Origin of the sequence: Deinococcus aquiradiocola (genome assembly GCF_014646915.1) — a bacterium.
Lineage (GTDB): Bacteria > Deinococcota > Deinococci > Deinococcales > Deinococcaceae > Deinococcus > Deinococcus aquiradiocola.
On the sequence record NZ_BMOE01000014.1, the window covers coordinates 1 to 90,977 of the forward strand.

The following is a 90,977-nucleotide window of genomic DNA, read 5'->3' on the forward strand; positions in this document are numbered from 1 at the left end:
AGGATCGCGCCGTCCATCTGCGCGGCGCCGGTGATCATGTTCTTGACGTAGTCGGCGTGGCCGGGGCAGTCCACGTGGCTGTAGTGGCGGGATTCGGTGTTGTATTCGACGTGCGCGGTGTTGATGGTGATGCCGCGGGCCTTCTCTTCCGGCGCCTTGTCGATCTGGTCGTAGCGCTGCGTTTCGATGCTCGGGTCGGCCGAGGCCGCCGTGAAGGTGATCGCCGCCGTCAGCGTGGTCTTGCCGTGGTCGACGTGCCCGATCGTCCCCACGTTCACGTGGGGCTTGGTGCGTTCAAACGTTCCTTTCGCCATGATTCCCTCTCTCCAAGTGGTCTTGCGGGCGCATGCAGAGGTCCCCCTTTGATCGGGTTTCCGTTGCAGCAGTTTCCCGCCGACATTGGGTTTCTTCTCGCCTGGGCCGTGTCCGTCCTCGAGGCAACAATGCACTGTTCTCTCAGCTTGGCATGCAAAAGCCACGCCTTTGCTCAGCGCACCGAGGGTACATATTAGCCGAAAACGCCTCCCAGCGCAAGGCCCGGCCGCGCCGTGCCGGACAGCCCGGCCCCCGCTGGGCGCGGGCGGGCGTGAACCGGGCGGTCCTGTCCCCCACGAGGGAACAGGACCGCCCGGGAGCGGACCGGTCGAAGGGTCAGGAAGGCAGGTCGCCGGGTTTACCGAGGTTGACCGGGGCGGCCACGGTATGCCGCGTGTCCTGCAGGGCGACCTGGGTGGTGACCTGGGGCGGCGTGAGGTCCGGGGTGGGCACGCCACTCGCAGCGACGGGAGCAGGCGCCGTGCCCAGCCTGGACTGCACGCTGCGCTTGATGCGAGACAGCAGGGCCAGGCCCGCCAGGATGAGGATCCAGCCCTTTTTGAGCAGGAACGGCAGCAGGGCCAGCAGCCCGAGTTTCTTGGCGGCCACGCCGCCCGCCACCAGACCCGCGATCCCGTCTACCCTCGCTGTAGTCCTCGTAGCGGTGACCGGCCGTGAACGTCACGTTCGGCAGCACCGACTGCATGACCTGCCGGATCTGCACGAGCTGCGAGGCCGCGCCGACCGCGTTCAGTTCGAGCACGTCGTCGCGGCTCAGCACGCGCACCGCGTAATTCAGGGTATGGTCGCCCCTGCCCGCCGTACCGAAGGCGAGTTCCTTGGCCCAGATCATCTTGTGCTGCGCGGCGTCGTAGCTGGGCGGTTCGGCCCAGCCGACCAGCGTGATCGGCTCGTCCCCGGCCTTGACGCGCTCGGCGTTGCCTTCCTGCACGCGGTCCTGCATGCCGCGCAGCAGGTCGGCGTAGTCGGTGCGGGCGGCGTCGGCGTCGCTGACGTGCCCGTCGCGGTTCTCGGTCATGACGATCGCCCAGCTGTCCTGCGCGCCTGGGGTGGTCCCGCCCGGCACGAGCAGGCCCAGCACGTCGTCGGCCGCCTCGGGCGGGTTCCCCCACTCGTCCACGATGACGGTGCGGGCGTCCGCAGCGTTCAGGTGGCGCAGGGTGGGCGTCGCCTGCACGGTCACCTTGCCGCCCAGCACGGGAATCGTGCCGGTCTGGCCGTGCAGGGTGGGTGTGGCGGCGAGCGCGGAGCCGGTCAGGAAGGCGCAGAGCAGCAGAACCTTTTTCATGAGATCTTCACCATATCCTGGGAATTCTCATGGTGGGGCCACACCTGTCGTCCGTCCGGACATCGCGCCTCCTGCCGAAGACTGGCGCAATGAACAGGAATCGGGCCAGCCTCCCGCGCGGGAGGCTGGCCCGGAACCTGGAGGGGCGGGTTACTTCTTGGGTTCGTCGGCAACCGCGCCGACCACGCCGGGCGCGATCCAGCCCATGCTGTTCAGTTCGGCCACGCTGGCGACCTTCCCGGCAGGGACGCGCACGATGCCGTTGCGGTCCTTGATGGGGCCCATGAAGGGATCGAAGGTGGGCTTGGGGCTCTTCATGTCGGCGGTGAGGGCCATCAGGCGGTCGTACACGCTGACCGTCTTGCCCGCGACCGTCATCTTGGCGGCCTTGAGCTGCGGCACCCACTTGGGGTTCACGGCGACGCCCGCGTCCGCGCCGGACTCGACGGCGCCGGTGTTCATGAGGGACCAGTAGTCGACGTTCGCGAGGTTCTTGGCGGTGTACGTGCCGCTGTGGACCTTGGTGAGGAAGTCGATGTAGATCTTGTCCCAGTGCGCGATGTGGCCCGCCACGACGTAGTCGGGGCTGAACTTGTACATGCTGTTGTAGTGGCTGAAGGTGGGAACCTTCCTGGCGGCGGCGGTCTGCACGCCGGTGGCGCTGTCCTCGGCGCTGCTGAGCACGTCGTCACCCTGCGAGAGGAGCGCTTCGCTGGCCTCGCGGGTCTTGGCGGGGTCGAACCAGCTGTTGAGCCACTTGACGTCCACGACGGCCTTGGGGTTGGCGGCCTTGACGCCGAGCGCGAAGGCGCTCAGGTGGCGTTTCAGTTCGGGGATGGGGAAGGTGCCGACGAAGCCGACCTTGCCGCTCTTGGTGAGGGCGCCCGCCACGAGGCCGTTGAGGTAGTAGATCTGGTAGAAGTCGGCCATGTACGTGGCCATGTTGGGGGCGCGCTTGTATCCGGCGGCGTGCGCGAAGATCACGTTCGGGTACTTCTTGGCGGCGGCGAGCGTGTCGTCCATGTAGCCGAAGGAGGTGGTGAAGATCACCTGGCACTTGTCGGCGACGAGGCGGTCGATGGCGGGAAGCGCCTGGCCTTCCTGGACGCTCTCGACGTACTTGGTTTCCAGCCAGGGGAGGGCCTTCTCGGCGGCCTGGCGGGCCTGGTCGTGCGCGTAGGTCCAGCCGATGTCGCCGCGCGGGCCGACGTACACGAAGCAGGCCTTGAGTTTGGCGCTGCCCGTCTGGGCCTGGGCGGGGTTGAGGGTGCTGGCGACGGCGGCGACGCCCGCCCCGAGGGCCAGGGCGAGGGTCAGGGACTTCTTGCTGGGGGTGCTTGCCTTCATGGGGGCCTCCTGGGCGCGGGATGGGCGGAGTGTGAGTGTGTGCTTCACGCCGGGTGAAGCGGTGTGCAGATTGTAGAGTATTTAGACGACGAAATGTTTAAAAATTTGTCCCGACCTGCACAAGACCCCCCGAAAACGTGCTCAGCGTTCGCCGCGCGTGTACGGCTGGCCCAGCGCCTCCGGGGCCGCCCCCTGCTGCCCGCGCAGGCCCGCGATGCCCAGCACCACGATCACCAGCACGTACGGCATCGCCGAGAACACCTCGGTCGGCACCGGACTCTGCCCCTGCAGCCGGAACTGCAGGTAGTACAGCAGCCCGAAGAACACCGACCCGAACACCGCCCGCAGCGGACTCCAGCCCACGAAGATGACGAGCGCCACCGCGATCCACCCCAGGCCCGCCGTCATGCCGTCCGTCCACGAGGGCCGGTACACCAGCGACAGGTACGCGCCCGCCAGTCCCGCCAGCGCGCCGCCCACCGCGACCGCCGCGTAGCGGACCAGACCCACGTTCAGGCCCAGCACGTCCGCTGCCGCCGGGTTCTCCCCCACCGACCGCAGGGTCAGGCCCACGCGCGTGAACTGCAGCACGCCGCCCAGCACGACCGCCAGCACGATCGCCCCCACCGTGAACGGCCACTGCGGCGGCTGGTTGAAGAGCGGAAAGCCCTCGAACTTCTTGCCGAGCAGCCCCGACAGCCCCAGGCCCAGCAGCGTCAGGCTCAGGCCCGACACGAACTGGTTGGCGCGCAACGTGATCGTCACGAAGGCGTGCAGCAGCGCCGCCACGGCCCCCACCAGCATCGCGGCCAGCACCGCCAGCCACAGGTTCCCGCCCATCCCGCCGCCGTACGCGACCGCGAATCCCGCCAGCGCCCCGAGCGCCATCATGCCCTCCACGCCCAGGTTCACCACGCCCGCCCGCTCGTTCACGATGGCGCCCAGGCTGGCGAGCAGCAGCGGCGTCCCGAACGCCAGCGCGCGCAGCAGCGCGTCCAGAATGTCGTTCATACCTTCTCCTCCAGGGTTCGCAACCGCATCAGCGGCCCACCTTCAGGCGGTACCGGACGAACACTTCCGACGCGATCAGCGTGAACAGGATGATGCCCGAGAACACGTCCGTGATGCGGTACGGCATGTTCAGATCGATCTTCAGCACGTCGCCGCCCGCCAGGATCACGCCCATCAGCAGCGCCGTCACGATGCACAGCAGCGGGTTGCCGCGCGCGAGCCACGCCACGATGATCGCCGTGAACCCGTACCCGAGGCTGATCTGCGACGGTTCCAGCAGCTTGTGCTGAATGCCCGCCACCTCCCCCACCCCGGCGAGGCCCGCCATGCCGCCCGTCAGGAGCGCCACCAGCAGCGTCACGCGCCACGCACTGATGCCCGCGTACCGTGCCGCACCGGGATTCTCGCCCACCACGCGCAGCTCGAAGCCGCGCGTGCTGCGCGACAGCAGCAGCTGCAGGCCCGCCGCGAGCAGCACGCCCAGCACCAGCGTCGCGATGCCGACCTGCGTGCCGGGCAGCGTCGCGAGCTGCGCGGACGCCGGGAAGTCGTCGGTGTAGATGAAGCCCCGCACGTTCTGCCCCTTCCACGGCCCGGAGATCAGGTACACGACCAGTGACGTCGCCACGTAGTTCAGCATCAGGGTGGACAGGATCTCGTTCACGCGCAGGCGCGAACGCAGCCACGCCGCGAGCAGCGCCCACAACGCCCCGCCCACGAAACCCGCCACGAAGATCGCCGGGACCATCAGCGGAGCGGGCACCGGCACGAACAGCGCCACGCCGCCCGCGAACACCGCGCCGAGCAGGATCTGCCCCTCCGCGCCGATGTTGAAGAACTGCGCGCGGAACGCCAGCGTCAACCCCGCGCCCGTCAGCAGCAGCGGCGCGGCGCGGCGCAGCACCTCCGCGCGGCCCTGCGCGGACAGCAGCGTCCCGCTGAACATCGACCCGTACGCCTCCAGCGGCGACACGCCGTACAGCGCGAACACCGCGCCCGCGATCACGAGCGCCACCACCAGCGCCGACAGCGACACCCACAGCGGCCGCCAGCGGCCCGGACTGGACAGCTGCACGAACCGCATCACAGCGCCACCCCGGACCCGGACGCGAGCCCGCCGCCCGCTCCGTGCGCCTCACCCGTCCCGCCGGTCATCAGCAGGCCCAGGCGTTCACGCGTGACGCTGCCCACCGGGAACGGCCCGAGCAGCTGCCCGTGGTACAGCACCGCGATCCGGTCCGACAGGCCCATCAGTTCCTCCAGGTCCTCCGACACGATCAGCACGCCCGCCCCCTCGTCCTGCGTCTTGGAGAGCAGCACCGTGTGCACCTGATCCGTCGCGCCGATGTCGAGCCCGTACGTGGGATGCACCGCCAGGATCAGCTTCGGACTGCCCGCCAGCTCGCGCGCCAGGATCACCTTCTGGATGTTCCCGCCCGACAGCAGCCGCGTGGCCGTGTGAATGCCCGGCGTGCTGATCGCGTACGCCTGCACCTCCCGCTGCGCCCAGCCGTCCAGCGCCTTCAGGTCACGCAGGCCCGCGCGGCTCAGTGGCGCCTGACCGTACTGCCGCAGGCTGAGGTTCTCCGCGACCGTCATGCTCGGCACCGTCCCCATGTGGATGCGGTCCTCGGGAATGTGCGCCACGCCCCGCGCGAACAGTTCGGCGGGCGTGCCGGTCAGGGCCTGCCCGTCCAGCTCCACGCGGCCCGCGTCGGGCATCAGCAGGCCCGACAGCACCTCCACCAGTTCCGTCTGCCCGTTCCCGGCGACGCCTGCCACGCCGATCACCTCGCCACGGTGCAGCGTGAACGTCACGTCGTCCAGCGCCTTCAGGCCCCGGCTGCCGCGCGCCGACAGGCCGCTCACCTGCAGCAGCGGCCCGCCGGGACGCACGTCGCCGCGCTTGCGTTTGAACACCACGCTCTTGCCGACCATCATCTCCGCGAGCCCCTCACGGGTCGCGCCGACCGTGGACGCCTCGCCCACCACCCGGCCGCGCCGCAGCACCGTCACGCGGTCACACACGGCCAGCACCTCCTCCAGCTTGTGCGAGATGAAGATCAGGGACTTCCCGTCCGCGCGCAGTTCCCGCATCACGCGGAACAGCCCCTCGGCCTCCTGCGGCGTCAGCACGCTCGTCGGCTCGTCCAGGATCAGCACCTGCACGCCGCGCAGCAGGGAACGCAGGATCTCCACGCGCTGCTTCTCGCCGGGCGACAGGTCACGCACGCGCGCGTCCGGGTTCACCTGCAGCCCGTACCGGCCGCTCAGCTCCTGAATGCGCGCACGGATGCCGCGCGCCGGGAACAGCGCCGAGCCCGCCCCCAGCGCGAGGTTCTCCGCGACGGTGTGCCGCGACACCAGCATCGGGTGCTGCGGCACCAGCCCGATCCCCAGCCTCAGGGCGTGCGCGGGCGACGCGATCTGCACCGGACGGCCCGACAGCAGCAGCTGCCCCTCGTCCGGACGGTACAGGCCGTACATGATGGAAATCAGGGTGGACTTGCCCGCGCCGTTCTCGCCGAGCAGCGCCAGCACCTCCCCGGAACGCAGGCTGAGCGACACGTCGTCGTTCGCGGTCACGCCGGGGAAGCGTTTCGTGACGCCACGCAACTCCAGAACAGGGGGGCCAGAAGAATCAGTCATGCGCCTCCAGAAGCAAAAAAGAAATCAAGCGCCGGCCCGGAGGTACGGGAACAGCCGCTTGCTGAGGAAATGATGACACATCGCGCCGCACGGCGTCAGCGGCGCCCGCACGCCGACGCCCGCCGGTCTGGACAGGTTCTGCCCGCCCCGGCAACGGCACACAGAAGAAGGCGGGCGACCCCCCGTGAGGGGAGCCGCCCGCCGACCCGGAACGGGTCTTACTTCTTCATCAGCGCTTGCGCGATGTTGTTGGGGACCTGGGTGTAGTGGTCGAAGAACATGCTGTAGCTGGCGCGGCCCTGCGTCATGCTGCGCATGTCGGTCGCGTAGCCGAACATCTCGCTGAGCGGCACGAAGGCCTTCACGATCTGCGCGTTGCCGCGGGCTTCCATGCCCTGAATCTGGCCACGGCGGCTGTTCAGGTCGCCGATGATGTCGCCCATGAAGTCGTCAGGCACGGTCACTTCGACGCGCATGACGGGCTCCAGCAGGGTGGGGCCACCCTTCTGGACGGCTTCCTTGAGCGCCATGCTGCCGGCGATCTTGAAGGCCATTTCGGAGGAGTCGACTTCGTGGTACGAGCCGTCGTACAGGCTGACCTTCATGTCCACGACCGGGAAGCCGAGCATGGGGCCGCTCTGCATGGCTTCCTCGATGCCGTTCTGGGCGGGCTTGATGAACTCGCGGGGCACGGTGCCGCCCACGACGACGTTCTCGAACACGAAGCCACTACCCGGGGGAAGAGGTTCGGCCTTGATCTTGACGTGGCCGAACTGACCGCGACCGCCGGACTGACGCACGAACTTCCCTTCGACGTCCACGGCCTTGGTGATGGTCTCGCGGTACGCGACCTGGGGCGCGCCGACGTTCGCGTCGACCTTGTACTCGCGCTTCAGGCGGTCCACGAGGATCTCGAGGTGAAGCTCACCCATGCCGGCGATGGTGGTCTGACCGCTTTCGGGGTCGGACTCCACGCGGAAGGTGGGGTCTTCTTCCGCGAGGCGCTGCAGGCCGATGCCCATCTTGTCCTGGTCGGCCTTGGTCTTGGGCTCGATGGCGAGCTTGATGACGGGCTCGGGAACATCGATGCTCTCGAGGAGGACCTTCTCGTCACCGTCACCGATGAGGGTGTTGCCGGTGCCGGCGTCCTTGAGGCCGATGACCGCGCCGAGCTCGCCGGCCTTGAGTTCGGTGACGTCCTCGCGGCTGTTGGCGTGCATGCGGAGCAGGCGGCCGACGCGTTCGCGCTTGCCCTTGCTGGCGTTGAAGACGTACGAGCCGCTGCTCAGGGTGCCCGAGTAGATGCGGACGAAGGTCAGGCGGCCCACGTAGGGGTCGGCCATGATCTTGAAGGCGAGCGCGGCGAGCTTGCCGTCGGGGTCGGCGGGGAAGTCGCGGGTCTCTTCGCTGTCCTCGATGTGGCCGCGGATGGCGGGCACTTCGAGGGGGCTGGGCAGGTAGTCCACGACGGCGTCGAGGAGCAGCTGCACGCCCTTGTTCTTGAGGGCCGAGCCGCAGAGGACGGGGAAGATCTTCTTCTCGACGGTGCCTTTACGGAGCGCGGAGACGAGTTCCTCGACGGTGGGCTCTTCGCCTTCGAGGTACTTGTCCATCACAGCTTCGTCGACTTCGGCGGCCGCTTCGATGAGCTGGGCGCGCATCTCGCGGACCTTGTCCATGTACTGCTCGGGGATGTCGGTCTCTTCGATGTCGGTGCCGAGGTCGTTGGTGTAGGTGTGGGCACGCTGACGGACGAGGTCGATGATGCCCTTGAAGTCGCTCTCCTGACCCATGGGGTACTGGATGGGCGCGGGGATCGCGCCGAGACGTTCACGGATGTCGCTCAGCACGAGTTCGAAGGACGCGCCGGTCTTGTCCATCTTGTTGCTGAAGGCGATGCGGGGCACGCCGTAACGGTCGGCCTGACGCCACACGGTCTCGCTCTGCGGCTCGACGCCCTGGGAGCTGTCGAACACGGCGACGGCGCCGTCGAGGACGCGCATGCTGCGTTCCACTTCGATGGTGAAGTCCACGTGGCCGGGCGTGTCGATGATGTTGACGGTGTACTCTTCACCGGTCGCGCTGTGCTTCCACTTGGCGGTGGTGGCGGCGGCGGTGATGGTGATGCCGCGCTCGCGCTCCTGCTCCATCCAGTCCATGGTGGCGGCGCCGTCGTGCACTTCGCCGATGTTGTGGGTGCGGCCGGTGTAGTACAGGATGCGCTCGGTGGTGGTGGTCTTGCCGGCGTCGATGTGCGCGGCAATCCCGATGTTGCGGAAGTGGGTCAGGTAACTCGTAGCCTTGGTGGTCATGTCGTCTCCTTGGACGTTGGGGTCGCGCGCACGCTCCCGGACAGAAAACAGGACAGCGGCGCAACGACCCCTGTCCGTGTCGCCCTTCAGGTTCGCGGGGAACCTTCAGGGCTGTGTCAGAAGTCTTACCAGCGGTAGTGCGCGTAGGCGCGGTTGGCTTCCGCCATGCGCTCCACGTCGTCTTTCTTCTTGATGGCGCCACCGCGGCCCTGCGCGGCGTCCATGATCTCACCGGCGATGCGCTCCATGGCGGTGCGCTCGGGGCGGCTGTCGGCGGCGGCGGTCAGCCAGCGCAGGGTGAGGCTCTGCACGCGGCGGGGGCTCACTTCGACGGGCACCTGGTAGGTGCTGCCGCCGACGCGGCGGCTGCGGACTTCGACGCGGGGCTTGATGTTGTCGAAGGCCTGCTTGAAGACCTTCAGCGGCTCCTGGCCGGTGCGCTCCTGCACCAGGCGGCAGGCGCCGTAGAAGATACGGCTGGCGATGTTCTTCTTGCCGTCTTCCATGATGCGGTTGATCATGGCGCTCACCAGCACGTCCTGGTAGACCAGGTCGGGGATGATGGGACGGACTTCTGCTCTGCGGCGTCTTGCCATGTGTGCCTCTCGATCTCGCCCACCATGAATACCCAGGGCGAGAGAATCTTCTCGGGCGGCCCAGAGTGGGGTGCGCCCAATACTGCATCGGGTGAATGCTGCGTTGCTTGGAAGGGTGAATCAGTACATCGGCCTCACCTCCGGGGGGTTGCCCCCGGACGGTTCGGGGGAGTTACTTCTTCTTGCCGGCGGCGGCGGGTGCGGCGCCAGCCTTGGGCTTCTTGGTGCCGTACTTGGAGCGGCTCTTGTTGCGGTTCTTGACGCCCTGGGTGTCGAGGGAACCACGGACGATGTGGTAGCGCACACCGGGAAGGTCCTTCACACGTCCGCCGCGGATCAGCACGACGCTGTGCTCCTGGAGGTTGTGCCCCTCGCCGGGGATGTAGGCCGTCACTTCGAAGCCGCTGGTGAGACGCACGCGGGCAATCTTACGGAGCGCCGAGTTGGGCTTCTTGGGGGTGGTGGTCTTGACCACGGTGCAGACGCCACGGCGGAAGGGGCTACCCTTCAGCGCAGGAACCTTGCTCTTCTTCTGAAGCGTGGTGCGCCCCTTGCGGAGCAGTTGTTGGGTGGTGGGCAGTGCGATCACTCCTTTGGTGCTGATAAATCACTGATGGATTGCCTCTGAGCGCGTGTGCAGCATGTCCACGCTGCCCCGAGGCGGAGCGAGAAACTGAGCGGCTGCAACCTTGCCGGGCAGTTTCCAACCCTGGCATATTACCCGTTCGTGGGGGGCGGCGCAAGGAGCGCAGGGCACACTCGGGCCTGTCTCCACAGTTGCCCTGCGCGGCCCGGCGGCAGCTGCCATCATGCAGGGGATGCGGCACGACCCGGCGACCCCGCTGCACGCCCTGCTGGTGGGCGCGGCCCTGCTGTGCGGCGGCTGGGCGCTGTGGCCCGCGCTGTTCCCTGCCGCGCGTGCGCCCACCGTGACGCACGAGCGGCGGGCCGCGCCGGGTCCGGCCGCCGCACGGGAGTACCCGGCGACGGCCAGCATCACGCCGCTGGTGTCGGGGCGGCTGAACCTGAACACCGCGACGCGCGAGCAGCTGGAGAGCCTCCCGAAGGTCGGTCCGGCGCTGGCAGAGCGCATCGTGGCGGGTCGGCCGTACCGGAGCCTCACGGACCTCGATGCCGTGAAGGGCGTCGGCGCGGCCCTGATGAAGACCCTCACGCCGCTCGTGACGTTCTGATGGGCGAACACTCCGACCGGACCACCGTGACCGGCCGCCATTCCCCCTCCCCTGCCCCGGCGGGCACGGCCGCGCCTGTCACGCGCGCCGGGTGGCGGGACCGCATGCCCGCACCGCTCCCTCCGCTGCTCGGCCTGATGGCCGGCATCCTGCTGGCATCCGGGTCCGGGTGGGGCTGGCCGCTCGGCGCGCTCGGCCTGCTGCTCGGCGCGTCCCGCAGCGCGTGGCTGCTGCCGCTCGTGCTGCTGGCGGGCACGGTCGGCTTCGTGCGGGAGCAGGCGTGGGCGCGGCAGCCGGACCCGCTCGCCCCGTACGTGGGCGGCACGCTGACCGTGCGGGGCCACTGGGACGGTCAGTTCCTGAGCCTGCGCGAACCGCCCGCCCGGATCGCCCTCTCCCCGAAACCGCACGCGCCGCCCGGCGAACTCACGGTGCGCGGTACCCTCACCCGCCCGCCCGCGCGGCGCATCCCGGGCGGCTTCGATTACGCGTTCTGGCTGCGCTCGCAGGGCGTGCAGGCCCTCCTGGCAGGCACGGCCGTGCAGAACAGCACAAAGGAACCCGGCTTCCGCTCGTGGTTCCGGCGGGGGCTGGCGTCCGGCCTGCCCCCACAGGAGGCGGCCCTGCTGACCGCCGTGGAACTCGGGGACCGCGGCGCCCTGGGCGACCCGGCCGTGAACGCGTCCGGGGACGTGCAGGACGCCTTCACGCGCGCCGGGCTGGCGCACCTGATGGCGCTCAGCGGTCAGAACGTCGCGGTGCTCGTCGGGCTGCTCGGGCTGATCTTCGCGCGGACGCCGCTCGGCCAGGTCGGGAACGCCCGCTTCCCCGTCATGATGCTGCTCCTGCTGGGGTTCCTGTGGCTGGTCGGGCCGTCCCCCAGCATCGTGCGGGCCGTCAGCATGGGCGAACTGGCCCTGCTGGGCCTGTGGCTGGGACGCGGGCGGCTTGACGTGTACGGCGTGCTGACCCTCACGGCGCTGGGTGGCCTGATTGCCCAGCCCGCGTGGCTGTTCGACGTGGGCTTCCAGCTCAGTTACCTCGCGGTGCTGGGCCTGACGCTCTCCGGCCGGGCCGCGGCGCGCCTCCCGGAACGCTGGCCGCAGTGGCTGCGCCTCGCCGTGGTCGCCACGCTGCTCGCGGAGACCTTCACGCTGCCGGTCGTGGCCGGGAACTTTCATCAGGTGCCGCTGGTGGGCCTGCCCGCCAACCTGCTCGCCGAGGCCGTCATGACGCCGCTCGTGCCGCTGGGCCTGCTGGCCGGGCTGCTCGGCCCGCTCGGCTGGCTCGTCAACAGCGTGAACGGCCTGCTGCTGGACGCGCTGCTGTGGACCGCCCGGACCTTCGGCGCGGCGCCCACCGTGGCGTGGGGCAGCGTCAGTCCCGCCGGGTACGCCGCGTACGCGGTGTTCGCCGTGACGCTCGCGGCGTGGCTCACCGGCCGCGCGCGGGCGTGGGTGCTCGCGGCCGTGACGCTGCTGGGCGTGCTCTGCACCGCGCTGCCCGCCCGGCTCGTCCCGGCGCGCGAGGTGGTGTTCCTGGACGTCGGGCAGGGGGACAGCACCCTGATCCGCGCGAACGGTCTGAACGTCCTCGTGGACGGCGGCGGCACACCCAGAGGCGACTACGACGTGGGGGCGGGAACGGTCGTGCCTGCCCTGCACGCGCTGGGCGTGCGCGCCCTGGACGTGGTGGTCGCCACGCACGCCGACGCCGATCACATCGAGGGTCTCGTCAGCGTGCTGGGCCTCGTGCCGGTGGGTGAACTGTGGATCGGGCAGCGCAGGACGGACGATCCGCTGCTGGCCGCCCTGCTGGACGCGGCGGCCGCGCGGCACGTGCCGGTGCGCGAGGTGCGGCGCGGCGACCGGGTGCAGTCCGGGGACATCCGGCTGGACGTGCTGTGGCCGGTCGGTCCCCCGTGGAGCACCGCCGACAACGACAACAGCGTGGTGCTGGAACTCGTCAGCCCGCACTTCCGGACGGCCGTGCTGGGCGACCTGCCGGACCCGGCCGAGACGCTGCTGGGCGTGGGCCCGCTCGACCTGCTGAAGGTCGCGCACCATGGGAGCCGCTTCTCCAGTGGCGAGGCGTTCCTGCAGGAGACGCGGCCCGTGGACGCCGTGATCAGCGTGGGCCGCAACACGTACGGTCATCCGAACGCGGACCTGCTCGCGCGGCTGCAGGCGCGCGGCGTGCACGTGTGGCGCACCGACGAGGTCGGCACGGTCCGCTGGCCCATCCCCTGACGCGCCTTCCGGAGCGAGCGGGGACGCCCCCGCTCCCTGAAAGGTGGCAGCGGTCAGGCTGGAACCAACCCTCATGCAGTCCCGGATACTGGGAATCATGAGCACCCTCGACGGACGTATCGGCGGCATCCGGGTCGGGTACGACCTGCACGCGAACTGGGACGGCAAGCAGCTGCAGGGCCGCATCGGCGGGCACCTGAACGGCCGCGACATTCACCTCACGCTGGACGGCGAGCGGGTAGAGGGCCGCGTCGGCGGGCACCTGAAGGGCTTCGACGCGGACGGGCACCTGAGCGACACCAGCCTCAAGGCGCGCCTGGGCGGCCTGATCGAGGGGGACGACGTGCGCGCGACCCTCACGCCCACCGGAGCGGACGGGCGCTTCAGCGGACGCATCGACGGCAAGGACGTGCACCTCGACCTGCGGGGCGAACGCCTGCAGGGCCGCATCGGTGGGACCGTGAACGGCAAGGACGTGGACCTGCGCGTGCAGGGCGTGCCGCTGGGCTTGGCGGTGCTGGCGGCCGTGTGCGCGTACAAGGCGCTCGAAGACCACGAGAACGCCGAACGGGAAGAGGAAGAGCGCGGCGAGTGACACGGTGTTGATCCGATTCCAGGGATGCCGGGAGCAGCGCCGACATCCCTTCCACCTCCTCAAAACCCTGCTTGTTGGCGCCCTTATCGCTCGACTGAACTCCAGAAGTTCAGCTCAACACCGTATGACGTGCCGTCCGGGGGAACTGCCTCGCGTGCCTGCCGATCGGTGAAGTCCGGTCAGGTGTCGTCCTGCTCCTTGAGGCCCTGGATTTCCTCGATGAAGCGCTCCAGGCTGTCGAAGTCGCGGTACACGCTCGCGAAGCGGATGTAGGCCACGTCGTCCAGGGGGCGCAGAAAGGTCATGGCGCGCTTGCCGATCTCGCGCGCGTCGATCTCGGGGGCCTGCACCTCGTCCTCGAAGCCGTACGCGAAGGCGCGGAGCGTCTCGGCGGACACGGGGCGTTTCTCGGTGGCGAGCGTCAGGCCGCGCAGGAGTTTGTCGGGGTTGAAGGCCTGCCGGACGCCGCCGCGCTTGACGACCATCAGCGGTTCGAGCTGCGCGCGCTCGTAGGTGGTGAAGCGCCGCGCGCAGCTGAGGCACTCGCGTCTGCGGCGGATGGCGCTGCCGTCGTCGCCGGGGCGGGAGTTGACGACCTTGCTGTCGGGCGCGGAGCAGTACGGGCAGCGCACGGTCAGGGGCGGCGCACGTCGTGCAGGACGTTCACGTCGCTGCCGCGCGCGGGGACTTGAGGCATGGGCACGCGGACGATGTTGCCCTGCAGGTGCTGCAGTTCCGGCAGGGCGAGCGCGAGGACGGCGTCCGCGAGGGGCTTGTCGAGCGTCTCGTCGCCGCTGGGCGCGCGGCCGGGCAGCACGAGGTTCACGCGCAGGTCCTCGACGTGCGCGTGTTCCACGAGGCCGCGCAGCGCGCCGCGTTGCGGGGAGACGTGCAGGCCCTTCTCGTCCAGGTGCGGGCCGATGATGGTGAGCCACGTGCTCTGCAGGTAGCGGCGCGTGAGCTGCGTGATGGCGACGGCGGACTTCACGTTGCAGTTGAAGAGGTCCATCCATTCGCCCTCGCTGAGCAGCGTGAAGCTGCTGTGCGCGCGCTTGTCGGCGAGGTGGACGACGCCGTGCAGCGCGCCGAAGATCTCGAGGATGCGGTTCTGTGCGCTGCGCCAGTCGAGGGGGACGCCCACGTCGGCCTTGATGGGGATGGCGGTGCCGCCCATCAGGGCCTCGCCGTAGCCGTGGCGGGCGGTGCTGGCCTCGATGATGCTGGCGTGCGCGGCGAGACTCTCGGGGTTCACGCCGATCAACACCACGTCGGCCCCGGCGTGCGCGAGGGCGCTGCTGATGACGCGGCCGTAGCCCTGGTCGGCGCCGGTGACGGCGATCACCTGGCCCTGGAGGCGCGTGTCGGGGTGGGCGGTGGCCATAGGACCGTCAGTATACCGCTGCGGGAAGGGCGGCCCTGCCGGACGAACCGCCCCTCATGTTCAGCTGACAATCTGTCCTATATACTCCATTTCTGTTGTCTAGTTCTGAGGACGGAGCATGACGACCCTTCATCTGCCGGAAGGCCCCGCCGGGGCATCGGAACGACCGCAGCACGTCACATCAATCCCAAGACTCGCGAGGATCACCATGAAGAAGAGCCTGCTTGCCCTGACCGCCCTTGCCGCCATCAGCACCGCCAGCGCCGCCGAGAACTGCCGCGTGGTCAACATGGGCTTCAACCCCGCCCAGGACAGTGCCGCCGTGCTGACGAACGGCAACGCCATCGCCAAATACCTCGAAACGAAGATTCGCGGCGTCCAGATCAAGACGACGGTCGCGCAGGACTACCAGGCGCTCGTCGAGGCGACCCGCAGCGGCAAGCTCGACTTCGCGTGGCTGTCGCCCGTCAGCTACGTGCAGGCGCACGATCAGGCGAAGGCCGTGGTGCTCCTCAAGAGCGTCCGCAACGGCGGCCCGTACTACTGGAGCGCCTTCGTGGTCCGCAAGGACAGCGGCATCAAGACGCTGAACGACCTGCGCGGCAAGACCATCGCGTGGATCGACCCCAACAGCGCCGCCGGGTACACCTTCCCCCGCGCGACGCTCGTCGCCAAGGGCATCAACCCCGACACGTTCTTCAGCAAGCAGACCTTCGCCGGGAAGCACGACGCGGCCGTGCTGTCCCTCGCGAACGGCAGCGTCGACGTGATCGCGACGTTCAGCAACAACACCCAGGGCACCAGCGGCAGCTGGACGCAGTACCTGCCCGCCGACAAGGCCGCGCAGCTCGTGCCGGTCGTGTACAGCAAGCCCATCCCCGGCGACACCCTCAGCGTGCGCGCCGACTACCAGAGCGGCTGCGCCGACGTCACGGCCCGCATCCGCAGCGCCATCGTCGGCATGAAGAGCGACCCGGCCGCCACTGGCCTGCTCAAGAAGCTGTACACCATCGACGCGATGATCCCCGCGCAGGACAGCGACTACAACGTCGTCCGTCAGGCCATCGCCGCCAGCGCCAAGAAGTAAGCCCCGTCCCGCCGCTGTCGGCTGCCGCTGAAAAGCGCGTGGCCGACAGCGTTTTCCGTACCACCCCGGAGTTTCAGTGATCGAAGTCAAGAACCTCACCAAGATCTACCCCAACGGCACACGCGGCCTGGACGACGTGAACGTCGACATCCAGAACGGCGAGTTCGTGTGCGTGATCGGCCTGTCCGGCGCGGGCAAGAGCACCTTCCTGCGCTGCCTGAACCGCCTGAACACCGCCACGTCCGGCCAGATCCTGATCGACGGCGAGGACATCGCCTTCGCGGAAGGCGCGAAGCTGCGCAGCATCCGTCGCCGCATCGGGTTCGTGTTCCAGCAGTTCAACCTCTCGACCCGCCTGACCGCGCTGGAGAACGTGCTCGCGGGCCGCCTCGGGTACCACAACCGCTTCGTGGGCGCGCTCGGCCTGTACCCGCAGGCGGACATCGAACTCGCGCAGAACGCGCTGGACCGCGTGGGCCTGGGCGACAAGAAGGGCGTGCGCGTCGACGAGCTGTCCGGCGGGCAGCAGCAGCGCGTCGCGATCGCGCGCGCCGTCGCGCAGCAGCCGACCCTGATTCTGGCGGACGAGCCGATGGCGAGTCTGGACCCCAAACTCAGCAACGTGATCATGGGTCTGCTCAAGGGCTTCAACAAGGACGGCATCAGCGTCGTCGTGAACATTCACGTGCTGGAACTCGCGACCGCGTACGCGGACCGCATCCTGGGCTTCAACAAGGGCCGACTCGTCTTCGACGGGCCGCCCTCCGCCCTGACGGAGAGCGAGATCGAGCGCATCTACTCGGGGAGCGTGGCGGACCTGTGAGCACGGCACTTCTGACGGCCCTGGTGATCGTGGGCTTCGTGTGGCTGTCGCGCGGCTCGGGCCGCCGCCTCGGCCTGATCGGAACGGTCGGCATGCTGCTGACCTTCGTGGCGCTGCCGTTCGTGGACGTGATCGGTGCACGCACCGACCAGAACATCGCGCCGACCGCGCTGGCCCTCTCGGCCCTGTACCCGGCGCTGTGGCTCGCGCCGCTCCTGGCGCTCGTGACCTTCGTGGCGAGCTTCCACGTGCCGGAACGCGTATCGGCCGCGCTCCTCACCCTGACGGGCGTGGCGGCCGTCGTGACGGCCCTCGCCTTCCAGCAGGGCCCGGACCGCTTCCTGACGCTGCACGCCGTGCCGGGCGTGCTGGAGATCGCGTTCCCGCTCGGCCTGGCCGCCGCGCTGTACCTGCTGCTGCTCAGCACGCACCCCACCGGCCGCGCCCGCACCACCGGCATCGCCGTGACGGTCGGCGTGCCCGTGCTGCTCGCCGCGCTGCTCTTCTCGGGCAGCGGCAAGACGCTCTTCCCGCAGCTGCGCGGCTACTACCAGACGGGCGGCGACGTGAACGCCGCGCAGTCGCAGCTGATCGTGAAGGACTGGGCGCTCGACATTCAGGACTACCTGCAGGCCGACGTCGCCAAACGCGCGCAGGACTGGAAGGACACCAATGCCAAACTCGCCGCTCCGGCCGCCGGGACGGACCGCGCCAAGCAGCGCAAGGACCACTACGACCTGCTCGACGAGTTCCAGCTGCAGCGGCGCACGCCCGGCGACGTGACGCCCCTCCCCGCCACCCTGCAGTCGCCCGCCGACATGCCGTACGGTTTCGCGCCCGGCCCGGCCGCCAGTGACGCGGGCGTGCGCCGCGTGATCGCGCGCGCGCAGGAGTACGGCTTCCAGACGTGGATGCTGTTCGGCGTGCTGGCCCTCGGGGGCGGCGTGATCGCCCTGACGCGCCGCCGCCTGCTCGCCCCGCCCGAAGCGGGCAGCGTTGCCGCCACGCAGGAACGCCGCGCGGAACTGAGCAGCAGCGTCACGCTGGCCCTGATCGTCGTCGCGGTCGCGGCGGGCTTCCACAGCACCGGCTTCAACTTCCGGGACCTGTGGGTGAACTGGCCGTGGATCACGGACTTCCTCGACCGGGCCACGCCGCCCGACGCGGCCTTCCTGTCGGACGTGATGCGCGAGATGCTCATCACCATCAACATCGCCCTGATCGGCACGGTCGTCGCGGCCGTCTTCGCGCTGCCGCTCAGCCTGCTCGCCGCCCGCAACCTCACGCAGAACAGTCTGCTGACGCGCAGCTTCTACTTCGTCACGCGCACCTTCTTCAACGTGGACCGCGGCGTGGACACCCTGATCCTCGCGCTGATCCTCGTGGCCGCCGTGGGTCTCGGACCGTTCGCGGGCGCGCTCGCGATGGCCGTCCACAGCGTCGCCGACCTCGGCAAGCTGTACTCCGAAGCGATCGAGAACGCCGACCAGGGCCCCATCGAGGCGCTGGAGTCGGCGGGCGCGCCCGGCACGAGCGTCGTCCGCTGGGGTCTGCTGCCGCAGGTGCTGCCGCTCTTCCTGAGCTACACCCTGTACCGTTTCGAGATCAACTTCCGCGTCAGCATCGTGCTGGGCTTCGTGGGCGCGGGCGGCATCGGCTTCCTCGTCAACGAGACCATGCGCGGCGGCGGGTACCCGAAAGCCATGACGGCCATCATCGTGATCGTGCTGGTGGTCAACATCCTCGACTTCATCAGCGCCGCCATCCGCAGACGCCTGGTGTGACCCAGGAGGCATGAAGGCAGCGCCCCCGATCCTTCCGGTCGGGGGCGCTGCTCTTGCTGATCTGCGGTATGCACGCAGGGGCACGGAGTCCGTCGCATACGGTGTTGATGCTCGCTCCGCTCGGCTGAACTCCAGGAATTCAGCTCAGAACCGTATCAGTCGCTGGCGAGGGCCGGCTGGTGCTGGGCGCGCGCGCGGCCCGCTTCGCGGAAGGCATTCCAGCGGGTGAGGTCCATGACGCCCTGCGCGATGATCGTCTCGGCCTGCGGGATGAGTTCCGTGCGGGACGCGAGGTTGCGCTGCACGATGCCTTCGAGGTCGTCGAGGTTGTAGAGGTGCGCGCCGGACACGCCCGCGATGGCGGGGTCCAGGATGCGCGGCACGGAGATGTCGATCAGGAACATGGGGCTCACGCGGCCCTGCATGGCGTCCTGCACGCCTTCCGGACGCAGGACGTAGTGCGGGGCGCCGCTGGACGCGATGACCACGTCCGCTTCGGGCAGCAGGGTGTGCAGCATCTCGGACGCGCAGGCGCGACCGCCGACCTTGTCGGCGAGCTGGCGGGCGCGTTCCTCGGTGCGGTTGACGACGATCACGTCGCGGACGCCAGCGGCGCGCAGGTGCGTGAGGGTCAGTTCGGCCGTCTCGCCTGCCCCGACGATCAGAGCGGTGCGGCCTTCGAGGTTCCCGAAGATGCTGGTGGCGAGCTGCACGGCGGCGCTGGAGACGCTGACGACATTGTCGTTGAGGCCCGTCTCGTGCCGGACCTTCTTGCCGGACGCGAGGGCGCCCTGCGCGGCCTTGTTGAGGAGGGCGGCGGTGTCGCCGCGCGCGGAGGCGTCCTGCCACGCGCGTTTCACCTGGCCCTGGATCTGCGTCTCGCCGATCACGAGGCTGTCGAGGCCCGCCGCGACGCGGTAGAGGTGGTCGGCGGCGCGCACGCCCTGGTACACGTACAGGTGCGAGCGGAGCGCGTGTCCCCAGGCACCCTCGAAGGCGCTGATGGGGTCGCCCTGCACGCCTGCCATGTACACCTCGGTGCGGTTGCAGGTGGAGAGCAGCATGACTTCGCGGGCGTGCTGGCGCAGGTGGTGCAGCAGGGCTTCCTGTTCGCCGTCGCGGACGGTGGCGCGTTCGCGGACCGCGACGGGCGCGGTCTTGTGGTTGAGGCCCACCACGGACAGGTTCAGGTCGGGCGTGCCGTGTTCCTGGAAACGGAGCACGGTCGGGCAGCGCGTGAGGGGTGTCAGGTGGGGCGCGGCGGTCATGCGGTCACTCCGACGGTGCGGCGGATGTCGCGGCGCAGCGTGCCGAGGGCTTCGTCGCGGGCGGGGCCGGTCAGGGTGACGGCCTGCTCGCGGCGTTCGGCCCATTCGTCGAGGGGGAGCGTGCCGGGCAGCGCGTCCGCGATGCGTTCGCGGAGCGCCTGCGCCAGCATGGGGAGTTCGCGGCCGGTGCTGAGGGCGACCTGCACGCCGCCGCGTTCGAGCGTGGCGGGGAAGCGCAGGTTGCCGCGTTCGGCGTGCCCGGCGTGCCCGACGAGCAGGCCGAGGGCGCGGGCGTCCGTGGTGACGCGGTCGTTGACGGCCGTATCGTCGGTGCAGGCGAGGACGAGGCGCGCGCCGAGCAGGTCTCCGGGGTGGTAGGGGCGCTCCATGCAGGTGACATCCTGCGCCCGCACGTCCGGGGAGATGGTGGGCGCGATGACGCTGACGCGCAGGCCCGCCGCGAGCAGGGTGGGGACGCGGCGGGACGCGACGGCGCCGCCTCCCACGACCACGGCGGTTTCACCGTGCAGGTCGAGGAAGGCGGCGAGCAACATGCACCGAGTATACCGGGCGGGTCCGGGGCTGGCAGGGGCCGGAAGTCCCCCGGCGCGTGCGGGGCTGTTACCGGGCGGGTGAACGCACGCGGCCCGCAGGTCGGTGGTCCGGCGTACGTGTGGCCCCTGCGGGGCGGGTCAGGGGGCGGTGTGCTGCACGGCCTGCGCGGCGGCGTCCACGAGTGCGTCGAGGCTGGGCGTTTCGGCCATCACGATGCGCCTGAAGCCCAGGGCGCGGGAGGCGTCGGTCGTCTGGGGACCCATGGTGGCGACCGTGAAGTCCGTCCCGGCGAGCGCCGCGAGGTGCCGTGCGGCACTGCCGGACGCGAGCGTCACGACGTCCGACCCGCGCAGCCGTTCCAGCTCGTTCAGTTCCGGTTCGGCCGCCTCGGTGCGGTACGCCTCGGTGCGCGCGTACAGGATCCCGCGCGCTTCGAGCGCGTCCTGCAGTTCCGCCTCCGCGAGCTGCGACGTGAGGTGCAGCACGCGCGCGCCCGGCCCGGCGGGCAGTTCGGCCCCCAGGTGACGCGCGCCGGGCGTGCCGGGCACGAAGTCGGCGCGCAGGCCACGCTCCTGCAGGCTGCGCGCCGTGGACGGCCCGACCGCCGCGATCCGCAGCCCGCCGAGGGCACGCACGTCCAGTCCCGCCGCGTCCAGCGCCGCGAACAGCGACGTGACCGCCTGGTTGCTGGTGAGCAGCAGCCATTCCGGGCGCGGCTCGGCCTGCAGGGCACGGACGACCGCGTCAGGGTCGGACGGCGCGGCGAAGCGGATGAGCGGCACCTCCAGCACGTTCGCGCCGCGTGCGCGCAGCAGGTCCACCAGACCGCTGCCGCCGTCGCGGGTGCGGGTGACGGCCACGTGCCGTCCGGAGAGCGGCCCGCCGTGCTGCAGGTCGAACCACCTCAGCTGGTCGCGCAGGCGCACGACCTCGCCCACCACCGTCACGGCGGGCGCTTCGAGGCCCGCGCGTTCCACTTCGCCCGCGATGGTGGCGAGCGTGCCCGTCACGGTCCGCTGCTGCGGCGTGGTGCCCCACTGGATGGTCGCGGCGGGCGTCCCTGGCGGGCGTCCCGCCTGCATCAGTTCGCGCGCGATCACGTCGAGGTTCCGGACGCCCATCAGCAGGACCAGGGTGTCCACGCCGCTCAGGCGCTCGTAGTGCGCGTCGCCTTCCTTGACGTTGCCGGTCAGGACCGCGAAGGACCGCGCGACGCTGCGGTGCGTGACAGGAATGCCCGCGTACGCGGCCGCCGCGATGGAACTGCTGATGCCGGGCACCACCTCGAAGGGAATGCCGGCCTCGGCGCACGCTTCGGCTTCCTCGCCGCCCCGCCCGAACACGTACACGTCGCCGCCCTTGAGTCGCGCGACGCGCTGCCCGCCCTCCGCCTGCGCGGTCTGGACGAGCAGCGCGTTGATCTGCTCCTGCGAGATGTACTCCGAGAAGCCCTTCTTGCCGACGTACACGGTCCGGGCCTGCGGGCAGTGGCGCAGCAGGTCGGGGTTGGCGAGGTAGTCGAACAGGACCACGTCGGCCTGCGCGAGCGCCTCCTTGCCCTTGAGGGTCAGCAGGCCGGGGTCGCCCGGACCGGCACCGATCAGCGAGACAAAAGCACGGGAAGTCATGCGTACAGGCTAATGCGGGCACACGGGATTTTGGGGAACTGCAGCCACGTCCGGGGGACGCCTCAGTGGTTCATGTCCATGCCGCCCGTTCCGGCCACGTCGGCGCGCACCACCCACGACAGTTTGAACTTGCCGAACGTGGCGCCCGCACGGGGCGTGCCGTTCAGGACGAGGGTGTACGCGCCCGGCGTGGGGAAGTTCAGCACGCCTTTCAGTTCACCTTTCGCCTGCGTGAGCCTGGGGCGGCTGAGGGGGGTGGCGCCCGCGCGCACGCCGCCCGCGTACACGCTGAGGGTGCAGGCGCACTGGGTCAGCAGGACGGGCGTGCCGCCCTTCTGGTTCACCTCGAAGTAGAAGGCGTTGGCCCGGCCGACCACGGGCGCGTCGTCGGGCTCGATGTGCAGCAGGCCGCCGACGTTGCCGTCGCGGGCGATCTCGTGCGCGGACGCGCCCGGCATGGCGAGCGTCAGGGCGGCGAGGCCCACGGCGAGCGCGGCCGTGCGGCGGGCCCAGGGTGTGCTGGGGGTGCGGAGTTCGTGGGTCATGAGGGGATCCTCCGTTGAGGGGTGCGGGGGCGGATGAGGAACAGGGCGACGCTCAGCGCGAGCAGCAGGACGGCCGTCCAGCGCAGCGGCGCGAGCCCGAAGTGCACGCCGGCCCACGCGGTGTGCAGGGCGCTGAGCAGCGTGAGCCACGGTCCGGCGCGGTGCAGGGTCTTCCAGCGGCGGCCCAGGCGGCGCTGCGCGGCCGGGAAGGACGTGAGGGCCAGCGGGAGGAGGCCCGCGAGCGCCACCGTGCCTGCCCAGATGCTCGCCTGCGTGTCCCGGTTCAGGAACAGCAGGTTGCTGGGGTCGCCCTGCAGGACGTGCTGCACGGCCAGCAGCGCGTGGTATGCGCCGTACGCGAAGGCGGCGAGGCCCAGCGCGCGCCGTTGCGGGCGCAGGGGAGGCACGGTGCGGGTGAGCAGCACGAGCAGCAGGGCGGCGAGCGACAGGAAGCCGTACAGTTCCTCGCGCCGTTCGGGCAGCGCGCCGACCGGTGCCACGATCCGCAGCAGCAGTTCGAGGTTCAGGGGCAGCAGCAGGGCCACGGCGAGCGCGAGGGGTGCGCCCGCGCGGGATGAGCGCGCGGTCACGGGCTTACTTCAGGCTGAGCTTGCTGGCGGGCGTGGCGGGGTCGCTGTCGTCCCACGCGACAGTGCTGCCGTCCGCGTACGTCTGGTAGACCTTCCAGACGAGCGTGCCGGTGTCGGCGGGGTTGGTGGCGCTGAACAGGAAGCGCTGGAATTCCATGGGCTGGATGCGGCCGCGCCACGTCACTTCGGTGACGGTGCCGTTCGCGTCGCGGGTGAGGGTGCGGACGAAGCCGGGCACCGGCAGGAAGCGCGTGACCTTCACGCCGGCCGGGACGATCATGCGGACGGTGGTGGTGGCGACGTCCTTCTCGACGGGGACCTGCAGGCGGTACGTTTCGCTCGCTCCGGCCTTGCTCTCGGCGAGGCCCGTCTCGGTCTTGACGGTGGCGTGCGCGGCGGCGAGCGAGAGGAGGGCGGCGGCGGTCAGGGCGAGCAGGTTCTTGAGGATGGTCATGGGGTCCCCCTGGACGGCCCTACGGTGGGGCGGTCCGGTGCGTGGTGGCGGAGGCGGGTCGCTGCGCCGCGTCCGCGTCCGGAAGGGGACGGGACGGCGTCCGTGCACGGGCGGCACTGGTGGCCGCGCGGGGCGTGGACGGATTCAGGCGGCAGCGGGGGCGGCTGTCCGGGGGGTGGGTGGGCCGCGGGCCGTGGCGCGCAGGACGCGCAGCGCCTCGGCGACGGCCCGGGCGAGCGGCACGGCGCGGCGCCCGAGCGGCAGGGGCGGCGGCGTCCAGAAGCGCGGGACGAGCGCCATGGGCGGCATGCAGCACAGGCCCTCCATGTGTCCGGCGTGCCCGTCCGGGCAGGGGACGGCTGGGTTTGCGCGGTCAGCGGCGCGGGTGATGTTCCGGTGCGGGGCAGGATGCGGGGCGGTCGTGTCTGTGCCGTCCATCCCCGTGCCGTTCATGTCCATGCCGGACATCGCCTGCGCGGGCGGCTCCTGAACCGCCGGGCGGAGGGCGGCGGCGAGCACGGCGGCCATGGTCTGCCCGGCGGGCGTCGCGGCGTGCAGCGCCACCTGACCCACGAACAGCAGTGTGGCCAGCCACAGCCACGCCAGCGCCGCCCAGGGTCGGGCGGGCAGGCGGTGGGGGCGGTGGGCGGGCATCGGTGCTCCCATCATGGCACCGGAAGGCGGGACATGTGTGCCGCCGCCCTCCCCCACCCGGGCCGGGGGTCACGGTGCGGCAGCCGAGCACAGCAAAGAACACCGCCAGCCCGGAGGCTGGCGGTGTCTGGGAAGCCTGGAAGGCCGGTTAGCGCAGGACGCGCAGGGCCTTGAGGATGGCGATCAGGATGACTGAGCCGATGACGCCCCAGACGATGCTCCAGAAGCTGAAGCCGTTCCCGGCGACGCTGCCGCCCACGCCGAGCAGGCTGCCGAAGATCCACTGCGCGAGGAGGCTGCCGACGATACCGATGAGGATGTTGGCGATGGCGCCCTGCTGACCGTCGGTCTTCATGATGATGCTGGCGAGCCAACCGCAGAGTGCACCGACGAGAATCGTGATAATCCAACCCATGTTCCTTCCTCCTGTCCTCTTGCGGTTCGGCGGCGTTGGCCTGCGTTCCCGGTGAGTCTGGCCTGGAGCGATCTGCTCCTTCCGGCCCGTCCTTCTGAGGGCATGATGTGACCACCGACCCCCCCGGAAAGCGATTTGGCCTACTGTTTGAAGGGGGGGTCAAGGGCGCGTAAGGCTCCCGCAAATTTGGGGTAAATTTCTCGTCAGACAGGGCAGAAAACGCGTGTGTTCACCCCAGGTTCCTGACCTGACTCTGACCCGGTGACGCCCGGAGGACATCCGTCCCGCCCTCATGCGGGTTCTCATGCTGGGCTGGCCTTGTCTCGACGCCTCCTTGAGCGTGTCACGGCCCGCCTGTAGCATGGCTCGAACTGCTGCGGGACCGGCAGGTGCGCCTCCGGGCGGCCGCCACCGCACCCTGGAGGAACAGATCATGGCCGGAACCACCGAAGGCGTCCCCACCCCCGTCACCCGTCACCGTGCGGCAGGCTGCCGTGACGGCCGGGTGCCGTGCGCCCGCCGCCGGTCCCGGAGCACTCAGGTACGTGCCGTGCAGGCGCGGGGGACGCGGTGACCTTCACGGTGCGTGCGCCCGCGTCGAGTGCGAACCTCGGGCCGGGCTTCGACAGCCTGGGCCTGAGCCTGTCGCTGTTCACGACGCTGCGCGTGACGCGGCAGGCCCGCACGGAGATCGTGCCGCTCGGCACGGACCTCGCGGGCACGCCCGCCGACGAGAGCAACTACATCTACCGCGCCATGCAGATCACGGCGCGCCGGGTGGGCCGCGAACTGCCGCCCGTCCGGGTGGAGATCGAGACGGACATCCCGCTCGCGCGCGGCCTGGGGTCCAGTGCCGCCGCGCTGGTGGCCGGGCTGGTGGCGGCCAACGTGCTGCTCGGCGAGCCGCTCGGCGCGGACGAACTGCTCGACATGGCGGCCCGCGAGGAAGGCCACGCCGACAACGTCGCCCCGGCCCTGATGGGCGGCATCGCGGTCGCGACACTCGACAAGGTCGGCACGCACTTCGTGCGCCTCGCGCCGCCCGAGCACCTGGGCGTCACGGTGCTCATCCCGGACTTCGAACTGTCGACCAGCAAGGCGCGGGCCGTCCTGCCGACCGAGTACTCGCGGGCAGACACGGTGCACGCCCTGTCGCACGCGGCGCTGCTCGCGGCGGCCCTCGCCACGGGACGCCTCGACCTGCTGCGGCACGCGATGCAGGACTACGTGCATCAGATCTGGCGCGCGCCGCTCGTGCCGGGCCTGACGGACGTGCTGGAGGGCGCGACGGCGCACGGCGCGCTGGGCGCCGCGCTCAGCGGGGCCGGTCCCACCGTGCTGTGCTTTCACGACACGCGAGAGGACACCGGGGACCTGCACGACTTCCTGAGCGGCGTGATGCGCCGCAACGGCCTGGACGGGCGGGTCCTGAACCTGCCCATCGACCTGCAGGGCGTGCAGGTCAGCGGGTCCTGACGCGCACCGGCACGGGCTGCAGGGTGGCCGCTGCACGGGCGGGGGTTAGACAGCCGTGAAGCGGCTCACTTGTGCTGCGGCCCCGCTTCTGCATAATGTTGGCACTATGCCTCACGTCATTGTCAGCCCTTGCATCGGAACCAAAGACCAGGCCTGCACCGAAGTGTGCCCGGTGGAGTGCATCTACGACGGCGGTGAGATGTTCCTCATCCACCCTGACGAGTGCATCGACTGCGGCGCGTGCGTGCCTGCCTGCCCCGTGAGCGCCATCTACCCGGAAGAGGACGTTCCGGCCGGTGAGACGGAATACATCCAGAAGAACCGCGCCTTCTTCGGCCTCTGATTTCAGCGAGTCGCGCCGCCGCCCCGAAGTTCGGAGCGGCGGCGCGGTTCGTCTGGGGGCGGTCAGCGTTCTTCGAGGGCGAGTTCCACGAGGCGCGTGACGAGGTCGGCGTAACTCCAGCCGGCCGCTTCCCACAGCTTGGGGTACATGCTGGTGGTGGTGAAGCCGGGCATGGTGTTGACCTCGTTGAGGTACAGCTGGCCGGGCGCGTCGCCCCTGCCGTTCACGTAGAAGAAGTCGATGCGGGCGAGTCCGGCGCAGTCCAGGGCCAGGAAGGCGCGCAGGGCGAGGCTGCGGACCTGTTCGGCGAGGTCGGCGGGCACGTCGGCGGGGATGCACATCTCGGCGTGCCCTTCGGTGTACTTGGTCTGGTAGTCGTAGAAGTCGGCGCTGAAGCGCAGTTCGCCGACCGGGGACGCGATGGGGGCGTCGTTGCCGAGGATGCCGACCTCCAGTTCGCGGGGTTTGCCGGGCGTCATGGCTTCCAGGATCACGCGGCGGTCCATGCTGAAGGCGAGGTCGAGGGCGGCGTCGAGTTCCATCTCGCTGCGGACCTTGCTGATGCCGACGCTGGAGCCCATGTTGGCGGGCTTCACGAAGAGCGGCAGGCCGAGTTCGGCGGCGAGGTCGCGGACGCTGTCGGGATGCTCGCGCCACTGACGGCGCGTGGCGAGGCGGTAGTCGACCTGTGGGATGCCCGCGCTGGCGAGCACCTGCTTGGTCATGACCTTGTCCATGCTGGCGGCGCTGCCGAGCACGCCGGAGCCGACGTAGGGGATGCCCGCGAGCGTGAGGAGGCCCTGCACGGTGCCGTCTTCGCCGTTGGGGCCGTGCAGGAGCGGGAACACGAGGTCGTAGCCCTGGACGTGCGCGGCCTGTTTGAGGAGGTTCTCGCCGCCGTGGTCGGCGCGGCCGAGTTCGAGGGCGCGGCCGGTGTCGGAGGGGGGAAGCCAGCGGCCCTGGCGGCTCACGACGAGGGGGGTGACGTCGAACTTGTCGGCGGGCAGGGCCGACAGGACGCTTCTGGCGCTCATCAGGCTGACTTCGTGTTCTCCGGACTGCCCTCCGGCGAGCAGCAGAATGCGTTTCTTCACGTCCGGCAGTATAGAGGCCCGGCGGGCGGCGGCCTGACTGTGGGGGGCGGTTTGGGGCGCGTAAAGGCTGGCATGCGGCTGACGGTGGGTGTGTATAGTGTGTGGGCAGCTTCCACAACCTGACAGGATTTATACACATATTTTCTCACATATGCAAAGTGAGGAGGGGTTCCCGCAAGTCAAATGACAGGTGCTGGACGCTGTTTCGGTGCATAAGCCCACACTATGTAGGCCAAGTCACCGTGCATACAAATGCACACTGCATACTTCCCACGGTGCCCCTATGCGGTCATCATGTACGCCCGAAAGTCTTGAGCTATCATTTGCCATCCGAACACCTAGACAGCTCCCCGACCGGCCAGCGGCAAGCGGGGAGAGGCGTGAGGGCAACAGAGTAGAACCTCGCAGGACCGGGCACACGACGGACACGGGGACATGCGCGGGAATACCAGGAGGAACGTCATGAAGAAACTCGGATTCATCACCACTCTGCTGTTGATCGGAGGCGTCGCCAGCGCCGCCACCCCCAAGGACACCCTGGTCATCCAGGAGTCGGCCGACATCCCCACCCTCGACCCCGGCGTCACCTACGACACCGCGTCGGGCCAGTTCACCGAGAACATCTACGAGACCCTCTGGACCTACAAGGGCTCCAGCCTCCGTGCCTTCGACCCCCTGCTCGCCAGCGCCATCCCCACCTACACCAACAGCGGCAAGACCCTGGTCGTCAGCCTCCGCAAGGGCGTCAAGTTCCACAGCGGCAACGCCTTCACCTGCGCCGACGCCGAGTACAGCTTCCGCCGCAACCTCGTGACCAACAGCGCCGAGTCCGGCAACTGGTTCCTCTCCGAGTCGCTCCTCGGCACGAGCAGCAACGCCAAGGACGACCCCAGCGTCACCTTCGCCAAGATCACGGCGGCCGTGAAGTGCAACGCCCAGGGCCAGCTCGTCTTCACGCTCCCCCAGGCCGACCCCGCCTTCCTCGCCAAGCTCGCCTTCACCGGCCAGAGCATCGTGGACATGAAGTGGGCCGTGCAGCAGGGCGAGTGGAACGGCACCGAAGCCACCTGGAAGGACTGGGTCGGCAAGGACCTGACCGGCGGCGCCCTCGACAAGAAGCCCAGCGGCACCGGCGCGTACCAGCTCGTGAACCGCGACGCCAACAGCATCCTGCTGAAGGCCTTCCCCAGCTACTGGGGCGCCAAGCCCAGCATCAAGAACATCATCTGGCAGAAGGTGCCCGAGCAGGCCACCCGCTACCAGGCCTTCCTGCGCGGCGACGCCGACCTGATCGAGACGGGCGCGCGCGCCAACGTCCAGGAGCAGCTCGTCGGCAAGCCCGGCGTGGCCTTCATCGACAACCTCCCCAACACCGTCGCCACCGCGTTCTTCATGAACGAGAACATCAAGGACTCCGCCCTGCTCGGCAGCGGCAAGCTGGACGGCAAGGGCGTCCCCGCCAACTTCTTCAGTGACGTGAACGTCCGCCGCGCCTTCAGCTACTCCTTCGACTACGCCGGCTACATCAAGGACGTGCAGCAGGGCAAGGGCAAGCAGCGCACCATGCTCCTCCCCGACACCTTCCCCGGCTACGTCAAGAGCGTCAAGACGTACAGCTACAACCCCGCCCAGGCCACCGCGTACTTCAAGCGCGCCTTCGGCGGCAACGTCTGGAAGAACGGCTTCAGCCTGAACGTCAACTACCGCGCGGGCGCCGTCGCTGCCCAGACCGCGATGGAGATCCTCAAGAAGAACGTCGAGGCGCTGAACCCCAAGTTCAAGATCAACATCAACGCCAAGCAGTGGTCGCAGATGCTCACCGACTCCAAGAACGGCAAGGAAGCCATGGTGATCCTCGGCTGGGCGCCCGACTACGCCGACCCGGACAACTTCATGTACACCTTCTACAGCAGCAACGGGTACTACTACCCCCGCAGCAACTGGAAGGACGCCAGCGTCGACAAGTGGCTCGACCAGGCCCGCACGACGGTCGATCCGATCGCCCGCACCAAGCTGTACGCCCAGGTCGCGCAGCGCGCCTACGACCAGGCGCCCTACATGCTCGTTCCCGCCGGCATCGCCTTCACGATCCTGCGTGACAACATCAAGGGCGTCAGCGCCGCCACCTACAACCCCATGCGTTCCGACGCCACCACCGGCGTGCTCTGGAAGACGCTCAGCAAGAACTGATCCTCACGGTCCCCGGCCGGACGCCCACGCGGGCGCACGCCGGGACCAGGCAGGACCACAGCAAACCGGGCGGGATGAGGCTGCACAGGCCTCACCCGCCCGCCTGACGTGACCGGACTGGCGTGACCGGACAGGGCCGCGCGGGGGGCAGGCCGGGACGCAAATCCCGCACCTTCTCATCTACACTGTTCACCTGACCTTTAGTGTGTCTGGATGCCGCCGGTGCAGGACGCTCCTCCCGGAACCGTCACCCTGGGCACGTCCCGCCTGCCCCACACGCCTGCACGCCCCACCGGCGTCACGGCCGGTGCAGGTGTCCCCGTCCGGTCACGGCGGGCCGCGGTCCACGCACCGTACCCCGCTGTCTAGTCCAGCCGCCCGTTTTGCCGTACCTTTGGAGAAGCATGTTGACCTTTATCCTTCGTCGTCTGATTCAGATCCCGGTCGTCATGGTGGTGCTGTCCATCATGATCGTCGGACTGACGCAGCTGCTCAGCCCCGAGCAGCGCGCTTCAGGCTATATCCGCAGCGAACAGCAGGCCGCACAGATCGACAAGATCATCCGTGACCACGGCTTCGACCAACCCTTCCCGGTGCAGTACGGCCGCTGGGTGAGCAGCGTCGCGCAGGGCGACCTGGGCTTCTCCAAGACCAGCAGCAAACCGGTGCTGGAAACCATCGGGGAACGCCTGCCCGCCACGCTTGAACTCGCGATCCTGGCCGCCATCCCGATCATCCTGATCGGCGTGTGGCTCGGCACGCTCTCGGCGCTGCACAAGGACCGCCTGCTGGACCAGATCATGCGGGTGTTCACGGTGCTGGGCTACAGCCTGCCCACCTTCGTGCTCGGCATCCTGATGCTGAAGTTCTTCTACGGCACGCTCGGCTGGGCGCCCGGGCCGGGGCAGCTCGACACCATCAACCAGTTCACGGTGCTCGACCCGGACTTCAAGCGTTACACCGGCATGCTCAGCGTGGACGGCCTGCTGAACGGCAAGCCCGCCATCACGATCGACGTGCTGCGCCACCTCGCGCTGCCCGTCGCGACCCTCACCATCGTGTCGAGCGCCAGCATCATCAAGATCATGCGCGCCCAGATGCTCGAAGCGCTCAGCAGCGACTACGTCCGTACCGCGCGCAGCAAGGGCCTCCCCGAGGGCCGCGTGACCGGCAAGCACGCGCGCCGCAACGCGCTGCTGCCCGTGGTGACGCTCGCGGGCTTCACGATCATCGGCCTGCTCGGCGGCAGCATCATCACCGAGACCATCTTCGCGTACCCCGGGATCGGCCAGTGGGCCGGTTCAGCCGCCGGGAACTTCGACGTGCCCGCCGTGCTGGGCTTCAGCCTGGTCACCGCCATGATCGTGGTGCTCGTCAGCACCCTGACGGACGTACTGTACGGTGTGGTGGACCCCCGCGTGAGGTTCGACTGATATGACCGCCATCCCCACCCCCACCCCCGCCCGCCGCAGCCGCTTCCAGGAATTCTGGGTGTCCCGCCCGGTCGTCAAGCTCAAGCGCAACAAGCTCGCCGTGGCGGGCCTGATCATCACGCTGCTGTTCCTGCTGACGGCCGTGTTCGCGCCGCTCATCGCCAAGCCGGGCGGCAACTGCCTGCGCGACCTGAACATGACGAGCCCCAACCAGATCTACAACCCGCTGGGCAGCGCCTTCTGGAAGGGCATCTTCGTGCCCCCGCAGAGCTGCTACCAGACGCAGCGCGACAGCTTCTCGCCCGTGCCCGTCGCGCCCAGCAAGGACGCGTACTTCGGGACCAGCAACGGCTACGACATCTTCTACGGCCTGGTCATCGTGGGCATCACGGTGCTGGTCGGCATCGTGGTCGGCGCGGTCAGCGGCTACTACGGCGGCTGGATCGACAACCTCATCCAGCGGTTCATCGACATCATCTTCTCGTTCCCCGGCCTGATCCTGTCGGTCGTGCTCATCACGATCCTGGGCCGCAACATCGGCACCATCATCCTGTCGTTCTGCGTGACCGGCTGGGCCGGTTACGCCCGCCTCATCCGCGGCGAGGTGCTGCGCACCCGCAAGCTGGAGTACGTGGACGGCGCGCGCAGCCTCGGCGCGAACGACTGGCGCATGATCAGCAAGCACGTCATCCCCAACAGCATCACGCCGCTCCTCACGAGCGCCATCCTCGACCTGGGCACCATTCCGCTCAGCATCGCCGCGCTGTCGTTCCTGGGGATCGGCCTGCCGGACGGCTACACCGACTGGGGCCAGATCATGAACTACGCCCGCAACTGGCTGGACGGGCCGTACTGGTACGTCACGGTGTTCCCGGCGGTGTTCATCATCCTGTTCTCGCTCGGCTGGAACCTGTTCGGCGACGCGGTCCGCGACGCCTTCGACCCGCGCACCCGCTGACGCTTCCCTGCAGCACCGCACCCGCTGAACGCTTCCCTGCAGCACCGCACCCGCTGAACGCTTCTCTGCTGCGTCGCACCCGCTGAACGCTCGCCGGTCGAAGCACGCCCACCTTCCCCCGCAGTGCGCCCTCCCATCCGGGACGGGCGCGCTTCTTTTCCTGGCCGGGTCCAGACCTATTCTGGCGTCCTCACGGCAGCCTGCGACACATCCGCTCCCCATCCGGCGGGCGCACACTGAGGGGACAATGACGCGTCCCCACAAGAAGCTGGTTGCGCTGGCGGCCATGTCGGCCCTGACCCTTTCGGCCACCTCCTGCACGCTGGCCGCGGGCAGCATTCAGACGCGCGGGGGCGTGTCCGGCACCACCGCCCCCTCCGGACGCTCGCCCGCCCAGCGGCTCTTCAATCAGGTGAATGCCCTTTTGAGCAGCCAGTACGGCGGGCTGAGCACCGTGGACCGCGTCAAGCTCGCCCGCGATTACCAGTTGAAGCTCGACGCGGCCTGCCAGAAGGACGGCGCGGACTGCGCGCGTGACGCTGCGTACCCGGTCCTGGAGGCCGAGATCGACGCGCTCGGCGACGAGCACAGCTTCTTCGAGCGGCCCGACGAGTACCAGAGCTTCGTGGCCGAAGCGACCGGCGGCACCCGCCTGCAGTTCGGGGTGCGGCTCGCGAAACTCGACGGCGAGTCGCGCGTCGTCACGTCCGTCATTCCCGGCAGTGCAGCGGCCGACGCGGACCTGCGGCGCGGCGACGTGCTCCGCACCCTGGGCAGTCAGCCGTACACCTACGACGCCCTCAAGAAGGCCAAGGAGGCGGGCACGCCCACCGTGCTCGGCGTGCAGCGCGGCCAGGCGCAGATCAGCGTGACGCTCACCTCGCGCGAGAGCACCACGCGCGACCTGCCCCGCATGACGCGCGTGGGCACGGTGGACGTGATCGCCATCCCGACCTTCCTGGCGGGCGGCGGCGTCGCGGACCGCGTACACGAACTCGTGGCGCAGGCGAACCGGGATCAGGCGACCGGTATCGTGGTGGACCTGCGCGGCAACACGGGCGGCAACCTCTTCGAGTGTGACGAGGCCGCCAGTGCCTTCGTCCCGAACTTCTCGCGGCTCAGCCGCAGCGAGAGCGGCGACACGCGCACCGTGGTCAGCATGGGCACGCGCCTGGAGGACGGGCAGCGGCGCGACGCCGTGCAGATGCCCGCCTTCTGGACGGGTCCGCTGGCGGTGGTGGTGGATCAGGCGAGCGCGTCGTGCAGCGAGTTCTTCGCCTTCGAGGTGCAGTACGCGCGGCGCGGCCCGATCGTGGGCGAGGCGACGGCCGGGGTCGGCAACACCGCCACGCAGGTCTTTCCGCTCGGGGACGCGGCGCTGCAGCTCACGGTCATCAACTACGTGAAGCCGGACGGTACGCCCTACCCGACGCAGGTGAAGCCGGACGTGCCCGGCAAGGACGACATCTCCAGGCTCGCGCAGGGCGAGGACGTCCTGCTGAACGCGGCCCTCACGGCCCTGCGGGACGCGCCTCAGGCCGCGAGTCCCGGCGCGCTGCAGCCGCTCGCGCCTGACAGTACCCGCAACAAGTAACGGCAGGACCCTCCCCTCTCCTGTCCTAACGGTCGTCCCTGGAGCGGCGCGGACGGGGACGCTACACTGCTGCGGTGATCGTGACCATTGACGGCGTGGCGGCCAGCGGAAAATCCAGTGTGGCGTCCGGCGTGGCCCGCGCCCTGCACGTCCCCTACCTCAGCAGCGGCCTGCTGTACCGCGCGGCCACCTGGGCGGCCCTGCAGCACGGCCTGCCGCTGGACACCCCGGAGGCCGAGGGGCCACTGCTGGACCTGCTGCACGCACAGACCCAGGCTGGGACGCCGCTGGACCTGCGCCCCCTCCCGGAAGGCAATCAGGTATGGCAGGCCGGACGGGACATCAGCGAGGCGCTGCACACGGCGGAAGTGGACGCGCACGTGAGCGCGGCGGCCGTCCTACCGGGCCTGCGCGAGTGGGTGAACGCGCAGTTGCGCGCCCTGACGCCGCCCTTCCTGGCGGAGGGGCGCGACATGGGCAGCACCGTCTTCCCGCACGCGGACCACAAGTTCTACCTGCACGCGAGTGCCCGCGTGCGAGCGGAACGGCGCGTGAAGGAACGCGCGCAGGACGTGGACAGCGTGGAGGCGGCCCTGAAACTGCGGGACGAGCGGGACGTGCGGCAGTCCGCGCCTGCCCCGGACGCCATTCACATCGACACGGGGAGCGGGACGCTGCCGGAAATCATCGCGCAGGTCCTCGCCCACCTGCCCGCACCGTCCGCCACCTGAACCGCGCCCCACGGCAGCGAGGGCCAGCCCGATCATGGCTGGCCCTCGCTGCTGTCCGGGCGCGTCAGCCGATGGTGGCGCGGAAGCAGACGGTGAAGGTCTGCCCGGGCGTCAGGACCAGGGTGGGCAGGTTCACGGCGATGGCGCCGCCGCCCAGCTGTCCGGCGTCCGTGTCGGCCGCGAAGGTCGCGTACGTCGTGCCGGACGGCAGGATCAGCTTGATGTCCTGGTTGGTGCCGTACGCGGCACTCCTGGCGCTGGTGTTGCCGGGCACGGTGTCGCTGAAGGCGAGCTTGGTGGTGTTGAGGGTGCCGGTGTTGGTGGTCACGATGCAGTATTCGAGGATCTCGCCGGGTTTGCCGCTGCTGTTGCTGCCGACCGCGCCGCCGGTGGAGATGTTCTGCACGGTCTTGACGGCGCTGACCTGCGCGACGGGCTTCACGCAGGCGTTGATGGCGCGCACGTTGAAGCCGATGTCGTCGGAGGTGCCGCTCGTGCCGCCCGTGAAGCGCAGTTCGGCGCTGCTCACCCCGGCGACGCTGGTGGGCAGCGTCACGTAGCTCTCGACCTTGGGGTACACGCCCTGGTAGTAGCCGCGGTTCACCCAGGTGGCCGAGACGGCCGCGCCGTTCAGGGCGGTGATCTGCGCGGCGCCGCCCAGCCCGGCGTTGCCGGTGAGGCGGGCGTACTCGGTGCCGTTCACGTACAGGGACAGGGTGGAGGCGTTGGAGGGGTTGGGGGTGCCGTTGTTGAACCACCAGTCCATGTCCACGATGTACGCGCTGGCTGTCCCGACGCCCTGCCGGTACGCGGCGGCGTTGGTGACGAGCGGGACGGGGGTGGAGACCGTGCCGGTGTCCTGGTTGTAGAAGGCGGTGGTGTTGGGCGTGGAGAGCAGATTGGTGGTGGTGCCGGTGCTGCAGGTGGTGGGCGGGGTGGGGAGGGCCGTGACGGGGGCGGTGTCGGTGCTGCAGTGGGTGGCGTCGCAGGTGGCGCTGGTGGGGACGGCGCCGCCGTTGTAGGGGTCGCCGCCGCCGCTGACGGACGCGGTGTTGCTGATGGTGCCGGTCGCGTCGGGCAGGACCGTCACGGCGAAGCTGATGGCGGTGCTGACGCTCGGGGCGATGGCGCCGGTGGTGGTGCAGGTGACGGTCTGCCCGCTCGTCTTGTAGGTGCTGGTGAGTTCGTCGACGTAGCTGCAGGTCCATGTGACGCCATTCGACACGACCTGGAAGCCGGAGACGGGCGCGATGCCGAGCGTGGCGGGCAGCGTGTCGGTGACGGTGACGGTGCCGCTGGTGCTGAGTCGGGTGGTGCCGCTCGCGGCGGCGGCGTTCGTGACGGTCAGGGTGTACGTGCCCTGCCCGGCGGCGGCGAGGGTGGCGGGCGCGTGGGTCTTGACGATGCTGAGGGCCGGGGTGGCCTGCACCGTCAGGACGGCGTTCGCGGCGACCAGGGTGTTCCCGGCGGTGGTCTGCACGGCACCCGAGGCGATGGTGTTGGTGTACGCGCCGAGCGCGGGGGCCGTGACGGCCACCGTGACGGTGCAGCCGCCCACCGGGATCACGAGGCCCGCCTTGACGGTGAGCTGCTTGTCGGCCGCGGCGGTCGTGACGAGCGCGGCGTTGCCCTGGGTGCTGCCGCTCGCTGCGAGGCAGGTGCCGGCAAGGGCGGGCGTGGACGCGACGACCATCTGGCCGGGCGTGGCGGGGAAGGTGTCCGTCAGGTCCTTGGTCAGGTAGTACGGCGCGGTGTTGGTGTTCCCGAACGTGAGGGTGAGGGTGGTGTTGGCGGGCGCGGAGGTGACGGTGGCGGGCGTGAAGCTCTTGGCGAGCGTGGGCACGTCCGGCACGACGCCGCAGCTCGCGAGGTCGGTGATGCCGCTGAAGGTCGCGCCGCTGTTCGGGTCGGTGAGGGTGCCGGTGCCGATGTCCAGCAGGAACAGGCCGTTGTTGGCGGTGATGGTGCTGCTGCTCAGGTTCACGTAGTACTGCCGCGTGACGGGGTTGTAGGCGAGGCCGTTGACGGTGGTGGTGGTGTTGGTGAGGGTCGCGCCGCCGAGCTTCAGCTGCACGGGGCTGCTGAGTACGCCCGTCCCGAGGTTCACGGCGTAGATGGTGGGGATGGCGTTCGGTTCCACCACGGCGTAGTCGGTGGTGCCGTTGGTGGCGATGTCGCCGTTGGTGGTGGGGGACACGACGGCGTTGCCGTTGGACTTCAGTTCGTTGTACGTGCCGATGAGCGCGCCGCTGGCGGCATTGATCTGACCGACGTAGGTGCGACCAGCGTTCAGGGAGCTGTACAGCACGTACAGATTGCCGTTCGCGGCGAAGGTCGCGCCGATGATGCGCGGCGAGGTGTTGGTGCCCACCAGGGCCGGAGCGGTGTTGCCGGGCGCGGGGGCGGGCACGGTGCCGAGGCTGGCACTGAAGGCCTTGGTGGCGGGGTCGTAGTAGTACAGAGCGTTGCTGGTCTGGTCCACGTAGTACATGCGTCCCGTGGCCGGGTCGAGCGCGGCCGCGTTGGGGGCGGTGGTGGGCGTGTTCCCGAGGGTGTTGTAGGTGTTCGCGTACGGGTCGTAGTACACGGAGGTGTACGTGCCGCCGGAGACACGCGTGCCGTACACGGTGGTGCAGGCGCTGCCCGCCTGGGCGGTGCCGAGTGTGGCGGCGCCCAGCGTGGTCAGCAGGACCCCGAGCGTGGTGACGGTGCGTTGCCAACGCCTCAGCCAGGAGTGGCCGGGCCTGTCGTTGTGTTCTCTCACTTCTGCTCCCCCTCGTCCAGCATCAGGTCCAGGCGCAGGTACAGGCCCTTGCGGGTGCTGATGTTGCCGCTGATGCCGTCGAAGCCGATGGCGTTGTAGCCGAGCGTGACCCAGGTGCCGGGCAGGGCGCGCAGGCTGCCTTCCAGCCCGAAGCTGTACGCGCTGTAGTTGCTGGACGGCTGGTAGATGGCACGTCCGGCGACGCCGACCCCGATGAAGTCGTTCAGGTAGTATGTGCCGCTCACGGACGGCTGCACGGTTAGGCTGCCGGGGTCGCTGACGAGCATGCGTCCGGCGACGCCCGCACGCACGCTCAGGTGGTCGAGGTGGTACTCGGCGTTCGCCTCGCCGATCACCTGTGGCTGGCTGCCGCCGAGCGAGCCGTCCTGGTAGCGGAGGTACGCGAGGCCCTGCAGGGGTCCGTTGCGCAGGGCGGTGGACGCGGCGACGCTCGTGCCGACCTGGTCGGCGGAGCCGAGCACGCGGGTGGCGTCCAGCGTGACGCTCCACTGGTCGTTCAGGGAGTAGCTGAGGCCGGTCTTGAGGACGGTGCGGAACACGCCGGACGTGGTGGACGCGTCCGCTCCGGCGCTCGCGACGAGCTTCTCGGCGGCGTAGCGGACGCTCGCCCCGGCGTTCCAGTCGCCGGCCCTGGTGCTGAGGTTGTAGAGGTACCCGCCACTCAGGTTGACGCTGAACTTGTCGCTGAGCGGGAGGGTGGTGTCCACGCCGAAGCGGGCGCGGTTGCCGCTGCCGCTGGCGTTGGGGAGGTCGTAACCGACCGAGAGGTTCGTGCCGCCCAGGCGCGTCTGCAGGCCCAGGCTGGCCTGCTGGCTGATGGGGTCGCTGCTGCCGTCCGCGTTCTGGCCACCCCAGTCGATCACGTCACGGGCGACGAGGGTGACGTTCTCGGCGACCTGCACCTTGGCGGCGGCGGTCGTGACGGGGTCCTGCGTGCCGCTCCCGATGGGCTGGGCGTGGTCGACGCTCAGGTCGAGCGGCCCGGCAGTGTACCCGGCGCTCACGAGGGCCGAGATGCCCTGCTGCGCGCCGAAGCCCGCCTGGACGCCCGCCCCGAGGCGCAGCACGCCGTTCTGGTAGCGGCCCTGCAGGCTCACGAGGCCGCCCTGGTTGCCGCTGCCGGTGGTGTCGCTGCCCGTCACGGCCTGGTTGGTGGTGCGGCCGAGTTCGTAGCTGCCGTCCGCGTACTGCGCGGCGAGGCGCACGCCGAAGTGCTCGCTGAGGCGCGCGTCGACGCTGGCGGTGGCGGCCACGCCCTTGTCGACGGGGTTCAGTCCGGCGTAGTTCTGGTCCTGGTAGCGCAGGCTGGCGCTGTAGTCGAGGTGCTCGGTCCGGCCGTTGAGGCTGCCGTTGACCATCAGGCCGCCCGCGTACGCGGCGAGCAGGTCGCCGACGACGGTCCCGGCGGACGCCTGGGTGGAGGCCCCGGCGGTGCTGTCGTAGCGGGCGCGCACGCCGACGGTGGTGACGTCGTCCATGTGGACGGCGGCCGCGCCGAGCGTCAGGCTGTCCCCGACGTGCGTGCTGATCTGCGCGCCGTACGCGAGGGTGCGGTTGCCGTCGGTGGCGGTCACGCGGTACACGACGCGCAGCGACTGGGCGTTCCCGGCCTCGTCGAGCAGGCCGATGGCGCGGCTGAAGTACAGCACGCCCGCGACGGGGTCGAGGGTGTAGTCGGTGTACGCGGTCAGGCGGCGCAGCGTCTGCGCGCCCGTCAGGCGGTCCGTGACCACGAGGTCCACCGTTTCGCTGTCGGGCGACACGTCGGTCTTGCTGAGGCGCACGACGCGCGTGCCGTTGGAGGGCAGCGTGTCGGTGACGAGGCTGCCGGGCAGGGCGGCCACGAAGCCCGCGACCTGTGGCGTGCCGTGCGTGTACGCGGAGAGCGCCGTGATGTTCCCGCCGATGCTGAACACGTCGATGGGCAGTGCGGACTGGCGGTAGGACGCGCTGAAGTCCGGGTGCTCGTAGCGGAACGCGACCGGGTCGATGCCCTGCAGCGGGATCTGCTCGGTGGAGCTGTCGCCGTAGCCGGGGTAGCGCTGCAGGGGGTTGCTGGTGCTGGGCAGGCCCTGTGACCGGTCGAAGGTGACGCCGGGGCCGGTGGTGACGGTCGGGTCGCTGACGTTGGTGCCGTCGGAGCGGGTGGTTTCGGTGACCTGTCCGGCCCCGCCGCGCAGGGCGCCCGCGCCCGCCACGTACAGTTTGCCCGCGCCGAGCGGCGTCTCGAAGTACCCCTGGCTGCGCGCCTCGTAGGCCGTGCCGCTGCCGCCGCTGCCGAGGCTGCCGGTGAGGCTGACGAAGCCCACCCCGACGCGGGTCCTGCTGGGTGTCGCCTCGAAGGTGCGGGTGATGACGCCGCTGCCCACGAGGACGCGGACGGTGAAGCGGGTGGGGGCGCTGATCGCGGGGAGTTCCAGGCTGCCCTCGCCGTTCCTGAGGACCACCTGCTGGCTCGCGACGGTGGGTCTGGCGTCCGGGGTGAGCGGGTCGAGGCTGGATTCGACGGTGACGCTGGGCGTGCCGGGCGTCAGGCCGTTGATGTCGAGCAGCTTCAGCTTCAGCTTGATGGGCTGCACGCCGTCCGCGACGAGCTGCACGGGCGTGATCTGCGCGGTGACGGGCGCGCTCGCGAGGTACACCTTGACGCTCTGCCCGCCGTAGCTGATGACGTTCTCGCCGGGGCGCAGCTGCACGCCGTAGAACTCGCGGCGCGCGGTGTCCGCCTCGGTGTCGAGGGTGGTCTGCCCGAGCGCGCTGGCGTCCACGGCGTGCCCGTTGACGGTGGGAAGGGTGGGGTCGGCGTCGGGCGTGGCGCCCTGGCTGACCACGGCGACCGTGACGCGGTCGCGGTCGCGGTACACGGTGCCCGCGACGGGCAGGCGGATGCTGCCGTCGTTCTCGCTGGCCTGTGCCTGTCCGGCGGCGACGGCGGCCTTCAGGTCGTCGGGGTCGACGTGACCGGCGAGGACTTCCTGGCGGCCCAGCGCGTAACGGCCGAGCAGGGAGGGCGTCTCCAGGTCCGGCAGGGCCTCCTGGTGCCGGAGGGTGTACGTGAGCACCCCGCGCGGCGCGCCGGGCGTCGTCCAGTACAGGCGGCCGCTCGGTCCGACGAGCGGGTCGGCGGTGGGTTTGCCGTTCAGCAGGCTGCTGCCGGGCACGTAACTGGCGCCCTGCGGCGGCGTGTGGGCCACCACGAGCTGCGTGGCGGCGCGCGGCGCGTCGAAGGGAATACGGACAGTGGAGTTGCGCGCCACCACGATGACGGGCGCGGGCGCTTCCGGCGCGGCCTGCGGGGCGGGATCGGCGGCGGCGGGGGTCGCCGCTTCGGGGGTGGGCGTTTCCGGGGCGGGTGCGGGCGTGGCGGCAACGAACTGACCCTTCACGCTCTGGCGGCTCTCGCAGTTGCTGCTGAGCGTGGCGTTCAGTTCGCTGCTGCCGCCCGCCTCGGCGCTCACGCGGGCGCGGTAGCTGAGGGTGCGGGACTCGCCGGGCTTCAGCTCGCCGCTGAAGATGACCGGGTCGAGCGCCGTGAGGCCCGCGCCGGGCGCGTCCACGAGGCGGTAGGGGGCGTCCGCGCCGGAGGTGTTCGTGACACTCAGGCTGACGGTGACCACATCGCCCGGCAGGGCCGCCGGGACGTCCGCGCGGCGCAGTTCGATCTGCGTGGCGGTGGGCAGCACCTGCACCGGCAGCGTCTGGCTGCGGCCCCAGGGTTGCAGTCCGGCGCTCGCTTCCAGCGTGCCGGCACGCGTGGCTCTGGCCTCGAAGCGCAGCTGCGCGGGGTGCGCGGCGTCCACGCGGGCGGTGGTGGCGGTGTCGCCGTCTGTGCTCAGGCCGTCCGGGAGCGTGACGTGCAGGCTGGCGGGCAGCGCCTGCCGGTCGAAGGCGGTGCTGGCCTGCGCGGTGAAGGTCACCACGTCGCCCACGCACACCTGCGTCTTGTCGGCCGTGAACTTCAGGTCCACGCTCGGCCTGATCTGCACCCTGACCTGCGCGGTCCCGCCCTTGACGACGGTCGCCTGGGCGGTGCTGACGGTGGTCTCAGCGCCCGCGACGGGCTGCACGGCGACCGGGTACGCGCCTGCCGGGAGGTTGAGGGTGGTGTCGTGCTTCAGTGCGATCTGGCGGTCACCGACCGTCACGTCGGCGCCGGTCGCCTCGTTGCCGTCCGGGAGGACCAGTTCGGCGCTGACGTCCAGGCGTCCGGTGCTGTCGGCCCGCACGACGGTGAGGGGGGTGTCCTGGCCGTCCTTCTGCAGCGAGAAGCCGACGGTGTTGCTGTACTGTTTCGCGGCGTCCGGCTGGCGCAGGTACAGGGTGTAGTTGCCGGGCACGTCCGGCAGCGGCAGGGTGTCCCAGCCGAGGTCGCCGGACACCTTGAGCGGGTACACGCGGCCCTGCGCGTCGCGCAGTTCGGCTTCCATCTCGCTGGGGCCGTCCCCGTCGTACATGTGCAGTTCGAGGTTCCCGCCGCCGCTGGCGACGTTCAGGGCCGGGATCCAGTCCTTGGCGTGTACGTTGACGTTCAGGCGGTCCGCTTCGACGGCGGCACTGATGGTGTTCAGGCGGATCGCGAAGGTGTTCTTGCCTTTGCCCTGCGTCTGCACGCGCAGCGTGTACGTCCCTGCCGCGAGGTCGTCGTTCAGGAAGGTCTGCCAGTCGGGCTTCCCGACCCCGAAGTTGCGGGTGCGGACGACCTGCCCGCGCGCGTCGATGAGCATGAAGGTGCTGCTGACCGTGCCGCCGTACCCTTCGTCCCCGTACTCGCTGCTGCTGCGGTAGTCCTTGGGGTCGAACTGGGCGCTGTACACGTCGAGCTGCACGCGGCCCGCCATGCCGACCACGAGGCGCAGGTCCTGGTCGCCGACCGTCCACATGAGCTTGTCGCCGACGCTGGTGAGCGGCAGGGAGGTGCTGACTTCCTGCGCGGCAGCCCCGCTGATCAGGGCGGCCGTGATGGTGCTGAGGGCGCGGGTGGTGACGAGGGCGCGGCGGGACCCGTTGCTGCCGGAGGACGTGTCGGGGTTCATCAGTACCTCCATCCGGCCACGGGATCCGTGACGGCGGACCCGGGCGCGCCCGTGAAGCGGAAGCGGTACGTGAACGTGCGTTCAGCGGCGGGCAGGGGGTCGAGGGTGAGGGTGTTGCTGCCGTCCAGCAGCGTCGCGCCCTGTGGGAGCGGGTCCTGCAGGGTGAAGCCCGCGAGGGCCTGCGCGGCGGTGACGGTGACCTGCACTCGGTACACGTTGTCCTCGGCGGTCGTGAAGACCTGCTTGCGGACCTGCAGCACGCCGGGGGCCTGGGCAGTGCCCATGCTGAGGGTGGTGTCGCGGATCACGTCGACGTTCCCGGCGTTCGGTTGCAGCGCGAAGTCCACGCTGGTGAGGTTGCGGACGTACACGCCGCGGCTGCCGGGGCGACCGCCGTCCTGCGGGACGGTGAGCGGCTGCTGCGCGACGCTGGACGGGTCGAGCCGCAGTGCCGCGAAGCCCTCGCGGACGCTCCCGAAGTGGTAGCGGCCGGTGGCGTCCGTCAGGGCGATGCGGCCGTTCGCGAGGATCACGCGGGCGTTCTGGACGGGCACGTCCACGCCCTGGTCGTAGCGGCCGTTGCGCTGCACGTCCTGGAACACGTACCCGACGATGTCCCCGACCGGCGCGAACAGCAGCGGCGTGATGCGGTTGGTGGCGCTGGCGGACTGCTCGGGAATCTCGGAGCCGTTCGCGGAGATGGCGCGGGCGATGGCGGTGTTCTGGATGCGGTCGCCGGTCGCGCTCGGCAGGACGCGCGCCTCGAAGATCACCTCGTGCTGCGCGCCGGGCCCGAGTTCCGGCAGCACCCAGACGTGGTCCGTGCCGGTGATGGTGGGGTCGTTGATGGGCGCGCCGTTGAAGCGGCTGCTGCCGGGAATGTATTCCAGGCCGACCGGCATGCTGTCCGTGATCTCGACCCTGCGCATGGTGGCGACGGTGGAGGGGTTCCGGACGAGGAAGGTGTACGTGACGATGTCCCCGATGCTGACCTCGGCGGGCGTGCTGGTCTTGCTGAACACCAGGCTGCCGGAGAAGACGGGCGTGGTGACGGGCGCCGACGGGACCGGCTGCACGAACTCGGTGCTGGTGAGCGTGAAGGCGTTGCTGATGACCGTGTCGTCCGGCGTGCCGGTCGCGACGCGGGCCGTGACGGTGCGCGTGACGGTCTGCCCGGCGGGGATGGTGCCGATGGTCCACGTGACGGTGCCGCCCGCGTAGGTGCCGTTGTCGGACGACAGGTATTCCAGGTGGCTGTCGAGCGGGTCGCTGAGCACGACATTGTGGATGTCGACGGGCAGGGGGTTCAGGACGGTCAGGGTGTACGTGAGGGTCTCGCCCTGCTTGACGGTGCCGGTGGGGCTGACGGTCTTGGTGAGGCCCGGCTGGCCGATCACGATGTCGCCCACGCGGTCGAGGGTGGCGTTCTCGGGTGCGCCGCGCGTGCCGCTGACCGTGAGGCGCAGTTCCTCCCAGGGGGTGCCGTTCACGTCCTGCGCGCGGATGCTCTGAATGCCGCCCACCTGCGGGGTGAGGCACACCTGGAAGTCGTGCGTGGCGCCGGGCGCGAGCGTGAGGTTCTGACGCATGGGGCTGCCGTCGAGTTCGAGGAGCTGGGGTTCGGCGGTGCCGGTCGTGACTTCGGCGCGCACGCTGAGGGTGTCGTCGCGGTCCCCGAGGTTCTGCTCGGTGTGCCTGAAGCAGGTCGTCTGGTTCGCGAAGATCATGTCCTTGGTCTGCAGGTCGTCGCTGCTGAGTTCACCGCCGGGCAGGGCCTGCGCGTTCCCGATCGGGCCGACCGCGATGAGGGGCGCGTAGCGCACGTCGACGGTCGCGCCGGTCTGCGTGTCGGGCGTGCCGGGGCTGCTGAGCTGCGCGACGTTGCGGCGCGTGCCGACCTCGGTGGGGGGCGCGGTGAGGCGGAAGGTCAGGCTGCCGCTCGCGCCGCTGGCGAGACTGTCGAGCCGCCAGCGCAGGCCGATCACGCTGTTCGGTTCGCCGCTCATCCAGGTGCTGCCGTCGGACGTGAACTCCACACGGCCCGTGGCGGTGCTGGCGCTGCCGGGCACGTACGTGAAGCCCTGCATGTCGGGGGTGTTCAGGAGGTCCGTGACGATCACTTCGCGGGAGGTGCCGCTGCCGGTGTTGCTCAGGCCGAGGGTCACGCCGACCACGCCGCCCGGCATGACGCGCGCCGCGTCGAAGCTCTTGCTGAGCGCCAGGGCGGGCGGGTCGGCCACGTCGAGGCGGGCGACGTTGTCGCTGTCGGTCGCGCCGCCCAGGGCCGCCGCGCAGACCGCCGCGAGGTTCAGGAAGGCCTGACCGCGGCTGCCGTTCTGGGTGCTGGCCCGCACGAGGAGCGCGGCGCTGCCGTCGGCGGGCAGGTCGATGGACGTGACGGCGGGCTCGTCCGTGTCGATCAGGCCGTTGCCGTTCGCGTCGAGGTGCACGCTCAGGTCGCCGGGCGTGAAGGCGGAACTGCGGTCGGTGGTGGTGCTGAGCGTGAAGGTGTTGACGGCGTTGCCGGTGTTGCTGAGCGTGTAGTGCAGCGTGGCCGTCTCGGCGGGCAGCAGGTTGACGCTCTGGCCGGGGGCGCTCAGGGTACCGTTCGGCAGGACGCTCAGCGAGCAGACCTGCGAGACGACCGTCTGCACGGTGGCGGAGCGGGCGGTGAAGGGAGCGCCGCTGCCGTCGTCACTGACGCCCTGGAAGGTCGCCTGGTTCTCGATCACGGTGCCGGCCGGAGTTCCGGCAGCGCCTGCCAGACCCAGCAGGGTCACGATCAGGGCCAGCAGGTGGGTTAGGGGATGGTGACGCATGAAGCCTCCGGGCGGGGGGACGGGGTAGATGTTGACGGAGTGCGTCTGCCCAACATGGTCCGGATGGAGTTCATCATGCCACTGCGGCGACGCGGTTGGAGCTGTACATGAAAGGAGTTTCTGGATTTGGGCGGCGCGTGAAGCAAAACGGGAACTGCGAAAGGGGTGGTGCGGGAAAAAGGGTCGTGCCGAACAGGTGAGGGACTGGTGTGGGGAAAACGGGTGTGCCCCAGGAGGCGGGGCACACCCGGCGGGGATCAGTTGATCTTGACCTTGAAGGTCACGACGAAGCTCTGACCGGGCTTCAGGATGTCGTTGTTGTCGATGGTGTTGTCGTTGTTGCTGTCCACGGCCACTTCGACCTTGGTGGCCGCCGCGAGCGCGGTGGGCGCGGTGGCGGACCAGGCGCCGGTCCCGCCGACGCGGTAGAGGATCTTGGCGGGCGCCGCGATGGCGGTGGTCGCGCTGATGCTCACGAAGCTGGTGTTGGTGGGGAGCGTGTCGGACACGATGGCAGCCTTGATGTTGGCGTTGCCGGTGTCCTGGCCGGTGATGCTGTACGTGACGGTGTCACCGGGCTTGGCGCTCGCGAGGTCCACGGCCTTCACGACGTAGTTGGTGGGCGTGCCGACCTTGGGGATGGTGATGGTGTCGTTGGTGTCGTTCGCCGTGACGCCGGTGGTGTTGCCGGTGACGCTCTGCGTGACCGGGTACGCGCCGGGGTAGGCGTTGTTGGGGATGCTCACGACGGGGATCAGGCAGTACGTCGCGCCGGGGGCCACGCTGGGCGTGGCGGTGATGGCGGTGGTGCTGTCGGCCGTGCCGTCGCAGTTCGCGTCGGGGAGGTACGTGACGGGCACCGTGACGCTGCCGGTGGGGGTGCTGAAGGTGACGGTGCCGGCGGGCGTGAACGCCTCGGGGGCGCCGCCGGTGTTCTTGATCTGCATCGGCACGCTCGTCAGGGTGACGGAGGTGCTGCCGCCGGGGTTGTTGCCGGCCGGGGTGGGCGCGGTCTGGGTGGGGGTCTGGGTGGCGTCGGGGCCGGTGGCGGTCTTGTCACCGTAGGCGACGCCGGGCAGCAGGACCGTGTCGGTGGTGGTGTCGGTCTTGGTGGCGTCGTTGCTGCTCTTGGCCGTGACGGTCACGGTGGGCTGCTTGGTGTTGTCGGTGGTGGTGCTGCCCGCCGGGAAGGTCACCTCGATGCGGATGTCCTTGCTGGCGCCCGCGGCAATGGTGCCGGTGTCGACGGTGCCGTCGCTGTCGGTGTCGGTCAGGACCGCGCCGCTCGCGTCGAGGATGCGGACGGTCGCGCCGGCCGGCAGGTTGAGGCTCGCGGCGGTGATGTCGAAGGTGTCGGTGCGGTTACCGGTGTTGGTGATCGTGTTGGTGAAGGTGACCTTGGTGGTGGTGCTGGTCGCCGGGGCGGTCGAGGTGTCGTTCAGCTCGGCGATGGTGATGCCGGTGGTGGTGGTGGTGTCGGTCGTACCGGCGGGCGCGTTGCCGGCCGCGTAGCCTTTCGGGCCGATGACGCCGGCGTCCGTGCGGCTGATGGTCACGAGGTTGGCGTTGTTGCTGTCGGTCGGCTGCGTGAAGGGCGCGGCGGGCTCGTTGGTGGTGCCGGCCGTGCCGTTCGCCTGGCGCGTGCCGGTGGGGCTGCTGCCGTAGGTCTGGCCGTTGGTGGCGGTCGTGGGGACGACGTACACCTGGTAGAACTTGACGGACGTGTCCTGGGCGACGCCGCTGATGGTGGTGATGGGGGTGGAGGCCGCGACTTCGGCGGCGCTCAGCACGCCGTCGCCGCTGGTGTCGGCGCTGGCGGGGTAGTACTTCACGTTCGCGGTGGTGAGTCCCGTTCCGGTACCGCCGACGCTGGGGGTGGTCAGGGCGTAGCTCTCGCCGTTGACGTTGCCGGTGTTGGTCAGGGTGTACTGGAAGGAGACGGTGTCGCCGGGCTTGATGCTGGTGAGGCTCTGGCCGGGGTTGGCGTAGTCGGCCGCCTGGGTGGGCGTGGTGCCGGCCGTGGTCTGGTTGGGGGTGATGGTGAAGCTGGGGTTGGGCAGCACGGTCGTGGTGACCGTGTTGGAGTTGACGGTCGGCTGGGCCACGCCGGCGTCGTCAGCGAAGCTGATCTGGGCGGTGTTGGAGATCGTGGTGCCGGCGGTGGTGCCGGTGGCGCCAGCGGCACCGGCGGCCAGGGCGACCATCAGCGAGAGCAGACTCAGGGACTTCTTCATGCATTCCTCCTCAGGAATCGGGGTTCAGGTGAACGCGGGGGCAACGGGACGAGAGACGACGCAGGGGATGACGGACGCAGCACGCGCGGTGATGCGGGAAGAAAGGAGGATCAGTTGACGCGCACCCGGAAGCTGAGCTTCAGGGACTCGTCGGCCGCGAGCTGGGCGATGACCCAGCGGACGTTGGTGTACTCGTTGGCGGGCGCAGCGACCTGTTTGGTGACGCTCTTGCCGTTCTCGGTCACGGTGACGGTCTTCATGGGCGTCGCGGTGAAGGTCTTGCCGCCGTCGATGCTGTACACCGTGTTCCAGCGGTCGCCGGTGGGGGTGGCGTTTCCGGCGTACACGGTGCCTTTGGGAACCGGGACGCTGATCACCGAGTTGCGGACGACTTTGGTGGAGACGTTGGTCACGGTGACCTCTTCTCGCAGCACGTCGCCCGGCAGGACCGTCTTGGGGGAGGGGACCACGGTCTCGACGGCCTTGCCGTTGACGGTGGCGGTCTTGATCCCGTCCTGTGCCAGCGACACCTTGACGGGCGGGGTCGCGGGTGTGGTCTTGGCGGGCGTCGCCGTCTGTGCGGACGCCGATCCGAGCAGGACCACGATTGTCATGAGCTTCTTCATGTAACTCTCCTCACGTGCTGGTGCCTCACCAACACAAAGCCGACAGACGCTGGTTGCTGCCAACTTCTGCCGGTCGCGCCACTGGCTCTGCATCCGGCTAGGCGCCCGATTGCGCCGAATGCTTCATCACCTCAGATTGTCTGGAGCCTTGTGAACCAGTCCTGCGGGTTCGGGCCGTGTTCCCACGCCAGCGCGTGGTGACCACAGTCTGCTGAGACGGGTATCACAACAGACTTACAGCCGCAGGACAGGATAGGACAGGTGGGTGAGCCACGGTCACGGGGCGACCCGCATCCACACCCTCTCGGGCGAATGCTCACACATTCTAGTGAGTGAGTGTTTTTTCACATCTCCCCGCTGGGGTAAGCCATCTGGCTTAGTGCAGAGATCACACTCCTGTGCCACGGTCCTCTGACGTGCCCCCCCGCACGATCCGCTATGCTGCTCCCGAAATGGAACGTACCTTTGCCATGATCAAACCCGACGGCGTCAAGCGTGGCCTGACTGCCGAAATCCTCGCCCGCATCCAGCGGAAGGGCTACCGCGTGGTGGGCCTCAAGCAGTTCGTGATCTCCCGCGAACTCGCCGAGAACCACTACGGCGAGCACAAGGAACGCCCCTTCTTCGGTGAGCTGGTCGACTTCATCACGTCCGGCCCGGTCGTCGCGATCGCGCTGGAAGGCGAGAACGCCATCCTCGGCTGGCGCGGCATGATGGGCGCCACCAACCCCGCCAACGCCGCCCCCGGCAGCATCCGCGCCGACTACGCCACCACCACCGGCGAGAACGTCACGCACGGCTCCGACAGCCCCGAGAGTGCCGAGCGCGAACTGGGCCTGTTCTTCAAGCCCGAAGAACTGCTCTAAGCGCCGCCCGAAGCGCCCCGCCCGGCCCCGTGCCCGGCGGGGCGCTTCACGTGGGCCTCTCCTCTCCCCTGCTACACTCCGCGTATGGCCCGTTCCGCATCCAGGTCCCCTGCCCGCCCGGTCAGCTACCGTGACGCCTACGCCGCCCTCACGCGGATCGCGACCGAGCTGGAACACAGCGAGCCGGACCTGGACCGCGTCCTGCCGCTCATCGAGGAGGCGCAGGCCGCCTACGCGGTGTGCCGGGGGCGCATCGAGGCGCTGCAGGCGGCGCTGGGCGAAGAAGCCCTCGCCCCGCAGGACGACCCGGACGAAGATACGGACGAGCAGGACTGAACTGCACCCGGTGGCTTCGGGCGCACGGCCGCAACAGTCCACCATATATATAGTCCGGCGCGAAGATGAATTCGTGGCCGCCCCCCGGCCCCTGCACGGAAGCCTTCCGCATCCCCGGACCCGCGGGGCATATCTGTGCTACACTCGTCTACTGAAACCCGCTTCGGCGGGTATGTTCCCGCGTCCGCTGAAGCGCGCTGGGTGACCCGAGGGGAACCCGTGTCTTCAAAAGTGGGCCGGTGTACGGGAGGAATACGATGTTCGCAGTTATTACGAGCGGTGGCAAGCAGTACCGCGTTTCCGAGGGCGACGTGCTCAAAGTCGAGAAGCTGAAGGGCGAGGCCGGCGACAAGATCGACCTGACCCCCCTGTTCGTTTCCGGCGACAAGGTCCTGACCGGCAGCGAGGCCGCCAAGTTCGTCGTGAGCGCCGAAGTGGTCGACCACGGCAAGCACAAGAAGATCTACATCCGCAAGTACAAGAGCGGCATCCAGTACCGCAAGCGGACCGGTCACCGCCAGCAGTTCACGGCGATCAAGATCGTCGGCATCAAGGGCTGAACCGCCCGGTTCAAGGGACGCCAGGGCACGCCCGGTCGCTCCTGCGAACATCGGTGAAGTGAGGGTCTTCCTCACCCCTGAACAAGAACCCCCGAACCCCCCAATCCTGCAGGTCCCGGCACGACGCGGCCGGACCGCACCGAGGTAGACCAACATGGCACACAAGAAAGGCGTAGGTTCGTCCAAGAACGGACGTGACAGCAACCCCAAGTACCTGGGCGTGAAGAAGTTCGGCGGCGAGAAGGTCCTGGCCGGCAACATCCTCGTCCGTCAGCGCGGCACGAAGTTCCAGGCGGGCGCGGGCGTCGGCATGGGCCGCGACCACACCCTGTTCGCCCTCGTCGAGGGTCAGGTCGTGTTCGCCAACAAGGGCAACAAGGGCCGCTTCATCAGCGTCCAGGCGCCCGTCGCCGCTGCCGCTGACTGAGTTCAGCGCAGCCTGAGAGTCACAGAGGCCGGGCCTGCGGGCTTCGGCCTCTGTGTTGTACAGGGGCGGCACGCGGGACGGAGCGCGGCACCACACACGGCGTCCGTTTCACGATACGGGCGCGCGGGGAGACGCCGGATGCACCTTCATCCCGCGCACCCCGGATCAATCGGCAGCACCCACAGCAGGCAGGAGAGTCATGGCGTTCAGAGATGTGCTGGAAATCGAGGTACAGGCGGGACACGGCGGCGACGGAAGCATGAGCTTCCACCGCGCCAAGTACACGCCCAAGGGCGGCCCGGACGGCGGGCACGGCGGCAAGGGCGGCAGCATCATGCTGCGCGCCGTGGAGGGCGTGGACAGCCTGGAGCGGCTGCTCGGACGCCGGAAGTTCAAGGCCGAGAACGGCGCGTACGGCGAGGGCCGCCTGCGCCAGGGCAGTGACGGCACCGACACCGTCATCGACGTGCCGGTCGGCACGACGGCCTTCGACCTCGAGACGGGCCGGGTCGTGGCGGACCTCATCACGGCCGGGCAGGTCAAGGTCATCGCGCGCGGCGGCTTCGGCGGGCGCGGCAACAGCACCTTCGCGAGCAGCACGCGTCAGGCCCCGCGCTTCGCGGAGCTCGGCACGCGCGGCCAGTACCGCCGCATCCGGCTGGAGTTGCGCCTGATCGCGGACGTCGGCCTGGTCGGGTACCCGAACGCGGGCAAGTCCAGCCTGCTGAAGGCGCTCTCGAACGCGAACCCTGCCATCGCCGCGTACCCGTTCACGACCCTCTCGCCCATCCTGGGCGTGGTGGACGACCTGGACCGCGACCGCCGCTTCACGCTGGCGGACATTCCCGGCATCATCGAGGGCGCCAGCGAAGGCAAGGGCCTGGGCCTGGAGTTCCTGCGGCACATCTCGCGCACGCGCCTGCTGGTGTACGTGCTGGACGTCACGCAGAACCCCGTGCAGGAACTCGGCGCCCTGCAGGCCGAACTGCGCGCCTACGACCCCACCCTGCTGGACGGGGTGTCGCTCGTGGCGCTCAACAAGATCGATCTCGTGGACGCCGACCTCGCGCAGCTCGCCGAGGACGAACTGAGCAGCATGGGTCTGCCGGTCATGCAGGTCAGCGCGGGCGAGCACCTGAACCTCGACGCGCTCAAGCAGGCGATCTTCGAACTGCTGCCCCCGTACGAACTGTGGGCGCAGACGCACGCGCTGGAAGAAGAGTCCGACGTGCTGCGCGAAGCTCCCCTCACCATCGACACCCGGATGGACCCGCCCGACAAGAATCGTGGCGTGGAGGAAGGCGGCCCGGTCCGCGTGTGGATCGTGCAGGGCGGCGGCTTCGAGGACCGCCTGCAGCGCTTCTCGCGTCACCTCGAGGAAGCGTCCGAGTACCTGGGCGGTGTCTTCAAGCGCCAGGGGCTGTACAAGGCCCTGAAGCAGGTCGGCGCGCAGGAAGGCGACACCATCGAGATCGGACCGCACCGCTTCGAGTACTTCGACGACGAGGACCACGGCTGACCTCCGCAGGGCCGGGCACCGTGAATGAACGAATTCCACGGTTTCCGCCGCCCCGCGAGGCGTATACTCGGGGCTATGGCGCGGCAGATTTCGGAGCAGATGTTGCGACGGACCCGCAGGTCCCACGCATGATGCAGACGCTGCCCAGGCTCGGCCCGGCAGCGCCGGTCCCCCCGGCACGGCAGACCCTCCAGACGCCACCGGAGGTGATGCAGGGCTGGCTGAGCCGCGTGCAGCTGATGGTCAAACCCCGCCGGTTCGAACACGTGATGCGGGTCGCGCACCTCGCGCGCGACATCGCGCTCGCGAACGGCATCGACCCGCAGCTCGCGTACTGGTCGGGCGTGCTGCACGACGTGGCACGCGACCTGCCGGACAGCGAACTGCTGCGGCTCGCGCCGCCCGAGTGCGACATCGACGCCGCCCACCCGCTCGCCCTGCACGGCCGGGCCGGACGCACCCTGCTGGAACACTGGGGCCTGCAGGGACGCACGGAACGCGAACGCACCGTGCTGGAAGCCGTCGAGGACCACACGACCGGGCCGCGCAGCGGGAACCCCGTGTCGGCGTGCGTGTACATCGCGGACGTGTCGGAACCCGGGCGCGGCGTGAACGCCGACATCCGTGAACTGGCGCTGCACGACCTGCCCGCCGCGCTGCGGCAGGCGATCGTCTCCAAGGTGACGTACCTGCAGGGACGCGGCATCGAGGTGCACCCCCGCACCCTGCGTACCTTCCACGACCTGCGCTGACCGGCGCTCCACCCTCGTCCGTTCGCCGCGCGGTCCGGCGACCGAGTCTCTCAGCGGGCCACCCCCACCATGAAACGACATGTCTGACCCTCAACCCCCACAGGCGCCCGAGCCGGGCCGCAGGAACTGGAGTGCCCGCCGGCAGGTGGGCCGCGTTCGCAGCGGCCAGGTGTACTACGACCACGCCGAACCGGCCGGGGCTGCCCCGGCCACACCCGTCCGGGAGCGCACGTCGCCCGCGTGGCGCGCGTGGCAGCTGTCCGCGCTGACGCTGTCGGCCCTGTCGCTCGGCGGGTACGCGGTGCTGAACGCGTCGGGCGGCGAGGCGCGGCGCGTGATGGCGGCCGTGCCGGGCGAAGCGCCGCACCTGACGCTGCTCGTGGCCGGGCGAGACATCGTGTACTGCGCGCCGTACACGCCCTGCAAGGATCAGGACACCCGCAAGGTGTGGCAGCCGCCCAACACCGACTCGATCATGCTGATCAAGGTGGACGGCAGCAAGATCAACGTCCTGTCCATCCCGCGCGACACCAACGTCGGCCCCTACGACCCGAACCGTGGCCCGGCGTCGCAGAAGGTCAACAGTCAGTACTGGTCCAGCGGCCTGCAGGGCCTGAGCAGCGCCGTGGAGGAAATCACGGGCGAACGCGTGGACTACACGGCCGTCGTCCGGACCGACTACGTGGAGCGCGTGATCGGCGCGCTCGGCGGGCTGGACGTGACGGTGCCCGACATCGCCGCGTACGGTCACCCGGACCAGCGCGGCATCCAGTTCGACGACAACGCCGCGAACCTGCACGTGCACCTTCAGCCCGGCCCGCACCACCTCGACGGCAAGCAGGCCGTCGCGTACCTGCGGATGCGCAAGGGCGTCGGGGACGACTACGGGCGCATGGACCACCAGAAGCAGGCGCTCAGCCAGCTGGTCGGGAAGCTGAAGTCGCCCGGCCGTCTCGCGGCGGCCCTGCCCGTGATCGTGGGCGGCCTGTCGAACGGGGTGGACACCAACGCCGACGCGGGCCTCGTGCAGAGCCTCACCCCGGCCCTGTCGCAGGTGCGCCTGAACTTCGCGACGCTGCCCACCAACGAGATTCCCGGCAGTTACAACCTCGCGGCGGACCGGGAAGCGCTCGCCAGACTGTGGAACGACGACGCCGCGCAGGGCACGGCCGGCGCGAAGGCCGCCTCGGTGGTCGTCGAGGACGCCAGCGGGCACGGCCTCGGGCCGCGCTTCGTGAAGGCGCTGCGTCAGGCGGGGTACAGTACCGTGAAGCTCCAGACGGTGCCCGCCAGTCCGGAACACACGCAGGTCTTCACGCAGACCGAGCCGCGCGCCGCCGAGAACCTCGCCGACCTGCTGAACGTCTCGCGCCTGCAGGGCCGCCGCTTCCCGGTCGGGGACGGCGAGATCGGCGTACTGCTCGGCGAGGACGCCAACACCCTCTACGCCGCGCTGCCCCACTAGCCCACCCTGACGGCACGCCCGCACGGCCAGCGACCCACGCCGCCCCCCGGGCCCGCCCGACCCCGAACCTGCCCACCTTCCCCCGCCCCTCCCGGCCGCGCCCCGCGCCGCCCTGAACCCCCCCGGAGCACCCATGACCCAGACGCACACCATCGACGCCACCACCCACAGCCAGCTGAAAGCCATCGTGGACGCCGCCCTGGAGCGCCGCGCCGACGACGTGAAGGTTCTCGACCTGAGCGGCGTGTCCAGCACCCTCGACTTCTTCGTGATCGCCACCGCCACCGCCGGACTGCAGCTGAACGCCGTGCAGGAAAACGTGAAGCAGAAGGCCATGGAGGCCGGACTGCCGCGCCCCACCGTGGAAGGCCCCAGCGAACGCTGGCTGCTGATGGCCTTCGGCGCGAGCATCGTCGTGCACCTCATGACCCGCGAGGCCCGCGAGTACTACGACCTCGAAGGCCTGTGGTCCGACGCGCGCGAAGTCAGCTTCGCGGAGTAATCCCGCTCCGCCACCCTCGGCCCGGACGTTTGAAGTCCGGGCCGTTGTGCTGCCAGTCCGTGCGGGTGGTCCGCACCGGAACGGTCCGCCGCGCCGGGCCGTGTCCTGTAGATTGAACGGATGGACGCGCAGACCCCCACCGACCAGACCTCCGCCAGCCAGCACGGCCTGACCTTCGAACAGAAGCTCGCCAACTACGCCGACCTGCTCGTCCGGGTCGGCGTGAACCTGCAGCCCGGCGGGAAACTGCAGTTGAACGCCCCCATCGAGGCGGCTCCCCTGGTGCGCCTCATCGCGCAGAAGGCCTGGGAGGCGGGGGCCGTCGACGTGCACGTCGCGTACCAGGATCAGGTGCTGGGCCGCGTGATGTTCGATCACGCGCCGGACGCCGCGATGGAGTACGCGCCCGCCTGGAGTGCAGAAGAGGCCGCGCACCGCGTGGACGACGGGTACGCGTTCCTGAGCGTGGCGGGCAGCGACCCGGACCTGCTGGCGGGCGCCGACCAGGGCCGCATCGCCCGGCGCAGCAAGACGAGCGCCCTCCTCAGCAAGCCCGTGTCGGAACGCATGATGGCCTTCGAGGTGAACTGGAGCATCGGCGCGATGCCCGTCCCCAGCTGGGCGCGCAAGGTCTTCCCGACCCTGACGCAGGACGAGGCCGTCGCGCGCCTGTGGGACGCGATCTTCCAGGTGAGCCGCGCGGACACGCCCGACCCGGTCGGCGCGTGGCGCGCGCACGTGGACCGGCTCGCCAGCGTCCGCACGCACCTGAACGGGCGCCGCTACCACGCCGTGCACATCCGCAACGCGCACACGGACCTGACGGTCGGCCTGGCGGACGGGCACCTGTGGGCGGGCGGCGCGTGGCCCGCCCAGAACGGCGTGGCAGGCGTCCCGAACCTCCCGACCGACGAGGTGTTCACCATGCCGCACCGCGCGCGGGTGGACGGGTACGTGCAGGCCAGCAAGCCGCTGAGCGTGCGCGGCACCCTCATCGAGGACATCCGCATGCGCTTCGAGGGCGGACGGGCCGTCGAGGCGACCGCCAGCCGCGGGCAGGACGTGCTGCTGGCACTGCTGGACACCGACGAGGGCGCCCGGCACCTGGGCGAGATCGCGCTGGTGGAGTACGACTCGCCCGTCGCGAGCACCGGCCTGCTGTTCTACAACACCCTCTTCGACGAGAACGCCGCGAGTCACATCGCGATGGGGCAGGCGTACGCCTTCAACGTCGAGAACGGCACGGCCGAAGGCGCGCTGGCCGCGGCGGGCGGCAACACCTCCCTGATCCACGTGGACTGGATGATCGGAACGCCCGACACGGACGTGGACGGCGTGTACGAGGACGGACGCCGCGAGAGCGTCATGCGGGCCGGCAAGTGGAGCTACGACACGCAGGACTGACCTGTACCCTCCACCCGGCACGGCAGGCGCACCTGGAGCCGTCCGGCTTGTCCGCACGGCCGGACAGCTTGCTGTACCGCTCGGCACACCGGGGTGTAAGAGATTTGAGAGAAGGCTGAAACTCCTGTATATTCTCGCTCAATCCACACAGCGCCGGCGCGTACCGGCACGCTCCGCAGGGCGTGCTGTGCCGTGCGTTTCTGGAGTGTATTCGGCCCTGCTGTCCACGCTCATCAACGGTCAAGGAGAGAACGTGTCCATCCGCTCATCAAGAGTCCTGCTCCTCGCGCTCAGCGCCTCGCTCCTGGCGGCCTGCAACTCCGGCACCAGTGCACCCGAAGTGACGCTCAGCGGCGTCCTCAGCCTGTCCCGCGCCGGTGAAGCCGTCGCCGGGGCGACCGTCAAGGTGGGCGACACCGGCCCGCAGACCACCACCGACGCCAGCGGTCACTACACGCTGAACATCCCCGCCAACAGTGGCGCCGTGGCCCTGACCTTCACCAAGGCCGGGTACGCGTCCACCCGCGTCGAGAACGTCGATCCGGCCAGCATGCCGGTCGTGGACGAGATCCTGCAGGCCTCGCTGAACCCCGACCTGCCGAGCACGCCGCCCACCGTCACGCTGGACCTCGCAGACGGCGCGACCGTCGGCGCGGACGACCTGAAGATCCAGGTCAAGACCACCACCGCCTCCCCCGACCTGAACGGCCCCACCAGCGGCATCGCGTCGCTCGGGGTGGACGCGGGCAGTTCCGGGTACCTGAACGCAGGGCGCGCCCGGGCCTTCGTCGCGTCGCTGAAGGGAGACGACACCTTCACGCTCAAGGCGAGCGACATCGCCGCGTACAGCGGGAACCTCGACGTGCACGTCGCCGTGTACGACTTCAACGGCAACCGCACGCACGTCATCCGGCACGTGAAGGTCGCCGCGACCAGCGTCGCGAAGGCCGTCGTGGCGCCCACCGACCTGAGCCCCACTGCCATCACCTTCGCGGACACCGCCACGTACGGCGCGCTCGGCACGTCCCCGCTGGCCTCCAGTGCCCTGAAGAACTTCGTCAAGGGCGACGCGGCGACCCTCAAGGGCCTCGCCGTGCAGCGCAGCGGCACCCTCACCCCGCAGGCGGCCGACAGCGGCACCGTGATGTGGGTGGACGTGGCCTTCAAGTACGACCCGGCCGCGCCGCTGCCACGCAGCTTCGAGCTGTACCGCTCCAGCGACGCGCAGAACTACACGCGCGTCCTGACCGCCACGCCCGCCAAGGTCGCGCAGGACGACAAGGGCAACTACCTGATCCGTGACAACTCCGCGCAGCTCACGCCCGGCACCAGGTACACGTACCGGGTGCGCGCCGTGAGCGACACGGCCACCCAGGACTCCGCCGTGACGACCGTCACCCCGCTCGGCCGCTACACCATCACGCTCGGCGCGCCCGCACAGGGCAGCACCGGCGTGGAGACGGCCCCGATCTTCCGCTGGAAGACCGGCGGCGCGAGCGACAAGGAAGCGCTGCTGCTGCTGGTGCTCGACCGCACGCAGGCCGAAGGCAAGAGCTTCCAGTGGCAGAGCGACGTGAGCGGCAAGACGTCCGCCGTGTACGACAACGACGGCCGCGCTCTCACGCCCTACCTGCAGCCGTTCCACGCCTACGACTGGCAGATGGCAGGCATGACGTACAACACCGACCAGACCGCCTTCTCCATCGGTGCCGACTTCTTCAACGCGCTCGGCATCGTCAGCAACCCCGTGAAGGGCGGTCCCGTCAACGAGTTCGTGACCGGAGGATACTGATGCAGCCCAAGAATCTCGCCAGCCTCGCCCTGGCCGTCACGCTGGCCCTCGCCTCCTGCTCTCAGGGGACCCTGACCGCCTCCACCCCCGTCGCCCCCGCGCCCGGAGCGTTCGTGGTGGACCCCACGCACAGCTACGTGGCCGGGCAACTCGTGATCGGCCTGCAGGACGGCCGCGGCGCCCGCGACGTGGCCGAAACGATCGGCGCGCAGGTCCTGGCCGAACTGCCTGAACTGCAGGCGGCCGTGCTGAGCCTGCCGGCAGGCCTGAGCGTCCAGAAGGCCGTGCGTGCCCTGGCAGGCAGCGGCGCCCTGCGGTACGCCGAACCGAACTACCTGATGACCACCCCCGAACGTTCCGGCAACACGCCCCAGGGCGGCCTGGACGCCAGCGCCAGCGTGACCGCGCAGGCCACCGGGGCCCTCAACGACCCGCAGCTCGGCAAGCAGTGGTTCCTGAACAACATGAACGCCCCGAAAGCCTGGGCGACCGCGACCGGGAAAGGCATCCGGATCGGCGTGGCGGACGAGGACATCGACCGCAACCACCCGGACCTCAAGGCGAACATGGCGTTCCCCGGCTTCGACAGCCCCAACCAGACCCTCATCACGGCTGCCACCCCCTACGACGGCAGCGGACACCACGGCACCTGGGTGAGCGGCACGGCCGCCGCCGTCGGCAACAACGGCATCGGCGGCGCGGGCGTCGCGTACGAGGCGAGCATCGTACCGCTCACCATCACGCACGACCCTACAGGCGCGTCGAACGTCGATTCTGCCCGTGCTTTCGTGTGGGCCGTGAACGGCCCGGACGGCATCGCGCCCGGCGCGGCCGGCGACACCGACACGCCCGCCGGACACCGGGGCTTCGTGGACATCCTGAACTACTCCTTCGGCGGGACGGCGTACTCGCAGCTCAGCAAGGAAGCCATCGACTACGTGCTCAGCAAGGGCGTGGTGTTCGTCACCTCGGCCGGGAACACGCCCACCACCGGCCCCGCCAGTCCCGCGTGGACACCCGGCGCGATCAGCGTGGCCGCCACCACCCCCCGCAACACCCGCACGGACTTCTCGAACAAGGGCGCGCACCTGAGCGTCGCCGCGCCCGGCAAGCAGGTGTGGGTGACGGCCGTCAGGACCGACACCAGCAATGCCAGCGAGTCGAACTACGAGTACGTGGACGGCACGTCGTTCTCCAGCCCCGCCACGGCCGGCGCAGCCGCGCTGGTGCTGCAGGCCTCCGCCACCAAGAACGCCGACGGGAGTGTCAAGCAGATCACGCTGACGCCCGCCCAGGTGCGCCACATCCTGGAAGACACGGCGCTGAAACCCACCGGGGCGTACAGTATCGAGACCGGCAACGGCATCGTGCAGGCCGACAAGGCCGTGCTGCGCGCCACGCAGGACGCCGCGAACACCGTCGAGAAGGGCGTGAACGTGGCCCTGCAGTTCGTGGCACGGAGCGACAGCAAACTCGGCATTCCGCTGGTGGGCGTCACCCTGAGCGGCGGGAAGCGACCGGATCAGCTCCTGTACGCGCAGTCGGCCGCCGGGGACGCCATCTACCCGGCGGGCCGCGTGAACTTCCGCGAGATCGACGCGGGCGACTACCAGCTGTACGCGTCCGGGCCGCGCACCGTCGTGGCAGGCGGCACGCCCGGCATCCTCAGCTCGCCGCTGAGCCTCGCGCCCGGCGCCGCGAAGGGATACACCCTGCCGCTGGACGTCACCTTCCCCACCGACAGCAACGAACCGAACGACACGACCGCCACAGCCACCCCCATCGCGTACGGCGTCGCGAAGGACGGCGTGCTGAAGAACGGCGACCAGGACGTATTCGCATTCACCGCCACGGCGGGCGACGTGGCCTTCCTGAACACGCAGACGGTCACGGGCTCGCCCGACATCGGGCTGCAGGTGCTCGACGCGACCGGCAAGGTGCTCGCCAGCAACAGCGCCCAGCGCAAGAACGTCACGGACGCCGCCCTGGACTTCAAGGCGCCCGCCACCGGCACCTACTACGTGGTCGTGAAGGACGAGATGGGCGGCAACCCCTTCAACGCGTACTGGCTGGCCCTGACGCGCCTGACCGGCAGCGAGAGCGAACCGAACGGCAGCGGCAAGATCAACGGTGAGAAGTTCAGTGACCTGGACTTCACGGGCGCGAACGCCCTGAACATCGGCGAGGCGAAAGACGCCGCCATCAGCCCGACCGGTGACGTGGACGTGTACACCTTCACCGGCAAGGCCGGGCAGAACATCCTGGCAGACATCAACGCCGCCGAGAGCGGCAAGCCGGACGGCGTGATGTCGCTGTACCAGGCGGGCAACCCGGTCGCCCTCTCGGCGGTCGACGACACGAACACGCAGGATCCCACCGTGGAGTACGTGCTGCCCGCCGACGGCGTGTACTACCTGACGGTCGGCGCGTACACCAGCAGCACGCAGTCCAGTGCCGGCTCGTACCGCGTGAGTCTCGCCGCCCGCTGAGCACACCCCACCTGTTCCCGCGCCCCCCGGCCCCCCCGCCGGGGGGCGCTGCTGTCTCCCAGGGCGTCGTCCCGCGCCAGGGCGGCCGGGTCCAGGGGCGGCCGTGCACGGCGAGGGAACCTCTTCCCGGTCGGAACGGGAGGCCGCGACGCCGGATCACGTGACCGGCCGGATGGTGTTGTGCCTTTCAGGACGTTTTGCTGCGCGTGCAGGTGTTAGCCTGTCGTCATGACCACCAGCCCGGCCTCCCAGGAGCCAGTCTCGCCCCGCGACCTGCTGCTCAACCGCATCCAGAAAGACATCCCCATCGTGGAGCGCCCGTACCGGGTGCTGGGCGACGAGGTCGGCCTGAGTGAGGACGAGGTGCTGAGCATCCTGAGCAGCGTGAAGGCGGAAGGCGTGCTGCGGCAGGTGAGTGCCATCTTCGACACGCGCACCCTGGGGTACAAGAGCAGCCTGGTGGCCGCCGTGTACGACGAGGATCAGCTGGATGCGGGCGCCGAGACCGTGAACCTGCACCCGGGCGTGAGCCACAACTACCGGCGCAACCACAGTTTCAACCTGTGGTACACCATCGCCGTGCCGCCCGAGAGTGACCTGGAGGCGCACGTGCAGCGCCTGCACGACCTGAGCGGCGCGCGGCTCACGCGCCTGATGCCGACCCTGCACCTCTTCAAGATCGGGGTGGAGTTCGACATGACCGGCACCGAAGCCTGGAACGCGAAGTCCCGACCGCAGTACACCAGTGAACAGCGGAACATCGGGTACGCCGTGACGGACCTCGACCGGGCCTTCGTGGTGGAGTTCCAGAAGGACCTGCCCATCACGGCCGAACCGTACCGGGACGCGTGCGCGGCGCTGGGCCTGAGCATTCAGGAGGTCGCGGCGCACGCCGAGCGCATGAAGGCCGCCGGGGCGCTGCGGCGCGTGTCGGCCGTGTTCCGGCACCAGTCGGCGGGCTTCCGGTTCAACGCGATGGGCGTGTGGGCCGTCCCGCAGGAGGACGTGCAGCGCGTCGGGGCGGAAATGGCGGGCTTCAAGGCCGTGTCGCACTGCTACCTGCGGCCCACGTACCCGGAGTGGCCGTACACCATCTTCACCATGGTGCACGGGCGCAGCAAGGAGGAAGCCTTCGGGAAGATCCAGGCGATCGAGCAGGAAGTCGCGCCCGGCATCGCCTACGACATCCTGTACAGCACCAAGGAGTACAAGAAGGTCCGGCTGGAGTTCTACAAGCCGGAGTTCTACGACTGGGAGCGGCGCGAGCTGGGCACGGCCACGGAAGCTGCGGAGCCCGTCACGGCCTGAACCTGCTGGCCCGAGGCGGCCCTGTCCTGCCGACCCCACCCGGGGCCGTGCCGGGCGGGGCCGCCTCCCTTGTGGGGCGCGGGCGGCTGTGACCTGCTCAGGGACAGCTGCGGGCGCGAGATGACGCTCGCCTTTAGACAGAGCTGATTGCGGGCTGGGGTGTGCGGGGTACACTAAATCCCTATGAGCGTCCAAGACTTGTCGGTCAATACCATCCGTACGCTGTCCATCGATGGCGTGCAGCAGGCCAACAGTGGTCACCCCGGTGCGCCGCTCGGTGCCGCCCCGATGGCGTACACGCTGTGGCAGGACTTCCTGCGCCACAACCCCCGGAACCCCCACTGGCCCGGACGTGACCGCTTCGTGCTGTCTATCGGGCACGCCAGCATGCTGATCTACAGCCTGCTGCACCTGACCGGCTACGACCTCTCGCTGGACGAACTCAAGAACTTCCGGCAGTGGGGCAGCAAGACGCCCGGCCACCCGGAGTTCTTCCACACCGACGGCCTGGACGCCACCACCGGCCCGCTCGGGCAGGGCGTCGCGATGAGTGTCGGCATGGCGATGGCCGAGTCTCACCTCGCCGCGCGGTACAACCGCGAGGGCTTCAAGGTCTTCGACAACTTCACGTACAGCATCATGGGTGACGGCGACATGCAGGAAGGCATCAGCCATGAGGCCGCGTCCCTCGCCGGTCACCTGCAGCTCGGGAAGCTGATCTGGCTGTACGACGACAACGACGTGCAGCTCGACGCGGCCACCTCCAAGGCCTTCAGCGACCAGACCGCGCAGCGCTTCGAGAGTTACGGCTGGCAGGTGCTGGCCGTGCACGACGGCAACGACCGCGGCGCGATCCACGAGGCGATCCTCGACGCGCAGCGCGAGACGAGCAAGCCCACCCTGATCCGCGTGAAGACCGTCATCGGGTACGGTTCGCCCCGCGCGGGCAGCAGTAAGGCACACGGTGAGCCGCTCGGCGCGGAAGGCGTCGCGGAAACCAAGAAGCAGCTCGGCTGGGCGTACCCGGAGCCGTTCACGGTGCCGGAAGAAGTGGCGGCCCACATGGACGCCCGTGAACGCGGCGCCGCTCAGGAAGCCGAGTGGCAGGCCATGATGGACAGCTACCGCGCCGCGCACCCGGACCTGGCGAAGGAACTCGACGCGATGCTGGCCCGCGAACTGCCGCAGGACCTCGCGGACGAACTCCCGAGCTTCGAGGTGGGCAGCAAGGCCCTCGCGACGCGCGCCGCGAGCGCCAAGGTCATCAACGCCATCGCCGCGCACGTGCCCGCCCTGATGGGCGGCAGCGCCGACCTGAGCGGCAGCACCAAGACCACCATCGACAACGAGCCCGCCATGCAGGCGAGCGTCATGGCGGGCCGCAACGTGTACTTCGGCGTGCGCGAGTTCGGCATGAGCGCCGCCGCGAACGGCCTGAGCCTGTACGGCGCGCTGCGCCCCATGGTCGGCACCTTCCTGGTGTTCGCGGACTACCTGAAGCCCGCCCTGCGCCTCTCGGCGCTGCAGCACCAGCCGGTCATCTACGTGCTCACGCACGACAGTATCGGCTTGGGCGAGGACGGCCCCACGCACCAGCCGGTCGAGCAGCTCGCCATGCTGCGCGCCACCCCGAACACGTACGTCCTGCGTCCCGCCGACGCGAACGAGACGTCCGCCGCGTGGCACATGGCGCTGGAACGCAAGGACGGCCCGACCGCGCTGATCCTCAGCCGTCAGGACCTGCCGATCATGCCGCGCAACCACAGCGGCGTGAAGCGCGGCGCGTACGTCGTGCGTGACGCCGAGAACGCCCAGGTGATCCTGATCGCGTCGGGCAGCGAGGTGCACGTCGCGCTCGAAGCGGCCGACGCGCTGGCCGCCGAGGGCATCGGGGCGCGTGTCGTCAGCATGCCCGGCATGGAAGCGTTCCGCGCGCAGGACCGCGCGTACCAGGACAGCATCCTGACGCCCGGCGTGAAACGCGTCGCGATCGAGGCGGCCATGCCGCAGCCGTGGTACGAGTGGGTGGGCCTGGAAGGCGCCGTGATCGGCATGCCGGGCTTCGGTGCGTCCGCGCCCGCCAGCACCCTCTTCGAGAAGTTCGGCTTCACGGCCGCCAACGTCGTCAAGGTCGTCAAGGGCCTCCTCTGACGGACGGGGGCGCGCCCTGAGCGGCGGCGCCCCATCCCAGACCGCGCCGCCCACCGGGACTCCCGGGGGCGGCGCGCGCCTGTTCGCCCTTCCCGCCTGTCCCTGGTGCGGGGCTGTGATTGCCTGTATGCTCTCTGGAATATGGCGGCGGCAATGCTGGAGAGAGACATGACCACTGAAGAACACCAACCCCGGACCCCGCGCGGCCTGCTGATCGTGATGACCGGCGCGAGCGGCGTCGGCAAAGGCACCCTCCGCGAACGCTGGCTGAAAGACCAGGACGTCTTCTACTCCGTCAGCTGGACGACCCGGCAGGCCCGGCCCGGCGAACGCCAGGGCCTGGACTACCACTTCGTGAGCCCGGAAGAGTTCCAGCAGGTCGCGGCGCAGGACGGGTTCCTGGAGCACGCCGAGTTTGCCGGGAACCACTACGGCACGCCGCGCGGCCCCATCGAGGCGGCCCTCGCGGGCGGGCAGGACGTGATCCTGGAGATCGAGGTGAAGGGCGCCATGCAGGTCCGCCAGCACAGCCGCGAGGCGGTCCTGGTGTTCATCATGCCGCCCAGCATCACCGAACTGCGCCGCCGCCTCGAAGGGCGCGCGACCGAGAACCCCGAGCAGATCGAACGCCGCCTGAGCCGCGCGCACGAGGAGATCCTCGAAGCGCACGCCTTCGACTACGTCGTCATGAACGACGACCTCGACCGCGCCGTGACCGACATGCACGCCATCCAGCGCGCCGAACGCGCCCGTTCCGAACGGCTCTCCCCGCAGGAACTGCGGCGCATCGTCGAAAGCTGAGCCGAAGGTTGAGCTGAACGCTGAAACGCACGCTCCGGGCATGCGGGCGAGAGGGGCGGAAGGGACTTTCACAAGTTCCCTTCACGCCCCTCTCCCCTGTCACGGCCCGCCGCGCGCGACCCTGAAGGCATGACCGACCACACCCCCGACCAGACTGCAGCCACGCGCCCCGACCCCGCCGACACCACCCCCGCCGAGGGGCAGAGCCGCGACATTCCCGCCCAGGACCAGGGCAAGGACCAGGGCGTGGACACCGCCTACGACGCTCCGCCCGCCGAAGGGGCGCGCGACGACGACTGACGCTCCCCCACTCAACGCCGAGCGGCCCGCACAGGAACGGTCCGCACTCCTGCGCTGGATGCACGACCGCGTCACGGCCGAGTACGGCCCGAGGCCCCTCGTGCCGCGCCGCGAGGCGATGCATGAACTCGTCAGCACCATCCTGTCGCAGCGCACCGACTGGCGCAACGAGGACCTCGCGTACCGGGAACTCCGCACGCTCGGCGACTGGGACACCATCCGCGCCCTCCCGACCGAGACGGTCGCGCACGCCATCCGCGCCAGCACCTACCCGGAACAGAAAGCGCCACGCATTCAGGCGACCCTGAACGCCATTCTGGACGCGCGCGGCAGTTACGACCTCGACTTCCTCGCGGACCTCAGCCCGCAGGACGGCCTGAACTGGCTGACCGCCCTGCCCGGCGTGGGCGTCAAGACCGCCTCGCTCGTGCTGCTCTTCAACTACGCCAAGCCGGTCTTCCCGGTGGACACGCACGTACACCGTATCAGCACGCGCGTGGGCGCCATCCCGCGCATGGGGGAGGCGGCCGCGCACCGCGCCCTGCTTGCCCTGCTGCCGCCCGACCCGCCGCTGCTGTACGAACTGCACGTCAACCTGCTGCGCCACGGGCAGCGCGTGTGCCGCTTCAGCCGTCCCGCCTGCGGCGCCTGCGTGCTGCGGGAACGCTGCGACGCCTTCGCCGTTCACGGCAACGCCGTCCCGCCCTTCAAGGACTGAAGGCCCAGCACCGAACGGACGGACGAGGGCGGCCCCAGGTGATCCGGGGCCGCCCTCGTTCTGACTCCCGAATTGAACCCGCACACTCCGCGGGATTCAACCGGGATGCATCGCCTCAACACCGGACCTGCTGGTGCTCACTGCGCTCGGCTGAACTCTAGGAGTTCAATCCGAATGGGGCTCAGTCGTCCGCGCCGACCGCTTCGGGCTTCGCGGCGTTGGTGTGCGTCTCAGTGAGCAGCTGGCCGAGCATGGGATCCGGCTGGGCCTTGAGCGCGTCGATTTCCGCATCGACACCCTTCCCGAGGCGCTCGTCGATCTTGTAGAGGTGCGCGACGAAACGCTGGCGCACGAAGTCCGGCACGGTCGCGAGCGGACCGGCGAAGTTCTTGTGCAGGCGGTCCTGGCCGTCCCGGCCCATCAGTTCGTACAGCGCGGCAGGCTGGCCGTACAGGTCCTCGTCCGTCTCGGGGTAGCCGTAGCGGTCGGCGTTGCCGTCGATGCGCAGGGCAGGCTCGTCCGTCTGCGGGCCGGTTTCGGCGGGGCCGCCGAAGCTGTTCGGTTCGTACACGGGCGCGTCACCGAAGTTGCCGTCGAAGCGCGTCTGGCCGTCGCGGTGGTACGTGTTGACGGAGTTGACGGCCTTGTTGACGGGCAGCGCCGCGTAGTTGATGCCGATGCGGTAGCGGTGCGCGTCGGCGTAGCTCATGAGGCGTGCCTGCAGGACCTTGTCGGGGCTGGCGCCGAAGCCGCGCGGCATGTTGCTCGGCTCGAAGGCGGCCTGCTCGATCTCCGCGAAGTAGTTCTTGGGGTTCTCGTTCAGTTCGAACTCGCCGACCTCGATGAGGGGGTAGTCCTTGTGGCTGACGGTCTTGGTGAGGTCGAAGATGTTGGTGTGGTACGTCTCGGCGTCCTTCTCGGGGATGACCTGCACCGATACCTTCCACCTGGGGTACTCGCCGCGCTCGATGGCCTCGAAGAGGTCCTGCAGGTGGTAGTCGGGGTTCTCGGCCGCGATCTGCGCCGCCTGATCGCCGGTGAGGCCCTGCACGCCCTGCATGGTGTGGAAGTGCCACTTCACCCAGTAGCGTTCGCCCGCGTCGTTCCACAGGCTGTACGTGTGGCTGCCGTAGCCGTTCATGAAGCGGAAGCTGCGCGGAATGCCGCGGTCACCGAACATGTACATCACCTGGTGCAGCGCTTCGGGGCGCAGGCTCCAGTAGTCGAACTGCATGGTGTTGCTGCGGCGGCCCGTCTGCGGGTGGCGCTTCTGGCTGTGGATGAAGTCCTGGAATTTCAGGGGGTCGCGCACGAAGAAGATGGGGGTGTTGTTGCCCACCATGTCCCAGTTGCCGTCCTCGGTGTAGAACTTCAGGGAGAAGCCGCGCGGGTCGCGCACGGTGTCCGCGAAGCCGCGCTCGCCGGCCACGGTGCTGAAGCGGGCCAGCATGCGGCACTGTTTGCCGACTTCGCTGAAGAGTTTGGCGTTGGTGTACTTGCGGATGTCGCCCGTCACGGTGAAGGTGCCGTAGGCGCCGCCGCCCTTGGCGTGCACGACGCGTTCCGGGACGCGCTCGCGGTTGAAGTGCGCCATGCGTTCCAGCAGGTGGTGGTCCTGCAGCAGGACTGGGCCGCGCGGGCCGGCGCTCTGCGACTGCTGGTTGTTGGGGACGCTGTTGCCGGCCGCGTTGGTGAGGGTGCCCTGGGCGGGCCGGGCGGCCTGCATGTCCTGGGGTTCGGTCGGCTTGAAGCTCTTGTCTGCGCTCATGACGCCTCCTGTACGGTGCTGGGGTTCGGCTGGGTCGGGACGGTCCGGGGTCCGGTGCTGGCGTGCGTGAGGTGCGCGTCTGCACGGACCACCTTAATGGAAAGCATTCCTGATAACACGCCGATCAATTGTGAACTCCGCCCGAAAGTGAAGACACGGCCTCACCGCCCCCCAACCTCACCGACGCCGTCCTCATCGGAGCCGCGCACCTCGTCCGCCTCCAGGAACGCCGTCACCACCCGGTTCAGCACCCACCACCCCTGCGGCGTCGCCCGCACCCGCTCCCCCGCCCACTCCAGCAGCCCCAGCCGCACCTGCTCCTCCAGCACCGCCCCGTACCGCGCCCGCACGTCCACCCCGCTGCGCCGCGACACCAGATCCACATGCATCCCCTCCTGCAACCGCAACGCCATGAACACCGCGTCCGTCACCACGTCCTCCGGCCGCAACACCTCCACCTCCCCCGCCCCGCCCGCCAGCCACTCGTGCAGGTGCGGATTCGTCCGCCGGAACGGCAGGCCGCCCGCCCCCACCCCCGACACCGCCTCCAACGCCTCCAGATTCGGTGATGCGTCTCTGTTCGTTGGGGGCTGGTCGTCGGGGACGGCCCCTCCTCTTTCCAGATTCGGTGATGCGTCTCTGTTCGTTGGGGGCTGGTCGTCGGGGGCGGCCCCTCCTCTTCCCAGATTCGGTGACGCGTCTCTGTTCGTTGGAGGGTAATACCCCGCCCCGCCCGGTCCCAGCCCCAGGAAGTACTCGCCGGTCCAGTACGCGCGGTTGTGGCGGCTCTGCGCGGACGGACTGCGCGCGTAATTGCTGATCTCGTACCGCTCGAAGCCCGCCCCCGTCAGCAGCGCCTCCGTCAGCTCGAAGCCCTCCTGCTCGTCCTCCTCGCGCACCGTGACGCCCTGCCGCGCGAACGGCGTGCCCGGCTCGATCGTCAGGGTGTAGGCGCTCACGTGCTCCACGCCCAGCGCCACCAGCCCCGCCACGTCACTCGCGAGCGGCTGGCCCGTCACCGCCGTGATCAGGTCCCCGCTCACCCGGAACCCCGCGTCCCGCAGCTGCGTGACCGCGTCCCGCGCCACCTGCGCCGAATGCTGCCGCCCCAGGAACCGCAGCGTCGCGTCGTCCAGGCTCTGCACGCCCACCGACGCCCGGTCGAACCCCAGCGCGCGCCAGTGCTCGGCCCGCGCGGGCGTCACCGTGCCGGGATTCACCTCCAGCGTGTTCTCCAGCCGCCCCCACCCCAGGTGCCGCCGCACGGACCCCACCAGCGCATCCAGTTCCGCGTCCCGCAGGAAGGACGGCGTGCCGCCCCCCAGGTACACCGTGTCCAGCTGCACGTCGTACAGCGCGCCCAGCGTGCGGGCCTCCTCGTCCAGCCGCGTCAGGTACCGCGCCACCAGATCGCCGCGCCGCTCCAGCACGTGAAAATCACAGTACGGACAGATGGACGGGCAGAACGGCACATGGATGTACGCGTGCCGGATGATCCCGGCAGGCGCGGCGGCAGGAGAAACGGCGCTCACCCCGGGAGTCTACCCGCCCGCCCCGCACCCGAATGGAACGCACCCGAACGGAAGGCGCACCGGCAGGGCCGTGCCACATGCGCGGGCGGCCCGCGTGACGTACCCTGGAGGCATGACGGCCACCGCCGCCCCCGTCTTCCAGACCGGGGCCGACTACAGCACCAACACGGCCAACGCCCTGATTCACCTGTACCGCGCCGAGGTCGGCAAGATGACCGCGTACCGGCAGCGGCTCGACATGACCACCAACTGGGCGGTCGTGACGAGCGCGGGCCTCGCGAGCTTCGCGCTGGGCAACAGCGACAACAGTCACGCGACCTTCCTGTTCGCGATGTTCATGAATTACTTCTTCCTGCACCTCGAAGCGCGCCGCTTCCGGATCTTCGAGATCAGTGTGCACCGCGTGCGCATCATGGAGCGCTTCTTCTACCCGGCCATGCTGGGCGAGCACCCGGACCCACACTGGCATCAGCTGCTGCTCGCGGAACTCGCGCGGCCACGCAGTCCCATGACGCGCGCCGACTCGCTCGGCTGGCGGCTGCGGCGCAACTACCTGTGGATCTACGCCGCGATCCTGATGGCGTGGTTCGCGAAGCTGGACATCGGCCGCGCGAAGGAGGTGGCGCTCACGCCGCGCAGCCTGCTCGACATGGCGAGCATCGGGAACATTCCCGGCGGGCTGATCTTCGCGCTGGTGGTGGTGTTCTACGGGTACCTGATCCGGCTCGCGGTGCACGCCACGCGCGACTACCCGCTCGAAGAAGGCTGAGACGGACGCTGCAGGCCCGTGCTGCGAGGTGCGGGGCGGCTCGGCTCTATGCTGTGCGTATGCCTGTACCTCCACACGAGTTCCGTGAGACCCTGGGCCGCTTCGCGAGCGGCGTGACCATCGTGACGGCCGCGCACGACGGCGAGCGTCGCGGCATGACCGCGAGCGCCTTCGTGTCCGTGAGCCTCACGCCGCCCCTCATCCTGGTGAGCGTCGGGCAGACGGCCAGCATGCACGCGCGCCTGATGGACGTGGACCGTTTCGGGGTGAACGTGCTGAGCGTGCAGCAGAAGGCCCTCAGCGCGCACTTCGCGGGCCGTCCGGACGAGGGCCTGAGCGTCCCGTGGATGGATCACGAGGGTCTCCCCCTGATCGGCGGGGCGGTCGCGCAGCTCGTGTGCCGCAGGGTGGAGGCGCACGCGGCGGGCGACCACACGCTGTTCATCGGTGAGGTGGAGTACAGCCGCTACACGGACGACGACCCCCTGGTGTACTTCCGGGGCCAGTACCACGAGCTCGGCTGACCGCCCCGCCTGGCCTGCGGGTCAGGCGGGCGTGTCAGGGAGACGGTGACCGGCGAGGGCCGGGCCGCCGATCAGGGCGGGGAGGGCGTGGGCGGGCACGGCGCGTGACAGGTGGTAGCCCTGCACGCGGTCGCAGCCGAGGGCGCGCAGCAGGTCGAGTTGCGCGCCGCTCTCCACGCCCTCGGCGATCACTTCGAGGTTCAGGGTCCGGGCGAGGCTGAGGATCGCCTGCACCATGCGGCGGTCGCTGCCGACCTCGTGCACGAAGGACCGGTCGATCTTCAGTCGGTCCACCGGCAGGCGGCGCAGGGCGCTGAGGCTGGAGTACCCGGTGCCGAAGTCGTCGATGGAGAGGCGCACGCCGAGCGCCTGCAGGGCGTGCATCCGTTCGATCACGGCGAGCGGGTCGTTCATGAGGAGGCCCTCGGTGAGTTCCAGTTCCAGCCGTTCGGGCGGCAGGTTCGCGGCCAGCAGTGCGGCGCGCACGTCCTGCACGAAGTCCGGCCGTTCGAACTGCAGGGCGGAGACGTTCACGGCGACGCTGATGGGCGCGCGGCCACCCGGCAGGGCGGCCGCTTCCCGGCACGCCTGCTGCAGCACCCAGCGGCCCGCCGGGTGGATCAGGCCGCTCGTCTCCAGGGCGGGCAGGAACTGTTCGGGGCCGAGCAGGCCCCGTTCGGGGTGCTGCCAGCGCAGCAGGGCCTCCAGGCCCACCAGCGTCCCGGCATGCAGGTCGTAGATCGGCTGGTAGTGCAGCACGAACTCGTGCCGGTCGAGGGCCTGCTGCAGGTCGCCGTACGGGTACTCGCGCGCGCGCACGTAGCGGTGGTTCTGCATGTCGGTGCTGTAGACGCGGGCGGCGTTCTTGCCGCTGGCCTTGGCGTGGTACATGGCGGTGTCGGCGTGGCGGAGCAGGTCTTCGGGCGCGTGCCCGTCGCGCGGGAAGCACGCGAAGCCCAGGCTGGCGGACACGCGCACCTGCTCGCCGTCCAGCGCGAAGGGCCGTTCGAGGGTGGCCAGGAGGCGCGCGGCGAGGTCCGTCACGTCGTCCGGACGGGCCAGGTCCGTGAGGATGAGCGTGAACTCGTCGCCGCCCATGCGGGCCACGGTGTCGCCGGGCCGCAGTTCGGCCGTCACGCGCTCCGCGACGGCGCGCAGCAGCTGGTCGCCGACGTCGTGCCCGAGCGAGTCGTTGATGGCCTTGAAGTGGTCGAGGTCCAGGAACGCGACGGCGCCCGCGCGTCCGGTCGTGAGCGCCTGCCGCAGCCGGTCCTGGAACAGCGTGCGGTTCGGGAGGCCGGTCAGCGGGTCGTGCTGCGCCTGGTGCGCGAGTCGCGCTTCGGTCTGGCGGCGGTCGGTGATGTCGGTGAAGGACGACACGACCGCGAACGGCAGCGTCTCGTCGGGCCGCACGAGCAGGCGGGCGTTCACGGACAGCCACATGATCGGCTGCCGGGGCCGTGTGAGGCCCACCACGACGTTCGACTGCGGCTCGCCGCGGCGCAGGGCGACCATGGAGGGCAGGTCCTGCCGGTCGAGCGGCTGGCCGTGCGTGTCGAGCACCTCCCAGTCGGAGTCCGTCAGGCGGTGCCCGACGATGTCCGGGAGCGTCCCGCCGAACAGGTGCGCGGCGCGGGCGTTGAAGGACGTGAGTCGCCCCTCGGCGTCCTGCACCAGTACGCCCTCGTCCAGGCCGTCCAGCACGGTGCGCAGCCGGGCCTCGCTCTCGCGCAGGGAGCGTTCCAGGTGCTGCTGTTCGGTGATGTCGCGTCCTTCCGCGGCGATGTACGCGACGCGGCCTGCCGTGTCCAGCACGGGGCGGAGCGTGAGGTCCACCTCGCGCCGGTCGTGCGGGTCGCGGCCCAGCCCGATCCCGAACCTCACGGTGTCGCCCTGCCCGGCCAGCCGGACGGCTTCCTCCAGCCGGTGCGGGTCGAGCGGCACGTCGTCCGTGACGGGCTGCCACCACGGCAGCGTCCAGAAGCGCCGCCCGAGCGCCTCTCGGGCCGGGGTGAGCGTGGCACGCAGGGCGGCGTCGTTGACTTCCAGCAGCGTCCCGTCGCGGCTGAGCAGCGCCGTGAAGTGGAAGGCGTGCTGGAAGTGCAGGCCGAACCTCAGCAGGCGCTGCAGGGGCGCGTTCAGGCGGAACAGCAGCGGCAGCGCGAGCAGGAAGCCGAGCAGGCCCACTGCGAGCGCCGTGAGCTGCATGCGGCGGTACTGGGCGCGCACCTCGCCGTTGAAGTCGCTGGCGGGCGCATGCACGCCGACCAGCCAGCGCCGGCCGTGCCCGATGTCGAGGGGCTGCATCAGGCCGTAGTACGCCTCCTGTCCCACCCGGAAGGTCTGCAGGCCGGACGGTTCGCCCTGCTGGACGTTCAGGTACATCTGCTGGACGGGGCGGCCGAGGTTCATCAGGCGCGGCAGGTCGCGGGTGCTGTGCCCGAACACCGTCTCGATGCCGGGGTACGCGACGGCCAGGCCGCCCGCCGTGCCGATCACGGCCGCGCCGTGCGCGCTGAACGGCACGCGCGTCAGAAAGCCTGTCAGGGCGCTGAGGGCCACGTCGGTTCCCACGATGCCGCGCACGTGGCCCTGCACGTCCCGCAGGGCCACGGCGGCCGTGACGCCCGGAATCTGCTTCGCGAAGAACACGTAGGGGTCCGTCCACACGAGGGCCTGCGCGACGGCGGCGGCGCGGTACCAGGGCCGCACGCGGGGATCGTAGGTGTCGGCGGGGTCCACGTGGGCGCTGAGCTGCTGCTGCGTGCAGGTCCATTCGCTCAGGCGCACCTGTCGCCGTCCGCCGGTCAGGACGATGCGTTTGCCGTGCACGCGGTGGCCCGGGTCGCGGCCCATCAGCACGAAGCTGCCGTCGGGCCGCGCGAGGTAGATGTTCTCGACTTCCGGGGTGGTGCACAGCACGCTCAGGAATTCGCCTTCCAGGCGCGCGTCGTCGTTCAGGGGCAGCTGGCCGTACTGCAGGCGCGTGCGCGTCAGGTCGGCCGCCTGCACGGCGGGCGCGAGGTACCGGCGGGTGCTGTCGCTGGCACGCGCCACGAGGTCGTGCATGAGGGTGGCCGCGTTCGCCTGCACGATCTTCTCGGTGTGGCTGCGTTCGGACGCGAGCACCCCGATGATGGTGAGGCCCTGCACGACAAACAGCAGGGCAAGCAGCGAGAACCGCAGCAGCGCAGGCCGGAGCGGTCGGGAGGTGAGGGGGGAGTGGGAGGGCGGCGGCATGGAGGGGTACGGACCTGTACGGGTCCGGTCCAGGCGAGTGTAGGTGAAGGCGTCTGTCAGTCCACTGTCTGCGGACCTTCATCCTCGCGTTCACAGCGTTCACAGGTGGTGCGCGGCCGCCTCGAACGCCGCGCGGGGCCTGCTCCGGGCGTGGGCCAGGGACGGTCCGGCCACCGTCCGGGTCAGTACGCGAAGTACACGAGGTCGTCCGGCACGTCCTGAGGGAGGGCGCGGGCAGGTCCCTGCTGCAGGGTGTTCAGGAGGGCGTGCGCGTCCTGCAGCGCGGCCGTCCAGGCGTCCTCGCGGGACTCGCCGGGCGTGGGGGCGGGCAGCGGCAGGTCGAAGAGGTCCGGGACGGGCAGGTCCGCGTCGGCGGGGTGCGACCACGCGCCCGTGCGCCAGTCGAAGGTGTACATCGGCACGAATTTCTCTCCGTGTTCCGCCACGAACTCGATGGCGGTCAGCAGGTACTGCAGTTCGGCCGCGTCGGTCCACGGCGCGAAGTTCAGGCGTGTCCAGCCGGGCTTCAGGCCCTCCAGGTCCGAGAGGATGCACGTCTGGTAGCGCAGGCTCGTCTCGTCGCTGATGTCGAGGAGCGCGTGCCCGTACGGTCCGGCGCACGCGCAGCCGCCGCGCGCCTGAATGCCGAACAGGTCGTTCAGGAGCCGCACCGCGAGGCGCGGGTGCAGGTACCGGCCCGCCCCGGTCCGCACCAGGAAGGACAGCACCGACAGGCGCGGCGAGTCGAGGTTCCCGAGCAGGTGCAGGCGCGGATTGCCGCGCAGGCGCGCGATGGCCTGCGTGACGAGGGCGTGCTCGCGCTCCATGATGCGGGCGGGCGTGAGCGTCTCCTTGACGCGGAACGCGAGGGCCGTGCGAATCTTGCCGCGGATGGCGGGCGTGCCCGCGTCCTCGCGCGCCTCGATGTCGTCCACGAAGGCGTGCCCCTGGCGGCTCACGAAGCGGACCGTGCCGCCGCCCGCCGTGCTGGGCGTCACGAGGTGGTACAGGTGCTGCTGGAAGCACAGCAGGCCGGGCGTGCCGGGACCGCCCACGAACTTGTGCGGGCTGAGGAACACGGCGTCGTACCCGTCGGGACGGCCGGGCTTCATGTCGATCTGCACGTAGGGGCCGCTCGCGGCGAAGTCGAAGAAGGCGAGCGCGCCGTGCGCGTGCAGCATCCGCGCGACGCTGCGCGTGTCGGTCAGGAGGCCCGTCACGTTGCTGGCCGCGCTGAACGACCCGATGCGCGGGCGACCCAGGTACGCGGGGTCCTTGAGGGCTGACAGGAGCGCGTCCAGGTCCAGGTGCCCGCGCTCGCACAGCGGCAGTTCGACGACCTCGGCGAGCGATTCGCGCCAGCTGACCTCGTTGCTGTGGTGCTCGTACGGCCCGACGAACACCACGGGCCGCTGCTCGCGCGGCAGCGCCCCGAGGAGGCGGTCGCGGTGCTGGCTGGGGACGCTCAGGCCCAGGATGTCCTGCAGGCGGCGCACGGCGGCCGTGCTGCCGGACCCGCAGAACACGAGTTTGCAGGTGTCGTCCGCGCCGAGCTGCGACTTGATGTACTCGCTCGCCTGGTGCGCGAGGGCAGTCGTCTGCGCGCCGCTGCGGCTGTCCTCGGTGTGCGTGTTGGCGTACAGCGGCATGACGCGCTCGGTGAGGGTGTCCTCCACCCAGCGCAGCGCGCGGCCGGACGCGATGTAGTCGGCGTACACGAGGCGGCGCGTGCCGAACGGCGTGCGGATGGCGCTTCCCTCTCCGATGAGCTGGGCGCGCACCCAGGCGAAGGCGTCGGTGGTGGCGTTCAGGGCAGCGGTCATGCCTTCCACTGTACCTGCAGGCCGGGGGGCTTCATTGTTCCTTCAGACCCAGCGGCACGCAGGTTAGCCCGCGCAGACCTGGGGCCTACTGCGTCATGGTGACGCCGGACGCGCAGCCGAGCGCCGCTTCGGGCGCGGCGGGCCAACGGTCCCGGCCGTCCAGGAAGGCCTTCAGGCGCGCGTCGTTCACGCCCGCGAGCGGCAGTTGCGCGTTCCAGACGGTCGCCACGAGCGGCGTGCCCAGGCCGGGCACGGGGCTGAGCAGCACCTCGAGCGGCCTGACCTCCGGGTCGCCGGGCGCGGCGGAGCGGGCCAGCAGGGCCTGCAGTGCCTGCAGGTCGGCAGCGCTCAGGTCCGGGCGGTACGCGATCCACAGCGCGCCGCGCTCCAGGCTGTGCACCGCGTACTCGTCGTACACGGGCGCCGTGTAGTGCGCGCACTTCTGCCACATCGGGCTGTACGCGCCGCCCGCCGGGGGCGTCTGCGCGTACGCGATCCGGCCCTCCTGCTGCTGCCCGCCCGCGTACGCGTACGTCTGCAGGCCCTCGATGCCGGGCCGCGCGCACGCGCCGAGCGTCACGGCGAGCAGCGGCAGCAGCAGGAACACGCGGGAAGGGAGGAGGGACGGACGCAGCATGCCGGTCATGCTACCCCACCCGCCGGAAGCGGCCGTCCGCATCACGCGGGCGGGGCGCGCGGTGCGGTATCCGCAACATTTCGCGTCTGGTGGGCGTGATAGCTTCCGGCCATATGCCCGACCTGACCCATGCCCGCACGCTGGCCGACCTCCTCGCCCTGCCAGAGTATGCCGGTCGCGCACCCTTCGACGGCCTGAGCCGCCGGGTGCAGGACGAGGTTCGCGACAACCTGACCCGCAAGCTCCGCAGCGGCGAACCGCTGTTCCCCGGCGTGGTCGGCTACGACGACACCGTCATCCCGCAGCTCGTGAACGCGCTCCTCGCACGGCAGAACTTCATCCTGCTGGGCCTGCGCGGTCAGGCGAAGAGCCGCATCCTGCGCGCCATCACCGACCTGCTCGACGAGCACGTGCCGGCCATCGCGGGCAGCGAGATCAACGACGACCCCCTGAACCCCATCGGGGAGGAAGGCAAGCTGATGCTGGCCGCGCAGGGCACCGAACTGCCCATCCGCTGGATTCCCCGCGCGGACCGCTACGTCGAGAAGCTCGCCACGCCCGACGTGACGGTCGCGGACCTGATCGGGGACGTGGACCCCATCAAGGCCGCGCGGCTCGGGACGGCGCTCGGCGACGTGCGCAGCATGCACTTCGGACTGCTGCCGCGTGCGAACCGTGGCGTGTTCGCCGTGAACGAACTCGCGGACCTCTCCCCGAAGGTACAGGTGGCGCTCTTCAACATCCTTCAGGAAGGCGACGTGCAGATCAAGGGCTACCCGGTGCGCCTGGAATTGGACGTGATGCTGGTGTTCTCCGCGAACCCCGAGGACTACACGGCGCGCGGCAAGATCGTGACGCCGCTCAAGGACCGCATCGGGTCCGAGATCCGCACGCACTACCCGAGCACCGTCGAGCAGGGCATGGACATCACGCGGCAGGAGGCGTACCGCGCGCAGGGCGTGGTGACGCCGCCCTTCATCGCGGAGCTGATCGAGGAGATCGCGTTCCAGGCACGCGAGGACGGCCGCGTGGACAAGCTGAGCGGCGTGTCGCAGCGCCTCCCGATCTCGCTGATGGAACTGGCGGGCGCGAACGCCGAGGCGCGCAGCCTGCGCGGCGGCGAGGAGGTCAGCGTGGCGCGCGTCAGCGACGTGTACGCGGGCCTGCCCGCCATCACCGGCAAGCTGGAACTGGAGTACGAGGGCGAACTGAAGGGCGCCGACAGTGTCGCCCGCGACGTGATCCGCAAGGCGGCCGGGCAGGTGTACGCGCGCCGTCACGCGTCCCTCGACACCCGAACCCTGGAAAAGTGGTTCGAGGACGGGAACGTCTTCCGCCTCCCACAGGTGGGGAGCGCGCAGGCGGCCCTGCAGGCGGCACGCGTCGTGCCGGGCCTGGTGGAGCTGGCGGGCGAGGTGGCGCAGAGCAGCGACGACGCCGTGCGCGTCGCCGCCGCCGAGTTCGTGCTGGAAGGCCTGTACGGCCGCAAGAAGCTCAGCCGCGCCGAGGAGACGTACAGCGCGCCCGAGCCCGAAGTGCGGCGCGGCGGCAAGTGGAACTGAAGCAGGACGCCCGCCGGGAAGAACAGGACAGGTGAACAGGCAGGCCACGACCGTCACGTGCGGGGTGGCCTGCTCCGCTGTCGGCCCTGAGCTGGCGTTCTGGGCTGGCGGTCCTGACCGGCACGCCACACGCCTGCGGCAGACTGCCGCTGCCCACGCCTCCCCCGCCCTCCCCGTCAGGCTGTGGTGCGGCACCGGTCTTCTCGGCACACGGGCCTGTCAGAAAAGTGGCAGTGTGGAGCGTCCACACTGGAGGTGCATTCGGGTGGGTGCCGGGTGAGGCCCGGCTCAACGGTGGGTGGGGGCCGTTCTCAGGGCCAGGAGGTTGCGCACGCTATGCTGCTTCTGTTCGATATCTCGTCGTCCCGGACTGCAGGTCCGTACGGTTCAAGCTCCGGAAGCACCGTGACTTCCGGGGGGCGGACGCTCCGGCCCGGACGTGGAGGCACCCCTTGAAGTTTCACCCCATCGCCCTGCAACACGCTCCCCTCCTGCATCACCTGTACCTGCGCACCCCGGATTACTTCGCGCTGCTCGGCACGCGTCCCCCGTCGCTCGGCGAGGTGGAACGCGACGTGCAGACGGCCCTCTTCGACCCGCGCCGCTGCCTGGAACTCATCTACCCGGACGCGTCCGGTGACGCCGAACCGATCGGCAGCCTGGACTACAAGCTGGACTTCCCGGAGGCGGGCGACGTGACCATCAATCTGCTCCTCATCCGCGGGGACCTGCAGAGCAGCGGTCTCGGGCAGCAGGCGGTCCGGCACCTGGAGATGCGCCTGCAGACTGCACCGCATGCCAACACGGCCCGCGAGCTGCACGCGCCGCGCCTGCTGGCGAGCGTGCTGGGCGTCAACCCGCGCGCCGTGGCGTTCTGGCAGCGGCTGGGGTTCAGTTTCGCGACGGACGCGCGTCCCGTCATGACGTGGTACGCCAAGCCGCTCGGGCATTCGTCCGCGCCACTCGCCGCGACCAGCTGAAACGCCTGCCCGGCGTTTTCCCCCGCGGTCCGGCCCTCGCGGCGTGGGCCGCTATTGTGTGGGCATGATCGTCAAGTACGGCGGCAATGCCATGAAGAGCCCCGAGTTGCGCCGCGGGGTGGCGCGTGAACTGGCCGCGCTGCGGCGCGAGATGCCGGTCGTGGTCGTGCACGGCGGTGGTCCCGCCATCGAGCGGGAACTGCAGGCACGCGGCGCACGGAGCCGCTTCGTGGACGGACTGCGCGTCACGTCCCCGGACGTGATGGACATCGTCGAGATGGCGCTGTGCAAGCTGAACAAGGAACTCAGCCAGGACCTCGGGAACGCCGTCGGCCTGATGGGCCGCGACAGCGACCTGCTGCGCGGCACGCTGCTCGACCCGGTCCGGCTGGGCCGCGTGGGCGAGGTGCGGCACGTCAACACGGACCTGCTGCGCACGCTGCTCGGGGCGGGCATCACGCCCGTGGTCGGGTGTGTGGCCGTCGCGGACGACGGGGACGCCCTGAACGTGAACGCCGACACGGCCGCCGGGGCGGTGGCGGGCGCGATGGGTGAGGGCGTGCTGTTCCTGACGGACGTGGACGGCGTGTACCGGCAGTACCCGGACCCGCAGAGCCTCGCGCCGACCCTGACGCGCGCCGAGGTGCAGGGCGGCATCCGGGACGGCTGGATCGCGGGCGGCATGCTCCCGAAGGTCGGTGCGGCCCTCTCGGCGCTGGAGGCGGGCGCACCTTTCGCGATCATCGCGAGTGGCATGCGGCCCGGAACGGTCGAGGCGGCCGCGCGCGGTCAGGCGGGCACGCGCCTGCTGCCCTGACCCTGACGACTGGCGCGGCTCATACGGTGTTGAGCTGAACGTTTGGAGTTCAGCCGAGCGGAACGCGGAGCCGCCGCCCGGCCGCGAGGATCAACACCGTCTCATACGGTTTTGAGCTGAACTTGTAGAGTTCAGCCGAGCGAAGCGAGCACCAAAAAGTACGGTTTGGAGGAGATGGAAGGGATGTCGGTGCTGTTTCCGGCATCCCTGGAATCGGATCAAAACCGTATCAGCCGGTCTGCCGGGTGCTGGGGGCTTTCAGGTTGCGGTTGAGGACCGCAGGCTGCGTCATGAGGTTGCGGTCCTCGCTGCCGATCAGGCCGATGCTGAGGGCGACGTCGAGGGCGCGGACGCTGAGTCGGGCACCGGTGGCCCCCAGCCATTCCGGGCCGGTCAGCTGGTGCTCCATCCAGTGGCCGAGGTCCACGCCGTCCTGCGGGGTGCAGCGCAGGCCGTCTTCCTGGTAGGGGTGCGTGACGCCAGGGCTGAGGACGGTGGCGGCGCTGGCGTGGGCGGGGCTGGTGTGGATGGGCGTGAGGCGCAGCGCGAAGGCGGCCTGGCTGGGCAGGAGTTCTTCTCCGCGGCCGAACACGTCGAGGCGCCAGATGAGGCGCAGTGGCGCGGTGAGCGCCTCGGTCCAGGTGAGGGTGAGGGTGAGCGTCTGGGGGTGGCCGTAGCGGCCGTCGCTCATGACGTTCAGCCAGCCGTCCTCGAGAGCGACGGTGTAGCCCTGGTGAGAGCGGGCCTGCTGTTCCGGCACGGCGAGCCGCGGGGGTTCGCTGACGGTGCGCAGGGCGGGCCGGGCAGTCTTGCTGACGGTGCGGCGCAGAGGGCTGTCGTGCGGGAGGCGCGCGTTGTGGCGGGCGAGGAGTTCGGCGGCCTGTTCGGTCAGTCCGGCGCGGTCGGCGTAGTAGGAGGCGAGGCCCGGTTCGTGGTCCGCGAGGACCAGGGCGAGTCGGCGGCGCACGTCCTGCCGGATGAGCTGTGGGAGCTGTCCGGCGAGCGTGACGCGCAGCGCTTCCTGCCGGAACATGTACTGCGTGCCGGTGTCGGGCGCGACGCGGACGGGCGTGAGGTACGGGAGGTGCAGGCCCAGGCCGGGGTCCGTTTCGAGCAGGATCTGCCGTTCGAGGGCGTCGCACAGCACGCGGTCCACTTCGCGCTGCTCGCTGATCCCGAGGACGGCGCGGGCGGTGCGGCGGTCGAAGGTCCCGTTGATGACGCTCAGGCGGCTCATGGCGTCGCGCAGGTCGTCGCTCCACCCTTCGGGTTCGCTGCGGAGCGTGTCGCGCACGGCCTGCGGGAGGGTGGTGCTGCCGAGGTCCACGCCGCCCAGGTCGGCTGCGCCGAGCGTACCGGTGTCGGGCAGGGCCTTGAAGAGGCTCAGGAGGTGCAGGGGGTTGCCTTCGCTGCGCTGCACGAGGCGTGACGCGAGCGGCTGGAGGCGCTGCGCCTCCTCTTCGGGGTAGCGTTCATGCAGGGCGGCCTGGACGGCACCGAGCGTGACGGGCGGCAGATGGACACTGCGGACGCCGGGCAGGCGGCGCATGAGGGTGCGCGTGACCGGCTGCCGGTCCGGTTCCTCGCGGCTGAGCAGCAGGTACAGGCGGGCCGTGTCGCTCGGCATCTGACGCACGAGTTCGAGCAGGGCGGGCAGTTCGGCGGGCGCGGCGTGCACCTCCTCGATGAGGAGCAGCAGGGGCCGCTCGATCTGCGCGAGGGCCACGGCGACCTTGACCATGTCTTCTTCGAGCGCGCCGGGCTGCAGCAGCACCTGCCGCAGAATGGCGCTCTGGTCCGGTCCGGCGAGGCGCAGCAGGGCCTGCGCGAGCGCGGCGAGGAGCAGGCGGCCGGAGCGAGCGGCGGCGAGATGCACCACCTGCCAGTCGGGGGCGGCGCTCTGCGCGAGGCGTTCGGCGAGGTACGTCTTGCCGCTGCCGGGCGGGCCGTGCAGCAGCACGAACGCGGCGCCACCTGCCATGAACAGGTCCCGCAGGGCGCTCTCCTCGGCAGGACGCGTGAAGTGCAGGGGCGTGGCTGGAGCCGTGCCCGCGGCGGGCCGGGCGGGCGTGTCCGGGCGGCCCGCCACCGGCCGCTGGGCGGGCCGCACCATGGACGGCTGGGCCTGGGGAGCGTGTGCGGCAAGGACGGGAGCCGTGCCGCCAGGCACGGCATGGTCCGGCACGGCACGCACGAGGGGCCGCGCCTCGCTGATCAGGGTCTCGGTGAGCAGCTCGGCGGGGTCGGTGAAGCCGACCGCTTCGGCGCGCGACGAGATGAGACGCGTCGCCCACTCCTGCCCGGAGCGCGCGTAGTGCGCGTACACGCGCGCCAGGGTACTCTCCACCTGCTCGCACAGCATCCAGCGCTGCTGCTCCACCCACACCTGGAAGGCGGTGCTGCCCAGGTCCTCCAGGCCGCACAGCGGCAGGCCCCGCAGGGTGGAGAGCCAGGTGGACAGTTCCGTCTGGGTCATCTCCTGTTCCTGCGCGGCCTGCCACGTGCCGATGTCGGTGCCGATGCTCTCCAGGTACAGCAGCTGACGGCTGGCCGGGAAGATGTTCAGACCAGCCGAGCGGATGCGGGCCAGTTCGACGCGCAGGTTGGTACGCGCCTCGGCGGTGTTCCAGAGCAGGTCCGCGAGGCGTTCACGGTGCTGCGGGAGCTTCTCGGCGGCCAGGTAGGCGATGAGGGCGACGGCCTTGGCCGACAGGGGGACCGGCTGGCCGTTCTGAGTGACGTGCGCATGACCCAACAGATGAACGGTGAGCACCGGGGGACCTCCAACAAGACACCAATAAGAACGAAAGGCGTACAACAACGGGAGCGATGATAGATGTAATGGTGACTGCCTGAGTCTGCAGATGACCGAGACGCCAGGAGCGACGAACCCTTCGGGAATGACGACAGAGAGGGAGAGTCCGAATTACAGCCATGATAAAGCAATGGGAACCGTGCCGCTGAGAATCACATTGCAATCTCATCTGCGTTCATTCCCGTGAATCGCTCGCCCCGACGCTGTCCACGACACCTTCACGCCGTGGTCCCTGCGGGGCGCCCGGCCGTCCGTCCGGACCACGTGCCCGGCCGGGGCCCGTAGATTTACCTTTCGTTTGCGCTCTCTGGCCTATGTTCGGAAGCAGCGGGAAGGTGAGACACAGCAGGTGCGCGAACGACACCGGCCGGGGGGCCGAAAACCGCACCTGAATTCCGTCCGTACGTGAGAACGGTCCTCTGCGAGCCGGTTCCCGCGCGGATTTGACAGGGGGATGCAATGGCACAGTCGGGATCGCTCAACGTGACAGTCGTGGGAACAGGGTATGTGGGACTGGGTACGGCCGTCATGCTGGCCTACCTGGGCCATTCGGTCACCGGTCTGGATATCGATCAGGAGAAGGTGGACATGCTCTCCCGAGGCGAACTGCCGATCTACGAGCCGGGCCTGGACCGGATGCTGATCGAGAGTCGCGAACGCATCCACTGGACGACCGACTACGGGTCGGCCATCCCACAGGCGGACGTCATCTTCATCTGCGTCGGCACGCCGTCCAACGTGGACGGTTCGCCCAACCTGCGGTACGTGTCCCAGGCCGCGCAGAGCGTCGCCGAGAACCTGAACGGCAAGACGCAGGTGATCGTGAACAAGAGCACCGTGCCGGTCGGGACGGGCGACTGGGTGACGCGCATCATCGAGGATCACGCGCGCTCGTATCACGCCAACCGCTACCTGGTGGTCAGCAATCCGGAGTTCCTTCGCGAGGGCACGGCCCTGTTCGACAGCCTGTACCCGGACCGGATCGTGCTCGGCAGCGACAATCAGGAAGGCATCGACCGCATGCGCGCCCTGTACGCGCCGCTGCTGGAGCAGGATTTCGAGGCGCCCGCGTACGTGCCGCGTCCCGCGGGGTACGTGCGCCCTGAACTGATCACGACGGCCCTCAGCAGCGCCGAGATGATCAAGTACGCCGCGAACGCCTTCCTGGCCCTCAAGATCAGCTTCGCGAACGAGATCGCGGGCCTGTGCGAGCGGGTCGGAGCGGACATCAGCGAGGTCACGCGCGGCATCGGCAGTGACCAGCGGATCGGGCCGCGCTTCCTGTCGGCCGGGGCCGGTTGGGGCGGAAGCTGCTTCGGAAAGGATACGGCGGCCCTCATCAGCACCGGGCAGGAGTACGGGTACACCATGCCGATCCTGCAGGCCACCATCGACGTCAACACCCGGCAGCGTTCCCTGATCATCACGAAACTGCAGGGCCACCTGCACCGCCTGAAAGGCAAGCGGGTCGCGGTGCTCGGCATGGCGTACAAGCCGAACACGGACGACCTGCGAGACGCGCCCGCCCACGACACGATCGCCCGCCTGAATGAGCTGGGCGCGACCGTGGTGGCGCACGACCCGATCGCCATGCCGCGCGCCCGGCGCGAGTGGACGCACCTGCGGTATCAGGAGGCGGGCAGCGTCGAGGACGCCCTGCGTGGCGCGGACGCGGTCATCATCACCACCGAGTGGGAAGAGTACTGCCGTCTGGACTGGGACCGTGCGCTGCAGGGCATGCGGCAGCGCCTCGTGATCGACACCCGTAACATCCTCACGCGCAGGCCAGAGGGCGTCACGCTCGAACAGATCGGGAAGCGGCAGCCCACGCCGGTCGTCCCGCAGTTCGACGGAGTCGCCTTCGAGGACGGCGTGGTGGTCGCCGCACCTCGCAACGACACCCTGCCACTCGCGTAGGCCGGAGCGCGTTTCCCTGCTTTTACCTCCTTGAAACGGTGGTTGCGTCTCGCGTCCTGCCCCCGTTCGGGGGTGGGGCGCCGCCTCGTTTGTGGCGCGGGCGGGGGCGGGGGTTTGTTAGCCTGAACGGATGACGCCCGCGCACGATCCAGAACTGCTGGCCCTGCTGACACTGCGATTCACGCCGGGCCTCGGGCCACGCCGGGTGGAGGCCCTCCGGCGGCACTGCGGGTCGGCGTCGGCGGTCCTCGCGGCGCCGGTGACGGACCTGCGGGAGGTGCCGGGCCTCGACCGGAAATCGCTGGCGGCCATCGGGACGCCGGAACCGCAGCGGCGGGCGCTGCAGGAGGTGCGGAGTGCGGCGGCGTTCGGCGCGACGCTGCTCGGCCGGGGCCTGGAGGGGTACCCGGGGGCACTGGAGGCGCTGGACGATCCGCCCACGGTCCTGTGGGTGCGCGGCACGCTGCCGCCGCTGGAGGTGGTGCCGCGCGCGATCGGGGTGGTGGGGACGCGCAAGGCGAGCACATACGCCCTGAATCTCGCGGCGCGCGTGAGTGCGGACCTGGCGCGGGCGGACGTGGTGGTGGTGTCGGGTCTGGCGCGCGGGATCGACACGGCGTCGCACCGGGCGGCGGTGGACGCGGGCGGCGTGAGTGTCGGCATCCTGGGGAGCGGGCTGGATCAGCTGTACCCGCCGGAGAACCGGGAGCTGGCGGCGCGGCTGGTGGTGCTGAGCGAGTACCCGCTGGGGACGCGGCCCGCCGCGCATAACTTCCCGATGCGCAACCGGCTGATCGCGGCGCTGAGTGCCGGGAGCCTGATCGTGGAGGGCGAGCCGACGAGTGGCGCGATGATCACGGCGACGCACGCGCTGGAGTGCGGGCGGACGGTGTTCGCGGTGCCGGGCCGCGCGACGGACCCGCTCGCGAGTGGCCCGCACCGTCTGCTGCGGGACGGGGCGGTGCTGACGGAGTCGGCGGAGGACATCCTGCAGGAGCTCGGCTGGGCGGGCGCACCGGTCGGCGTGCCGGATCTGTCGCCGGAGCAGGAGCGGGTGTGGACGCTGCTGGCAGAACCGGCGACGCTGGATGACCTGCACGCGCGCTGCGGTCTGCGGCTGGACGAGCTGCAGATGACGCTGATGATGCTTCAGCTGGGCGGGCACGTGGACGACGTGGGGGGCCGGTACCTGCGCCGCTGAGGCGCGGGCAGGCGGGAGCGTCAGTGGTTGTTCACCGGCGGGCGTGCGGGTCAGGCGAGGTGTTCGGGCGTGAAGTCCTTCTCGATGCGCAGGCGCAGGTCGCCGCCGAACGCTTCGAGGCTCACGCCTTCCTGCAGGGGGTCGAGGAGCGTGGCGAGGTCGTCGGCGAGGCCCACCGTCAGGTCGCTGCCGTCGGCGGTGACGCCGTGCCGGGCGGGGTCGAGGCGCAGGCCCCAGCCGCCGCCGGGCCAGCTGAGGCGCTGCTCAAGCGGCTGGCGACGCAGCAGCATGTCGGTTTCGAGGTCGTCGAGGCGCACGCGGATGCTGCGGCCCGTGAATCGGATCTTCATGCCTGGAGTGTAGTCCAGGGTACGGGCGGCGGGTGGCGGGCCGGGTGTCTGAAGTTCCGCTTAACGTACGCTCTCACCGGCGGGGCGGGACGTGCCTTAGGCTGAGTGGAGTCCCATTCAAAACCGGAGGTTTCACATGAAGAAGCTGCTTTCGCTCCCCTTCCTCGGCCTGCTCGCTCTGGCGTCCTGCAATCAGGTCGTGACGGGAGACAGCAAGGCCTACATGTTCACGGCACAGACACAGGTCGGGTACAGCACGCAGGCGGGCACGGCGACGCGCCTGTCCCTCAGCACCGGCGACACGGCCACCACCCTGAACGCGACGGGCCTGAAGCCCAGCACGGCGTACGTGGCGCACTATCACGCGGCAGGCGCGGACACCAGCAAAGGCGTGTGCGCTTCGAACGGGAGCATCGTGGACGGTATGATCGGCGGGATGACCTTCAACAGCGACGCGAACGGCGCGCTGACCATCAAGGGGCTGAACACCACGTCGGCTCTCGCGACCGCGAAGTACATCAACATCCACGAGGCGGCGGCGCTGGCCGTGGTGCCGCTCTGCGCGGACCTGACCAAGTAACCCGGGCCCGTGAGGGCCGACAGGAGCGGTGGCCGCAGAAGATCGTTCTGCGGCCACCGCTTTTGGATTGGTCGTGCGGTTGGAAAGGGTTCCGGTCAGGCGATCAGGCCGAGGGTGCGGGCGCGGCTGACGGCCTGCGTGCGGTCGCCAGCATCGAGCTTGGTGTACAGGCGCGCGAGGTGGTCCTTGATGGTGTCGGGGCTGACGCCGAGGCTGCGGGCGATCTCCTTGTTGCTGTACCCCTGCGCGAGCAACGGGAGCACGTCGGACTCGCGCGGCGTGAGGCGCGGCACGACCACGTTCGGCAGGCGGTTGATCTCGGGGCGCGCCATGATCTCGCGCAGCTGCCGGGCGAGTTCCTCGGGCGGCGTTTCCTTGCTGAGGTAGCCGCGCGCGCCTGCGTCACGGGCGGCCTGCACGATGGCCGGTTCGGAGAAGGTCGTGATCAGCACGCTGAGGACCTGCGGGGCCTCGCGTTTCAGGCGGGCGCAGACCTCGATGCCGGTCAGGCCGGGCATCTTGACGTCGAGGAGGGCGGCGTCCGGCTGGTGGCGCAGGCAGGCGTCCAGGGCGGCCTGGCCGTCGCTGGCCTGCGCGAGCACCTCGAAGCCCTGGTCGCGGAGGGCGTAGCCCAGGCCCATCAGAAACAGCGGGTGGTCGTCGGCAATGACAAGTTTCACGGTTGAACCTCCAGTACGGGGAGAGCGTTCGGCTCGGTCGGGGCGAGGGGTGCGGCGGGTGGGGCGGTGTCCGGCACGGGACCGGCGACGGCGGCTGGGGAAGGTCGGGTGAGGTGCACGGTCATGACGCTCCAGGACGTCTCGCGGTGGAAGTGCAGGTGGCCGCCGTGCGCTTCGGCGATGCGGCGCACGATGTACAGGCCAAGTCCGGCGGTCCCGGCCGTGTACTTCTGACCGGCGATCTCGACGGGTTGCGCGTTGAAGGGCTGCGCGAGGCTCTCGATGCTGCTGCCCTCGGCGAGGCCGGGGCCGTCGTCGCGGACCTCCAGGCCCTCCGGCGTGACGCGCAGTTCCACGTGGCTGTGGGCGTAGCGCAGGGCGTTGTCGGTGAGGTTCGCGGCGGCGCGTTCCAGCACGGCGGCGTCCACCACCGCTTCGCCTTCGCCACTGACCGTGAGGCGAACGCCGGGCCGGTCGCGTCCCTGGATGGCGCGGGCCGCGACGCGTTCCAGCAGGGCGCGCAGGTCGGTGGGGGCGGGCGTGAGGGTCACGTCCTCACGCTCGAAGCGGTGTGCGTCGGCCATCTGCTGCACGAGGCCCAGCAGGCGGGCGTTCTCGGCGAGCAGGTGCTCGCCGAGCGCCGTGCGTTCCGCGTCGGGGAGGGGGCGGCTGGAGAGCGTACGGATCAGGTGGCCGGTCGCGACGAGCGGCGTCTTGAGGTCGTGCACCAGCGTGGCCATGAACGCGCCGCGGCGTTCCTGCTCGGTGCCGAGTCGGCCGAGCAGACCGGAGAAGGCGCCGCGCAGGGCGATCACCTCGTCCGGGTCGGTTTCGCCTTTGCCGGTGGCGCCGGTGGGGCTGAACTCACCGCGCGCCAGTTCGCCGGTCAGGCGGCTGAGGGGCCGCAGGAGCGCGCCGGACAGCACCCAGCCCATCAGGGCGCTGAGCAGCGCGACCAGTGCGAGCCACACGCCCAGCGGGAGGGCGTCGCCGCCCACCAATCCCAGTTCGCGGCCCGCACCGAGCGTCAGGATGGCGTTGGGTGTGAAGGCCAGCAGGAAGATGACGAGCGTGAACTGGAAACGCAGGGTATTCAATCGACCTGGTCGCCGGTTGTGTGCTATATGCGGTCGCTCGTTCATCTGCTGCGAGTGTAGGGGGGAGGGTCTGACAGAACTCATACGGTCTTTCATCCGCAACTCTGAGCACCCTCACCGGAAGGAGGAGTTAGGTTTTTGTCGTCCCGCAGGGTATTTCTGGTGTTTCGGCAGGTCAAGAGCAGGATGTCCGAGGGCCGTGAATCTGTCCAGACGGACACCTGTGACCTTCATGTTCGGCCGCCATTCTCATGCACCGGGGAGTCTCAAGGTGACTCAAGCGACTGCTCATCCAGCCGTGACCCGGCCCACTATCCTGAACGCGTCTGTCAGTGCCGCCCGCCACGACCATCGGGGACGTGGCGTGACGCCCGGCCCAGGACTCAGGGGCAGACGGAGGTCCACATGTTCAGCAACGATCTGCATCAGAAAATGGTGGCCGGCGCCCGCGATCTCGACGGTGACGGCGTCATCAGCCCGCAGGAGGCCGCCGCGTACATTCAGGACTACATCCGGACCGCGCCCGCCGAAGAACGCACGCAGCTGCTGCAGGAGTACTTCTCCGGCCTGACGCCCGACCAGAAGTCCGCGCTCGGCACGGCCCTCGTGCAGAGCCCCGCGACGCCCGTCACGCAGGTGAACGCGCACGACGACCACGACCTGGTGCACGCGTACACGCAGAGCGCGCAGGCGCCCGCGCAGGACGGCCGCAGCCCGCTGGAGGCGGCGTTCGCGCAGGGCGGCGTGCTCGGCAATCCGCTCGTCAAGGCGGGCCTGGTGGGCCTGGCCGGCATCATCGGCAGTCGCCTGCTGCGTCACTGATACGGATTCCGGCTGAATCCCGCAGCGTTCGCGGGTTCGGTCCGAAAGGGAGCACTCCGTGTTCCGGCACCCAGACAAGGCTCTCCCCTGCCCCGCCCCGACCGTGCGTCCGGGCGGGGCGCCGTTTGGCCGAAAGGCGGCGCGGCACACCATCCGCAGGGCCGTGTGGCGGGCAGGGCGGGACCGCAGCGCCCTGGGGCGGCGCTACACTGTCCGGCGTGCCCCAGCCAGACCTGATCGCCCTGCTCATCCGTATCGCCCAGACGCCCGCGCCCACCTTCGAGGAGGGGGCCCGCGCGCGACTGATCGCGGACCTGTGGGCCGAGAGCGGTCATCCGGTCACGCTGGACGACGCCGGGAACGTCGTCGTGCGGCTCGGCCCGGCGCGTGGGCAGGCGCTCGCGCTCGCGTCTCACCTCGATACGGTCTTCTCGGCGGACACGGATGTCCGCGTGCGGCAGGAGGGCCACCGCCTGATCGGGCCGGGCGTGGGCGACAACAGCGCCAGCCTGACCGTCATGACAGCCTTCCTGCAGGGCCTGGACGTGCAGACGCTGCGCCGCCCGCTGTGGCTGGTCGCGAACGTCGGTGAGGAAGGTCTGGGCGACCTGAAAGGCGCCAAGCACCTGCTGAACGCGCACGCGAGCGAACTGGCGGCCTTCGTCGCGGTGGACGGGTACCTGGGCGTGGCCGTCACGCGCGCGGTCGGCGTGCGCCGTTACCGGGTGCGGTTCACTGGGCCCGGCGGTCACTCGTGGGGGGATCAGACGCCGAGTGCCCTGCATGCGCTGGGCCTCGCCATCACTGCGCTGTACAGCCTGCCGCTGCCGCTGCACCCGCGCACGACGCTGAACGTCGGGCACGCGAGCGGCGGGACGAGCGTGAACAGCATCGCGGGCAGCGCCGAACTGCTGCTCGACCTGCGCTCCCTGGACGCCGGGCACCTGAGCAGCCTCGACAGCCGTGCCCGACACGCCCTGGAGGGCGCGGCGCGGCAGGCGGGCGTGCAGGTGACGCTGGACCTCGTGGGGGACCGGCCGGGCGGCGACCTGAACGCCGAGGCGCTTCTCGCGATGGCGCGGCGCGCGGCGCTCCCGTCCGGGCTGGACATCCGCAGCGCCGCGAGCAGCACCGACGCGAACGCGGCCGTGCCGCACAACCTGCCGGCCATCGCACTCGGCGTGTACCGGGGCGGGCACGCGCACCGCGAGGACGAGTGGGTACAGACAGAAAGCCTGGAGGTCGGGCTGGGCGTGCTGCGCCGCTTCGTGGACGCGTACCAGCGGCAACCGCTCGCCTGAACCGGCGCACCGCTCCGACATGCCGACCGTGAATTCCGGGCGGCCGCGCCTGCTACCCTGACGCTCATGACGAATCAGCAGACAGCAGTCCCCGCCGCGCGGCGCTGGGACGTGGTGGTGCTCGGTGGCGGCGACCCCGGCGATCCCTTCGCGGCGGCGCACGGCGTGGCCGTCAAACCGCTCGTGCCGGTCGCGGGCGCTCCCATGGCCCTGCACGTCCTGCGTGCCCTGCGCGCCTGCCCGGAGGTGGGCCGCGTCGCGTACGTGGGGCCCGTCCCGCCGGGCGCAGAAGCGCTCGTGGACCTGCGCGTCACGGATCACGGCTCGCTGCTCGGGAACGTGGACGTGGGCGTGAATGCCCTGCGCCTCCCGGAACGCGAGCGGGTTCCGGGACAGCCGGAGCGCGTGATGGTCATGACGGCCGACATTCCGATGGTGACGCCCGCCATGCTGAGCGACCTGCTCGCGGCCGCCCCGGATGCGGGCCTGGTGTACCCGGTGGTGCGGCGCGAGGCGTGCGAGGCGGCCTACCCGGGCGTACGCCGAACGTACGCGCGCCTGAAGGACGGGACCTTCACGGGCGGGAATCTGTTCCTGCTGGACGCGTCGCTGGTCGGGCAGTTCCTGCCGCGCCTGCGGGAGGTGCTCGCGGCGCGCAAGCAGCCGCTGAAGCTCGCCGCGCTGATCGGCTGGCCCGTGCTGCTGAAGCTGCTGACGGGCCGCCTGGCCATCCACGAGCTGGAGGAGCGCGTGAGCGGCATCCTGGGCGTGCAGGCGCGCGCCCTCGTGACACCGCACGCGGCGATCGGGACGGATGTGGACAAGGACGCGGACCTCGACCTCGCCCAGACCGCCCTCGGCCAGGGCTGACTGGGGTGCAGGACCGCGCGCCCGCACAGCCCCAATCAAGGGTCGTGCGGGCGCGCGGTACGTTCCGGGCGGCGTGGTCTGGGCATGAAAAACCCCCCACCGGTGAGGGTGGGGGGTGGGGATGGAGCGGGAGACGCGATTCGAACGCGCGACATCTACCTTGGCAAGGTAGTGCTCTACCAGCTGAGCTACTCCCGCAATGAAAAAACCCCCGCGCCGACCTACT

74 protein-coding genes, 1 tRNA gene and 1 riboswitch are annotated in these 90,977 nt (G+C 70.0%); of the genes, 40 read left to right on the top strand and 35 right to left on the bottom strand.

Features of this window, described 5'->3' with window-relative positions; all coding sequences use genetic code 11:
• The 9 genes from IEY33_RS15780 to rpsL all read right to left on the bottom strand — a co-directional run.
• On the bottom strand, window positions 1-314 hold a 314-nt coding region (locus tag IEY33_RS15780; RefSeq protein ID WP_229671076.1), incomplete at its 3' end, for a GTP-binding protein.
• 359 nt (window positions 315-673) lie between these two features.
• A complete protein-coding gene (locus tag IEY33_RS15785) occupies window positions 674-1,624 on the bottom strand; it encodes a DUF2167 domain-containing protein (protein WP_188964255.1) in 951 nt (316 codons plus the stop codon).
• A 150-nt stretch (window positions 1,625-1,774) separates the two neighbouring features.
• Window positions 1,775-2,971, bottom strand: a complete 1,197-nt coding sequence (locus tag IEY33_RS15790) for a BMP family ABC transporter substrate-binding protein (protein ID WP_188964256.1) — start codon at window positions 2,969-2,971, stop codon at window positions 1,775-1,777.
• 141 nt (window positions 2,972-3,112) lie between these two features.
• The gene (locus IEY33_RS15795) at window positions 3,113-3,982 is read right to left on the bottom strand and encodes an ABC transporter permease (RefSeq protein WP_188964257.1); all 870 of its coding nucleotides are present in this window, start codon (window positions 3,980-3,982) and stop codon (window positions 3,113-3,115) included.
• A 28-nt stretch (window positions 3,983-4,010) separates the two neighbouring features.
• Window positions 4,011-5,066, bottom strand: a complete 1,056-nt coding sequence (locus IEY33_RS15800) for an ABC transporter permease (RefSeq protein ID WP_188964258.1) — start codon at window positions 5,064-5,066, stop codon at window positions 4,011-4,013.
• On the bottom strand, window positions 5,066-6,631 hold the full coding sequence (locus tag IEY33_RS15805) for an ABC transporter ATP-binding protein (RefSeq protein ID WP_188964259.1): 1,566 nt from the start codon (window positions 6,629-6,631) through the stop codon (window positions 5,066-5,068). Before IEY33_RS15805 ends, IEY33_RS15800 begins: the two co-directional genes overlap by 1 nt.
• Before the next feature lie 218 nt (window positions 6,632-6,849).
• A complete protein-coding gene (gene fusA / locus IEY33_RS15810) occupies window positions 6,850-8,943 on the bottom strand; it encodes an elongation factor G (RefSeq protein WP_188964260.1) in 2,094 nt (697 codons plus the stop codon).
• A gap of 125 nt (window positions 8,944-9,068) precedes the next feature.
• Window positions 9,069-9,539: a 30S ribosomal protein S7 gene (gene rpsG / locus IEY33_RS15815; protein WP_188964261.1), complete on the bottom strand. Its 471-nt coding sequence runs from the start codon at window positions 9,537-9,539 to the stop codon at window positions 9,069-9,071.
• A gap of 172 nt (window positions 9,540-9,711) precedes the next feature.
• Window positions 9,712-10,119, bottom strand: coding sequence for a 30S ribosomal protein S12 (rpsL, locus tag IEY33_RS15820; protein ID WP_188964320.1), 408 nt, complete (start codon window positions 10,117-10,119; stop codon window positions 9,712-9,714).
• A 238-nt stretch (window positions 10,120-10,357) separates the two neighbouring features.
• On the opposite strand from rpsL, the gene IEY33_RS15825 reads away from it, so the two are divergent.
• The 3 genes from IEY33_RS15825 to IEY33_RS15835 all read left to right on the top strand — a co-directional run bounded on the left by IEY33_RS15825 (window position 10,358) and on the right by IEY33_RS15835 (window position 13,576).
• Window positions 10,358-10,732 carry a ComEA family DNA-binding protein gene (locus tag IEY33_RS15825; protein WP_188964262.1) on the top strand — a complete coding sequence of 125 codons (375 nt, stop codon included), beginning with the start codon at window positions 10,358-10,360 and terminating at the stop codon, window positions 10,730-10,732.
• Window positions 10,732-12,981: a DNA internalization-related competence protein ComEC/Rec2 gene (locus tag IEY33_RS15830; RefSeq protein WP_229671077.1), complete on the top strand. Its 2,250-nt coding sequence runs from the start codon at window positions 10,732-10,734 to the stop codon at window positions 12,979-12,981. The genes IEY33_RS15825 and IEY33_RS15830 overlap by 1 nt, the downstream gene beginning before the upstream one ends.
• A gap of 97 nt (window positions 12,982-13,078) precedes the next feature.
• Window positions 13,079-13,576, top strand: coding sequence for a hypothetical protein (locus IEY33_RS15835; RefSeq protein ID WP_188964263.1), 498 nt, complete (start codon window positions 13,079-13,081; stop codon window positions 13,574-13,576).
• A gap of 179 nt (window positions 13,577-13,755) precedes the next feature.
• Here IEY33_RS15835 and nrdR read toward each other — a convergent pair whose 3' ends face one another.
• Both nrdR and IEY33_RS15845 read right to left on the bottom strand, forming a co-directional pair.
• Entirely contained in the window at window positions 13,756-14,208 is a 453-nt protein-coding gene (gene nrdR / locus IEY33_RS15840; RefSeq protein WP_188964264.1) for a transcriptional regulator NrdR, read from the bottom strand.
• Window positions 14,209-14,210: 2 nt separating this feature from the next.
• Complete coding sequence (locus tag IEY33_RS15845) at window positions 14,211-14,957, bottom strand: SDR family NAD(P)-dependent oxidoreductase (protein ID WP_188964265.1); 747 nt, start codon at window positions 14,955-14,957, stop codon at window positions 14,211-14,213.
• A 208-nt stretch (window positions 14,958-15,165) separates the two neighbouring features.
• On the opposite strand from IEY33_RS15845, the gene IEY33_RS15850 reads away from it, so the two are divergent.
• The 3 genes from IEY33_RS15850 (at window position 15,166) to phnE (ending at window position 18,651) form a co-directional block, all read left to right on the top strand.
• Window positions 15,166-16,044, top strand: coding sequence for a phosphate/phosphite/phosphonate ABC transporter substrate-binding protein (locus IEY33_RS15850; protein ID WP_188964266.1), 879 nt, complete (start codon window positions 15,166-15,168; stop codon window positions 16,042-16,044).
• Window positions 16,045-16,120: 76 nt separating this feature from the next.
• Window positions 16,121-16,867 (top strand): phosphonate ABC transporter ATP-binding protein, encoded by a 747-nt coding sequence (phnC, locus tag IEY33_RS15855; RefSeq protein WP_188964267.1) that lies wholly within the window; start codon window positions 16,121-16,123, stop codon window positions 16,865-16,867.
• A complete protein-coding gene (gene phnE, locus IEY33_RS19360) occupies window positions 16,864-18,651 on the top strand; it encodes a phosphonate ABC transporter, permease protein PhnE (RefSeq protein WP_229671078.1) in 1,788 nt (595 codons plus the stop codon). The genes phnC and phnE overlap by 4 nt, the downstream gene beginning before the upstream one ends.
• Window positions 18,652-18,806: 155 nt before the next feature.
• On the opposite strand, the gene hemA is transcribed toward phnE, so the two are convergent.
• The 8 genes from hemA to IEY33_RS15900 all read right to left on the bottom strand — a co-directional run bounded on the left by hemA (window position 18,807) and on the right by IEY33_RS15900 (window position 24,760).
• Complete coding sequence (hemA, locus tag IEY33_RS15865) at window positions 18,807-19,919, bottom strand: glutamyl-tRNA reductase (protein WP_188964268.1); 1,113 nt, start codon at window positions 19,917-19,919, stop codon at window positions 18,807-18,809.
• On the bottom strand, window positions 19,916-20,473 hold the full coding sequence (locus tag IEY33_RS15870) for a precorrin-2 dehydrogenase/sirohydrochlorin ferrochelatase family protein (protein ID WP_188964269.1): 558 nt from the start codon (window positions 20,471-20,473) through the stop codon (window positions 19,916-19,918). The genes hemA and IEY33_RS15870 overlap by 4 nt, the downstream gene beginning before the upstream one ends.
• A gap of 138 nt (window positions 20,474-20,611) precedes the next feature.
• Window positions 20,612-22,102, bottom strand: a complete 1,491-nt coding sequence (gene cobA, locus IEY33_RS15875; RefSeq protein WP_188964270.1) for a uroporphyrinogen-III C-methyltransferase — start codon at window positions 22,100-22,102, stop codon at window positions 20,612-20,614.
• A gap of 62 nt (window positions 22,103-22,164) precedes the next feature.
• Entirely contained in the window at window positions 22,165-22,647 is a 483-nt protein-coding gene (locus tag IEY33_RS15880; RefSeq protein ID WP_229671079.1) for a hypothetical protein, read from the bottom strand.
• A complete protein-coding gene (locus tag IEY33_RS15885) occupies window positions 22,644-23,237 on the bottom strand; it encodes a ferric reductase-like transmembrane domain-containing protein (RefSeq protein WP_188964271.1) in 594 nt (197 codons plus the stop codon). Before IEY33_RS15885 ends, IEY33_RS15880 begins: the two co-directional genes overlap by 4 nt.
• A gap of 4 nt (window positions 23,238-23,241) precedes the next feature.
• Window positions 23,242-23,691 (bottom strand): DUF1775 domain-containing protein, encoded by a 450-nt coding sequence (locus tag IEY33_RS15890; protein WP_188964272.1) that lies wholly within the window; start codon window positions 23,689-23,691, stop codon window positions 23,242-23,244.
• A 144-nt stretch (window positions 23,692-23,835) separates the two neighbouring features.
• Window positions 23,836-24,345: a hypothetical protein gene (locus IEY33_RS15895; RefSeq protein ID WP_188964273.1), complete on the bottom strand. Its 510-nt coding sequence runs from the start codon at window positions 24,343-24,345 to the stop codon at window positions 23,836-23,838.
• Between the two features lie 148 nt (window positions 24,346-24,493).
• Window positions 24,494-24,760 carry a GlsB/YeaQ/YmgE family stress response membrane protein gene (locus IEY33_RS15900; RefSeq protein ID WP_188964274.1) on the bottom strand — a complete coding sequence of 89 codons (267 nt, stop codon included), beginning with the start codon at window positions 24,758-24,760 and terminating at the stop codon, window positions 24,494-24,496.
• A gap of 570 nt (window positions 24,761-25,330) precedes the next feature.
• Between IEY33_RS15900 and thrB the strand changes: the two genes are divergently transcribed.
• A complete protein-coding gene (thrB, locus tag IEY33_RS15905) occupies window positions 25,331-26,236 on the top strand; it encodes a homoserine kinase (RefSeq protein WP_188964275.1) in 906 nt (301 codons plus the stop codon).
• Between the two features lie 106 nt (window positions 26,237-26,342).
• Complete coding sequence (locus tag IEY33_RS15910; protein WP_188964276.1) at window positions 26,343-26,579, top strand: ferredoxin; 237 nt, start codon at window positions 26,343-26,345, stop codon at window positions 26,577-26,579.
• A gap of 62 nt (window positions 26,580-26,641) precedes the next feature.
• Here the strand turns inward: IEY33_RS15910 and IEY33_RS15915 are convergent, their stop codons facing one another.
• Complete coding sequence (locus IEY33_RS15915; protein WP_188964277.1) at window positions 26,642-27,673, bottom strand: D-alanine--D-alanine ligase family protein; 1,032 nt, start codon at window positions 27,671-27,673, stop codon at window positions 26,642-26,644.
• Between the two features lie 462 nt (window positions 27,674-28,135).
• Between IEY33_RS15915 and IEY33_RS15920 the strand changes: the two genes are divergently transcribed.
• From IEY33_RS15920 to cmk, 5 genes are all read left to right on the top strand, one after another.
• Window positions 28,136-29,863: an ABC transporter substrate-binding protein gene (locus tag IEY33_RS15920; protein ID WP_188964278.1), complete on the top strand. Its 1,728-nt coding sequence runs from the start codon at window positions 28,136-28,138 to the stop codon at window positions 29,861-29,863.
• A gap of 404 nt (window positions 29,864-30,267) precedes the next feature.
• Entirely contained in the window at window positions 30,268-31,296 is a 1,029-nt protein-coding gene (locus IEY33_RS15925) for an ABC transporter permease (protein WP_188964279.1), read from the top strand.
• A 1-nt stretch (window position 31,297) separates the two neighbouring features.
• Entirely contained in the window at window positions 31,298-32,254 is a 957-nt protein-coding gene (locus IEY33_RS15930; protein ID WP_188964280.1) for an ABC transporter permease, read from the top strand.
• A 247-nt stretch (window positions 32,255-32,501) separates the two neighbouring features.
• Window positions 32,502-33,848, top strand: a complete 1,347-nt coding sequence (locus tag IEY33_RS15935; RefSeq protein WP_229671080.1) for a S41 family peptidase — start codon at window positions 32,502-32,504, stop codon at window positions 33,846-33,848.
• A gap of 74 nt (window positions 33,849-33,922) precedes the next feature.
• Window positions 33,923-34,579 (top strand): (d)CMP kinase, encoded by a 657-nt coding sequence (gene cmk / locus IEY33_RS15940; protein ID WP_188964281.1) that lies wholly within the window; start codon window positions 33,923-33,925, stop codon window positions 34,577-34,579.
• A gap of 64 nt (window positions 34,580-34,643) precedes the next feature.
• On the opposite strand, the gene IEY33_RS15945 is transcribed toward cmk, so the two are convergent.
• The 5 genes from IEY33_RS15945 to IEY33_RS15965 form a co-directional block, all read right to left on the bottom strand.
• Window positions 34,644-37,343, bottom strand: a complete 2,700-nt coding sequence (locus IEY33_RS15945) for a beta strand repeat-containing protein (protein WP_188964282.1) — start codon at window positions 37,341-37,343, stop codon at window positions 34,644-34,646.
• Window positions 37,340-42,397: a porin family protein gene (locus tag IEY33_RS15950; protein WP_188964283.1), complete on the bottom strand. Its 5,058-nt coding sequence runs from the start codon at window positions 42,395-42,397 to the stop codon at window positions 37,340-37,342. Before IEY33_RS15950 ends, IEY33_RS15945 begins: the two co-directional genes overlap by 4 nt.
• Window positions 42,397-45,216 (bottom strand): DUF11 domain-containing protein, encoded by a 2,820-nt coding sequence (locus tag IEY33_RS15955; RefSeq protein WP_188964284.1) that lies wholly within the window; start codon window positions 45,214-45,216, stop codon window positions 42,397-42,399. Before IEY33_RS15955 ends, IEY33_RS15950 begins: the two co-directional genes overlap by 1 nt.
• 257 nt (window positions 45,217-45,473) lie before the next feature.
• The gene (locus IEY33_RS15960) at window positions 45,474-47,450 is read right to left on the bottom strand and encodes a DUF11 domain-containing protein (RefSeq protein ID WP_188964285.1); all 1,977 of its coding nucleotides are present in this window, start codon (window positions 47,448-47,450) and stop codon (window positions 45,474-45,476) included.
• 110 nt (window positions 47,451-47,560) lie between these two features.
• Window positions 47,561-48,076 carry a hypothetical protein gene (locus IEY33_RS15965; protein ID WP_188964286.1) on the bottom strand — a complete coding sequence of 172 codons (516 nt, stop codon included), beginning with the start codon at window positions 48,074-48,076 and terminating at the stop codon, window positions 47,561-47,563.
• Between the two features lie 59 nt (window positions 48,077-48,135).
• Window positions 48,136-48,219: riboswitch (cyclic di-GMP riboswitch) on the bottom strand.
• A 309-nt stretch (window positions 48,220-48,528) separates the two neighbouring features.
• Between IEY33_RS15965 and ndk the strand changes: the two genes are divergently transcribed.
• From ndk to IEY33_RS16045, 16 genes are all read left to right on the top strand, one after another.
• Window positions 48,529-48,942, top strand: coding sequence for a nucleoside-diphosphate kinase (gene ndk / locus IEY33_RS15970; protein ID WP_188964287.1), 414 nt, complete (start codon window positions 48,529-48,531; stop codon window positions 48,940-48,942).
• 84 nt (window positions 48,943-49,026) lie between these two features.
• Entirely contained in the window at window positions 49,027-49,278 is a 252-nt protein-coding gene (gene xseB / locus IEY33_RS15975) for an exodeoxyribonuclease VII small subunit (RefSeq protein WP_188964288.1), read from the top strand.
• 257 nt (window positions 49,279-49,535) lie between these two features.
• Window positions 49,536-49,838, top strand: coding sequence for a 50S ribosomal protein L21 (gene rplU / locus IEY33_RS15980; RefSeq protein WP_188964289.1), 303 nt, complete (start codon window positions 49,536-49,538; stop codon window positions 49,836-49,838).
• A gap of 154 nt (window positions 49,839-49,992) precedes the next feature.
• Entirely contained in the window at window positions 49,993-50,265 is a 273-nt protein-coding gene (rpmA, locus tag IEY33_RS15985) for a 50S ribosomal protein L27 (protein ID WP_188964290.1), read from the top strand.
• Between the two features lie 199 nt (window positions 50,266-50,464).
• On the top strand, window positions 50,465-51,784 hold the full coding sequence (obgE, locus tag IEY33_RS15990) for a GTPase ObgE (RefSeq protein ID WP_188964291.1): 1,320 nt from the start codon (window positions 50,465-50,467) through the stop codon (window positions 51,782-51,784).
• A 239-nt stretch (window positions 51,785-52,023) separates the two neighbouring features.
• On the top strand, window positions 52,024-52,536 hold the full coding sequence (yqeK, locus tag IEY33_RS15995; RefSeq protein WP_188964325.1) for a bis(5'-nucleosyl)-tetraphosphatase (symmetrical) YqeK: 513 nt from the start codon (window positions 52,024-52,026) through the stop codon (window positions 52,534-52,536).
• A gap of 79 nt (window positions 52,537-52,615) precedes the next feature.
• Window positions 52,616-54,001: an LCP family protein gene (locus IEY33_RS16000; protein ID WP_188964292.1), complete on the top strand. Its 1,386-nt coding sequence runs from the start codon at window positions 52,616-52,618 to the stop codon at window positions 53,999-54,001.
• Window positions 54,002-54,134: 133 nt separating this feature from the next.
• Complete coding sequence (gene rsfS, locus IEY33_RS16005; RefSeq protein WP_188964293.1) at window positions 54,135-54,503, top strand: ribosome silencing factor; 369 nt, start codon at window positions 54,135-54,137, stop codon at window positions 54,501-54,503.
• A 120-nt stretch (window positions 54,504-54,623) separates the two neighbouring features.
• Window positions 54,624-55,907 carry an aminopeptidase gene (locus IEY33_RS16010; RefSeq protein ID WP_188964294.1) on the top strand — a complete coding sequence of 428 codons (1,284 nt, stop codon included), beginning with the start codon at window positions 54,624-54,626 and terminating at the stop codon, window positions 55,905-55,907.
• Between the two features lie 253 nt (window positions 55,908-56,160).
• On the top strand, window positions 56,161-57,699 hold the full coding sequence (locus IEY33_RS16015; RefSeq protein WP_188964295.1) for a carboxypeptidase regulatory-like domain-containing protein: 1,539 nt from the start codon (window positions 56,161-56,163) through the stop codon (window positions 57,697-57,699).
• The gene (locus IEY33_RS16020) at window positions 57,699-60,188 is read left to right on the top strand and encodes a S8 family serine peptidase (RefSeq protein WP_188964296.1); all 2,490 of its coding nucleotides are present in this window, start codon (window positions 57,699-57,701) and stop codon (window positions 60,186-60,188) included. The genes IEY33_RS16015 and IEY33_RS16020 overlap by 1 nt, the downstream gene beginning before the upstream one ends.
• A gap of 228 nt (window positions 60,189-60,416) precedes the next feature.
• Entirely contained in the window at window positions 60,417-61,496 is a 1,080-nt protein-coding gene (ahbA, locus tag IEY33_RS16025) for a siroheme decarboxylase subunit alpha (protein ID WP_188964297.1), read from the top strand.
• Between the two features lie 183 nt (window positions 61,497-61,679).
• Window positions 61,680-63,647, top strand: a complete 1,968-nt coding sequence (gene tkt, locus IEY33_RS16030; protein WP_188964298.1) for a transketolase — start codon at window positions 61,680-61,682, stop codon at window positions 63,645-63,647.
• 168 nt (window positions 63,648-63,815) lie between these two features.
• Window positions 63,816-64,448, top strand: a complete 633-nt coding sequence (gmk, locus tag IEY33_RS16035; RefSeq protein WP_229671081.1) for a guanylate kinase — start codon at window positions 63,816-63,818, stop codon at window positions 64,446-64,448.
• 129 nt (window positions 64,449-64,577) lie between these two features.
• Window positions 64,578-64,748 (top strand): hypothetical protein, encoded by a 171-nt coding sequence (locus IEY33_RS16040; RefSeq protein WP_188964300.1) that lies wholly within the window; start codon window positions 64,578-64,580, stop codon window positions 64,746-64,748.
• Between the two features lie 58 nt (window positions 64,749-64,806).
• Window positions 64,807-65,466 carry a monofunctional DNA glycosylase gene (locus IEY33_RS16045; protein WP_188964301.1) on the top strand — a complete coding sequence of 220 codons (660 nt, stop codon included), beginning with the start codon at window positions 64,807-64,809 and terminating at the stop codon, window positions 65,464-65,466.
• Between the two features lie 181 nt (window positions 65,467-65,647).
• Here the strand turns inward: IEY33_RS16045 and IEY33_RS16050 are convergent, their stop codons facing one another.
• Window positions 65,648-67,234, bottom strand: a complete 1,587-nt coding sequence (locus IEY33_RS16050) for a catalase (RefSeq protein WP_188964302.1) — start codon at window positions 67,232-67,234, stop codon at window positions 65,648-65,650.
• A gap of 161 nt (window positions 67,235-67,395) precedes the next feature.
• A complete protein-coding gene (locus IEY33_RS19365; RefSeq protein WP_229671082.1) occupies window positions 67,396-68,766 on the bottom strand; it encodes a coproporphyrinogen-III oxidase family protein in 1,371 nt (456 codons plus the stop codon).
• Between the two features lie 112 nt (window positions 68,767-68,878).
• On the opposite strand from IEY33_RS19365, the gene IEY33_RS16060 reads away from it, so the two are divergent.
• Complete coding sequence (locus IEY33_RS16060; protein ID WP_188964303.1) at window positions 68,879-69,535, top strand: DUF2270 domain-containing protein; 657 nt, start codon at window positions 68,879-68,881, stop codon at window positions 69,533-69,535.
• A 59-nt stretch (window positions 69,536-69,594) separates the two neighbouring features.
• On the top strand, window positions 69,595-70,059 hold the full coding sequence (locus IEY33_RS16065; RefSeq protein ID WP_188964304.1) for a flavin reductase family protein: 465 nt from the start codon (window positions 69,595-69,597) through the stop codon (window positions 70,057-70,059).
• A gap of 21 nt (window positions 70,060-70,080) precedes the next feature.
• On the opposite strand, the gene IEY33_RS16070 is transcribed toward IEY33_RS16065, so the two are convergent.
• From IEY33_RS16070 to IEY33_RS16080, 3 genes are all read right to left on the bottom strand, one after another.
• Window positions 70,081-73,299 (bottom strand): bifunctional diguanylate cyclase/phosphodiesterase, encoded by a 3,219-nt coding sequence (locus IEY33_RS16070; RefSeq protein WP_188964305.1) that lies wholly within the window; start codon window positions 73,297-73,299, stop codon window positions 70,081-70,083.
• Between the two features lie 182 nt (window positions 73,300-73,481).
• Complete coding sequence (locus tag IEY33_RS16075; RefSeq protein ID WP_188964306.1) at window positions 73,482-75,122, bottom strand: aminotransferase class V-fold PLP-dependent enzyme; 1,641 nt, start codon at window positions 75,120-75,122, stop codon at window positions 73,482-73,484.
• An 85-nt stretch (window positions 75,123-75,207) separates the two neighbouring features.
• Window positions 75,208-75,759, bottom strand: a complete 552-nt coding sequence (locus tag IEY33_RS16080; protein WP_188964307.1) for a thioredoxin-like domain-containing protein — start codon at window positions 75,757-75,759, stop codon at window positions 75,208-75,210.
• Window positions 75,760-75,872: 113 nt separating this feature from the next.
• Here IEY33_RS16080 and IEY33_RS16085 point away from each other — a divergent pair, with 113 nt between their 5' ends.
• The 3 genes from IEY33_RS16085 (at window position 75,873) to argB (ending at window position 79,118) form a co-directional block, all read left to right on the top strand.
• Complete coding sequence (locus IEY33_RS16085; protein ID WP_188964308.1) at window positions 75,873-77,321, top strand: sigma 54-interacting transcriptional regulator; 1,449 nt, start codon at window positions 75,873-75,875, stop codon at window positions 77,319-77,321.
• Between the two features lie 452 nt (window positions 77,322-77,773).
• Window positions 77,774-78,301, top strand: a complete 528-nt coding sequence (locus tag IEY33_RS16090; RefSeq protein ID WP_188964309.1) for a GNAT family N-acetyltransferase — start codon at window positions 77,774-77,776, stop codon at window positions 78,299-78,301.
• Window positions 78,302-78,365: 64 nt separating this feature from the next.
• The gene (gene argB / locus IEY33_RS16095; protein ID WP_188964310.1) at window positions 78,366-79,118 is read left to right on the top strand and encodes an acetylglutamate kinase; all 753 of its coding nucleotides are present in this window, start codon (window positions 78,366-78,368) and stop codon (window positions 79,116-79,118) included.
• Between the two features lie 229 nt (window positions 79,119-79,347).
• On the opposite strand, the gene IEY33_RS16100 is transcribed toward argB, so the two are convergent.
• Entirely contained in the window at window positions 79,348-81,891 is a 2,544-nt protein-coding gene (locus tag IEY33_RS16100) for an AAA family ATPase (RefSeq protein ID WP_188964311.1), read from the bottom strand.
• A 501-nt stretch (window positions 81,892-82,392) separates the two neighbouring features.
• On the opposite strand from IEY33_RS16100, the gene IEY33_RS16105 reads away from it, so the two are divergent.
• Together IEY33_RS16105 and dprA are read left to right on the top strand one after the other, a co-directional pair.
• Window positions 82,393-83,850, top strand: coding sequence for a UDP-glucose dehydrogenase family protein (locus IEY33_RS16105; protein WP_188964312.1), 1,458 nt, complete (start codon window positions 82,393-82,395; stop codon window positions 83,848-83,850).
• A gap of 130 nt (window positions 83,851-83,980) precedes the next feature.
• Window positions 83,981-85,051 (top strand): DNA-processing protein DprA, encoded by a 1,071-nt coding sequence (gene dprA, locus IEY33_RS16110; protein ID WP_188964313.1) that lies wholly within the window; start codon window positions 83,981-83,983, stop codon window positions 85,049-85,051.
• Window positions 85,052-85,101: 50 nt separating this feature from the next.
• On the opposite strand, the gene IEY33_RS16115 is transcribed toward dprA, so the two are convergent.
• Complete coding sequence (locus IEY33_RS16115; RefSeq protein WP_188964314.1) at window positions 85,102-85,401, bottom strand: DUF7009 family protein; 300 nt, start codon at window positions 85,399-85,401, stop codon at window positions 85,102-85,104.
• A 136-nt stretch (window positions 85,402-85,537) separates the two neighbouring features.
• Here IEY33_RS16115 and IEY33_RS16120 point away from each other — a divergent pair, with 136 nt between their 5' ends.
• A complete protein-coding gene (locus IEY33_RS16120; RefSeq protein WP_188964315.1) occupies window positions 85,538-85,981 on the top strand; it encodes a hypothetical protein in 444 nt (147 codons plus the stop codon).
• A gap of 95 nt (window positions 85,982-86,076) precedes the next feature.
• Here the strand turns inward: IEY33_RS16120 and IEY33_RS16125 are convergent, their stop codons facing one another.
• Together IEY33_RS16125 and IEY33_RS16130 are read right to left on the bottom strand one after the other, a co-directional pair.
• The gene (locus tag IEY33_RS16125; RefSeq protein ID WP_188964316.1) at window positions 86,077-86,661 is read right to left on the bottom strand and encodes a response regulator transcription factor; all 585 of its coding nucleotides are present in this window, start codon (window positions 86,659-86,661) and stop codon (window positions 86,077-86,079) included.
• On the bottom strand, window positions 86,658-87,758 hold the full coding sequence (locus IEY33_RS16130; protein WP_306415622.1) for a sensor histidine kinase: 1,101 nt from the start codon (window positions 87,756-87,758) through the stop codon (window positions 86,658-86,660). The genes IEY33_RS16125 and IEY33_RS16130 overlap by 4 nt, the downstream gene beginning before the upstream one ends.
• Before the next feature lie 405 nt (window positions 87,759-88,163).
• On the opposite strand from IEY33_RS16130, the gene IEY33_RS16135 reads away from it, so the two are divergent.
• The 3 genes from IEY33_RS16135 (at window position 88,164) to IEY33_RS16145 (ending at window position 90,751) form a co-directional block, all read left to right on the top strand.
• Window positions 88,164-88,580, top strand: a complete 417-nt coding sequence (locus IEY33_RS16135; RefSeq protein WP_188964318.1) for a hypothetical protein — start codon at window positions 88,164-88,166, stop codon at window positions 88,578-88,580.
• Between the two features lie 218 nt (window positions 88,581-88,798).
• Entirely contained in the window at window positions 88,799-89,881 is a 1,083-nt protein-coding gene (locus IEY33_RS16140) for a M20/M25/M40 family metallo-hydrolase (RefSeq protein WP_229671083.1), read from the top strand.
• Between the two features lie 66 nt (window positions 89,882-89,947).
• Window positions 89,948-90,751 carry an NTP transferase domain-containing protein gene (locus IEY33_RS16145; RefSeq protein WP_188964319.1) on the top strand — a complete coding sequence of 268 codons (804 nt, stop codon included), beginning with the start codon at window positions 89,948-89,950 and terminating at the stop codon, window positions 90,749-90,751.
• A gap of 122 nt (window positions 90,752-90,873) precedes the next feature.
• On the opposite strand, the gene IEY33_RS16150 is transcribed toward IEY33_RS16145, so the two are convergent.
• Window positions 90,874-90,949 (bottom strand) — tRNA-Gly (locus IEY33_RS16150).
• Window positions 90,950-90,977: the final 28 nt, after the last annotated feature.

Bases quoted from the DNA above. Each gene is read 5' to 3' on its own strand.
- IEY33_RS15895 (WP_188964273.1), bottom strand. From the start codon at position 24,345: ATGCCCGCCCACCGCCCCCACCGCCTGCCCGCCCGACCCTGGGCGGCG.
- IEY33_RS16020 (WP_188964296.1), top strand. From the start codon at position 57,699: ATGCAGCCCAAGAATCTCGCCAGCCTCGCCCTGGCCGTCACGCTGGCC.
- IEY33_RS16145 (WP_188964319.1), top strand. From the start codon at position 89,948: ATGACGAATCAGCAGACAGCAGTCCCCGCCGCGCGGCGCTGGGACGTG.
- IEY33_RS16120 (WP_188964315.1), top strand. From the start codon at position 85,538: ATGAAGAAGCTGCTTTCGCTCCCCTTCCTCGGCCTGCTCGCTCTGGCG.
- IEY33_RS16050 (WP_188964302.1), bottom strand. From the start codon at position 67,234: ATGAGCGCAGACAAGAGCTTCAAGCCGACCGAACCCCAGGACATGCAG.
- IEY33_RS15890 (WP_188964272.1), bottom strand. From the start codon at position 23,691: ATGACCATCCTCAAGAACCTGCTCGCCCTGACCGCCGCCGCCCTCCTC.
- IEY33_RS15805 (WP_188964259.1), bottom strand. From the start codon at position 6,631: ATGACTGATTCTTCTGGCCCCCCTGTTCTGGAGTTGCGTGGCGTCACG.
- IEY33_RS15900 (WP_188964274.1), bottom strand. From the start codon at position 24,760: ATGGGTTGGATTATCACGATTCTCGTCGGTGCACTCTGCGGTTGGCTC.
- IEY33_RS15830 (WP_229671077.1), top strand. From the start codon at position 10,732: ATGGGCGAACACTCCGACCGGACCACCGTGACCGGCCGCCATTCCCCC.
- IEY33_RS15850 (WP_188964266.1), top strand. From the start codon at position 15,166: ATGAAGAAGAGCCTGCTTGCCCTGACCGCCCTTGCCGCCATCAGCACC.
- xseB (WP_188964288.1), top strand. From the start codon at position 49,027: ATGGCCCGTTCCGCATCCAGGTCCCCTGCCCGCCCGGTCAGCTACCGT.
- IEY33_RS16060 (WP_188964303.1), top strand. From the start codon at position 68,879: ATGACGGCCACCGCCGCCCCCGTCTTCCAGACCGGGGCCGACTACAGC.
- IEY33_RS15790 (WP_188964256.1), bottom strand. From the start codon at position 2,971: ATGAAGGCAAGCACCCCCAGCAAGAAGTCCCTGACCCTCGCCCTGGCC.
- cobA (WP_188964270.1), bottom strand. From the start codon at position 22,102: ATGACTTCCCGTGCTTTTGTCTCGCTGATCGGTGCCGGTCCGGGCGAC.
- IEY33_RS15845 (WP_188964265.1), bottom strand. From the start codon at position 14,957: ATGGCCACCGCCCACCCCGACACGCGCCTCCAGGGCCAGGTGATCGCC.
- ahbA (WP_188964297.1), top strand. From the start codon at position 60,417: ATGACCACCAGCCCGGCCTCCCAGGAGCCAGTCTCGCCCCGCGACCTG.
- IEY33_RS15870 (WP_188964269.1), bottom strand. From the start codon at position 20,473: ATGTTGCTCGCCGCCTTCCTCGACCTGCACGGTGAAACCGCCGTGGTC.
- yqeK (WP_188964325.1), top strand. From the start codon at position 52,024: ATGGTCAAACCCCGCCGGTTCGAACACGTGATGCGGGTCGCGCACCTC.
- IEY33_RS15910 (WP_188964276.1), top strand. From the start codon at position 26,343: ATGCCTCACGTCATTGTCAGCCCTTGCATCGGAACCAAAGACCAGGCC.
- IEY33_RS15825 (WP_188964262.1), top strand. From the start codon at position 10,358: ATGCGGCACGACCCGGCGACCCCGCTGCACGCCCTGCTGGTGGGCGCG.
- rplU (WP_188964289.1), top strand. From the start codon at position 49,536: ATGTTCGCAGTTATTACGAGCGGTGGCAAGCAGTACCGCGTTTCCGAG.
- argB (WP_188964310.1), top strand. From the start codon at position 78,366: ATGATCGTCAAGTACGGCGGCAATGCCATGAAGAGCCCCGAGTTGCGC.
- IEY33_RS16115 (WP_188964314.1), bottom strand. From the start codon at position 85,401: ATGAAGATCCGATTCACGGGCCGCAGCATCCGCGTGCGCCTCGACGAC.
- IEY33_RS15795 (WP_188964257.1), bottom strand. From the start codon at position 3,982: ATGAACGACATTCTGGACGCGCTGCTGCGCGCGCTGGCGTTCGGGACG.
- IEY33_RS16070 (WP_188964305.1), bottom strand. From the start codon at position 73,299: ATGCCGCCGCCCTCCCACTCCCCCCTCACCTCCCGACCGCTCCGGCCT.
- rsfS (WP_188964293.1), top strand. From the start codon at position 54,135: ATGACCCAGACGCACACCATCGACGCCACCACCCACAGCCAGCTGAAA.
- IEY33_RS15920 (WP_188964278.1), top strand. From the start codon at position 28,136: ATGAAGAAACTCGGATTCATCACCACTCTGCTGTTGATCGGAGGCGTC.
- IEY33_RS16000 (WP_188964292.1), top strand. From the start codon at position 52,616: ATGTCTGACCCTCAACCCCCACAGGCGCCCGAGCCGGGCCGCAGGAAC.
- dprA (WP_188964313.1), top strand. From the start codon at position 83,981: ATGACGCCCGCGCACGATCCAGAACTGCTGGCCCTGCTGACACTGCGA.
- IEY33_RS15800 (WP_188964258.1), bottom strand. From the start codon at position 5,066: ATGCGGTTCGTGCAGCTGTCCAGTCCGGGCCGCTGGCGGCCGCTGTGG.
- IEY33_RS15880 (WP_229671079.1), bottom strand. From the start codon at position 22,647: ATGACCCACGAACTCCGCACCCCCAGCACACCCTGGGCCCGCCGCACG.
- fusA (WP_188964260.1), bottom strand. From the start codon at position 8,943: ATGACCACCAAGGCTACGAGTTACCTGACCCACTTCCGCAACATCGGG.
- IEY33_RS16135 (WP_188964318.1), top strand. From the start codon at position 88,164: ATGTTCAGCAACGATCTGCATCAGAAAATGGTGGCCGGCGCCCGCGAT.
- IEY33_RS16010 (WP_188964294.1), top strand. From the start codon at position 54,624: ATGGACGCGCAGACCCCCACCGACCAGACCTCCGCCAGCCAGCACGGC.
- IEY33_RS16075 (WP_188964306.1), bottom strand. From the start codon at position 75,122: ATGACCGCTGCCCTGAACGCCACCACCGACGCCTTCGCCTGGGTGCGC.
- IEY33_RS15785 (WP_188964255.1), bottom strand. From the start codon at position 1,624: ATGAAAAAGGTTCTGCTGCTCTGCGCCTTCCTGACCGGCTCCGCGCTC.
- IEY33_RS15835 (WP_188964263.1), top strand. From the start codon at position 13,079: ATGAGCACCCTCGACGGACGTATCGGCGGCATCCGGGTCGGGTACGAC.
- obgE (WP_188964291.1), top strand. From the start codon at position 50,465: ATGGCGTTCAGAGATGTGCTGGAAATCGAGGTACAGGCGGGACACGGC.
- IEY33_RS15925 (WP_188964279.1), top strand. From the start codon at position 30,268: ATGTTGACCTTTATCCTTCGTCGTCTGATTCAGATCCCGGTCGTCATG.
- IEY33_RS16065 (WP_188964304.1), top strand. From the start codon at position 69,595: ATGCCTGTACCTCCACACGAGTTCCGTGAGACCCTGGGCCGCTTCGCG.
- ndk (WP_188964287.1), top strand. From the start codon at position 48,529: ATGGAACGTACCTTTGCCATGATCAAACCCGACGGCGTCAAGCGTGGC.
- IEY33_RS15965 (WP_188964286.1), bottom strand. From the start codon at position 48,076: ATGAAGAAGCTCATGACAATCGTGGTCCTGCTCGGATCGGCGTCCGCA.
- IEY33_RS15950 (WP_188964283.1), bottom strand. From the start codon at position 42,397: ATGAACCCCGACACGTCCTCCGGCAGCAACGGGTCCCGCCGCGCCCTC.
- gmk (WP_229671081.1), top strand. From the start codon at position 63,816: ATGACCACTGAAGAACACCAACCCCGGACCCCGCGCGGCCTGCTGATC.
- IEY33_RS16105 (WP_188964312.1), top strand. From the start codon at position 82,393: ATGGCACAGTCGGGATCGCTCAACGTGACAGTCGTGGGAACAGGGTAT.
- rpmA (WP_188964290.1), top strand. From the start codon at position 49,993: ATGGCACACAAGAAAGGCGTAGGTTCGTCCAAGAACGGACGTGACAGC.
- IEY33_RS15930 (WP_188964280.1), top strand. From the start codon at position 31,298: ATGACCGCCATCCCCACCCCCACCCCCGCCCGCCGCAGCCGCTTCCAG.
- IEY33_RS16040 (WP_188964300.1), top strand. From the start codon at position 64,578: ATGACCGACCACACCCCCGACCAGACTGCAGCCACGCGCCCCGACCCC.
- IEY33_RS16085 (WP_188964308.1), top strand. From the start codon at position 75,873: ATGCCCGACCTGACCCATGCCCGCACGCTGGCCGACCTCCTCGCCCTG.
- tkt (WP_188964298.1), top strand. From the start codon at position 61,680: ATGAGCGTCCAAGACTTGTCGGTCAATACCATCCGTACGCTGTCCATC.
- rpsG (WP_188964261.1), bottom strand. From the start codon at position 9,539: ATGGCAAGACGCCGCAGAGCAGAAGTCCGTCCCATCATCCCCGACCTG.
- IEY33_RS15955 (WP_188964284.1), bottom strand. From the start codon at position 45,216: ATGCGTCACCATCCCCTAACCCACCTGCTGGCCCTGATCGTGACCCTG.
- IEY33_RS16045 (WP_188964301.1), top strand. From the start codon at position 64,807: ATGCACGACCGCGTCACGGCCGAGTACGGCCCGAGGCCCCTCGTGCCG.
- IEY33_RS16080 (WP_188964307.1), bottom strand. From the start codon at position 75,759: ATGCTGCGTCCGTCCCTCCTCCCTTCCCGCGTGTTCCTGCTGCTGCCG.
- IEY33_RS15960 (WP_188964285.1), bottom strand. From the start codon at position 47,450: ATGAAGAAGTCCCTGAGTCTGCTCTCGCTGATGGTCGCCCTGGCCGCC.
- IEY33_RS15935 (WP_229671080.1), top strand. From the start codon at position 32,502: ATGACGCGTCCCCACAAGAAGCTGGTTGCGCTGGCGGCCATGTCGGCC.
- hemA (WP_188964268.1), bottom strand. From the start codon at position 19,919: ATGACCGCCGCGCCCCACCTGACACCCCTCACGCGCTGCCCGACCGTG.